This is a genomic window from Kiloniella majae (assembly GCF_002118315.1).
GTDB lineage: Bacteria > Pseudomonadota > Alphaproteobacteria > Kiloniellales > Kiloniellaceae > Kiloniella > Kiloniella majae.
In genome coordinates, this window is sequence record NZ_MTSZ01000010.1 from 1 (window position 1) to 92,103 (window position 92,103).

At 44.8% G+C, this 92,103-nt stretch carries 93 protein-coding genes and 5 tRNA genes; 57 read left to right on the plus strand and 41 right to left on the minus strand.

Translation table 11 applies throughout. From position 1 onward, the window contains the following. The first annotated feature begins 192 nt into the window (after window positions 1-192). Window positions 193-816 carry a TetR/AcrR family transcriptional regulator gene (locus BKB51_RS19060; protein ID WP_085902717.1) on the plus strand — a complete coding sequence of 208 codons (624 nt, stop codon included), beginning with the start codon at window positions 193-195 and terminating at the stop codon, window positions 814-816. Window positions 817-905: 89 nt separating this feature from the next. Here BKB51_RS19060 and ilvD read toward each other — a convergent pair whose 3' ends face one another. The 4 genes from ilvD to erpA form a co-directional block, all read right to left on the minus strand. After that, the gene (ilvD, locus tag BKB51_RS19065; RefSeq protein WP_085902718.1) at window positions 906-2,756 is read right to left on the minus strand and encodes a dihydroxy-acid dehydratase; all 1,851 of its coding nucleotides are present in this window, start codon (window positions 2,754-2,756) and stop codon (window positions 906-908) included. Window positions 2,757-2,910: 154 nt separating this feature from the next. Beyond that, a complete protein-coding gene (locus BKB51_RS19070; RefSeq protein WP_085902719.1) occupies window positions 2,911-3,642 on the minus strand; it encodes a rhomboid family intramembrane serine protease in 732 nt (243 codons plus the stop codon). A gap of 50 nt (window positions 3,643-3,692) precedes the next feature. After that, window positions 3,693-4,478, minus strand: coding sequence for an exodeoxyribonuclease III (gene xth / locus BKB51_RS19075; protein WP_085902720.1), 786 nt, complete (start codon window positions 4,476-4,478; stop codon window positions 3,693-3,695). A gap of 80 nt (window positions 4,479-4,558) precedes the next feature. Beyond that, window positions 4,559-4,906: an iron-sulfur cluster insertion protein ErpA gene (erpA, locus tag BKB51_RS19080; protein WP_085902721.1), complete on the minus strand. Its 348-nt coding sequence runs from the start codon at window positions 4,904-4,906 to the stop codon at window positions 4,559-4,561. Window positions 4,907-5,156: 250 nt separating this feature from the next. Here erpA and BKB51_RS19085 point away from each other — a divergent pair, with 250 nt between their 5' ends. The 15 genes from BKB51_RS19085 (at window position 5,157) to BKB51_RS19155 (ending at window position 19,532) form a co-directional block, all read left to right on the plus strand. Further along, a complete protein-coding gene (locus BKB51_RS19085) occupies window positions 5,157-6,344 on the plus strand; it encodes a deoxyguanosinetriphosphate triphosphohydrolase (RefSeq protein WP_085902722.1) in 1,188 nt (395 codons plus the stop codon). Then, a complete protein-coding gene (argS, locus tag BKB51_RS19090) occupies window positions 6,341-8,095 on the plus strand; it encodes an arginine--tRNA ligase (RefSeq protein ID WP_085902723.1) in 1,755 nt (584 codons plus the stop codon). Before BKB51_RS19085 ends, argS begins: the two co-directional genes overlap by 4 nt. Beyond that, the gene (locus tag BKB51_RS19095; protein ID WP_085902724.1) at window positions 8,095-9,168 is read left to right on the plus strand and encodes an SPOR domain-containing protein; all 1,074 of its coding nucleotides are present in this window, start codon (window positions 8,095-8,097) and stop codon (window positions 9,166-9,168) included. The genes argS and BKB51_RS19095 overlap by 1 nt, the downstream gene beginning before the upstream one ends. A 17-nt stretch (window positions 9,169-9,185) precedes the next feature. Continuing rightward, window positions 9,186-10,202: a beta-N-acetylhexosaminidase gene (gene nagZ, locus BKB51_RS19100; RefSeq protein WP_085902725.1), complete on the plus strand. Its 1,017-nt coding sequence runs from the start codon at window positions 9,186-9,188 to the stop codon at window positions 10,200-10,202. Between the two features lie 74 nt (window positions 10,203-10,276). Further along, complete coding sequence (locus BKB51_RS19105; protein ID WP_085902726.1) at window positions 10,277-10,969, plus strand: site-2 protease family protein; 693 nt, start codon at window positions 10,277-10,279, stop codon at window positions 10,967-10,969. A 16-nt stretch (window positions 10,970-10,985) separates the two neighbouring features. Then, window positions 10,986-11,789 carry a segregation and condensation protein A gene (locus BKB51_RS19110; protein WP_085902727.1) on the plus strand — a complete coding sequence of 268 codons (804 nt, stop codon included), beginning with the start codon at window positions 10,986-10,988 and terminating at the stop codon, window positions 11,787-11,789. A 63-nt stretch (window positions 11,790-11,852) separates the two neighbouring features. Next, complete coding sequence (gene scpB / locus BKB51_RS19115) at window positions 11,853-12,545, plus strand: SMC-Scp complex subunit ScpB (RefSeq protein WP_085902728.1); 693 nt, start codon at window positions 11,853-11,855, stop codon at window positions 12,543-12,545. 134 nt (window positions 12,546-12,679) lie between these two features. Then, on the plus strand, window positions 12,680-13,741 hold the full coding sequence (locus BKB51_RS19120; RefSeq protein ID WP_085902729.1) for an ABC transporter ATP-binding protein: 1,062 nt from the start codon (window positions 12,680-12,682) through the stop codon (window positions 13,739-13,741). A 127-nt stretch (window positions 13,742-13,868) separates the two neighbouring features. Next, window positions 13,869-14,078: a twin-arginine translocase TatA/TatE family subunit gene (locus BKB51_RS19125; RefSeq protein ID WP_046505231.1), complete on the plus strand. Its 210-nt coding sequence runs from the start codon at window positions 13,869-13,871 to the stop codon at window positions 14,076-14,078. Between the two features lie 77 nt (window positions 14,079-14,155). Further along, window positions 14,156-14,617, plus strand: coding sequence for a Sec-independent protein translocase protein TatB (tatB, locus tag BKB51_RS19130; protein ID WP_085902730.1), 462 nt, complete (start codon window positions 14,156-14,158; stop codon window positions 14,615-14,617). A 3-nt stretch (window positions 14,618-14,620) separates the two neighbouring features. Further along, window positions 14,621-15,430: a twin-arginine translocase subunit TatC gene (gene tatC / locus BKB51_RS19135; RefSeq protein ID WP_085902731.1), complete on the plus strand. Its 810-nt coding sequence runs from the start codon at window positions 14,621-14,623 to the stop codon at window positions 15,428-15,430. A 149-nt stretch (window positions 15,431-15,579) separates the two neighbouring features. After that, a complete protein-coding gene (gene serS / locus BKB51_RS19140) occupies window positions 15,580-16,857 on the plus strand; it encodes a serine--tRNA ligase (protein ID WP_085902732.1) in 1,278 nt (425 codons plus the stop codon). After that, entirely contained in the window at window positions 16,850-17,638 is a 789-nt protein-coding gene (gene surE / locus BKB51_RS19145) for a 5'/3'-nucleotidase SurE (protein ID WP_085902733.1), read from the plus strand. The genes serS and surE overlap by 8 nt, the downstream gene beginning before the upstream one ends. After that, a complete protein-coding gene (locus BKB51_RS19150; RefSeq protein ID WP_085902734.1) occupies window positions 17,635-18,276 on the plus strand; it encodes a protein-L-isoaspartate(D-aspartate) O-methyltransferase in 642 nt (213 codons plus the stop codon). The genes surE and BKB51_RS19150 overlap by 4 nt, the downstream gene beginning before the upstream one ends. A gap of 47 nt (window positions 18,277-18,323) precedes the next feature. Beyond that, entirely contained in the window at window positions 18,324-19,532 is a 1,209-nt protein-coding gene (locus BKB51_RS19155; protein ID WP_085902735.1) for a M23 family metallopeptidase, read from the plus strand. A gap of 51 nt (window positions 19,533-19,583) precedes the next feature. Here BKB51_RS19155 and BKB51_RS19160 read toward each other — a convergent pair whose 3' ends face one another. Continuing rightward, the gene (locus BKB51_RS19160) at window positions 19,584-20,456 is read right to left on the minus strand and encodes an ATP-binding protein (RefSeq protein WP_085902736.1); all 873 of its coding nucleotides are present in this window, start codon (window positions 20,454-20,456) and stop codon (window positions 19,584-19,586) included. Window positions 20,457-20,667: 211 nt separating this feature from the next. On the opposite strand from BKB51_RS19160, the gene yajC reads away from it, so the two are divergent. From yajC to BKB51_RS19185, 5 genes are all read left to right on the plus strand, one after another. Next, the gene (yajC, locus tag BKB51_RS19165) at window positions 20,668-21,051 is read left to right on the plus strand and encodes a preprotein translocase subunit YajC (RefSeq protein WP_085902737.1); all 384 of its coding nucleotides are present in this window, start codon (window positions 20,668-20,670) and stop codon (window positions 21,049-21,051) included. A 127-nt stretch (window positions 21,052-21,178) separates the two neighbouring features. Next, window positions 21,179-22,747: a protein translocase subunit SecD gene (secD, locus tag BKB51_RS19170; protein ID WP_085902738.1), complete on the plus strand. Its 1,569-nt coding sequence runs from the start codon at window positions 21,179-21,181 to the stop codon at window positions 22,745-22,747. A gap of 15 nt (window positions 22,748-22,762) precedes the next feature. Next, window positions 22,763-23,740: a protein translocase subunit SecF gene (gene secF, locus BKB51_RS19175; protein ID WP_085902739.1), complete on the plus strand. Its 978-nt coding sequence runs from the start codon at window positions 22,763-22,765 to the stop codon at window positions 23,738-23,740. Between the two features lie 12 nt (window positions 23,741-23,752). Next, entirely contained in the window at window positions 23,753-24,130 is a 378-nt protein-coding gene (locus tag BKB51_RS19180; RefSeq protein WP_085902740.1) for an Mth938-like domain-containing protein, read from the plus strand. Window positions 24,131-24,153: 23 nt separating this feature from the next. Further along, complete coding sequence (locus tag BKB51_RS19185) at window positions 24,154-25,023, plus strand: phytoene/squalene synthase family protein (RefSeq protein ID WP_085902741.1); 870 nt, start codon at window positions 24,154-24,156, stop codon at window positions 25,021-25,023. Between the two features lie 74 nt (window positions 25,024-25,097). On the opposite strand, the gene trmFO is transcribed toward BKB51_RS19185, so the two are convergent. After that, complete coding sequence (gene trmFO, locus BKB51_RS19190) at window positions 25,098-26,459, minus strand: methylenetetrahydrofolate--tRNA-(uracil(54)-C(5))-methyltransferase (FADH(2)-oxidizing) TrmFO (protein ID WP_085902796.1); 1,362 nt, start codon at window positions 26,457-26,459, stop codon at window positions 25,098-25,100. A gap of 150 nt (window positions 26,460-26,609) precedes the next feature. On the opposite strand from trmFO, the gene BKB51_RS19195 reads away from it, so the two are divergent. Continuing rightward, a complete protein-coding gene (locus BKB51_RS19195) occupies window positions 26,610-27,842 on the plus strand; it encodes an adenylate/guanylate cyclase domain-containing protein (protein ID WP_085902742.1) in 1,233 nt (410 codons plus the stop codon). Window positions 27,843-27,919: 77 nt separating this feature from the next. Here the strand turns inward: BKB51_RS19195 and uvrA are convergent, their stop codons facing one another. Then, on the minus strand, window positions 27,920-30,760 hold the full coding sequence (gene uvrA / locus BKB51_RS19200) for an excinuclease ABC subunit UvrA (protein ID WP_085902743.1): 2,841 nt from the start codon (window positions 30,758-30,760) through the stop codon (window positions 27,920-27,922). A gap of 240 nt (window positions 30,761-31,000) precedes the next feature. Between uvrA and ssb the strand changes: the two genes are divergently transcribed. From ssb to BKB51_RS19235, 7 genes are all read left to right on the plus strand, one after another. Then, complete coding sequence (gene ssb / locus BKB51_RS19205) at window positions 31,001-31,534, plus strand: single-stranded DNA-binding protein (RefSeq protein ID WP_085902744.1); 534 nt, start codon at window positions 31,001-31,003, stop codon at window positions 31,532-31,534. Between the two features lie 74 nt (window positions 31,535-31,608). Further along, window positions 31,609-32,061, plus strand: coding sequence for a GNAT family N-acetyltransferase (locus BKB51_RS19210; RefSeq protein WP_085902745.1), 453 nt, complete (start codon window positions 31,609-31,611; stop codon window positions 32,059-32,061). A 258-nt stretch (window positions 32,062-32,319) separates the two neighbouring features. Then, window positions 32,320-35,157, plus strand: a complete 2,838-nt coding sequence (gyrA, locus tag BKB51_RS19215; RefSeq protein WP_085902746.1) for a DNA gyrase subunit A — start codon at window positions 32,320-32,322, stop codon at window positions 35,155-35,157. A gap of 32 nt (window positions 35,158-35,189) precedes the next feature. Continuing rightward, window positions 35,190-35,708 (plus strand): pantetheine-phosphate adenylyltransferase, encoded by a 519-nt coding sequence (gene coaD, locus BKB51_RS19220; RefSeq protein WP_085902747.1) that lies wholly within the window; start codon window positions 35,190-35,192, stop codon window positions 35,706-35,708. Between the two features lie 152 nt (window positions 35,709-35,860). Further along, window positions 35,861-35,936 (plus strand) — tRNA-Lys (locus tag BKB51_RS19225). A 210-nt stretch (window positions 35,937-36,146) separates the two neighbouring features. Next, window positions 36,147-36,911, plus strand: a complete 765-nt coding sequence (locus BKB51_RS19230; protein ID WP_085902748.1) for a 5'-methylthioadenosine/adenosylhomocysteine nucleosidase — start codon at window positions 36,147-36,149, stop codon at window positions 36,909-36,911. A gap of 2 nt (window positions 36,912-36,913) precedes the next feature. Then, on the plus strand, window positions 36,914-37,936 hold the full coding sequence (locus BKB51_RS19235) for a M23 family metallopeptidase (protein WP_158090286.1): 1,023 nt from the start codon (window positions 36,914-36,916) through the stop codon (window positions 37,934-37,936). A gap of 12 nt (window positions 37,937-37,948) precedes the next feature. On the opposite strand, the gene BKB51_RS19240 is transcribed toward BKB51_RS19235, so the two are convergent. Next, on the minus strand, window positions 37,949-38,149 hold the full coding sequence (locus tag BKB51_RS19240; RefSeq protein ID WP_085902750.1) for a hypothetical protein: 201 nt from the start codon (window positions 38,147-38,149) through the stop codon (window positions 37,949-37,951). Between the two features lie 143 nt (window positions 38,150-38,292). Between BKB51_RS19240 and BKB51_RS19245 the strand changes: the two genes are divergently transcribed. Next, window positions 38,293-38,505 carry a DUF3126 family protein gene (locus BKB51_RS19245; RefSeq protein ID WP_085902797.1) on the plus strand — a complete coding sequence of 71 codons (213 nt, stop codon included), beginning with the start codon at window positions 38,293-38,295 and terminating at the stop codon, window positions 38,503-38,505. Between the two features lie 165 nt (window positions 38,506-38,670). Here the strand turns inward: BKB51_RS19245 and BKB51_RS19250 are convergent, their stop codons facing one another. After that, window positions 38,671-39,033, minus strand: a complete 363-nt coding sequence (locus BKB51_RS19250) for a TraR/DksA family transcriptional regulator (protein WP_085902751.1) — start codon at window positions 39,031-39,033, stop codon at window positions 38,671-38,673. Between the two features lie 575 nt (window positions 39,034-39,608). Here BKB51_RS19250 and BKB51_RS19255 point away from each other — a divergent pair. Next, window positions 39,609-39,696, plus strand: a tRNA-Leu gene (locus BKB51_RS19255). A 130-nt stretch (window positions 39,697-39,826) separates the two neighbouring features. Next, a tRNA-Leu gene (locus BKB51_RS19260) sits at window positions 39,827-39,914 on the plus strand. A 39-nt stretch (window positions 39,915-39,953) separates the two neighbouring features. Here the strand turns inward: BKB51_RS19260 and BKB51_RS19265 are convergent. Beyond that, window positions 39,954-40,634 carry an FMN-dependent NADH-azoreductase gene (locus tag BKB51_RS19265; protein ID WP_085902752.1) on the minus strand — a complete coding sequence of 227 codons (681 nt, stop codon included), beginning with the start codon at window positions 40,632-40,634 and terminating at the stop codon, window positions 39,954-39,956. A 120-nt stretch (window positions 40,635-40,754) separates the two neighbouring features. On the opposite strand from BKB51_RS19265, the gene BKB51_RS19270 reads away from it, so the two are divergent. Both BKB51_RS19270 and BKB51_RS21155 read left to right on the plus strand, forming a co-directional pair. Continuing rightward, a complete protein-coding gene (locus BKB51_RS19270; protein ID WP_085902798.1) occupies window positions 40,755-41,633 on the plus strand; it encodes a LysR substrate-binding domain-containing protein in 879 nt (292 codons plus the stop codon). 170 nt (window positions 41,634-41,803) lie between these two features. Beyond that, window positions 41,804-43,234, plus strand: coding sequence for a DUF502 domain-containing protein (locus tag BKB51_RS21155; RefSeq protein ID WP_198946809.1), 1,431 nt, complete (start codon window positions 41,804-41,806; stop codon window positions 43,232-43,234). A gap of 10 nt (window positions 43,235-43,244) precedes the next feature. On the opposite strand, the gene recG is transcribed toward BKB51_RS21155, so the two are convergent. After that, a complete protein-coding gene (recG, locus tag BKB51_RS19285) occupies window positions 43,245-45,326 on the minus strand; it encodes an ATP-dependent DNA helicase RecG (protein ID WP_085902753.1) in 2,082 nt (693 codons plus the stop codon). A gap of 128 nt (window positions 45,327-45,454) precedes the next feature. Between recG and BKB51_RS19290 the strand changes: the two genes are divergently transcribed. Both BKB51_RS19290 and mfd read left to right on the plus strand, forming a co-directional pair. Next, window positions 45,455-45,733: an FAD assembly factor SdhE gene (locus tag BKB51_RS19290; RefSeq protein WP_158090287.1), complete on the plus strand. Its 279-nt coding sequence runs from the start codon at window positions 45,455-45,457 to the stop codon at window positions 45,731-45,733. 64 nt (window positions 45,734-45,797) lie between these two features. Further along, window positions 45,798-49,280, plus strand: a complete 3,483-nt coding sequence (gene mfd, locus BKB51_RS19295) for a transcription-repair coupling factor (RefSeq protein WP_085902755.1) — start codon at window positions 45,798-45,800, stop codon at window positions 49,278-49,280. 31 nt (window positions 49,281-49,311) lie between these two features. On the opposite strand, the gene BKB51_RS19300 is transcribed toward mfd, so the two are convergent. The 3 genes from BKB51_RS19300 to BKB51_RS19310 all read right to left on the minus strand — a co-directional run bounded on the left by BKB51_RS19300 (window position 49,312) and on the right by BKB51_RS19310 (window position 51,508). After that, window positions 49,312-49,941 (minus strand): hypothetical protein, encoded by a 630-nt coding sequence (locus BKB51_RS19300; protein ID WP_125911884.1) that lies wholly within the window; start codon window positions 49,939-49,941, stop codon window positions 49,312-49,314. A 45-nt stretch (window positions 49,942-49,986) separates the two neighbouring features. Further along, on the minus strand, window positions 49,987-50,709 hold the full coding sequence (locus BKB51_RS19305) for a metallophosphoesterase family protein (protein WP_085902757.1): 723 nt from the start codon (window positions 50,707-50,709) through the stop codon (window positions 49,987-49,989). A 148-nt stretch (window positions 50,710-50,857) separates the two neighbouring features. Further along, window positions 50,858-51,508 (minus strand): DsbA family oxidoreductase, encoded by a 651-nt coding sequence (locus tag BKB51_RS19310; RefSeq protein ID WP_085902758.1) that lies wholly within the window; start codon window positions 51,506-51,508, stop codon window positions 50,858-50,860. Between the two features lie 133 nt (window positions 51,509-51,641). Between BKB51_RS19310 and BKB51_RS19315 the strand changes: the two genes are divergently transcribed. The 3 genes from BKB51_RS19315 (at window position 51,642) to BKB51_RS21285 (ending at window position 53,302) form a co-directional block, all read left to right on the plus strand. Then, window positions 51,642-52,694 carry a phosphotransferase family protein gene (locus BKB51_RS19315; RefSeq protein ID WP_085902759.1) on the plus strand — a complete coding sequence of 351 codons (1,053 nt, stop codon included), beginning with the start codon at window positions 51,642-51,644 and terminating at the stop codon, window positions 52,692-52,694. Continuing rightward, entirely contained in the window at window positions 52,687-53,013 is a 327-nt protein-coding gene (locus BKB51_RS19320) for a hypothetical protein (RefSeq protein ID WP_085902760.1), read from the plus strand. Before BKB51_RS19315 ends, BKB51_RS19320 begins: the two co-directional genes overlap by 8 nt. 163 nt (window positions 53,014-53,176) lie before the next feature. Continuing rightward, complete coding sequence (locus tag BKB51_RS21285) at window positions 53,177-53,302, plus strand: hypothetical protein (protein ID WP_255312357.1); 126 nt, start codon at window positions 53,177-53,179, stop codon at window positions 53,300-53,302. A 173-nt stretch (window positions 53,303-53,475) separates the two neighbouring features. Here the strand turns inward: BKB51_RS21285 and BKB51_RS19325 are convergent, their stop codons facing one another. Beyond that, window positions 53,476-53,946, minus strand: coding sequence for a helix-turn-helix domain-containing protein (locus tag BKB51_RS19325; protein ID WP_179188011.1), 471 nt, complete (start codon window positions 53,944-53,946; stop codon window positions 53,476-53,478). A 304-nt stretch (window positions 53,947-54,250) separates the two neighbouring features. After that, complete coding sequence (locus BKB51_RS19330) at window positions 54,251-54,487, minus strand: hypothetical protein (RefSeq protein WP_085902761.1); 237 nt, start codon at window positions 54,485-54,487, stop codon at window positions 54,251-54,253. A 317-nt stretch (window positions 54,488-54,804) separates the two neighbouring features. Here BKB51_RS19330 and BKB51_RS19335 point away from each other — a divergent pair, with 317 nt between their 5' ends. From BKB51_RS19335 to BKB51_RS19345, 3 genes are all read left to right on the plus strand, one after another. Continuing rightward, window positions 54,805-56,259, plus strand: coding sequence for a sodium:proton antiporter (locus BKB51_RS19335; RefSeq protein ID WP_198946810.1), 1,455 nt, complete (start codon window positions 54,805-54,807; stop codon window positions 56,257-56,259). Window positions 56,260-56,440: 181 nt separating this feature from the next. Then, window positions 56,441-56,767, plus strand: a complete 327-nt coding sequence (locus tag BKB51_RS19340; protein WP_085902762.1) for an antibiotic biosynthesis monooxygenase family protein — start codon at window positions 56,441-56,443, stop codon at window positions 56,765-56,767. A gap of 52 nt (window positions 56,768-56,819) precedes the next feature. Then, complete coding sequence (locus BKB51_RS19345) at window positions 56,820-57,869, plus strand: alpha/beta hydrolase family protein (protein ID WP_085902763.1); 1,050 nt, start codon at window positions 56,820-56,822, stop codon at window positions 57,867-57,869. A gap of 56 nt (window positions 57,870-57,925) precedes the next feature. Here the strand turns inward: BKB51_RS19345 and BKB51_RS19350 are convergent, their stop codons facing one another. After that, window positions 57,926-58,756 (minus strand): universal stress protein, encoded by an 831-nt coding sequence (locus tag BKB51_RS19350; protein ID WP_158090289.1) that lies wholly within the window; start codon window positions 58,754-58,756, stop codon window positions 57,926-57,928. Between the two features lie 285 nt (window positions 58,757-59,041). Here BKB51_RS19350 and BKB51_RS19355 point away from each other — a divergent pair, with 285 nt between their 5' ends. Further along, entirely contained in the window at window positions 59,042-59,488 is a 447-nt protein-coding gene (locus BKB51_RS19355; RefSeq protein WP_085902802.1) for a DUF192 domain-containing protein, read from the plus strand. A 31-nt stretch (window positions 59,489-59,519) separates the two neighbouring features. Here BKB51_RS19355 and BKB51_RS19360 read toward each other — a convergent pair whose 3' ends face one another. After that, entirely contained in the window at window positions 59,520-59,822 is a 303-nt protein-coding gene (locus BKB51_RS19360) for a hypothetical protein (protein WP_085902765.1), read from the minus strand. 450 nt (window positions 59,823-60,272) lie between these two features. On the opposite strand from BKB51_RS19360, the gene BKB51_RS19365 reads away from it, so the two are divergent. Next, a complete protein-coding gene (locus tag BKB51_RS19365) occupies window positions 60,273-61,850 on the plus strand; it encodes a peptide chain release factor 3 (RefSeq protein WP_085902766.1) in 1,578 nt (525 codons plus the stop codon). 115 nt (window positions 61,851-61,965) lie between these two features. Here the strand turns inward: BKB51_RS19365 and BKB51_RS19370 are convergent, their stop codons facing one another. Continuing rightward, entirely contained in the window at window positions 61,966-62,304 is a 339-nt protein-coding gene (locus BKB51_RS19370) for a DUF1491 family protein (RefSeq protein WP_085902767.1), read from the minus strand. A 210-nt stretch (window positions 62,305-62,514) separates the two neighbouring features. Here BKB51_RS19370 and BKB51_RS19375 point away from each other — a divergent pair. The 3 genes from BKB51_RS19375 (at window position 62,515) to BKB51_RS19385 (ending at window position 63,041) form a co-directional block, all read left to right on the plus strand. Next, window positions 62,515-62,591: transfer RNA gene (locus tag BKB51_RS19375), tRNA-Pro, on the plus strand. Between the two features lie 47 nt (window positions 62,592-62,638). Further along, window positions 62,639-62,944, plus strand: coding sequence for an ETC complex I subunit (locus BKB51_RS19380; RefSeq protein ID WP_085902768.1), 306 nt, complete (start codon window positions 62,639-62,641; stop codon window positions 62,942-62,944). Between the two features lie 20 nt (window positions 62,945-62,964). Next, window positions 62,965-63,041: transfer RNA gene (locus tag BKB51_RS19385), tRNA-Arg, on the plus strand. A 175-nt stretch (window positions 63,042-63,216) separates the two neighbouring features. On the opposite strand, the gene BKB51_RS21335 is transcribed toward BKB51_RS19385, so the two are convergent. From BKB51_RS21335 to BKB51_RS19405, 4 genes are all read right to left on the minus strand, one after another. Next, window positions 63,217-63,573, minus strand: a complete 357-nt coding sequence (locus BKB51_RS21335) for a TM2 domain-containing protein (protein ID WP_085902769.1) — start codon at window positions 63,571-63,573, stop codon at window positions 63,217-63,219. 21 nt (window positions 63,574-63,594) lie between these two features. Next, window positions 63,595-64,179, minus strand: coding sequence for a hypothetical protein (locus tag BKB51_RS19395; RefSeq protein WP_085902770.1), 585 nt, complete (start codon window positions 64,177-64,179; stop codon window positions 63,595-63,597). A 91-nt stretch (window positions 64,180-64,270) separates the two neighbouring features. Further along, complete coding sequence (locus BKB51_RS19400; protein ID WP_085902771.1) at window positions 64,271-64,972, minus strand: hypothetical protein; 702 nt, start codon at window positions 64,970-64,972, stop codon at window positions 64,271-64,273. 162 nt (window positions 64,973-65,134) lie between these two features. Beyond that, window positions 65,135-65,587: a VOC family protein gene (locus BKB51_RS19405; protein WP_085902772.1), complete on the minus strand. Its 453-nt coding sequence runs from the start codon at window positions 65,585-65,587 to the stop codon at window positions 65,135-65,137. A gap of 349 nt (window positions 65,588-65,936) precedes the next feature. On the opposite strand from BKB51_RS19405, the gene BKB51_RS19410 reads away from it, so the two are divergent. Continuing rightward, entirely contained in the window at window positions 65,937-66,497 is a 561-nt protein-coding gene (locus BKB51_RS19410; RefSeq protein WP_085902773.1) for a hypothetical protein, read from the plus strand. A 29-nt stretch (window positions 66,498-66,526) separates the two neighbouring features. Here the strand turns inward: BKB51_RS19410 and BKB51_RS19415 are convergent, their stop codons facing one another. Then, complete coding sequence (locus BKB51_RS19415; protein WP_085902774.1) at window positions 66,527-66,850, minus strand: dATP/dGTP pyrophosphohydrolase domain-containing protein; 324 nt, start codon at window positions 66,848-66,850, stop codon at window positions 66,527-66,529. A 101-nt stretch (window positions 66,851-66,951) separates the two neighbouring features. Here BKB51_RS19415 and BKB51_RS19420 point away from each other — a divergent pair, with 101 nt between their 5' ends. The 4 genes from BKB51_RS19420 (at window position 66,952) to BKB51_RS19435 (ending at window position 69,118) form a co-directional block, all read left to right on the plus strand. Continuing rightward, window positions 66,952-67,455, plus strand: coding sequence for a GNAT family N-acetyltransferase (locus tag BKB51_RS19420; protein ID WP_198946811.1), 504 nt, complete (start codon window positions 66,952-66,954; stop codon window positions 67,453-67,455). A 121-nt stretch (window positions 67,456-67,576) separates the two neighbouring features. Beyond that, window positions 67,577-68,251: a MotA/TolQ/ExbB proton channel family protein gene (locus BKB51_RS19425; protein ID WP_198946812.1), complete on the plus strand. Its 675-nt coding sequence runs from the start codon at window positions 67,577-67,579 to the stop codon at window positions 68,249-68,251. A 3-nt stretch (window positions 68,252-68,254) separates the two neighbouring features. Next, on the plus strand, window positions 68,255-68,707 hold the full coding sequence (locus tag BKB51_RS19430; protein WP_085902775.1) for an ExbD/TolR family protein: 453 nt from the start codon (window positions 68,255-68,257) through the stop codon (window positions 68,705-68,707). Window positions 68,708-68,710: 3 nt separating this feature from the next. Further along, complete coding sequence (locus BKB51_RS19435; protein ID WP_125911885.1) at window positions 68,711-69,118, plus strand: ExbD/TolR family protein; 408 nt, start codon at window positions 68,711-68,713, stop codon at window positions 69,116-69,118. Window positions 69,119-69,158: 40 nt separating this feature from the next. Here BKB51_RS19435 and BKB51_RS19440 read toward each other — a convergent pair whose 3' ends face one another. The 12 genes from BKB51_RS19440 to BKB51_RS19495 all read right to left on the minus strand — a co-directional run bounded on the left by BKB51_RS19440 (window position 69,159) and on the right by BKB51_RS19495 (window position 82,869). Further along, entirely contained in the window at window positions 69,159-71,726 is a 2,568-nt protein-coding gene (locus BKB51_RS19440) for an ATP-binding protein (RefSeq protein WP_085902776.1), read from the minus strand. Between the two features lie 150 nt (window positions 71,727-71,876). After that, window positions 71,877-72,461 (minus strand): thymidine kinase, encoded by a 585-nt coding sequence (locus BKB51_RS19445; RefSeq protein WP_085902777.1) that lies wholly within the window; start codon window positions 72,459-72,461, stop codon window positions 71,877-71,879. A gap of 39 nt (window positions 72,462-72,500) precedes the next feature. Further along, on the minus strand, window positions 72,501-73,469 hold the full coding sequence (locus tag BKB51_RS19450) for an adenosine deaminase (RefSeq protein WP_218044093.1): 969 nt from the start codon (window positions 73,467-73,469) through the stop codon (window positions 72,501-72,503). A gap of 78 nt (window positions 73,470-73,547) precedes the next feature. Then, window positions 73,548-74,768, minus strand: coding sequence for a phosphopentomutase (locus BKB51_RS19455; RefSeq protein ID WP_085902778.1), 1,221 nt, complete (start codon window positions 74,766-74,768; stop codon window positions 73,548-73,550). Between the two features lies 1 nt (window position 74,769). Continuing rightward, window positions 74,770-76,092 (minus strand): thymidine phosphorylase, encoded by a 1,323-nt coding sequence (deoA, locus tag BKB51_RS19460; protein ID WP_085902779.1) that lies wholly within the window; start codon window positions 76,090-76,092, stop codon window positions 74,770-74,772. Continuing rightward, window positions 76,092-76,847, minus strand: a complete 756-nt coding sequence (gene deoC, locus BKB51_RS19465) for a deoxyribose-phosphate aldolase (protein ID WP_085902780.1) — start codon at window positions 76,845-76,847, stop codon at window positions 76,092-76,094. The genes deoA and deoC overlap by 1 nt, the downstream gene beginning before the upstream one ends. Window positions 76,848-76,851: 4 nt before the next feature. Continuing rightward, on the minus strand, window positions 76,852-77,670 hold the full coding sequence (locus BKB51_RS19470; RefSeq protein ID WP_085902781.1) for a purine-nucleoside phosphorylase: 819 nt from the start codon (window positions 77,668-77,670) through the stop codon (window positions 76,852-76,854). After that, a complete protein-coding gene (cdd, locus tag BKB51_RS19475) occupies window positions 77,642-78,064 on the minus strand; it encodes a cytidine deaminase (protein ID WP_085902782.1) in 423 nt (140 codons plus the stop codon). The genes BKB51_RS19470 and cdd overlap by 29 nt, the downstream gene beginning before the upstream one ends. A 1-nt stretch (window position 78,065) precedes the next feature. Then, on the minus strand, window positions 78,066-79,040 hold the full coding sequence (locus BKB51_RS19480) for an ABC transporter permease (RefSeq protein ID WP_198946813.1): 975 nt from the start codon (window positions 79,038-79,040) through the stop codon (window positions 78,066-78,068). Next, window positions 79,033-80,166: an ABC transporter permease gene (locus tag BKB51_RS19485; RefSeq protein WP_085902783.1), complete on the minus strand. Its 1,134-nt coding sequence runs from the start codon at window positions 80,164-80,166 to the stop codon at window positions 79,033-79,035. Before BKB51_RS19485 ends, BKB51_RS19480 begins: the two co-directional genes overlap by 8 nt. After that, window positions 80,163-81,815: an ABC transporter ATP-binding protein gene (locus tag BKB51_RS19490; protein ID WP_085902784.1), complete on the minus strand. Its 1,653-nt coding sequence runs from the start codon at window positions 81,813-81,815 to the stop codon at window positions 80,163-80,165. Before BKB51_RS19490 ends, BKB51_RS19485 begins: the two co-directional genes overlap by 4 nt. Before the next feature lie 52 nt (window positions 81,816-81,867). Beyond that, window positions 81,868-82,869, minus strand: a complete 1,002-nt coding sequence (locus BKB51_RS19495) for a BMP family lipoprotein (RefSeq protein WP_085902785.1) — start codon at window positions 82,867-82,869, stop codon at window positions 81,868-81,870. A 253-nt stretch (window positions 82,870-83,122) separates the two neighbouring features. Between BKB51_RS19495 and BKB51_RS19500 the strand changes: the two genes are divergently transcribed. Then, a complete protein-coding gene (locus BKB51_RS19500) occupies window positions 83,123-83,851 on the plus strand; it encodes a protein phosphatase CheZ (protein ID WP_085902786.1) in 729 nt (242 codons plus the stop codon). A 54-nt stretch (window positions 83,852-83,905) separates the two neighbouring features. Here the strand turns inward: BKB51_RS19500 and BKB51_RS19505 are convergent, their stop codons facing one another. The 5 genes from BKB51_RS19505 to metC all read right to left on the minus strand — a co-directional run bounded on the left by BKB51_RS19505 (window position 83,906) and on the right by metC (window position 87,255). Continuing rightward, window positions 83,906-84,220 (minus strand): PilZ domain-containing protein, encoded by a 315-nt coding sequence (locus BKB51_RS19505; protein ID WP_085902787.1) that lies wholly within the window; start codon window positions 84,218-84,220, stop codon window positions 83,906-83,908. 50 nt (window positions 84,221-84,270) lie between these two features. Continuing rightward, window positions 84,271-84,591 (minus strand): peptidylprolyl isomerase, encoded by a 321-nt coding sequence (locus tag BKB51_RS19510; protein WP_085902788.1) that lies wholly within the window; start codon window positions 84,589-84,591, stop codon window positions 84,271-84,273. A 94-nt stretch (window positions 84,592-84,685) separates the two neighbouring features. Continuing rightward, complete coding sequence (locus tag BKB51_RS19515) at window positions 84,686-85,465, minus strand: response regulator (protein ID WP_085902789.1); 780 nt, start codon at window positions 85,463-85,465, stop codon at window positions 84,686-84,688. 201 nt (window positions 85,466-85,666) lie between these two features. After that, window positions 85,667-86,062: a phosphoribosyl-AMP cyclohydrolase gene (gene hisI, locus BKB51_RS19520; protein WP_085902790.1), complete on the minus strand. Its 396-nt coding sequence runs from the start codon at window positions 86,060-86,062 to the stop codon at window positions 85,667-85,669. An 11-nt stretch (window positions 86,063-86,073) separates the two neighbouring features. Then, window positions 86,074-87,255, minus strand: a complete 1,182-nt coding sequence (metC, locus tag BKB51_RS19525; protein ID WP_085902791.1) for a cystathionine beta-lyase — start codon at window positions 87,253-87,255, stop codon at window positions 86,074-86,076. Window positions 87,256-87,741: 486 nt separating this feature from the next. Between metC and BKB51_RS19530 the strand changes: the two genes are divergently transcribed. The 4 genes from BKB51_RS19530 to BKB51_RS19545 all read left to right on the plus strand — a co-directional run bounded on the left by BKB51_RS19530 (window position 87,742) and on the right by BKB51_RS19545 (window position 91,963). Then, window positions 87,742-88,749, plus strand: a complete 1,008-nt coding sequence (locus BKB51_RS19530; protein ID WP_085902792.1) for an amino acid ABC transporter substrate-binding protein — start codon at window positions 87,742-87,744, stop codon at window positions 88,747-88,749. 109 nt (window positions 88,750-88,858) lie between these two features. Beyond that, window positions 88,859-90,055 (plus strand): amino acid ABC transporter permease, encoded by a 1,197-nt coding sequence (locus BKB51_RS19535; protein ID WP_085902793.1) that lies wholly within the window; start codon window positions 88,859-88,861, stop codon window positions 90,053-90,055. A gap of 9 nt (window positions 90,056-90,064) precedes the next feature. Next, complete coding sequence (locus tag BKB51_RS19540) at window positions 90,065-91,174, plus strand: amino acid ABC transporter permease (RefSeq protein WP_085902794.1); 1,110 nt, start codon at window positions 90,065-90,067, stop codon at window positions 91,172-91,174. 15 nt (window positions 91,175-91,189) lie between these two features. Further along, on the plus strand, window positions 91,190-91,963 hold the full coding sequence (locus tag BKB51_RS19545) for an amino acid ABC transporter ATP-binding protein (protein ID WP_085902795.1): 774 nt from the start codon (window positions 91,190-91,192) through the stop codon (window positions 91,961-91,963). Window positions 91,964-92,103 lie beyond the last annotated feature (140 nt).

Consider the following 92,103-nt stretch of genomic DNA (forward strand, 5'->3'; position numbering starts at 1 on the left):
AGAACAAGTGCATAAAAAAGCCAGCTGCAAAATGCAGCTGGCTATAACCTAAAAAAACGTCAACGTATTTCAGGACGGGTCAAATAATATAGGTAAAGTGCTGATTTAAGAGTGATATACGTTTATCTACGTATATAAAAATTTCTCCGGTCTTTGTATTCTCGTAAAAAATGATAACCAAAGATTTACGAGATGACTCCAAGCCCTACATTAGTCCGGCGGCGGTTGCCAGCCCAAGAGAGATCAAAACAGCGTGTCGAGAGGATCTTGCTTGCTGCATCAACATTGTTGACAACGAGCAGTGTGGACAAACTGACGACGCGTCGTATCTCTGAACTTGCTGACGTCAACATTGCAACGCTTTATCAATTCTTTCCAAACAAAGAGGCCATTATTTTTGCCCTTTATCAAAGATGGCTGAACGAAATGGATGAGGTCTTTGACCGTATGGAGATGAAGCAATCCCGACAGATGGGGTGGCGGGCACTCTTTGGTAAAATCTTCGATGCACTTAATCAGATTCAGACCGAATTGATTGTCAGGGATCGGTTGCTGAAAGCGATGGGCATGAATGAAGATCTAAGACAGTTAGATCTTGATCATAGCATCGTGCTTGCGAAGCGACTAGCGCGGTTAATGGCCAATCAAGGCTCTCATTTATCTGAATATGAGCTACAGGAACACGGGACATTAATTTTCCACTTTGAAAGAGCACTGGTTACGCCCTTGGCAAATGCAAAAGGAAATGATCAAGAGGTTCTTTACAAAAAAGGTAGAGACTTTTTGCTGGAAATGATTTCTCTTGCGTTTCGGTAAATAAGAAAGCGTCCTCAATAAACATGAAAAGGCCGCAGAGTTAATCAAAACTCTGCGGCCTTTTTGTATTACCGATAGATTATTATCTATTAGTCGTATTGGTCAACATCGCGATAAGCGCCTTTGTCGGCAGATGTTGTGAAGTGTGCATATGCTTTAAGGGCAGAGCTGACTTTCCGTTCACGTGGTTTTACAGGCTTCCAGCCATCTTTACCCTTGGCATCCATGGCTTTACGACGCATGTCGAGTTCTTCATCACTAACAAGCACGTTAATTGTCCGGTTAGGGATATCAATTTCTATCGCATCACCAGCTTCAACAAGGCCGATAGCACCGCCTTGTGCTGCTTCTGGTGAGGCGTGACCAATTGACAAGCCGGAAGTACCGCCAGAGAAGCGTCCATCGGTTAGAAGGGCGCAGGCTTTACCAAGTCCCATGGACTTCAGGTAACTGGTTGGGTAAAGCATCTCCTGCATACCCGGGCCGCCTTTGGGGCCTTCGTAACGGATAACGACGACGTCACCGGCAACAACTTCACCACTGAGCACGCCAGCTACGGCAGCATCCTGAGATTCGAAGATACGTGCGCTTCCAGTGAATTTGAGAATAGAGTCGTCAACACCAGCTGTTTTTACAACGCAACCGTCCAGAGCAATGTTCCCGAACAGAACGGCAAGGCCGCCTTCCTGACTAAAGGCATTTTCGCCGCTGTGGATACAACCGTTCGCCCGGTCATCATCCAGAGACGAATAATATCGGTCCTGACTGAAAGCCTCTGTCGTGCGAACACCACCAGGAGCAGCTGAATAGAACTTTTTAACTTCGGGATCATCGGTTTTCATGATGTCCCATTTATCAATAGCATCACCAAGTGTCTTTTCATGAACTGTCGGGCGGTCACGGTGAATCAAACCGCAACGATCAAGTTCGCCCAAGAGCCCCATAATACCGCCGGCACGGTGGACGTCTTCCATATGGTATTTGGTTGTTGATGGCGCGACCTTGGCAAGCTGAGGCACTTTTCTGGAAAGTGCATCGATATCTGACATGGTAAAGTCAACGCCACCTTCTTTTGCCATAGCAAGGATGTGAAGGATTGTATTTGTTGAGCCACCCATGGCAATGTCGAGGACCATGGCGTTTTGATAGGTCTCAAACGTTGCGATACCACGTGGTGTAACGCTTTCGTCACCGTCTTGGTAGTAACGTTTTGTGAGGTCGACGATACGGCGTCCGGCTTCTCTGAAGAGTTCTCCGCGTTTTTTATGAGTGGCAAGCAAGGATCCGTTACCGGGTAGGGAAAGGCCCATTGCCTCACTCAGGCAGTTCATAGAGTTTGCCGTAAACATTCCAGAGCAGGAACCGCAGGTTGGGCAAGCTGATCGTTCAATAGCGGCAACATCTTCGTCACTGACATTTGGATCGGCGGCATCAACCATGGCATCAACAAGATCGAGCTTCCGCTCGGTACCATCGAGAATGATTTTACCAGCTTCCATGGGGCCGCCGGAAATAAAGATTGCCGGTATGTTCAGGCGCATTGCTGCCATGAGCATGCCGGGCGTAATCTTATCGCAGTTGGAAATACAGACGACAGCATCGGCACAGTGCGCGTTACACATATATTCGACGGCATCTGCAATGACTTCACGTGAGGGCAAGCTGTAGAGCATACCGTCGTGTCCCATTGCGATACCATCATCAACGGCAATGGTATTGAACTCTTTTGCTACACCGCCTGATTTTTCAATTTCTTCGGCAACTAAGCCGCCAAGATCTTTCAGGTGGACATGGCCGGGAACAAACTGTGTGAATGAGTTGGCAATGGCGATAATCGGTTTTCCGAAATCATCATCTTTCATACCAGTCGCGCGCCACAGGCCGCGGGCACCTGCCATGTTTCTGCCATGGGTGGAGGTTCTTGAACGATACTCAGGCACAGTAATAATCCTAACGTTACGTCGTGTCTTTAATTAAGTTTCTTGTAAGATAATTAGGTAATCCATTGCCTCACGTCCATGCTTATTTCGCAAAAGAATGAAAAAGTTACCGAATCTAAGGGAAATTAAGAGAATTGAGGGGGGAAACCCAAGCTTACGAACGGTTGTATTTCGATTTATGTCTTATCTTTATACCACGCGGAAGTTCGTCCGGACAAAGTAGCGGCAAGGTCTTGTGTCTGAAAAAGGGAAAGATGGCCATGCCACCAAAAAAACCAATGATGTGCGCCCACCAGGCAACTCCGGACTCGCCAGGTAGAAAGGCTGAAAATATTTGAAAACCGATCCAGAAAATAAGTAAGAGGTATGCGCGAACGAAAATCGGGATCATAAAGATTGGAATAAGGACTTTTGCTTTTGGATATTGCAGTAAGTATGCCCCAAGAATGCCCGAAACAGCGCCACTTGCGCCGACGATTGGCGATTGGGGCGATCCTGTAATCAGAGTTTGTCCGATACCTGCAATCACACCACAGCAGATGAAGAAGGCAAAAAAGCGCCTGTGCCCCATCGCATCTTCGACGTTATCACCAAAAACCCAGAGATAAACCATGTTCCCGGCGAGGTGCATAAAGCTGCCATGGAGGAAGTTATAGGTAACGAGTGTGAATATGGGGGCCACCCAGTCAATGGATTGAGGGCGTTGTGCTACACCCAGGAGTACATCCGGAATTAATCCCAGACCATAGATCATTCGAACCATGAAAGGTTCTGGCGACATTGTCTGGATTAGATAGATAAGACAACAGCAAAGAATGGCAGCTATGGTAACCCACGGTTTGTCGATAAGAAGTCTGGGCAGGTTATCGAATAGGGGAAAGAACATGTTGGTTGCCTATGCCTAATGTCCCCTTGGGACCTAACCGTTCGGATGGATCAGACTGATAGCTCGCAAAAGACCGGGGTGTGATCTGATGGTGATTCTTTGCCCCGAGGTTCTTTATCAATACTACAGCTTGTTAAAATATCAGCCGCCTGTGGTGAAAGCATCATTAGATCGATACGGATCCCGTTGTTATGATCAAAAGCACTCCGTTGATAATCCCAATAGCTATAGACATGGGCTTCTTTGTTGAGCGCGCGCCATGCCTCGGTGTAGCCCAGGTTTTCCATCGCCCGAAAGCGATCTCTTGAACTTGGATGGGTGTGCGCACTGCCGTCAAAGCGTTTGGGGGAAAAGACATCATCGTCTGTTGGGATTAAATTAAAATCACCTGCAAGTACAATGGGCTGTTCCGTTTCCAGCAATTTTTGAGCGTGCGCGTTAAGACGATCCATCCATTTCAGCTTGTAGGGAAATTTGATTTCGTCGGTCAGGTTACTGTTGTTGTTACCATTGGGCAGATATATTGAAGCAACTCTTATGCCAAAGGTAGTTCCTTCGACGTATCTGGCGTGATCATCTTCCAGATCCCCGGGAAGCTCTCTGATGACGTCAGTAATCGGCTCTTTGGATATCAGGGCAACGCCGTTATAGCTTTTTTGTCCAACGACTTCGACATGATAGCCAAGCTCTTCAAACTCCAGATAGGGGAATTTTTCTGAGACTGTTTTGAGTTCCTGTAGCAGAAGAACATCTGGAGAGGCCGTTTTAATCCAATCAAGAACATTTGGAAGTCGTTTGTTGATGGAATTCACATTCCAAGTTGCGATCTTGACCATTGAATGAAGGCTCACACTAGAGATTTGAAAGTTAGGAAGCGGACGCAAGGTTGCGCCCTACTTTTATATGGCACTACATCTTATATGGCAAAAGAAGTGCCGCAGCCACAAGAAGCCGTCGCATTCGGGTTTGTGATACGAAATGATGCGCCCATCAGGTCTTCGACAAAATCAATTTCCGAGCCATTTAGAAGATCCAAAGACATTTCGTCGATCACGGCTTTGGTGCCGTCCTTCTGAAAGGTTTTGTCGTCTTCGTTGACAGAACTGTCAAAAGAGAAACCATATTGGAAACCTGAACAACCGCCGCCAGAGACTGTTATTCGCAACATTAAGTCTGGCTTGCCTTCCTGTTCTGCCAACCAAGCGACCCGCTTTGCTGCGCTGCTTGATAAGGAGATAAAAGGAGTTTGATTGTCTGTTGTCATGTTCTACTCATAACCTGTAAGCCTGAAGTGTTATTAGCATTACACGAGAGGCTTGTTGTTAATCTGACTCTATAGATAGGTTATCGTGTCAGTGAAATCTATTAATTTTTTTAGTTCCTGCTCACTGATTTCCGTTTGAAGGCTGTCGCTTTTTTTATAACCAAGCATTTTTGTATGAAATTTCCCCTTCGTTAAGATCTAAATGCCTCAAATTACTTTACTAAGTCTCTTCGCAGGTTAGTCTTTCCTTATGACGCAAAACGATTCGAAAAAATTATATGCATCTTTTCCTGAAAGCAGTAGGGGGCGCTTGCTTAAAGAACCAGAGAGCAAGACAAGAACCTGTTTTCAGAGGGATCGGGATCGTATTATCCATTCTGTTGCGTTTCGTCGGCTGCAATATAAAACGCAAGTCTTTGTCTATCACGAGGGTGATCATTTTCGAACACGTCTGACCCATTCCCTTGAGGTTGCTCAGATTGCTCGATCTTTGAGCCGGACACTTGGAATAAATGAAGATTTGGCTGAAGGTGTCGCGCTTGCTCACGATCTTGGGCACACCCCTTTTGGACATGCGGGGGAAGATGCCATGCACGATGTCATGGAACCCTTTGGCGGTTTTGACCATAACGAACAGACTTTTCGCATCGTCACGCAGTTGGAACGACGGTATGCTGATTTTAACGGACTTAATCTGACGTGGGAGAGTTTGGAAGGTCTGGCAAAGCACAATGGTCCTGTTGATGGACCAAACAGCCGGGAAGAATATGTACCTGAATCCATGTCAAAATATTGCAAGAATGCAAGGGATTTAGAGCTTACTTCCTTTGCAAGTCTTGAGGCACAGGTCGCTGCCATTGCAGATGATATTGCTTATAATAATCACGATATAGATGATGGTATCAGGGCCGGTTTATTTACTGTTGATGATCTTTTGCCCATTCCGGTGGTCGGTGATATATTCCGCGAAGTTTTGAAGAAATACCCTAATCTGGAAACGGAAAGTCTTGTCCACGAAGCGGTACGTCGACTGGTTGATTATATGATCAGTGATGTTTTGCAGGAAACGCAAACAAGATTACAGAAAGCAAATCCAAAGACAGTTTTTGATATTCGCTGTCAAACTAGGGCAATGGTTGCTTTTTCGGATCAGTTTCGTGTGGCAGAAAAGCAATTACGAGCGTTTTTATTTGAACACATGTATCGCCATGAAAAAGTCAAAGAAATGCGTAAACGTGTAAAGCAGGTTGTGAGAAACCTCTTTTCGCATTATTCAGAGCACCCAGAAGAGCTTCCTGACTATTGGCGTCTTGAAGCTGGTACTAAACTAACAAAGCGTAGCGCAAGATTGATCGCGGACTATATCGCTGGTATGACCGACCGATACGCTTTTGAACAACATAGACAGATTTTTAATCTGGATTTTGAGATAAAATGAACGTTTTCAAAGACCTAAGAAGTAAAGTTGTCGCGCAATTAGAAGATATGGCTGCTGCAGGGGAAATTCCTGCAGGTCTGGACTTTAGCCGAGTAGCTGCTGAACCACCGCGAGACTCTTCTCACGGAGATGCTGCAACCAATGCTGCGATGGTTCTTTCCAAAGTTGCAGGGATGAAACCACGTGATCTTGCTGGCTTGTTGGCAACCCGATTAGAATCTTTGGACGTTATCAAATCTGTAGAGATAGCTGGGCCCGGTTTTATCAATCTGCGTCTGGACGAAAATTTCTGGTTTGAACAGGTTGGGACAATCCTCAAGGCAGGTAAGTCTTATGGTGATTCTGATATGGGGCAGGGAGAAAGAGTAAATGTTGAGTACGTCTCTGCAAACCCGACCGGCCCTTTAACCGTTGGTCACGCACGTGGCGCCGTTGTCGGCGATGCACTAGCAGCTCTTCTTTCAAAAGTGGGCTATGATGTTAGCAAAGAATACTACATTAATGACGCGGGTAATCAGGTCAATGTTCTCGCTAACTCTGCTTTTCTAAGATACCGCGAAGCCCTCGGCGAAGATATCGGAGAAATACCAGAAGGTTTTTATCCCGGCGCATATTTAAAAGATGTTGGTAAAGCACTTGCTGACAGAGATGGTGACAAGTGGCTGGGTACAGAAGAAGCTGTTTGGTTGCCGGATGTTCGTAAGTTTGCCATAGACCAACTACTTGATCTTATTCGCTGTGATCTGGCGGCTCTCGGTGTTGTTATGGATGTCTATTCGTCAGAACGCGCACTTGTTGAAGCGGGTGGGGTCGATGAAGTCATGAAATTCCTGGAAGCAAACGATCTGGTTTATACAGGGGTTCTGGAACCACCAAAAGGCAAGAAACCTGATGACTGGGAAGCTCGTCCACAAACGCTTTTCAAATCAACTGATTTTGGTGACGACGTAGATCGTCCAATCAAAAAATCGGATGGTAGTTGGACTTATTTTGCGGGTGACATGGCATACCACCTTGACAAGTATCGTCGCGGGTTTAACACGATGATCAACGTTTGGGGTGCAGATCACAGCGGTTATATTAAGCGGATGCAGGCGGCTGTTAATGCTATGACCGAGAAAAAAGGCAGCCTTGATGTTAAAGTCTGTCAACTCGTGAAATTGATGCGCGATGGCGAAATTGTGAAAATGTCTAAACGTTCGGGCAATTTCATTACGCTACGTTCAGTGATTGATGAAGTTGGAAAAGATGTTGTTCGCTTTATCATGCTTACGCGAAAGAACGATGCGTCTCTTGATTTCGATTTGGTAAAAGTGCTGGAGCAAAGTAAAGATAATCCCGTTTTTTACGTACAATACGCACATGCCCGTAATTGTTCAGTTCTCAAGCATGCCAAAGACGAATTTCCTTCAATCGATTTGACGAACGAAACTTTAAAAAACTTGGACCTGTCTGTTCTTAACAGTGAAAGCGAACTCAGCCTCATTAAAGCTCTTTGTGCTTGGCCGAGATTGCTTGAAAGTGCAGGGGAAGCGCACGAACCGCATAGAATAGCGTTTTATCTCTATGATTTAGCTTCTGAACTGCACTCATTGTACCACAAAGGAAAGCTCAACACGCGGTTGCGCTTTATTGTGCGTGATGATCAAGAGTTAACACAAGCTCGTATGGCGCTTGTAGAAGCTACAAAAATTGTCATTGCTTCCGGCCTTGAAATGTTTGGAATTGAACCCGCCGAGGAGATGCGCTGATGTCATCAAACTCTTCCGATGATGATCTAAAGGATTTTGAGAAAGTTCGACACAACGAGAGCATGCGCGTATCGACGGATAGAGATGCGCAAGATGTTCATGACGAATTTTCCAATGAAGAATATTGGGAAGACGATCTGGATTTTGATGATGATCCCGGTGCTGGTCTGTTTAAGAAGCTTGTGCCGATAGGTCTGGGCCTGATTGCTGTGGCCGTTGTAGGCGGTGGTATTCTGATTATGCTTGGTGATAACAAGCCAAGTAATAATATTCCCGACGCTATTCCTCTGATTGAGGCTGAAACGACGCCGGAAAAAACCAAGCCGGAATCGCCGGGAGGAATGGTTATCCCGCATCAGGACAAACTCGTTCTTAATAATGATTCCAGCACAAGTGGTACCGCACAGGTTGAAAAGCTGTTGCCGCCACCTGAAATACCGCAACCTCCTAAAACCCCAGAGCCTGAAATTAATAGTTCTGTTGAAGCGACTGCTCAGTCCGCGACAAACGAAGCTCAAACACAGGTAACTGCAACTGAAGAATCTGCACAATCAGTTGCGAAGAAAGTTGAAACAACTGGGGTTGAAGAGCAACCTTTGGCGAGTACAGGTGAGGGGAGTACAATTCCAAAACCACCTGAGCCAAAAGTATCAGAAGTAGAATCTGTTCTTGCACCGAAACCTGAGGCAGAAGTGGCTAAAAAGGTAGAAGCTCCGAAAGCACCAGATCCTGTGGTGTCAGAGCCATCTTCTGCCACGACTACCAAGAAGGTTGAGCCAAAAGTAACAACTCCGGCTGCTGTTCCACAAAAGCCGGTATCTGGTCAATACGTTCTGCAGTTGGCTTCTTTGAAATCCAAAGACGGCGCAATGACTGAATGGAAGAACATGCAGCGCAAGTTGAATGATCTTTTGGGCAGTAAGCAGCCGATTATTGAAAAAGCGTCTATTTCCGGCGTAGGTGTTCGTTATCGACTGCAAACAGGACCTTTTGAAAATAAACAAGCCGCGAGTGATTTTTGCTCAAAGCTGAAAGCAGCCAAACGTGATTGTTTGGTCAAGAAAGTTAAATAAGGTTCGGGAGTGAGGTTGTGGGGGTGAATTCAGTTGTCTTTGGGTGTAAAGGTCATAGCTTAACCGATTGGGAAAAAGGTTTTTTTTCGGAAGTTAAGCCCTATGGTTATATTCTCTTTGCCCGAAACTGTGACACCCCTGGTCAGATAAAGAACCTTATTTCTGAGCTGAAATCGCTTTCTGGAAATGATGATCTGCCTGTTCTGATTGATCAGGAAGGTGGACGTGTTGCCCGATTACGTCCACCTCATTGGCGCAAGACACCACCGGCTGCCATCTTTGGACAGATATTTGATCAAGACCAAGAGAAGGCCCTAAGAGCAACCTATTTAAATGCTTGCTTGATTGCTTATGAGCTCAGAGAGCTCGGTGTAACGGCTGACTGTGCGCCTGTATTGGACCTGACAATACCGGGTGCGCATGAAATTGTTGGGGATCGATCCTATGGGGCTACGCCAGAGAAAGTCGCAACCATAGGAGCAAAGGTTATCGAGGGTTTCTTGCATAGTGGAATAATGCCTGTGGTTAAGCACTTGCCCGGACATGGCCGTGCAACAGTTGATAGCCATAAAGAATTGCCAAGGGTCGATACATCACGGGATGAGCTTTCAAGTCATGATATCAAGGCTTTCAAGCTCTTGAATTCTGCCCCTTGGGGGATGACGGCACATGTTATTTACGAAACGATTGACCCGCAAAATATTGCGACTGTCTCGCCTACGGTGATTGAGCAGGTTATCCGTGATGAGATTGGGTTTGAGGGTATTTTGCTTTCTGACGATCTTTCCATGAAAGCCATGACGGGAACTTATGAAGAGCGCGCAAAGGCTGCACTGTTAGCTGGGTGTGATTTGGCTTTGCATTGTAATGGGGATCAGCAGGAAATGCTGTCCGTTGCCAAAGGGCTGCAGGAAATTGATAGCACTAAGGCGGATCGTTTGGATTTGGCTTGGAAACTACGCCAAGACAACCATATTGAGTGGGATGAAGCACTCAATGAACTTACAGAAATAATCTCTCCTTACTGGTCATAATTACTTTATTGATCATAAGTCATTGGCTCTGAATTTCAGAGCTGTTCGTTTCTAAAACACAGGTTTTTCATTTCATGGATATTAACGAATTTATTTCTAAGGCGACAGTATGGGCTCTACCATTTTTAGTCGCGGTTACTTTTCATGAAGCTGCACACGCCTATGTTGCTCGTATTTTAGGTGACGATACTGCATCAAAATTAGGACGCGTTACTCTCAATCCTCTTAAACATATAGATCCATTTGGAACGATATTGTTACCTGGTATGTTATTATTCATTGGTTCTCCTTATCTTTTGGGGTGGGCCAAACCTGTCCCCGTTGTTTTTGGAAGGTTGAGAAATCCTAAAAGAGATATGGTTTTTGTTGCTCTAGCTGGGCCTGTGTCAAACATCTTAATAGCTTTAGTCGCAGCTTTTTTTCTATCTTTTATGGGGCCTGAGCCAGGAGATATGGGGCGCTGGGTGGCGCAAAACTTGTCTAATGCAATTCTTGTTAATTTGGTACTAGCTGTTTTTAATATGTTGCCTATACCACCGTTAGATGGTGGCCGCGTGTTGACAGGCCTTCTGCCAACCTCATTAGCCATTCCTTTTTCACGTTTGGAGAAGTATGGCATGATTATTCTTATCGGCTTGATTTTTGTTCTTCCGATGATTGGCCGTCAAATTGGTATGGATCTGAATTTAATCAGTTATGTGATAATTAAATCCATTCATGCTATGCTTCCTTTCTTTCAAGCGATTGCAAATCTAAGCATCATTTAGCTGTTTAAGGAAATCAGTGTCAGAAACACTTCCCTTTGAAGAAGACGACAGATCAGAGCAGTCGGAAGGGTTAAAAGCCCTACATCCGCTTGTTCTTGAGCTGGATGGCTTCGAGGGGCCTATTGATATTCTGCTGCAGTTGGCGCGGGATCAAAAGGTTGATCTGACCCAGATATCTATTCTTGAGCTCGCAAATCAGTATATAGATTTTATTCAACAGGCCCATGAATTAAGGCTGGAGCTTGCGGCGGACTATTTGGTCATGGCGGCTTGGCTTGCCTATTTGAAATCAAGGTTACTTCTGCCGGAACCAGAGGGGGAAGAAGAACCCAGCGGCGCAGAGCTTGCTGCCGCACTCAAATTTCAATTGCAGCGTTTGCAGGCGATGCAGGATGCAGGTAAAACCCTGATGTCGCGACCGCAGTTAGGAATTGATTTCTTTGCGCGGGGACTACCGGAAAATACCGGGGTAATCAATAAAACAAGTTATGATGTATCGCTTTTTGACTTGCTAAAATCCTATGCTAACAGTCAGATGCGAACAGAAGAAAAAAGCCTGCTTATAGAACAGATGGAACTTCATTCTGTGGATGAGGCGATCAAGCGATTATCTGCTTTTCTTGGTACTATTCCTGATTGGCAAGACCTCAGTCGGTTTCTGCCTGTTAAGGTGGAGCAAGGCATCCTTGCCAGATCTGCGGTTGTTTCTTTGTTTGCAGCCAGTCTGGAAATGTGCCGGGAGGGGCAAATCGATCTTAAACAGGATGAAGCTTATGGCCCGATCTATATCAAAGATGGCACGATGATACGACTTGGGTAGTGGGAAATAAACCGGGCTTAACTTTGTATATTAGGCTTTATATGAGCTGCATGGGGGAGGCATATGGAAACACGCTTTGATGATCTTCGGCTTTTGGAGGCGCTGCTCTTTGCATCGACTGAACCACTATCTGTTGAACAGCTTGCCAGACACTTCCAGAAAGACAGAGATTTGAAACCCCTTCTGGAGGAGCTGAAATCCTACTATGAAAATCGCGGTGTAAACCTTATCAAAGTTGAAGACAAATGGGCTTTTCGCACTGCGCCTGATATGGCGCCTTTGCTTCGGGTTGAGCAAAACCAATCCAAACAATTGACACGGGCAGGTGTCGAGACGTTGGCAATCATTGCATATCACCAGCCAGTAACAAGAGCAGAAATTGAAGAAATCCGCGGTGTAAGTCTCTCCAAGGGAACGTTGGATACTCTTCTAGAAATTGGGTGGGTCAAACCAAAGGGGCGGCGGCGTACCCCGGGGCGCCCTGTTACCTGGGCAACCAGTCAGTCTTTTCTCGATAATTTTGCTTTGGAAAGCCTGGATGATCTACCCGGTTTTGATGAACTGAAAATTGCCGGACTGCTTGACGCAAGGCCGGCAATTACGGCCCTTGGCGATCATGGTGATTTATTATCGGTATCCGGTGATGGTGTCGATCTGGAAACAGGCGACGAAGAAGACAGCGATGATCGACTGAGCAGTGAGTTTGGCGAAGATTTAGCCGATGAAGAAAGCGAACAATCTTCACTTCCTGTTTAAATATTACCTGTAAAAGAAAGAAATCAATCAACTTACTGCGACATTTTGGATTAAGGTGTCAGTTGATATTGATTTTTAACTGCAGTTCTGCGAGGTTGCTGCAAAGATTGTATGTAAATTTAGACGGTTACTAAATGTCGGCCCTCTGTTTAGAGAATGTTAGCCATAACTTTGGCACCCTGTCAGCAGTGAACAATGTTAATCTGGCGATTGATGCTGGCGAGTTCGTGTGCCTGTTGGGACCGTCTGGATGTGGCAAGACCACAATTCTGCGATTGGCTGCGGGGCTGGAGCCTTTACAGGCTGGAAAAATCACAATGGGTGAAACCGTTGTTGCCAATGATAAGGCTGATTTACCGCCTGAAAAAAGAAGTGTCGGACTGGTCTTTCAGGATTATGCGCTTTTTCCGCATTTAGATGTCTCAAAAAATATTGAATTTGGCCTAAAACATCTGCCTGCCAAGGATCGAAAAGAACGCGTACGAGAGACCTTGTCACAGGTTGGCATGGCGGATTATTTGCATTCCTATCCGCATACACTGTCTGGTGGACAGCAGCAGCGGGTTGCTTTAGCCAGGGCCATCGCACCTCGCCCAAAACTGGTTTTATTAGACGAGCCTTTTTCCGGCTTGGATGTCAGGCTTAGAAATCAGGTTCGAGAGGAAACACTCAGGGTTCTCAAGGAAAATAACATTGCGACTTTAATGGTGACCCATGACCCGGAAGAGGCGATGTTTATGGGGGACCGTGTTGCCATTATGAATAAGGGACAGATTATCCAGTTTGCCCCCCCTAATGAACTTTATAGCAATCCGGAAAACGCCTTTGTTGCGCACTTCTTTGGTGAAGTGAATGAGTTTAAAGGTATTTGTAATGACGGACACGTTGCCACACCTTTTGGTGCGATTGAAGTCCCCAACCTGCGTCATGGAACTGCCGTAGATGTACTGGTGCGACATGAAGGGATTGTTCTGGGTGAAAAAGTGAATGGTACAGGGGTTGAGGCCAGTGTTCTCAAATCGCGCATGCTTGGAAAATCTAACCTTGTAGATTTCAAAATTTCCAATGGGTTAGCAGATGATCTTTATGTGAAGGCCCGTCTCGATAGCCATACGATCCCCGTTGCCGGAAATGACTGTGTTCTTGAGTTGGACAAACGCCTGACCTTCGTCTTTTCTGCAAAGACACCTGACTGAAAATCGCCAAACAAATTACCAGACAAGCAAAACACTCTGTGCTCTAACGTATGAATCGTTGCTTGCGCCTTTTCTTTTTGCCATAGTCCCTTACAGATTAAAGGTAATTGTCTCTAAGGAGAGAGTAATGGGTGCGTTCAGCATTTGGCATTGGCTGATTGTTTTAGTTGTTGTTTTGGTTCTCTTTGGTGGGGGCGGAAAGCTCAGCAAACTTATGGGCGATGCGGGTTCAGGCATTAAAGCCTTTAAAAAGGGCCTCAAAGAAGAAAATAAAGACACAGCTGCTTCTGATCAGGAAGAAAGCAAAACAATCTCTGAAGACAAAGATAAAGCATAAGTCAGTCTTATTCCGGACTGTTTTTATTTGTGTTCGGGTGTGTTCAGGGATCAGTAATTCCTAGGGAGCAGTAGCCAATGTTCGACATCGGTTGGTCGGAAATGATGGTCGTTGCAGTTCTTACCCTTTTGATAATGGGGCCTAAAGAGCTGCCGAATACCCTTCGTACCGTTTCTAAATGGGTACGTAAGGCTAAGGGGCTTGCCCGGGAATTCCAATCCGGTGTTGATGAAGTTATTCGCGAGTCTGATCTTCAGGATGCGAGAAAAGCGCTGGAAGGGGCCAATAGCGAATCAATCCGTAAGACGGTTGAAGATGTTATTGATCCCACGCAGGCGTTGACCAAAACTTCACAGGAAGTCAAAGATGGTGTCGAAGCGATAACAAAAGAAGACAAAGAAGATCATAATCCCTTTGCTTCTGTCCAAAAGCCGCTTGCTGATACATCTTCCTCTTCGGCCGAACCTGTGAAAACTTCAGAGACAGTAAAGCCTGAGACAGTTCAGGTCGATAATACAACTTCTTCAAAAAGCAGCTAAGCAGTGAGTGATACAACCGAAGAACAGAAGATGCCGTTACTAGAGCATCTGATTGAACTTAGAAGGCGATTGTTGTGGAGTGTTGTCACTCTGTTGGTCGCTTTTTTGGCCTGTTTCGCTTTTGCTGAACAGCTTTTTGAATATCTTGCAGCCCCTTTGGCAGAAGTGATGCGGGAAAATTCGGTCAGTGAACGTCAGCAAAGGCTGATTTTTACCGATCTTACCGAAGTCTTTTTCACCTATGTGAAAGTCGCATTTTTCTTCGGGGCTTTTATTAGCTGCCCAATCTTTTTGTCTCAAATCTGGTTGTTTGTTGCACCGGGGCTTTACAAAAATGAGAAATCTGCCTTTGCGCCGTTTCTAATTGCATCGCCAATCCTGTTTTTTGTCGGTGGGGCGTTGGTATATTTCGTTATCTTCCCACTTGCGGCAGAGTTCTTCCTCGCGTTTCAAGTCGAAGGTACTGAAAATTCAATCGCAATTGAATTGGAAGCCAAGGTTAATGAGTACTTCTCATTAATGATGAAGTTGATTTTTGCCTTTGGTCTTTGCTTTCAGCTGCCTGTCTTGATGACCCTTTTGGCTAAAGTCGGTATTGCATCGTCCAAGGGGATGGCTGAAAAGCGTAAATATGCAATTGTTGGCGTTTTTATCGTCGCCGCTATCTTTACGCCACCTGATCCTTTGAGCCAGTTGGCATTGGCTATTCCGATTGTACTTCTGTACGAAGTCTCGATCCTTATGGCAAAAATGGTGGAACGCAAACGCGCCGAGGAAGAAGATGCTGAATCGACGGACGTTACATCTGATTAAGATGAGTTCGTTAGGCAGTAGACTGCCGAAACCTTTTTAAGGCCTTTAGCAGCGAGATTTTGCTTATTTCAGAGTTAAGTATACCCTGTTGATAAGTACATCCGTTTTAATTGAATTTTGTCTCTCTCAGTACAAGGACAGAGATACCTATGTATGACCTAAAGTTAATCCGCGAAACCCCTGAAGTTTTTGACGAGGGGCTTAAGCGCCGTAATATGGACCCAATGTCTGCCCAAATTCTGGATCTGGACAAACAGCATCGCGCGTTACAGGCAGAGCTGCAGGAAATGCAAGCACGCCGTAACGAAGCATCGAAACAGATTGGTATTGCCAAACGTAATGGCGAAGATGCGTCGGACCTAATGGCAGAGGTTGCGGGTATCAAAGAAGGTATGTCTGCAAAAGAAACAGCCGAATCAGATCTTGGTAACCAGATTAAAACGATCCTGGCTGGTATTCCCAATCGTCCAAAAGATGATGTTCCTGTTGGTGAAGACGAAGACGATAATGTCCTTGTGCGTACCGTTGGTGACAAACCTGAACTGGTTTTTGAGGCAAAGCAACACTTTGAGCTGGGCGAAGAGCTCGGTGAAATGGATTTTGAACTTGCGGCAAAGCTGTCCGGATCCAGATTTGTTGTGCTTAAGGGAAGTGTTGCGCGTCTTTACCGTGCCTTGTCACAGTTCATGATTGATATGCACATTGATGAACACGGCTATACGGAAGTGATCCCACCCGTTCTCGTGCGTGATCATGTGATGTTTGGTACGGGACAATTACCAAAATTTGCTGAAGATTCTTTCAAGACAGAAGAAGGTTTTTGGCTTATTCCAACCGCTGAGGTGCCTTTGACGAACACGGTTGCTGGCGAAATCCTCAAGGAGGACGAGTTACCAAAGCGCATGACCGCTTTGACGCCTTGTTTCCGTTCCGAGGCTGGCTCTGCCGGTCGTGATACCCGTGGTATGCTGCGCCAACACCAGTTTGATAAGGTAGAAATGGTTTCCGTTGTTCATCCGGACAAATCCGATGACGAACTGGAACGGATGACAAGCTGTGCAGAAGATGTTTTGAAGAAACTGGGACTGCATTATCGGGTTGTTGTTCTTTGCACTGGCGACATGGGGTTTGGTGCACGTAAGACCTATGATATCGAGGTCTGGTTACCAGGTCAGGATGCGTACCGTGAAATTTCCAGCTGCTCTACCTGTGGTGATTTTCAGGCACGTCGGATGAACGGGCGTTTCAGATCTACTGAAACGAAAAAGCCTGCGTTCGTACATACATTGAATGGATCTGGCGTTGCAGTTGGGCGTTGCCTTATTGCGGTTATGGAGAATTACCAGCAAGCTGATGGTTCCATTACTGTTCCTGAGGTTCTTAGACCATACATGGGGGGCAAAGAAAGTATCCTCCTGAATGACTAAGACCATACAGAGCCTTGCCAATGCGCGGATACTGTTGTCAAACGATGACGGTATCCACGCCAAAGGATTATCTGTTCTAGAAGAAATCGCCCGCCAATTGTCCGATGATGTCTGGATTGTTGCGCCGGAATCTGAACAATCAGCTACCAGCCATTCTCTGACGTTGCGACGCCCTTTGCGCGAACGCAAGCTTGATGAACAACGCTATTCTATTGATGGTACACCGACCGACTGTGTCCTGATGGCTATGAAGTATCTGATGGCCGATCAAGTACCTAATATTGTTTTGTCCGGCGTAAATGTCGGGGCAAATCTAGGTGAAGATGTCATCTATTCGGGTACAGTAGCTGCGGCCATGGAAGGGGCAATTCTTGGGGCGCGGTCGATTGCTCTTAGCCTAAGACCTGATGATCAGGATGAAAGTCTTTTTCATTGGGATACGGTTGCCAAGTTTGCGCCTGAAGTTATCACAAGACTTGCAGCGTGGGCTGAGCCCGGAAATTTATTGTTCAATGTGAACTTTCCGGGAATTTCGGCTGACAAGGTAAAAGGTATCAAGGTCTGTGCTCAAGGGCATCGTGACGAAGGCACAACGGTCGTGGAAGGAAATGACCCCAGTGGCCGCCCTTATTTGTGGGTTGGACAGTTTGTCAGTCATCATACTTCGGTTCCCAATGCGGATCTTACAGCTATAGCCGAAGGGTATATTACGATCACACCCTTAAAGTATGATCTGACCGATAAAAATCTCTTGGCGAAAATGGGATCTTTGTTCCCATGAGTCTGGAAGCACGCAAAATCAGACTTATAATGGAACTAAGGCGCGGCGGTATTTCAGATACGGGCGTTCTTTCCGCGATTGAACGTATTCCAAGAGAAACCTTTGTGCCGGGACCTTTTCAGGATCAATCCTATGAGAACATGGCGCTTCCCATTGGCAGGGGACAAACCCTAAGCCAACCCCAGGTCGTTGCCATGATGACACAGGCTCTTTCTGTTACGAAACGAATGAAGGTTCTTGAGGTTGGTACAGGATCCGGATATCAGGCTTCGATTCTGTCGCGCCTATGCCGGCGCGTCTATACGATTGAGCGCTATCGGGAGCTCTTGGGTGAGGCGGAAGAACGCTTTACCAATTTACGACTTCACAATGTGACCACAAAGCTGGGGGATGGTTACAAAGGTTGGAAAGAGCAAGCACCGTTTGAGCGCATAATTATCACAGCTGCACCAAAGGAAATTCCCGAAGCTCTGCTTGAGCAACTGGCAATTGGTGGTATTCTGGTTTTACCATTGGGTTCACAGGGTAATAATCAGGAGTTGATAAGAATTACGCGGACTGAAAACGGGTTTGATCATGAAAACCTTGGGGGGGTGCGGTTTGTGCCTCTTGTTCACGGGATGCCAAAAGATAGCTGATTGACTTTGGCGGTTTGTAGTACAGGAATACGCTCGTAACTAATTTGATGTTTAATCGGACCAGCTTACCAACTTTAAAACTAGGATTTATACTGTTAAGCGCAGGGCTGTACGGGTGCACGATTAATCCATCGTCCTTTCCGACAACCCCACAAAAAACGACGACCACTCAAACGGTTTATAATTATCCGCCGTCTATCCTGCCAAAGCGAAAGCCAACACCGCCTCCGCGCCCTTCAAATACGGGGCAGGCAACTGGTCGGGTTGCTGGAGTCTCAATTCCGGCGTTGCTTCCTGAAAATATTCCGTTGCCAAAAAGAAATCCAAGAAGACAGGTTCGGCAAAGTAGCTCTGCGACGGTTATCCCAAAACAAGCGAGAACAACTGTGCAGCCTTTGAATAATCAGGCACAGATTTCAACAACTCAATATACCGTAAACCGTGGGGATACTGTCTACTCCATCTCCCGAAAAAGACGTGTGTCTATTCGCGAACTTATTATCCTGAACAGGCTTTCTCCACCCTATAAACTATTGGTTGGGCAGGTTATCAAATTGCCGGTTTCGAAAGAACATGTGGTGATTGCCGGGGATACACTCTATAGCATATCCCGCCGTTATGGTGTTGAAACCACGGCATTGGTAAGGCTGAATAAAATTAATCCCCCCTATGCGCTGTATATTGGTCAGCGTCTGAATTTGCCTGCGATAAGACAGAATAACGTCGTACGTTCGGCAAGTGTTTCACCTTCGGCGACCGTGCCGAAGGTTGATGCCGCAAATGTTCAGAAATCGCCAACTAAAACACCTGTTCGTAGTGTTATTCCAGCCAGTCCAAAGAACTTTACAGGTCCCGTTCCTAAACCTTTACCGCGTTCTTTCAGTAATTTCTTACGTCCGGTTAAGGGGAAAGTGATTTCTTCCTTTGGTGCCAAAGAAGGCGGGATACACAATGACGGTATTAACATTGCCGCGCGCAGGGGAACGCCTGTGAAAGCTGCTGAGAACGGTGTTGTTGTTTATGCGGGGAGCGAATTAAAAGGCTTTGGGCAGATGCTCTTGATTAAACATTCTGATGGTTGGGTGACAGCTTATGCGCATACTGATCAACTATTGGTCGGGCGTGGTCAGCGTGTGAAGAGGGGACAGGATATTGCCAAGGTTGGCAGTACAGGAAATGTTTCCAAACCTCAGCTTCATTTTGAAATCCGCAAAGGTTCTGAAGCCGTTAATCCAAAAAAACTACTGACAAACTAGCTTGTCAGTAGTTTCTAAGTAACCATTAGTAAAGAGCGGCATCTGTGATGCTTATTGAATCTTGATGGACATCCGTCCGGCCAGATCCTGTATGAACTGCCAGGCAACACGGCCAGAGCGAGAGCCACGGGTAACAGACCATTCACGGGCTTCGGCATGTAGTGCATCACGATCAATCTTAATGCCATACTTCTCCACATAGCCTTCGATCATCGCAAAGAAGGTGTCTTGATCACAATTATGGAACCCGAGCCATAAACCGAAACGATCAGACAGACTGACATTCTCTTCTGTGGCTTCGGAAGTATGTATTGCTGATGATCTTTCATTCTCAATCATATCTCGCGCCATCAAGTGACGACGGTTTGACGTTGCGTAGAAGAGTACGTTTTTCGGGCGACCTTCTATGCCGCCTTCAAGAACAGCTTTGAGTGACTTGTAGGTATCGTCCTGACTATCAAAGCTCAAATCATCGCAAAAGAGAATGCAAGGACGTTCTGACGTTTTTAAAATCTTCAAAAGCCTTGGCAGGGAAGGGATATCTTCGCGATGAATTTCTACAAGTGTTACTTTTTTGAAATTATTCTTTTCCGCTAATGAGTTCACCTTGTCATGGACCGATTTGACGATTGAACTTTTCCCGGTTCCTCTCGCGCCCCACAGCAAAGCGTTATTTGCCGGATACCCCTCTACAAAACGCAGAGTATTGTTCAAAAGAGATTCTCTTTGGCGGTCAATTCCTTTGAGAAGGTCAAAATCAATCCGATTCACTTCTTCAACGGCTTCTAAAATATCAGGATCTGTCTGCCATACATAGGCATCTGCCAGGGAAAGATCCGGTAGACTTTGTGGCTGTGGTGATAGTTTCTCCAGTGCTGAAGCAATACGTTCCAATACAGGGTATAAGTCTTTAGAATCAGTCATTTATATAGCTCCGGCACAAAGCCTGTTTTTCAGTCATTTTGCGAACCCTAGCGGGCGTATTCAAGTCAGTCAAATGCTCTGTCATTCTGCTATGTTTTCTTTGTTTTTCTGTTCGTTTGCATTTCCGGGCCAGACAGTTATAGTCCGCGGGTAATTTTTTTTGGGGGTTGCTTGGCAACCGATTCCAAGTTCTTTAGTTTTGGAGGGATTAATGTTGATTTCCACAGCCTATGCTCAGGCAGCTGGTGGTGCTGGTTCGTCGAGTGAATTGTTTGCGACACTATTCCCACTCGTTTTGATCTTCGCGGTTTTCTATTTCCTGATTATTCGCCCGCAAAGCAAGAAGATGAAACAGCAAAAAGCGATGATTGATGCTATTCGTCGTGGTGATAAGGTTGTTACAGCTGGTGGTGTTATTGGAACCGTTGCAAAAGTAAAAGACGGTGGCGAAGTTCAGATAGATATTGCTGAAAACGTTCGTATCACTGTTATTCAGAGCACGATTGCCAGTGTTGTCAGTAAAACAGAGCCTGCTGATAAGTCGGCTAATGACGACAAAGACAAAGATAAAAAAGACAAGAAATCTAAAGATTAAGCTCTTCTGGATTTGCCTTATTAAAGGGAAGTTTAAAGAAAAGCACCTTTAGAGGTAGTTTTTGCCTGCTCTGGCCCTATATCCAGAGCAGGTTTATTTCATATATTAACAGATAATACGGCCCGTTATGGTTCAGTTTTCCAAGTGGCAGATTTTTGCAGTTATTGGCGTTCTTGTTCTCGGTATTTTTTATGCCATGCCGAACTTGTTCAAAGAACAAACTCTTGAAACGTTCCCTGATTGGGTCGCGAGTGATCAGATTAATCTGGGGCTCGATCTACAAGGTGGGTCTTACCTGCTTCTAGAGGTTGATCTGGAAGCTGTTGAAGAAGAACAGCTTACCAATTTGGTCGAAGGGATCAGGGTAAACCTGCGCACTGAACGTATTGGGTATCAGAACCTACGTGTTGAAGGCAAAGCCGCGACCTTTACATTGCGTGATGTAAGTGAAGAAATGGTTTCTCGTGTACGTCAGATGATTTTTCAAAATAATCCGGGGCTTTTGATTTCGACCGATGGCGCCAAGGTTATTTCTGAATACAGTGATTTGGTCCTTCGTGAGCGCCGTATTGCTGTGATCAACCAATCGATTGAGGTTTTGCGCAAAAGACTGGATGAAACAGGAACAAAGGAAATCAGCCTGCAAAGACAGGGTGAAAGCCGTATTCTTATTCAGGTTCCGGGCGTTAAAGATCCGGATGAAATTAAACGGTTGATCGGTAAAACTGCAAAACTGACATTCCATCTGGTTGATCAAAACGCTGATCCTTATTCTGGTAAGGCTCCTGTTGGATCGCAGATTATGCTGTCGCAGGAAACGCAGGCAAGTGGTCAACCACAACGGTATGTGATCAAAAAACGGGTTATGGTGAGTGGTGAAAACCTGATTGACGCGCAGTCAACTTTCCAGGATGCCCAACCGGTTATCTCCTTTACTTTCGATACGACTGGCGCGCAGAGATTTGCGCGGGTAACGCAGGAAAACGTTAACCGTCCTTTCGCAATTGTTTTGGACGGCAAGGTTATTTCTGCCCCTGTTATCAGGTCACCAATCCTAACAGGTAACGGCATTATTTCGGGTAACTTCACACCACAATCTGCAGAAGAACTCGCTGTGCTTCTCCGCGCTGGTGCACTACCTGCACCGCTTGACATCCTAGAAGAGCGCACTGTTGGTGCTGGGCTTGGTGAAGATTCCGTCAATGCAGGTAAGATCGCAAGTATCATCGGTTTGGTTCTTGTGTTGGTCTTTATGGGATCATCTTATGGTCTGTTTGGCATCATGGCGAATTTTGCACTGGTTGCGAACCTGGTACTTATTGTTGCTGTGCTCTCGCTTTTCCAGGCGACACTTACTCTGCCGGGAATTGCCGGGATTGTGTTGACGATCGGTATGGCCGTGGATGCTAACGTGCTTATTTTTGAGCGTATCCGCGAAGAAATCCGTAATGGTCGTGGGCCAGTTATGGCCGTTGATGCTGGATATAAACGTGCGATTGCGACGATTTTAGATTCAAACATCACGACCCTTATTGCGGCTGTTTTACTGTTCCAATTCGGGACAGGACCAATCAAAGGCTTTGCCGTAACACTGACCATCGGGATTGTTACATCAATGTTCACAGCGATTATGTTTACACGATTGCTTATTGTAACCTGGTTGCGCCGTCGCCGGCCGCAGTCACTTGGTATATAAGGGGAGGCTGGAATCATGGCGTTAATTAAAAAGCTTCCGACAGACCTTAACATCAACTTTATGGGCAAAAGAAAGCTTTTCATGGCTTTCTCTGTACTCATGATTGCATTGTCCTTGGTATTGGTTGCGACCCGTGGATTGAACTTTGGGGTGGATTTCCGCGGTGGTATTCTGATTGAAATCAGAACATCAGAACCTGCTGACTTGTCTTCTCTTAGGTCTCGTATCGGGTCGCTTGGTCTGGGCGAAATTAGCCTTCAGGAATTCGGTGCACCGACAGATGTTCTCATCAACATCCAAAAGCAGGATGGTGATGAAAAAGAACAGATGAAAGCCATTCAACTGGTGAAGGATGAGCTGGGCAGCGCGGTTGAAGAGTATCGCCGTGTCGAGTTCGTGGGTCCAAAGGTTGGGGCAGAACTCAAAGAAGATGGAGCATTGGCAACGCTTTTTGCCTTGCTCGGTATCGCTTTTTACATCTGGTTCAGGTTTGAGTGGCAGTTCTCAGTTGCTGCTTTGATGGCATTGACACACGATATTATTACAACAATCGGTTTCTTTGCTCTGACACAGTACGAATTCAATCTGGCAACATTGGCCGCTGTCTTGACGATTGCGGGGTATTCAATCAACGATACAGTTGTGATTTTTGATCGTGTACGTGATGAATTGCGTCGCTATAAAAAGATGGAAGTTATTGACGTTCTTAATATGTCGATTAACAGAACGCTTTCCCGAACGATCCTGACATCTGTAACGACACTTCTTGCTCTTATCGCACTCTTTGTGTTTGGCGGCGAAGTTATCAGAGGTTTGAGCCTTGGTCTTATCTGGGGTGTTACCATCGGTACCTATTCCTCTGTTGGACTTGCTGTTCCCTTACTCTTTGCTACAAACGTCAGACCTTCTATTCCTGAAGAAGAGGAAGAGGGGCTTGTGGACGAGAATGGTCAGAAGATCGAACTCGTTCAGGAAAATGACAAAGCCGGTTAGGAGTTAACCTTCGTGGAAGTATCACTTAAAATTCCAGAAGGAAAACAGGTTATTGAAAAGTATGGTAATGGTCGTTTTATGGTATCCGACCATTACCATGAAGGCTCTATTCTGGTATTGCCAGATCTGACCGAAGCCTGGTCCGTTCAACATTTTTCCGAAATATCTCTGGAAACACTCAATCCTTTTGTTGAAAAGGCAAGTGAGATTGAAGTGTTGATTATTGGATGCGGCGCCAAAGGCGAGTTCATTACGCCAACTTTCCGAAATAGCCTGAAAGAAAAAGGGTTGATTGTGGATGCGATGGATACAGGCGCTGCCTGTCGTACCTATAATGTACTTCTTTCTGAAGGTCGGAATGTTGCCGCTGCTTTAATCGCAGTTGATTAAAACCTTCTGTGGGTACAAATCACATGTCGAATGATACTGGCCTATCCTATTGCGGAGAAGATATTAAGAAAAACGACTACGATCGTTATCTGACGTGCCTTTTTGCAAAAGATTTTGCCCGAGAAAATCTCTTTGCCCTTTATGCTTTCAACCAGGAAATAGCGAAAACAGCCGAAGTAGTCAGCGAACCGTTAACTGGAATGATAAGGTTGCAATGGTGGCGAGAGGCTATCGAAGGAATTTATGAAGGTAACCCGCGTAAACATCTGGTTGTTGAGGCCTTAGCCAAAGCTGTCAAAGATCATGGGTTGAAACGTGAGAAGCTGGATGAGTTTATTAACACCAGAGAATTTGATCTGGAAGATACCGTTCCACTAAGTCTTGAATCCCTTGAAAATTACGTCGAAAAAACATCTTCTGCTCTCTTAAGTTTGGCAACAGATATCACACTTAAAAAATCCGACTTGGATAAAGGTGTTAATGAAGCTTTGGAGCAGGCTTGCCAATCCATGGGCTTGGCTTGGGGCTTACTTGGTATTATTCGGGCAACTCCTTTTTATGCCGCAAAAAAGCGAATTTTTTTACCTCAGGATCTTATAGGCCAGTATGAGCTTAACACTTCAACACTTTTCGAGTTGAAATCATTGCCGGAGTTACGGGCAATTACCAAAATCCTGACTGAGCAGATCAAAATACACTTGAGCAAGGCGCGTCGGTTATCGGGTGAAATACCTAAACCAGCTAAATCACCTTTGCTTCTCGGTGTTTTGGCAGATCAGTATATCAAAAGGCTTGAGGGTAATAATTACGATCCTTTTGATGCCGCACTTCATCACCCCAAAGCTTCTGCGCCTTGGAAGCTTATGTGGGCTAATATTTGTTCTCGCTATTAATTAAAGCGATTAGATAATAAAAAAGGTCGCTAACGAGAGCGACCTTCTAAATAGAGCTGATTGATTTCTCAATATTATTGATTTTCGTCTAACCAGCTTTTCAGATCTTCGAGTGCCCGCTTGGAATAAAGTGGTTTGCGATCTTTCTTTTTCAGCTTTTTACCCGGCCCTTTCGGAATGTTCGGGAAGATACCAAAGTTCACATTCATAGGCTGGAATGTTTTTGCGTCAGCACCACCGGTGACATGATTGATCAGTGCACCGTGAGCTGTAGTAATTGGCGGCGCGGGCAGATCTTTGCCTAAACGTTCCGCAGCTGCAAAACGCCCGGCCATTAGACCTGACGCAGCTGATTCCACATAGCCTTCGACCCCTGTAATTTGCCCGGCAAATCTGAGGCGTGGCATTGGTTTCATACGAAGCGAATGATCAAGCAGCTTAGGCGATTTTAAAAAGGTGTTGCGGTGGAGGCCACCTAGGCGGGCAAATTCAGCTTCTTCGAGACCAGGAATTGCACGGATAATTTCCATTTGCGCGCCGTACTTCATTTTGGTTTGGAAGCCGACGATATTATAAATTGTGCCCAGTTTGTTATCCTGACGCAGCTGAACAACAGCATAGGGCTCTTCATCACTGTGTGGGTTGGTGAGGCCAACAGGTTTCATGGGACCAAAACGCAGCGTTTCTACACCACGGCTTGCCATGACTTCGATTGGTAAGCAGCCTTCGAAATAGGGCGTGTTCTCTTCCCATTCTTTGAAATCGGTTTTGTCACTGTCTATCAATGCCTGAATAAAGGTTTCGTATTGTTCTTTATTCATTGGGCAATTGATGTAGTCGGCACCGTCACCACCAGGGCCAACCTTGTCGTATCTGGACTGGAACCAGGCTTTGTCAAAGTTGATGGAATCTTTATAAACAATCGGCGCAATCGCATCAAAAAATGCGAGGTATTCTTCCCCTGTGATAGAGGCAATGACTTCGCTCATGCTTTCTGATGTCAAAGGTCCTGTGGCGACAATGACGGAATCCCATTCTTCTGGCGGAAGGACAGAAACTTCTTCTCGTTTGATGGTCACAAGGGGATGATCTTCCAGACGTTTGGTGACTTCATCTGAAAAGTCATTTCTATCGACAGCCAGTGCACCACCGGCAGGCACCATGTGTTTTGCTGCACAGGACATGATAAGAGAGTCCATTCTGCGCATTTCTTCGTGTAACAGACCTACGGCATTATTCTCATAATCATCAGAACGGAAGGAATTGGAGCATACCAATTCGGCAAGGCCTTCACCTTGATGTGCCTCTGTTTTTCGAACGGGACGCATTTCATGAAGAATTACCGGAACACCAGCCTGTGCGATTTGCCAGGTTGCTTCCGTTCCGGCCATACCACCGCCAACGACATGGATCTCTTTTAAGTCACTATTGCTCATGATTGTCTCTTTACTATTCATTGCGTCTGCAATAATAAAATTTTTTGTGTTATATCTACTAAAAAGCTGCTTTGCACCCATATGTTTTAAATAAACATATTTTCTTTCTCATAACCTATAATAACATAATAAACCGGAGCTCTTTATTTCATGCAACGAATAGATGATCGCGTTAGACGTGGTGGCGACGAAGACAGTCTGATCGGCTCTGTGGTTGATTGGGTTATGGCTCAGGCGCTTCGCGATACCACGATCGAAGAATTATTTGAAGGATGCTGCCTAAGGCTGAGGTCTGCGGGATTACCTATTGCCCGTGGGTATATCGCGTTTCGTACTCTGCATCCTTTGTATAGCGCCATGGGGTTGACCTGGGAACTTGGCAATGGTGTTAAAACTGTCGGCATGTCACATGAAAGTTCCGGGTCTGAAGAGTGGCGTAGAAGTCCGTTCTATTTCATGCTGAGCAAAGAGATCGGCTTGCTCAGGCGACGTCTGGTGGGCGAAGGAGCTATCCATGACTTCAAGCTCATGGAAGATCTTCGTGACGATGGTTATACGGACGTCTTGTGTTATGCGATCCACTTTGATCAAGAATCCCTTGGCGATACAGACGGTAGAGGTATTTTGGGAACCTGGTCGAGCGATATCAAAGCCGGCTTGAGTGATACGGACATTAAATCGCTTATTCGTGTTCAAAACCGTCTTGCTGTGGCTTGTAAAGTGATTATTACCTCGCAAATTGCTCACAATATCTCAACGACCTATCTTGGCCGTAATGCAGGGCAACGGGTTCTAAAAGGTCAAATTCAACGTGGTGACGGCGAAAAAATTCACGCGGTCATCTGGTACAGTGATCTCAGGAACTCAACCGCACTGGCAGATATGATGCCGGAAGAGGACTATCTGGATCTGCTGAATGGGTATTTTGAAAGTACGGCGGGGGCCATTATTGATAATGGTGGCGACGTTCTGTTGTTGATCGGTGATGCTGTTCTGGGGATTTTTCCATTCACTGAAGATAAAACACAGGCCGAAACGGGTGAAATGGCGGTTAAAGCTGCTTATGATGCGTTAGAACGTATCAAGGAGTTGAATGCCTGTGCTTGCGATAACGGCAAGTGTGAAGCTTCCTTTGGTCTTGGTTTACACGTCGGGAACGTGATGTTTGGCAATATTGGTTTGCCAGATCGTCTTCAGTTCACAACAGTTGGCCCTGCGGTTAACGAGGTCGCCAGATTGGAAGCACTGACCAAAGAACTTGGCAAGCGTATTTTGATGAGTAAAGAGTTTGCAGAAATCGCTGGACGTAAATGCATGCCTATGGGCGAGCATACCTTGCGCGGCATTGAAGAACGACGTGAGATCTTTACACTAGATGATTGATCTCGAAGACAAACTATTAATCAGATTTAAGTGAGAAAAGCCGGATAGATTGATTTTTATCCGGCCTTTCTTGTTTGTTATTTCAGGTAGGGTTTTAAATATTCACCTGTATAGCTGCCTTTTGTCTTGGCTACGTCCTCTGGTGTTCCCGTGGCAACAACGCGTCCGCCTTTGTCACCGCCCTCTGGACCCATGTCGATAATCCAGTCGGCGATTTTGATAACTTCAAGATTATGCTCGATACAGAGGATTGTGTTCCCTTGATCCACGAGGGACTGAAGGACTTCCAACAGTTTTTTCACATCATCAAAGTGTAGGCCGGTTGTGGGCTCATCCAGAATATAGAGTGTTTTCCCTGTTGCTCGTCTGGAAAGCTCTTTGGCCAATTTAACACGCTGTGCTTCCCCACCGGACAGTGTTGTGGCCGCCTGACCAACCTGAACATATCCCAATCCAACTCTTTGCAGGGTTTCCAGTTTATTGCGAATAGAGGGAACAGCCTTAAAGAATTCCAATCCATCATCAACATTCATATGTAAAACATCCGAGATGGATTTACCTTTATAGAGAATTTCAAGTGTCTCACGGTTATAGCGCTTACCCTTACAGACATCGCACTCAACATAGACATCAGGCAGGAAGTGCATTTCGATCTTGATGACACCATCGCCCTGACAGGCTTCACAACGTCCGCCCTTTACATTGAAAGAGAAACGTCCGGGTTTGTAGCCACGGGTTTTGGCTTCGGGTAGGCCGGCAAACCAGTCTCTGATCGGGGAGAACGCGCCTGTGTAGGTGGCAGGGTTTGATCGTGGTGTGCGGCCAATAGGGGATTGGTCAATATCAATCACCTTATCAATAAACTCTAGTCCTTCGATTGCATCATGGCTTCCGGGCTGTCCTTTGGCATTATGCAATTTACGTGAAACGGCTTTATATAACGTCTCAAGGATCAATGTTGACTTACCGCTACCGGAAACGCCTGTGATGCAGGTGAAAGTGCCAAGTGGAACATCTATCGATACATTTTGCAGGTTATTTTCATTTGCCTTGAGGACTTTAATCTTTTGTCCTTTATGACCTTTACGGCGTTTTTCAGGGAGTGTTATAGAGACTTCGCCGGTTAGATATTTTGCCGTTAAGCTTGCTTCCGTTGCCATCACTTCATCTGGTGTGCCACAGGCAACTATCTGTCCACCATGTTTTCCGGCCCGTGGCCCCATATCGACGAGGTAATCCGCAGTTCGAATGGCATCCTCATCGTGCTCAACAACAACAACAGTGTTGCCAAGATCTCGCAAACGGCGCAGTGTTTCCAGCAATCGGGCATTATCTCGCTGGTGCAAGCCAATTGAAGGCTCGTCCAGAACGTAGAGAACACCCGTCAGGCCCGAGCCAATTTGCGATGCCAGACGAATACGCTGGCTTTCACCTCCAGACAGCGTTGCCGAAGAGCGGGAAAGGGTCAGATAGTCGAGACCGACGTTTACGAGGAAATAAAGCCGTTCATTGATTTCCTTGAGAATTCTAACGGCGATTTCATTTTCCTTGTCGCTGAGAATATCCGGGATTTCGTTGAACCATTTCTCGGCTTCGGCAATGGAAAGTTGGGCAATTTCACCTACGTGTTTTTTGCCAATTTTAACAGCCAGTGCTTCCGGTTTTAGACGATGCCCCTCACACGTCTGGCAAGGCTGTTTCGTTTGATATTTTGATAGTTCTTCACGGACCCAGTCGCTATCGGTTTCCCGGAAGCGTCTTTCCATGTTGGGGATAATGCCTTCGAAAGGCTTTTTAGTCTGATAGCTCCGGTTGCCGTCAGTGTAGGTCATCTCTATCACTTCTTTACCTGAACCATTCAGAAGCAGGTTTTTGATTTTTTCTGGCAACTCATTCCAAGCGAGATCAAGGGCGAAGTCATAATGCTCGGCGAGACTTTTAAGGGTTTGCAGATAATATTTAGAAGTCGAATTTGCCCATGGAGCAATCGCACCTTCTTTGAGGGAAACGCGCTGGTCGGGAACAATCAGATCACCATCAAAGATAAGGGTCTTGCCTAATCCGTCACAGGCAGGGCAGGCACCAAAAGGATTGTTGAAAGAGAATAATCGGGGTTCAATCTCGTCAATGGTAAAACCGGATACCGGGCAAGCATAGCGTGCCGAGAAGATTGTCTGTTCGCCTGTTTTTGCGTTTTCAGCAAAAGCAATACCGTCAGCAAGGCCCAACGCAGTTTCCAGACTGTCAGCCAAACGGGTTTTAATGTCGTCCTTGACCACGACACGATCAACAACAACTTCAATGTCGTGTTTTTTCTTTTTGTCCAGTGCGGGAACGTCGCCGATTTCGTAAAGTTCTCCGTCAACCTTTACGCGCTGAAAACCCCGAACCTGTAAATCTGCCAGCTCTTTGCGATATTCGCCTTTGCGTCCCCGAACAATCGGGGCAAGCAGATAGAGGCGAGTACCACTTTCCATCTCCATGACCTTATCGACCATCTGACTGACAGACTGGCTTTGGATTGGAAGTCCGGTTGCTGGTGAGTAGGGAATACCGACACGCGCAAAGAGAAGGCGCAGGTAATCATAAATTTCTGTTACGGTGCCTACGGTAGAACGCGGATTTTTTGATGTTGTCTTTTGCTCGATTGAAATCGCTGGCGATAATCCTTCGATAGAATCCACATCAGGCTTTTGCATAAGTTCAAGAAACTGGCGGGCATAAGCGGAAAGGGATTCGACATAGCGTCGTTGCCCTTCTGCGTAGATCGTGTCAAAGGCGAGAGAAGATTTGCCGGACCCACTGAGGCCCGTGATAACAACGAGTTCATTTCTGGGTAAATCAACACTGACGTTTTTCAGGTTATGTTCTCTCGCGCCACGTACGGAAATAGTGCGGGATTCCTGTATTGAACTCATTTTATCGCCTGTAAATGTTTTGCAAATGTTCTCGTTGGAATATATATGGACGAACAGTGAACAAAATGCATCCTTTTTTATAAAATAGGGTGAATATTTTGGTGAAAACCTTTCAATAAAATGCGAATATCTTGCAGAATAGAGATCGATCTTTTATTAGACGTTGGCTCTGAGCAGCCCGACTGATAGGGTTTCAGATCAATTTTTTTAGATTCTAAAGTAAATCATAGGGAAGAAGCCATGGCTGGTAGTGTTAACAAGGTGATTCTGGTTGGTAACTTGGGGCGTGATCCGGAAATCCGTTCCATGCAATCAGGACAGCGTGTGGCTAATTTGAACATAGCAACATCAGAAAGCTGGAAAGATCGTACTTCGGGTGAGCGTCGGGATAAAACCGAATGGCACCGCGTTGTTATCTTTAATGATCGTTTGGTTGATGTTGCCGAGAAATTCTTGCGCAAAGGCTCCAAAGTTTATCTGGAAGGTCAATTGCAGACCCGTAAATGGACTGATAACGCGGGTGTTGAAAAATACACGACAGAGATCGTTCTACAGAACTTCCGTGGCGAACTGACAATGCTTGATGGTCGTAACGATGGTCAGGGCGGAGGTAGCTTTGGCGATTCTTCCGGCGGTGATGCTGGTGGTTTTGGCGGCAGCGGTAGCTCTGGCGGCGGATACGGCGGCGGCTTTGGCGGTGGCGGCTCCTCCGGCGGCGGATCAACAGGCGGCAGTGCCCCAGTTGACGACCTCGACGACGAAATCCCGTTCTAAGCTTATTAGAATGCATTCTATAAAAGCGGCTCTTTGGGGCCGCTTTTTTATTTCTATGGCAGATTCAAGATATAATGACTAAAACTGACCTTCTTCATTTTGAACAGCTTTCCAAGGAACAGCTTTATCGTATTTTACAGCTTCGTTCTGATGTCTTTGTTCTGGAACAAGAGTCTCTATACAGGGACATGGATGGGCAGGATAGCCTTGCTTGGCATGTGCTAGCTTATGATGACGAAAACACTGTTGTCGGTGTTCTCCGTATTCTGAAAGATCCTAAAGATCATAGCTGTTTCAAGATTGGTCGGGTCGCTGTTGCGAAGATAGCCAGAGGGCAGGGGATCGCTGTTGAATTAATGGAGCGGGCACACGGCTTTATTGCCAAGCAAGGTGCGGCTGAAAGGATTGAAATTTCAGCGCAGGAGCATTTACAGAAATTTTACAATAATCTTGGTTATGTTGCCGTTTCTGAAGAACCTTATGATGATGCAGGTATACCGCATGTTGATATGATAAGGGCTGCATAAATCGGTGAGAACTTGCCCCTTGACAAATTAAAATAAAGTAGAATTTGTTGATTCGAGGCTGAGATCAAAAAATTATTTAAATTCAATCCTGTAGAACAGTATTTTTCCCTCTCTTTTTACATACAATTTGTTGTGGCTACGCGATGAATTTGTTACATTTCATGTGATTTTTTTTACGCCTGAAATAACTTGTGTTCCAGTCTTGTGCTGTCCACGGGTTAGGAGGGCCTTTCTGTTAAACAGAAACAGGATAATTACGTGACTTCGAACTCTGATACATCATCCGATAACCTGGATATTTTTCCGGTAACAATTGAAGACGAAATGAAGCGATCATACCTCGATTACGCCATGAGCGTTATCGTGTCGCGTGCGCTTCCAGACGTCAGGGATGGCCTTAAACCGGTACACCGTCGTATTCTCTATGCGATGAAAGAGTCCGGCTATGACTGGAACAGAGCTTATCGTAAGTCTGCCCGTATTGTCGGGGACGTGATGGGGCAGTATCACCCGCATGGTGATCAGGCCATTTACGATGCCATGGTTCGGATGGCGCAAGATTTCTCTATGCGTCTGCCACTGGTTGATGGCCAGGGTAACTTTGGTTCCATGGACGGCGATCCACCCGCGGCGATGCGTTATACGGAATCTCGTCTACAGCGCGTTTCCAGTGAAGCGCTTCTGGAAGATATCGACCGCGATACGGTTGATTTCCAGGATAACTATGATGAATCTACAAAAGAGCCGATTGTTCTTCCGGCTCGCTATCCAAACCTTTTGGTTAATGGTGCCGGCGGTATCGCGGTTGGTATGGCAACAAACATCCCTCCGCATAACCTTGGCGAAGTTCTGGATGCCTGTTGTGCCTTTGTGGATGACCCGGACCTTTCTATTGACCAGTTGAACGAGATTATCCCGGGACCTGACTTCCCAACGGGCGGTGTTATTCTTGGACGCACTACAATTCGTGATGCCTATCATACAGGACGCGGTTCAATTGTTATGCGTGGTAAGGCCGAGGTTCAGGAAATCCGCAAGGATAAGATGGCGATTGTTGTCACCGAGGTTCCTTTTCAGGTCAACAAAGCCAGAATGCTTGAAAAGATCGCGGACATTGCCCGTGAAAAGACTATCGAAGGTATCACAGATATTCGCGATGAAAGTGACCGTCACGGTGTCCGTGTTGTTGTCGAGCTTCGCCGTGATGTTGAGCCGGAAGTTGTTCTTAACCAGCTTTATCGCTATAGCCCACTGCAAACGTCTTTCGGGGCAAACATGCTGGCGTTGAATTCAGGTCGTCCAGAGCTATTGGATCTGAAATCAATTCTTTCGGCATTTATCGCATTCCGCGAAGAAGTTATTACGCGTCGTACGATTTTTGAACTGAATAAAGCGCGTGATCGTGCCCACCTGTTGGTTGGTTTGGCGATTGCTGTTGCGAACATTGATGAGGTCATCGAGCTTATTCGTGCCGCTTCTGATCCTGTGATCGCGCGTGAACAGCTTATGAATCGTGCATGGCCAGCTAAGTATGTAGAACCGCTCATCAAATTGATTGATGAGCCGGGTCGTAATGTTGATGCTGATGGTAACTATTTCCTTTCTGAAGCACAGGCAAGAGCAATTCTGGAACTACGTTTACAGAGATTAACCGGGCTTGAGCGGGATAAGATTGCCAAGGAATTGGAAGAGATTGCGGATCAAATTCGCTACTATCTCGAAATACTCGCTTCTCGCGAAAAACTTCTTGGTATCTTGCGCGAAGAACTCATCGAAATGAAGGCCAAATATGCCACGCCGCGCCGTACAGAAATTCTGGATGGTGTGTTCGGGTATGACGATGAAGACCTCATTCAACGTGAAGACATGGTGGTGACAGTTAGCCACAGTGGTTACATCAAACGTGTTCCATTAAGTACTTACCGCGCGCAGCGTCGCGGTGGTAAAGGCCGTTCAGGCATGGCGACAAGGGACGAGGATTTTGTATCCCAGATCTTTGTTTGTAATACCCATACACCAGTTCTCTTTTTCTCTTCCCGTGGCATGGTATACAAGATGAAGGTTTATCGCCTTCCTCCTGGAACACCAACGTCGCGCGGAAAAGCCTTGGTAAACATGTTACCTCTGCAACAGGGGGAGACGATTTCTACGATGATGCCACTTCCTGAGAACGAGGAAGCATGGTCAGAAATGTACGTTATGTTTGCGACATCTACGGGTGGTATCCGTCGTAACAAGTTGTCTGATTTCACCCGGGTTATGGCAAACGGTAAAATTGCCATGAAATTGGAAGATGAAGACAGCAGATTGATTGGTGTGCAGACCTGTACAGAACACGATGACATTATGTTATCCACTGCGCGTGGCAAATGTATCCGCTTCCCGGTGAACGGCGTTCGTGTCTTTGCGGGCCGTACATCGACTGGTGTACGCGGCATTTCGCTTGCTGAGGGCGATTCAGTTATTTCCATGGCAATTATCAACCACATGGATGCGGATTCAGATACCCGTGAACAGTACCTTCGTTATGCCAATGCAAAACGTCGCAGTGAAAACGCGGATGAAGGCGAGTTTGATCCATCAGCACTAGAGACAACACTGTCTCAGGAGCAGCTTGATAGCATGGCTGAAAGAGAGCAGTTCATTCTGTCCATTTCTCAAGATGGTTTGGGTAAACGTTCGTCTTCTTATGAATACCGTGTGACCAGCCGTGGCGGTAAAGGGATTGGTAACCTTGATCTTTCAAGAGCCAAGGGTAAAACAACGACTGTTATTTCCGTGTTCCCAATTGATGAGACGGATCACATTATGTTGGTAACAGATGCAGGAAAGCTCATTCGCTGTCCTGTACACGATGTTAGAATTGCAGGACGTTCTACACGTGGTGTTAATCTGTTTAACGTTGCTGATGATGAGAAAATTGTCTCTGTATCCAGATTGGCGGATGACGGTGAAGACGAGGAAGATGATATCCTTGAGGGCGCTGAAGGAACAGAAGGTGTTGAAGCTACGGATGCAGTAGAAAGTGACATTGCTGAAGCTGTATCAGAAGCATCTGAGCCAGAAGCATCTGAGGACGTAAAAGGCGGGGAGTAATCCCCGCATCCTAACGAAGAAGAGTTTAGGGCATGACGAAAAAACACGTTGGGCTTTATCCCGGGACCTTTGATCCTGTAACCAAAGGGCACATGGATATTATTACCCGTGGATGCCGTGTGGTAGATAAGCTGGTCATTGCCGTTGCGCGCAATGACCGCAAGGGACCACTGTTCAATACCGAAGAACGCGTCAATATGGTGCTGCATGATACAGCGCCTTTGCGGGACAAAGGTTTTGAGATCGAAGTCTTGCCCTTTGACAACCTTTTGGTGAATTTTGCGCGTGAAGTTGGTGCCGGGGTCATTTTGCGTGGGTTGCGTGCGGTTTCTGATTTCGAATACGAATTTCAAATGACGGGGATGAATGCCCGTCTTGATGCTGAAATCGAAACCGTATTTTTAATGGCGTCCGAGAAACAACAGTTCATTTCGTCTCGTTTTGTCAAAGAGATTGGTTATCTGGGGGGGGATATCTCTTCTTTTGTTAGTCCTGAGACGAAATTGAAGCTGGAAGAGAAGTTTGAAATTATGCGTAACTCCAAGGATTAACTGACTTTTAAGTGTATTCCTTGCCCCTTGGTTTAAAAATATCTCTTTTTTTACGGTAGAAGACAAAAAGGCTGTTGACCGAATCAATAAGTGGTTCTATCTTCCGCCTCGCTTACCGCATTACACTTTAATGTCGATAAGCAAATGAGAATGGGCCCTTAGCTCAGCTGGTAGAGCGTCCGACTTTTAATCGGCAGGTCACAGGTTCGAATCCTGTAGGGCCCACCATTCTGTACAAAACACCCCGCTTTCTGGCGGGGTTTTGTTTTTCTGTTTCCAAAATATTACAACGTCTCCTGTTCGTTTTCTCAGGGAATACTCTTGTTCACTTTCTCTGGGAATAATAGTCTTAGGGGAAACTGAAATGCTGAAATCTTTAACGATCATTCTACTAAAGTATCTCAGATAAAAATACTCTCAGCTTAAAAGGAAAAAATCGTGTCCCAGAAACCACTTGGTCTGATTTGCGCCATACCAAATGAAATCCAGCATTTTGGATCAGCCTTTGAGAAAACGAGCGAAAAACAGATCGCAGGTTTTTCGTTTTTTCAGGGAAAGCTTGATGGTGTTGAAACTGTGCTTGTCGAAGCTGGCATGGGCAAAGTTAATGCTGCAGTTGTAACAACTTTACTTATCGAACAATTCAATTGTCGCGTGGTTCTCTTTTCTGGCGTTGCTGGTGGCGTTGATCCAAAGCTTGGTGTTGGTGATGTTATTATCGGAACGAAGCTTATCCAGCATGATTATGGGATGATTGTGTCTGATAAGCTAACGACCTATCAACCGGGACACTTACCCATCCATATGCCAACTGAAAAGCTTGGCTATGATGCAGATGCGGAACTGATCGACAAACTACTTAGTGATCTTGAAGGTTTTGATCTTCCGATGATTTCTGCGGAAGCTGCTGGTGGAGAAGCTCGTAAACCTGTTATTACGTCTGGAACTATTCTAACAGGAGATCAGTTTATTGGCTGTACTGTTGCGAGAAACCGACTTTGTAATGAGTTAGGTGGTTTGGCTGTTGAAATGGAGGGGGCAGCAATAGCACAGGTCGCAGAGCACTATCAGGTGCCTTTTGTCATTGTACGTTCCTTGAGTGATCTCGCCGGAGAAGAAAGTACCATGGACTTTATCAAGTTCCTTGAAGAGACGGCTGGCGGCGCAGCGCTAGTGCTTAGACGCATTATCAGACTGTTATGAGTGTGGAAGCTAAGAATAGAGTTGCGGGGTGCTGTCTTGGGACGCTTATAGGGTTATTCGCAATTTCATCGGGTTTTGCAGAAGGCAATTCTCCACGTTTTATTAGCCCCGTTGATTGCTCTATCCCCTCGGAATGTACGATCCAAAACTATGTCGATGCACGTCCTGGAACGGGGCATCGTGACTACACCTGCGGAACGCTCAGCTATGAACGCCATAAGGGAACTGATTTCAGGGTTCTTAGTTATGGTTTATATCAACAAGGAGTTCCTGTTCTGGCTGCTGCTGATGGCATTGTTCTCAGGAAAAGAAATAATGCTGATGAAGGGGATTATATTTTAAAAGGAAATGAGGCCGTTAAGCAGCGTGAGATTGGTAATGGTGTTATTATCGAACATACAAACGGTTGGGAGACAACTTATGCGCATCTGAAAAAAGGCTCTGTTACTGTATCTCCTGGCGATCGGGTAAATGCTGGTGATGTTATCGGCATTATAGGTTTGAGTGGGAAAACTGAATTTCCACACTTGCATTTTCAAGTTACGCATAATCAGGAATTGAGAGATCCTTTCACAGGGAAGAAGCCATCAGGTTGCGGTGAGATAACAAAAGACGCTTTATGGGATAAGTCTTTACAAAAGGACTTTGAATACAAAGGTACGGGAATTATCGATACTGGCTTTGCGGCTGAGATACCAAAACATAAATTACTGGCGTTTCGCAGTGAACAAAAACGGATTTATGTGCAGCGCGACCCAAAAATTCTTTTGTATTGGGCTGAGCTATGGGGGGTGAAAATAGCTGACCGTCTAACAATCAGTTATGAAAACCCGCTTGGGGAAATAACGAAAGATCAAAAAGCTTTAAAGAAGAATCAGGCGTCATACTTTAAATATATAGGAAAAAAACGCCCTAAGGATGGCTGGATTCCTGGCGTGTACACGGGGCACATAACACTTGAAAGGCTTGTTAATGGAGAGTGGAAGATTATTGCTTCAAGGCAGAAAACGCAGGTTTTGCCGTAAGGTTTTTAATGATTAAACCTGTATGTCAAGGTTTTGCCCGCGATCTTTGTCTCCGCTAAACTGTTTAGAATCAGCAGACGCTCCGCTGTTTTCAACGGGACGCTTTGTTTCCACTGCTGCTTGTGAATTCTTTTCAGCAACGCTGATATCAATAGCAGCAGCAGGTTCAGAGAACCTGACTGTGGGTTCAAAAGATGTCGCATTAATATTCATATTTGCATCCTGACACAAACACATTAAATAACTCTTAACACAATATAGGAAACTTTTTGGCGATTTAAAGAGAGAAAAACCTTTTAGTTCGCCTGATGTTTCGTTAATCAGGTCCTTTAAATTTAATGTCGGAGATCGGAAGCGTGGATAACAACGAAATTACCAGCGTAGAAAAATACTTGCGTCAGACCTTTGGGAATGAAGCAATTGCACTTGATAGAAAAACGACCAAAGCAGATTCTATCGAAGTGAATCTTGGTGGTGAATTCATTGGCGTCATATATAAAGATGACGAAGACGATGAACTTTCCTATTCGTTTAATATGGCTATTTTAGCTGACGATCTGCCAAAGTAAGACAGCACGTAATTTAAAGCGCCTTTGTTATATGGCGTACGCTGTTTTGTGAAGAAGCGTGTTTAGGGTGCCCGGTCTTTGATCTCATGTGATTGCTTCCGGGTATCTTGTTTTTTTTAATGTGCTTAATTCTTCAATATTATTTGATTGAAGATCTTGAGGAATTTAATCATTTCCGTTTTTGGTTGCACAGTCGATACAAAGAGTAACCGTTGGATCCAATTCCAAGCGTTTCAATTGAATTTCTTCATCACATCGAAGGCAATAGCCATAATTCCCGTTCTGTAGTCGTGTGAGTGTTGTCTCGATCTTACTGAGTTCGACCTGTCGGCGTCTTTCAGATTCGAGTGACATAGCTTGGGACTGGAGTGCGTCCATTCGTGATAATCTGCCGACTTTGCTTTGATCCAGTTCTACTACATCTCGTGATTGTTGGCTGGAAGCACGAATATCAGAAATCTCTGTTTTTCGTTTTTCCAATTCTGACGCAAATTTTTCCAAATTTATCGTTATTTTTTGATCAGACATTGAGCCTCGCTATCCCCGTTGAATAGCATCATAGCAAATAAATGCGCTGATCAGTGTAAAATCGAAATGTTTTGGAAAATAGACAATCAGGATGCAAGCATCCCGGCAGAATAGAAAAAACTGGCATAGAAAACACCTCGAAACAAAACAGGGGGACGGCCAAATGGGGGTTACCATGAACAGGCACGGTATGGCCAACGTCTCGTTCCGAGGTGTTTCTCAGAACATATCAAAACAAATAATGAAATGGTTGTGATGTTTCTGTGTCCAAAACGGCCTTTCAGTGATTAAAAATTAACGATGTTTAACAAATTGTTACCGCAGGTAAGTCCCTTAAGACAATACAACAGGCGAGATTAATCGAATTGTGAAAATGGTTCTGGGTTTTCAAATTAATAGGCCTTTGATTATTAGGGGGTTTTAGAGAAAATGTCTTCTATGCTAGCTGTCAAAACCGTTTCCAAGGGCTAAAAAAGAGAAGCTTTTGATTTATCCACAACAAATTTCATTTTTTTGAAATTTTTCGTTTGCCCTTTTTGAATGGATCAGTATATATCCCCTTCAGCAACAACGATGCGGTCGTGGCGGAATTGGTAGACGCGTAACGTTGAGGTCGTTATGGGCTAATAGCCCGTGGAGGTTCAAGTCCTCTCGACCGCACCAAAAAATTGGTTTGTTGTTGCTTATAAAAATACTCTTGCTCTCCTGCGTTCTTCAGCGTTTTTGAATTATCAAAATTATGTGCTTACTTGCAGCATATAATATGATTGAGAACGAGAGTTTTGATGACGATGCGGCAATGGCGGAATTGGTAGACGCGCTAGCTTCAGGTGCTAGTTCCCTTTATGGGAGTGGAGGTTCAAGTCCTCTTTGCCGCACCATCCTCAGTAATCATATCTCCCTAGATTATCAGAACATTATTAATGAAGTTTATGGTTTGATTGAGTAAGCGCCTGAACCAGTTTTGCAATATTGGTTTTTGCGCTTTTGATGGATTGGTCATGCCGATTGTCACCAAATTCTTGATATTCTGAACGAATTTCATGAAAATTTTCGACACCGAGATATTTACTCATGACTTTCACGTGGGGACCAAGATGATTTATATCTTCTCTCATCCCGCCAGTTTCAAAACCAAACTCACCTGTTGAGGTGATTAATACCAGTGTTTTTCCTGACATGATCGGCTCAAGGGGATAATCCCCGCGCGCCAAATCAAAGCTAAAGGTCTTGTGGATACGGATGACTTGATCAAACCAGGCTTTCAAAGCTGCTGGCATGCCGTAGTTGTACATCGGTGACGACATTAGAATGATGTCGGCTCTGTCCACTTCATCAATTAATGTATCAGATAATACAAGTAATTCCTTTTGTGCATTTGTCCGTTTTTTCTCATCTGTAAAAACAGCAGCAATCCAATCTTGATTTATGTATTCAGGGGGTGTTTGGCCCAGATCCCGATAAATTATCGTATCCGTTTGCCTTTGTTTCTTCCATTCATCAATAAATCCGGCTGCCAATGTTTTAGAGATGGAATTGTAACTTGTTTCAGGGTTGTCTGTTCTGCGTGCACTACTATCCAAGTGTAGAATTGTTGGCATTGTATTTCCTCATATCACGAAGTGAATTCATCAATATGGAAATATATTGTTCATCTGTACTCTTTTGACAAAAGGGTAATTCTGTATCATAGATGAGATAAATTCATGTGTGAGGTTTGTATGTTTTCTCATCTACCCCCTTTGAACAGTATACGGGTGTTTGATTCTGCTGCGCGTTTAAAGAGCTTTAAAGCAGCCGCATCTGAATTAAATGTCACACCGACTGCTGTGTCTCATCAAATTCGCAGCCTCGAAGATGCTCTGGGTACCCTTTTATTTGAAAGAAAAACGCGTGCAATTGAGCTAACAGAAGAGGGAGAGACGTTAGCGCAAGCAGCATATCTTTCCTTGCAACAGCTTTCGTCGGTAGTGTCGGAAATCACGAATTCACGCTCAACATTAACGGTCAGTACAACGGCCTCTTTTGCAGCTATGTGGTTGGTGCCGAGGCTTGAAAAGTTTCATCGACAAAACCCGCAAATCCAGGTTGTCGTTAAAACAGGTGAGCAATTAGATGATTTGGAGCGGGATAAACGAATTGACCTTACTGTTCGTTACGGTCGTGATGATGAAGACGCGCCTGATAAAATTAAACTTGTGACCGAGACAGTCGGGGCCTATGCCACACCTTTGTATCTAAAAAACACGACCAGAATAGAAGATGCATGTTTGATCGAAACGAGATGGAAGAACCAAGACTTACCGTCTATTTCCTGGGATCGAATTGTTGCAGAGAAAAATAGCGAGATAAACAGACGTCACTTTGATCAGGAGCATCATGTTATTCAGGCTGCTCTTGCTGGACAAGGTGTGGCTTTAATTAGTTCTTTGTTGGTGGAAACAGCTGTTCAACAAGGCTGGCTAGTAGAGTTTCCAAATCTACCCAGAACAGCGGGACTTTCTTACTTTCTCATGATTCCGACTTACAATGCGCACAGCCATAAGGTGAAGGTTTTTCAGGAGTGGCTTATGAAAGAATTTGTCGGCTCTAAAACCTAATCATCCATATATTAGATATTTGTGTTTCTGCTTCCTGTTTGGCGACTTTGATTTATCACAGTTTTCCAATTTCCTCCTTGAAAACAGAAGCTTTAACAGCAATGTTTAGGTACAAGACACAACCCGTTGGTCTTGGTGTCTTGAACTGTTGTTAAATGGAACCTGAATTTATGAAAGATAAAGGTGTAAAAGCCACTAAAAAGTCGAAGCAATCCTTCACGCAGCGACTTAGTAACTATCTTCTTGCCGGGGTCTTGATAACAGCGCCTGTTACCATAACTTTATGGCTTGCCTGGAGAGCCATTACTTTTGTTGATAGTCAGGTAACGCCGCTTATCCCTCTGAAATGGAACCCGGAGAACTACCTGCCTTTTGGTGTACCTGGGTTGGGGTTGGTTGTTATTATTTTTGGATTAACCCTGATAGGTTTCCTGACCGCAGGGTATATTGGCCGACTGCTGAAACGTGCAAGCGAAGCCGTTGTTAAAAAACTTCCGGTAGTTCGCAGCGTTTACAGCTGGACACAACAGGTTTTTGAAACCGTTCTTTCACAAAATTCTTCAGCATTTAATGAGGTTGTCCTTGTTGAATATCCTCACCGGGGGTGCTGGGTTGTTGGTTTCATCACGGGACGTACAAAGGGTGAAGTACAAAGCTTGACTGATGATACTGTCATCAATGTTTTTGTTCCAGCGACACCAAACCCGACAACAGGTTTCTTACTCTTTATCCCCAAGCAAGATGTCCATCATCTGGATATGACAGTAGAAGAGGGGATCAAACTTGTCATTTCGGGCGGCATACTGTCGCCTTCTGAAATTAAAAAGCTTACTCAGGACGAAAAAGCCAAGAAGGCAGCGGAAGAAGCACATGCACATCATAAGCCAAGTGTTTTTATGAGGCTGAGAAACTACTTTTTTGGTGGTATGTTGGTGACTGCTCCGATTGGTCTTACATTTTGGTTGGCCTGGGAAATCATTATTCTGATTGATAGTTGGGTGCGCCCTTACATTCCATTGAAATGGAATCCGGAAACTTATCTTCCCTTTGCCTTACCGGGGCTTGGCCTGTTTTTTATCTTTTTAACCCTTACTTTGATCGGTTTCCTGACCGCTGGTATCGTGGGAAAAACGTTGTTACGAATTAGCGAACGTTTGTTAGATCAGATGCCGGTTATTCGGACTGTCTATGGTGCGATCAAGCAAATTATTGAAACTATTTTCCAAGATCATTCAAATGCGTTTCGCGAGGTCGTTCTGTTCCAGTACCCGAGACCGGGATCCTGGGCTCTTGGATTTTATACCGGGGATTCTAACCGCCTCATCAAAGATATATCTGAAGACGAATCAATTAATATCTTCCTGCCGACAACACCTAACCCAACGTCTGGTTTTTTACTTTTTGTTCCTCGTAAGGAAGCAAGAATGCTGTCCATGACGGTGGAAGAGGGCATTAAGATGGTTGTCTCTGGGGGGATCGTCACACCAGAATATCATGCGCCGGATCAGGAGCAGGAGAAGCTAACCGTGCAGAAAACGGGCTCTGATGCAAAAGTGGATGAAAGTGACAAAGACGTAGAGTCTCAAAAGGCGGCTTCATAAGCCTTAATTATTAACCGGACTTTAGATATTTAACTGCTGTATCTCTCTCGAAAAGATACAGCAGTGTGCGCAAAGCTTGCCCCCTAGGGGTTTGCAGTGTCGGATCTTTGTCCATGATCAGTTTGGCATCATTACGTGCTGTTGCCAGTAGTTCACCATGACAGGCAAGATCAGCAACTTTGAATTCCGGTAGTCCGCTTTGACGCGTTCCCAAGACTTCACCTGCACCGCGCAAGCGTAAATCTTCTTCAGCGATGACAAAGCCATCATCACTGTCACGCATAATTTTCAAACGGGCTTTGCTGGTTTCGCCTAAAGGTCCTTGGTACATCAGGATACAGGTGGATTTCTCGCTCCCACGTCCAATTCGTCCGCGAAGCTGATGGAGTTGCGCCAGGCCGAAGCGTTCGGCATGTTCAATCACCATTATGGTTGCCTCGGGAACATCAACGCCAACCTCTATAACAGTGGTTGCGATCAGGAGGTCAACATTGCCCTTGGAAAAGGTTTCCATGACGGCGTCTTTATCTGCACCTTTCATGCGACCGTGAACCAAACCTACACGATCGCCAAATCGCTCGCTTAGTTCCCGGTATCTTTCTTCCGCAGCGGCAAGGTCAGATTTGTCTGAATCTTCAACCAAGGGGCAGACCCAATAAACCTTTGTTCCCTGATCCAAAGATCTGGCAACGCCATTGATAACATCATCAATTCGTTCAACGGACACTGTTCGGGTGTCAACAGGTTGTCGTCCGGCTGGTTTTTCAGTTAGACGAGAGACAGCCATGTCACCATAAGCCGTAAGCATCAGTGTACGAGGAATAGGTGTTGCCGTCATAACCAGCATATCGACCCCAGCACCTTTACGGGCGAGGGACAAACGCTGGTGAACGCCAAATCTGTGCTGTTCGTCAATCACTGCCAAAGCAAGGTCTGAGAAATCTATTTCATCCTGGAAAAGGGCATGTGTACCAATGACCATTTGCGTAGAGCCATCAGCAATACATTCTAAAATAGCTTTGCGGGCTTTTCCTTTATCACGACCAGTAAGGATCACGATAGAAATTCCGAGCTTCTCAGCAAAAGGCTGTAATGTTTTATAGTGCTGACGTGCTAGTATTTCTGTCGGGGCCATCAAAGCAGCTTGAGAGCCACTTTCTATCGCAGCCAACATAGGGAAGAGTGCAACGGCTGTTTTACCGCTTCCTACATCGCCTTGCACCAACCGGAGCATGCGGTTTGGACTTTCCATATCAGCAACGACTTCGCTGATAGACTGATCCTGCGAGCCCGTCAGTTTGAAGGGCAGGATGTCCAGCATTTTTTCGCGGAGAGACCCGTCACCCTTAATTATGCGCCCCTTTGCTGCTGTCTGCTGTTCCCGGACAAGAGAAATGGCAAGCTGGTTTGCCAGAAGCTCGTCGTAGGCCAATCGTTTCCGATAGGGGGAGAAGGCTGTCAATTCATCTTCAGATAGAGGATGATGAACCTTTTGAAGGCAGCTGTGCCAATCGAGCCAACCTTCTTGCTCTTTCAGGGAGTTATCAAGCCATTCCGGTACAGTGGGAACTAAAGCAAGAGAGGCTTTAATGGCTTTTGAAAGTGGCTTGAGCGTAACGCCAGCACTTAAGGGGTAAACAGGTTCTACGGTTTTTACGTCTTCTTCTTCGTTTAACGGTACCATATGATCGGGGTGCGCCATTTGAAGAACATCCCCAAAGCGTTCCAGCTTGCCACTGATGATACGCTCTTCCCCCACAGGAAGAAGCTTCATAAGATAATCTCCCCGCGCATGGAAAAAAATCAGCGTTATCTCGCCGGTGTAATCATTGCAGATAACCCGGTAGGGGCTACGACGATTGGAAGAAGGGATATGGCGGGATACTGTGACCTTCAGTGTTGCCACGCGATCAGAGATGGCATCGGCAATGGTTGGGGAATAACGACGATCAACCATTCCAACAGGTAAATGCCAGCAAAGGTCAAGCACGCGTCCACCGGCCAGCTTTTCATAAAGAGTACTTAACCAGGGCCCAACGCCTTGAAGAGTTGAGACTGGGGTAAAGAGTGGAAAGAGAATCTCTGGACGCACGGGCTTTAACTTGCAGAAATTAAATCGGATGTTTATTAAATGTTCTAGTAATGTTTCCTATATCACAGCTTAATGTGCAAGCGAAACGAACAAGCGTATTAAATTCAATTACGGGTGAGATTATGTGTATGGCAGCAAACGCTGAATTAGACAAAAGGCGTAAACAGCTCAGATTTAGAAGCTGGCACCGTGGAACACAGGAAGCTGATCTCATTATTGGAACCTTTGCTGATCAAAACGTTGGTAGTATGGATGCGACAGAGTTGGATCTTTTTGAACGTGTACTCGAAATTCCTGATCCTGTACTCTATGACTGGATCATTGGGAATTCGGCACCAACTGAAAACATGCACAACAAAGTCCTTGATGCTTTGCTAAGCTTTAAATACGTCCCGAATAAACGATAACTTTCTAATTGAATAAGTCTATTTACCTCATATTCAGGCTTTCTAAACATAAAGAATTACACCCGTGAAAACACTTGCGACCCGACTTCAAGCCGCCGATCATTACCAAATTTCATCAGCTCCTGAAGGCTATGATGCCCAACTCCTTGCCGAGCTTGTTGTCGAACTGGCTCCGCAACCTGTTTTGCATATTGCGCTTGATGATAACCGTTTGGCTGTTCTTGCTGAGCTCGTTGGATTCTTTGCGCCGGATATCGAGGTTATCGAGATTCCCGCTTGGGATTGTTTGCCCTATGATCGGGTGAGTCCACACAAGGATATTCTGGCTGCACGTATTAATGCCTTTGCAAAGTTATTGGCAACGCCAGTGCCTAAATCAGGTCGTCTTGTTCTTACGACAATTTCTGCAGCACTTCAGAAGATCCCGCCAAGAGAGTTATTCAAAAACAGAACTCTTGTCGCTAAATCCGGTGTGGAAATTAAAAACGAAGATTTGGTGAAATTCTTTTCCACCAATGGATATCTGCGTTCTGAAACTGTTAGCGAGGCAGGGGAATACGCAATTCGTGGCGGAATTGTCGATGTCTATCCTCCTGGTGAAGAGCTTCCCTTGCGTCTGGATTTCTTCGGGGATGAGTTGGATACCTTGCGGTATTTTGACCCGCTGACACAAAGAACAACGGGTGATGCTAAGGGGCTGGAACTTAAGCCTGTCGGGGAAGCAATTCTTGATGATAAAACAATCGAATCTTTCCGAAAGGGATATCGTGAGACCTTCGGGGCCGTTGCCAAGGATGATCCCCTGTACGAAGCCATATCTGAAGGGCGGCAGTATCCTGGGATGGAACACTGGTTGCCGCTTTTTTATGGTGATCTGGAAACGTTGTTTGATTATCTTCCAACCGCAGTTGTGACGCTGGATGGACAGGCCGCAGAGGCAAGAGATGCCAGGATCGAGTCCGTCACTGATTTCTTCCAAGCCCGGCAGACGATGGAAAACACGGCGGAAGGTGGCTGGGTTTACAAACCAGTTCCAATGCAGCGTTTATTCCTGTCTGTTGAAGATTGGGATGCGATACTATCCAAAAGGCCAGTCACACAATTTTCGGGCTTTACGTTACCTGATCATCTTGAAAACCTGATTGAGGTTGAAGGCAAGCAGGGCAAGGATTTTTCCGAAGCCAGAAACCGTGAAGACGTCAATGTCTTTGATGAGGTTAGTGAATATATCCGCCTTCAACAGACGAACGGTAAGAAAATTATCGTTACCGGCTTCAGTGACGGATCTCGTGATCGACTTATTTCCATGTTTCATGAACACGGTTTGACCAATACCGATGTTCTGAAAGACTGGAAAATTCACAAGAAAACAATGCGAAAACAAGTCCAGTTCCTGACGCTGGGGCTGGAACGCGGTGTGGTCACACCAAACGTGGCTTTTATTACTGAGCAGGATATTCTGGGTGAACGCCTCGCTCGCGCACAGAAACGACGCCGTAAATCAGATAACTTTCTGAGGGAAGTGTCCTCGCTTCAGGATAAAGATTTTGTCGTCCACATGGAACACGGGATCGGACAATATATTGGTCTGGAAACCGTTGATGTCGGCGGGGCACCGCATGATTGCCTCAAGGTAGTTTACAGTGGTGGTGACAAGCTTTTTGTCCCCGTAGAAAACATCGAAATCCTTTCACGCTACGGTTCTGAGGATTGTGGTGCAGAACTGGATCGTCTGGGTGGCGCGGCATGGCAGGCCAAAAAAGCGCGTGTTAAAGAGCGTATTCGGGAAATCGCACACCAGCTTATTGGGATTGCAGCAAATCGTCTTCTGCGTAAAGCGGAAACGATTGATGTGCCTGATGGGTTGTATGACGAATTTGCGGCCCGTTTTCCTTATCCTGAGACTGAAGATCAACTTAACGCCATTGCGGATGTCTTCGAAGATTTGGGGTCTGGGCGCCCGATGGACCGCCTTATCTGTGGTGATGTGGGCTTTGGGAAAACCGAAGTTGCGCTTCGGGCAGCTTTTGTTGCTGTTATGAGTGGTAAACAGGTGGCTGTTGTTGTGCCGACAACATTACTCGCCCGCCAGCACTACAAAAACTTTGTTGAGCGCTTCAAAGGATTACCTGTACGTATCGGACAGTTATCCCGCTTGGCAACGAGCAAAGAACAGACCGAGACTAAAAAAGGTCTTGCCGAAGGTACTGTCGAGATCGTGGTTGGCACACATGCCGTCTTCGCCAAAAATATGAAATTCTCTGATCTTGGTTTGTTGATTGTTGATGAAGAACAACACTTTGGCGTCAAGCAGAAAGAGCGTTTGAAAGAGCTGCGTACTGATGTGCATGTTCTGACACTCACAGCAACACCGATACCACGGACACTCCAGATGGCGATGTCGGGTGTTAAGGAAATGAGTCTGATTGCCACACCGCCGGTTGATCGTCTGGCCGTTCGTACATTTGTTCTTCCCTTTGATCCGGTTATTGTACGAGAAGCTATTCTCAGGGAACATTACCGTGGCGGACAGACGTTCTATGTCTGCCCGCGATTGTCGGACTTACGAGAGCTGAAAGAGCGTCTGGAAAAGCTTGTACCGGAAGTAAAGATTTGTGTTGCACACGGTCAGTTGGCAGCAACAGATCTGGAAGATGTTATGACTGCTTTTTGTGATCACCAATATGATGTCTTGCTGTCGACGAGTATCATTGAGTCCGGTCTGGATATTCCGAGTGCCAACACTATGCTGGTTCACCGTGCAGATATGTTTGGCCTTGCGCAGCTCTATCAGATCCGGGGGCGTATCGGACGATCCAAAATTCGAGGCTATTGCTATTTAACCCTGCCTGTTGGCAAATTGTTGAGTAAAACAGCCGAGCGTCGTCTTGAAGTTATGCAGACGCTGGATAGCCTTGGCGCTGGGTTTAATCTTGCGAGCCATGATATGGATATTCGCGGGGCAGGGAACTTGGTTGGCGATGAGCAGTCAGGCCACATCAAAGAAGTTGGTGTTGAACTCTATCAACAGATGTTGGAAGAAGCTGTCGCCACGTTGCGCAGTGATGAAGTGAACAGTGAAGAAGATCAAACATGGTCGCCGCAGATTAATATTGGTACGTCTGTTTTGATACCGGATCGTTATGTTGCCGATTTGAATGTACGCTTGGGGCTTTATCGTCGTCTGTCTTCTTTGACGGAACGGTCCGAAATTGACGGTTTTGCCGCCGAACTTATTGACCGCTTTGGGGATTTACCGGAAGAGGTTGAAAACTTGTTACAAGTCATGTTGATCAAGGGACTTTGCAAGCAAAGTGGGGTTGAGAAAGTTGACGCTGGTCCTAAGGGCGCAGTTGTTTCTTTTAGAAATGATACTTTTGAAAACCCATCCGCTCTTATCATGTTTATTCAAGAACAAGTTGGTACAGTTAAAATTCGCCCGGATCACAAGCTCGTTTATCGCCGCGCCTGGGATGATTCTGGAAGCCGACTGAAAGGCGTTAAGATGATGATGGAAGAGTTGGTCAAGCTGGCGAAGGCTACTTAGATATCTACAAGACTATGATTGAATATTGGAACTAGGGCAGTTTCCCAAGTACTTTTTGAAGTCTACGACGTTTACTATCAGGCATATTCTCGTTCAGGCGTGATAAGATAGCAGTTTTAAAAGCTGGTAAAAACTCATCATCCAAGCAGCTATGGATGCGTTCTGCGTACATAGGAAGTTGATTTACAGCTGCGGTTTTTAATCTTAAAACCAGATGATTAGCTGCCATATTTACAGACTTTGGTTTGCTTGTTAGATGCATCAAAATCTCTATTGCTTTGTCTTTAGCAATTACAGATCCGACATCTGCCGCTGACAATATAGCATCAAGATTTGCCGCAATTATTTTTCCTTCAACTTTACTTATCTCGGCAAGGGCTGAAAGTGCTCCCCATACGATGCGGTTATTATTACTCTGCATCTTTTGCAAAAAAAGCTCTGTATAGGGGGCGATTAAAACAGGGGCGGCTCTTCCGATTTCATAGAGAACCTTAATTGCATCTTTCTGTGCCGGGCGACTGCCTTTTTCTAGTATATCAGCAACAAGATCAATGCTTTTGATGTCTTCTTCTTGTGTTAACTTATGAGCTAGGATGATGTTAGGCTCTTCATCTCTTCTTTCCATTGAATGAGACATTTGCGCTAGAATAGTATCGGTCATTCTTTCCTGCGATCCAGCTTTGCTGTTTTGTATTGAGAAAAGGTGTTAAGCAAAAACTCTTGCCCAGTTGAGATAACCGTTTAGCTCGGCCTGTTGGGCGATCTTCGACCAATCGTAATCCAAGGCGATGAGTTCTACAGACCAACGTCGTTGGGTTTTTGTTGCAATGGCATAGTGAGCCAGCGCGATACCATTTTCGGCCTCTTTGGGGTTATCTGCATCTGTATATCTCGGGCATCCAACGCTGCCGGGATTTATGATTGTGCTTCCATTGGGCCCCATCGCGATGTGGGCTAAATGGCTATGGCCGCAAAGGTAAAGGCTGGCCCGATAATCTGGGCCTATGCGTCTGTGTACATCTTTGCTACGGGCTAGTGCAAGACGACCATCAATCTTATCTTCGAGTAAGTATTTCGTATCGCTATCGGGGGTACCGTGAAACGCGAAGATATCTTCATCGAGATGAAGGCGAGAGGGAAGGTTGCCAAGCTTCTGTTTTTCAAAGCGGGACAGTTCTTCACAGGCAAAATTATAGCCGGGATTGATTTCTGTCGCGCTGCGCTCAGCAAGCCATCGATCATGGTTGCCGCGAACAGTCGGAACATCTAGTTCTTTGAGAAGGTCGTACGTTTCTTTTGGCCAAAAGGGGCCGGAAACGCAATCCCCTAGATTAAGGGTAAGGTCAGGCTTACGGCGTCTAATATCGCTAAGCACAGTTTCTAATGCCAGAAGGTTTCCATGGATATCTGATATAATCGCGATCTGCATCACACCTAACCTTCCAACTATGACATTATCAACTTAAGAGGTTTTAAATTAAATCGTCATGGTTTCCATATTACAAGTATTGATTACTTTCTTTTCTAATTCTTCAACCTGTTTAATCATTGGGTTTTTGGGATATTACATTCAGGTTTTAATTATTTTCGGTTAATTGTTGATGTCCTATGTCCAGCATTTGTGCCAAGGTATCTGGACTTTGAGCGCCGGGAAGAATGTGCTGGCGGTTAACGATAAAACAGGGAACGCCCGTTAAACCGAGATTCCGCGCGTTCTGATCTGTGTATAAAACATCTTCATGACCTTGGGCACTATCCAGATATTCTTCAGCTTTTTCCAAGCCAACTTCATTGGCGATACTTATAAGCACGTCTCGTTCACCGATGTTCTTGCCTTCTAAAAAATAGCTTTCGAACAGCCGCTCCATAAGCTCATCCTGTTTCCCCTGTGTCGCTGCAAAAAGGGAAAGGCGGTGAGCTTCGACAGTGTTTGGTGTTTTTTGGATGTCATCAAACTTAAAGTCAATACCTTCAGCCTTTCCGGCTGCAGCGATCTGGCTGTAAAACTGCGTTGCATTGGCTCGACCACCGAATTTTGTATCCAGATAAGTTTGGCGGTCCATACCCTCTGAAGGCATATCCGGATTCAGCTGGAACGACAGCCAGCGAATTTTTACGTCAAAATCCGGACGTAATTCCTTGGCCTTTTGAAAGCGCTTATAGCCAATGTAACACCACGGGCAAATTGGGTCAGAATATACATCGATTTCAATAGGTGTTTTCGTCATGGTGATATTGGCCTTGTTGGGTTGTCGCGTATTTAGAGAAGTCTCAGTCTGTTTCTGACTTTGTTGGAGTTGATCTATTTGTTATGAGTTACCCAGATATAGGACCCCTGATTTGATAATTAAAGGACAAGCCATGGATTTGGCGCTGGGCAATAGAATGAAAAATAAAGCATTAGCCCAATTTGTGAGTAAGATATTGGGGCGTCAAGGGCTTCGTATTGAAAAGATGTTCACAATGTCCGGAGGTGCTATTCAGGAAAATTGGAAAATGGACCTTCGATCTTCAGAGGGGGAGGGCCTTTCAATTGTCTTGAGGACAGATGCCAAGACTAAAATTCCGGGTAGCTTATCTAAAAATCAAGAATACAAGTTTTTATCTATGGCTTGGCAAGCCGGTGTAAAAATTGCAGAACCGCTTTGTCTTTGTGAAGATTTAAGCATTATAGGAAAACCTTTTATTCTTTTAGAATATCTGCCGGGTACAACTGATTTCGACAAAATACGCGAATTGAATATTGGTGAGAAACTAGGCTATGAGCTCGGGGTTGAGCTCGCAAAAATTCATACTATTAAGCCGCAATATACTCAAAATATTGAAAGCTTATCTTCCAAAGAGCTTACGTGCCAAAAGATAAAATCTTATAAGGTGTTTTTTGATGGTCGAGATCAAGTAAGCTTGCCTGCCGAATGGGCAATGCAGTGGTGTTTATCCCGGTTGCAAGGTATGACGACATCCGTTGTTACCCTGACGCATGGGGACTTTAGAACAGCGAATTATTTAGCAACGCCTAATGGGTTGTCTGGTCTATTGGATTGGGAATTTTCGGGGTGGGGGGACCCTTACAGTGACCTTGGATGGTTTTGTGCAAAATGCTGGCGGTATGGAATGGAAGATACGCCAGCAGGGGGAGTGTCAACCAGAGCGAGTTTCTACAGAGGCTATGATTCTGTCTCGGGTAAAGAGGTCGACGAAGAGCGAGTGCTTTTCTGGGAGGTGATGTCTCTTCTAAGGTGGCTTGTTATCGCCATTCAACAGGGAGATCGAAATTTCATCGGAGGTGAAAAAGATTTGGAGCTGGGGCTTACCGGTCTTGTGCGTCCACTGGAAATTGAGCGAATGCTATTGGAATTAACATCACCATCAAGCTGGGCATCGTTTGAAGTGGTGGAGAGTACACGTGCGTAAATATGCAGAGATATTATGTAAACAGGCGCAAGAACTGATAGCAACCCGTGAGCAAAATAATGAACCTATGTCAGACGATGACCTAAAGGCGATTAAACGTATAAAGTGGATTATGTCATCGCTTGTGGAAAAAGAAACTGAAGGCACGGTTCTTTACAAAGGTGACGTTGATCAGATCAAGGAAGATATCAGAAACCAGAAACTTGATGCTGATGAAAAATTGTACCGTCAGTTGCTGGGCGAGAATAAAAGGTGTTTGGAAAGAATCAGTCCTGACAGTCTTGTGCGTTATGTTCCCCTGTTGGAAATTCCCGAATAAGCACAAAAAATATAATTCTATAGTTTGTTGAAAATAAAGAGTTTTATTGGGTTGAAATCCTGTTTTGCATTATTTGTTCTCTTTTTGTTCTTGACGAAAAAAAGATGTTGATGCATAAATGTTCACATATTGTTCTTATGATGTTTGAACTAAGGAGCCTGATATGCAAGACGAAACAAAAATGTTGGATTTTTTACTGAGCAGCTTGGTTGCGTTTGGTAGTTTTGGGTTTTTCCTGTTTGTGCTTTCTTATGGCTGGCTAACCGCTTTTCAGGTTATGGCCCAATAAATTTACTAAATAGATTTACCAAATACACTTATATGACCGAATTATTTAAACAGCTCGGTATTTTAGATGAAAAATAATTGCGTGGTTATTTGAACAAGAGACAAAGGCGCTAACATCTGTTTGCGCCTTTGTTCGGTTTTATGCTCTAGCTGGATAAAGTCGATTTATCTGGGTTAATCAGAAGAATCTGGTTGGTCTGAGGTCACTTTACCCAATGTCTTTGCCATTTCTAGCAATCGCTTACGAACAGTTGTTTCTTCAATTTTATAATAGGCCCTGACAAGCTCTAGTGTTTCGCGTCTGGCCATTGGGTCTTTTTGAAAGGGAAGCTCTTCGCCTTCTTCTGCCATGCCTCTGATTTGTCCCGGGGAACGGTGGGAAACTTCATCAGTCATTTCGTCAAAGAAGTAGCCAATATCAATATCCAGTACGCGAGCCAAATCATAGAGGCGGCTTGCGCCAATGCGATTGGTTCCACGTTCGTACTTTTGTACCTGTTGGAATGTCAGGCCGAGAGCTTCGCCGAGCTTTTCCTGACTTAAGCCAAGCAGGGTGCGCCGTAGCCTTAATCTTTGACCAACGTGAACATCAACTGCGTTCGGGACGCCCGTAATTCTTTTTGGAAGTGGTTTTTTATTTCTCATGCTTAACCTTGATGGTTGCGATGGTATTTCTACCATACCGCTCTCTACACACAAAGTACTCGCCTGTGAATACCAACCAATAAGCTATTATTTTACAATAAAATTCGGCATTTTTTCAATAGCTATTTAGTTTCTTAGAAGACGATAACTAAATAATGCTCATGAATAAGTCTTCTATTAATATCTTTATCTCATCTGGTTTAATAAATTACTAATCAACATTTTTTGATAGAGGGAATTATTTCCTAATTTGAAATTTATATTTTATTCAAGAGTTTTAACTGATCCTCGTATTGAAAATTTCTTATTCTGATGAGGAAGCTTCCAGATGCTGTGCGGCCTCGCCCAATAAGCGGCCTTCGAGCGATAATTCTAAAAACCTGATATAGTCATCTTTCTTTGATACTTTTTCGCGTGCAACAGGGATGACATCTAAAGGGTCCTGAGCATCTAACTGATATTCTTGTATCAGAGTAATTAATTCCTGGCTTAATGTCTCAAGGCGTTTTTGAATTTCAGGTATATTTGTTGGTTTTGTCATCAGGCTGCTTTCAAATGTTTTGTCATCAGATCACAGGATTAATCATAAGTGAGAGGAGCGTCGCAACAATTTTCTGAGGGATAGACAAAGTTTATCATTTATAATGTGAGACAAAGCCCAGATTTCCTTCAGGAAAGGTTGTTTCCTCGCAATGTGTTTGTGCACTGATTATAACGCCTGACTTGTTATTCTATTAATAATTTAAAACATGACCCAAAGCTTGTTTTTAGGGTGCAATGCCTTTAAAAAATGGTCACTATAAAAAATACAATGCGCAGAGTTTCTAAAGCATACAACAAGTACAGGTAGGGGATAATATGGAATTTAAACCTTGGTTCAGTAAAGTTGCTGCGTTTGGCTTTTTCATGGTGCTTATGGGTTTGTTTCCAACTGTTTCAAGTGCTGCAGGTGCCGGGGCGCCCCATTTGGAAGGGCAGGATCTTGGTTTGATCTGGGTTATTCCTTTTGCCTGCATGCTTCTTTCTATTGCGGTTTTTCCACTTGTTGCACCACATTTTTGGCATAAGAATTTTGGTAAGATTTCCGGTTTCTGGGCGGTCAGTTTTTTGATCCCCTTTACCATTTTCTTTGGATATGAGTTGGCTCTTTATGAAACTCTTCACGTCGGATTATTGGAATATTTCCCTTTTATCATTCTGCTTTTCAGTTTGTTTACTGTCGCTGGTGGTGTTCGGGTCCGTGGGAAGTTAACGGGCACACCGGTTTTAAATACGACGATCCTGCTTATCGGCACGGCTTTGGCGAGCTTTATGGGAACTACGGGGGCGGCGATGTTGCTGATCCGTCCTTTAATTCGGGCAATGGAACACCGAAAGCACAAGACACACACCGTTGTGTTCTTTATTTTCCTTGTGGCAAATATTGGCGGTTCGCTGACGCCTCTTGGGGATCCTCCACTCTTTTTAGGCTTTTTAAAAGGCGTAGACTTCTTCTGGCCGGCAGTTCACATGTTCTTGCCAATGCTGTTCCTGTCTATCGTTCTTCTGTTGGTGTATTTCGCACTGGATAGCTTCTTGTATAACAAGGAAGGCCCGATCGCCGCACCTGAGCCTGTTGAGCCCACTGATGATGTTTCTTTTGCGCTGGATGGCAAAATCAATCTCTTGTTATTGGTTGGTGTCGTTGCGGCAGTTCTGATGTCTGGTATTTGGAAGCCGGGTATTTCTTTTGATATTTACTACGTACATGTTGAATTACAGAATATTGTTCGTGATGTAATACTCCTACTTCTTGCTTATCTGTCCCTGAGGCTTACGAACGATCAAAGCCGGAAAGATAACGGCTTTAACTGGTTCCCTATTTTGGAAGTGGGTAAACTTTTTATCGGCATTTTCATCACCATTATTCCGGCAATTGCGATCCTGAAAGCTGGCACGTCAGGGGCTTTGGGCGTTATTGTTGAATCCGTGAGTACACCAACGGGTGAACCTGTTAACTACATGTACTTCTGGGCTACAGGTATTCTTTCAAGTTTTCTGGATAATGCGCCTACCTATCTCGTCTTTTTTAATACGACGGGAAGCGATGTTGCGACCCTTACAGGGGAACTTTCAAATACATTGTTGGCGATTTCAGCGGGCGCAGTCTTTATGGGGGCCAATACCTATGTTGGTAATGCACCTAACTTTATGGTTCGTTCGATTGCAGAGGAAAGTGGCGTCCCAATGCCAAGCTTCTTTGGCTATATGTTATGGTCGGGGGCTATCCTTATCCCGTGTTTTGTTCTGCTGACCTTTATGTTCTTTATCTAGCGGAAAATAATGCTTGATTTTGAAAAAGCGCTCCTCTGTAGGAGCGCTTTTTACGTTTATCGTACCTATAGATAAATAGTACCTTTTATCGAAACTATCTTTTTAATAAAATAGTCTATCACCTTCTTTACACATGCTTATTCTGAGTAAAAGAGCTTCGTCATAGAAAGATAAATCGGACATGTCGCAGATCAGCGCAATTAATTGTATTGAGGTACCGGATGGGTACGAAGAAATAGCAATTGAGATACGTGAACAGTATGTAAATTACTTTGAAAAGCAGCCTGGGTTTATTTCTTCGACCTTTTATCGGGCGTCAGTGCAAAATGATAAGATTAATTATATCAATATTGTCGTTTGGGAAAATAAAGAGGCATACGATGCCGTGGTCAACAAGGGGTATGAAAACGCCGATGGTCTAAACTCAGATGGAATGAAAGTTTTAGGAAAAGGGTTTCCCGAGCCCATTAAAGTACATCCGGGTGTTTTTGAAATAATTAGCAGATAAGAGAATCGTTCTTCTTTTACTGTTCGTACTTTTCTTTTGGTGGAGATACCCCTTGCGGCAAATTTCTTTGGTTATATTTACCTACGTATCTGTGTTTTCAATCTTATTGTCCTTTTCGGTAAAGGCTGATGAAATAGTGGTTGGTGTTAGGTCGTTATCTGTAGAATCCCCTGAACGGTCCGCCCCATTAAATGTGATGATTTGGTATCCTGCAGGAGTTGGTGGGCAAACAACAACAGTTGGGCAAAATGCCGTATTTGAGGGCACTGTTGCTCAAAAAAATGTCTCTGTTGCCACGGGTAAATTTCCAACAGTTTTGCTTTCTCATGGCGGAATGAGATCAGCGTCGAACCAGAGTGCATGGCTTGCATCCCAACTTGTCACACGTGGGTTTATGGTGGTCGATGTTAAAGCGCCGCCACTTGGATATGATGATGCTATCCTTGCAAATGTAGAGTTGTGGAAGCGGCCTGCCGATATTTCTGCAACGCTGACCGCGCTTGAAAACAAACCAGAATGGGCGACACATATTGATCGTCAAAGAATAGGTGCTGTTGGGTTTTTTCTGGGCGGAACCTCTGTTTTATCACTTGTTGGGGGCAGTATAGAAAAAGAAAAATTTGTTCGTTCGTGTGATGAAATTGATAAGGGAATGGATTGTGCTTGGTTTGAGAAATTCGATGTAGATTTACGGAAAATTGATTTAACCGGATTAGATCAAAAACACAGGGATACACGTATTAAAGGGGCTGTTGTTATTGACCCTGAGCTAACAGAGAGTCTTTCTGATCAAAGCTTGAGTAATGTAAGTGTTCCTATTCGCGTTATAAATTTGGGAACTACAGAAACGATTTCAAAGGCGCTTGATGCATCAAACCTTGCGAGAAAAATACCAACCTCAAGTTATTCGCAGATAGAAAATGCCAGCCAGTACAGTGCGTTCAGTATTTGTAAGCCAAAGGGTGCATTCATTCTAAAAGAAGAAGGTGCAGGGGATGAAATTTGTGTGTCTGACACTAAGATCGCACGTGAAAAGATACACAATCAAATGGTCAATTTGATTGTGGAAGCACTAAATCAATATTTGAAAAAATCGCCTTAGTCTCATTTAGCTCAAGCGAATTTGCTTCTGACGGTGTAAATCTGTTTTTACTCTGTTTAGTGAGACATGATAACCGGGATTGTTGCTTCCTTTACCAGATGCTTTGTGACGCCACCAAGGAACATTTCTCTCAGACGGCTATGGCCATAGGCACCGCAGACGATAACGTCACAAGACTGTGCCGTTGCGGCATCCTGGATGGTTTGCCCGATTGAGTTTTCAGTTTGGGCAATTTTAACGGTTTCTGCTTCGATGTTATGTCGCTTGAGGTAATTTCGTACTTCACTCAGCGAAAGGGCATCTTCTGTCTCTGGCTGAATTGTCAAAAGGAAAACCTTCTCGGCTTTTTTCAGGGTGCTCAGGTTATCACGCACCGCACGCAAAGCTTCGCGGGTTCCTTTCCAGGCAACCATCATGCGCTTGCCCACATCTTTTGAGGCATCAAACCCCCGGGGGATCATAAGACAGGGTAGACCGCTGAGAAGGGTGATTTCTTCAACAAGGCGTGTTCTAAAACGGTCTTCAAAGTGCTCAAAGGTTGGCTGGCTGACGATAATGATATCGGCGGCATGAGCATGCTCGGCCAGAAGGCTGATGTGATCACCTTCTTCGACAATCCAGTTGTGAGAGATATTTTCGCGATGGCAAATATCTTTAAACTCTTTTTCGAGTTCGTCAGCTCTGTTCTCTGCTGATTTTGTTGCATCCAGAAGATATTGTACCGATGCCCCGCGACCGTAAACTTCGACAGGCATTCCGATTGGTGTTGTGATGAACAAGGCCGAGATATGAGCATCATTTTGCTCGGCAAGGCGCAGAGCGACATCCAGGCGGGTCTTGTGTTCATCATCATTGGCTAGGTGAACAAGGATGCTCTTGTGGCTCATCGGTTTCTCCCTCATCGATTTCTCTGGCGATAACAGATTGATATTTCAAATTAATATTAACATAAGATATTGTGGTAATGACAAGATTTTTCTGCGTTAAAGTCAAAGTAATGTTACCAAGGTATTTAGCAGTTGCCTCAAGTACGTGCACAAATTAACGTTCTAGAGAACCGTGCTGCCGATTGATTTTTGATAAAAGCTTTTATCTGATTTTAATCCAAAGGCGAACATTGAAAAAACAGGAATAACTAAATATCAATGCCCTTTATCAAGACATATATAAACATGATCATTCTTGTATGCGGTATAGTATTTACCGCGACAAGCATGAGTATGGCGCAAACTGTGTTTGAAAAAGATACCCTGACTATTTTTACTGCAACGGGAAAAGCCCATAAGTTTGAGATCGAGGTTGCCTCAACAAATGAAGAGCGTTCTCAAGGGCTTATGTATCGGAAGCACATGGCAGCAAACGCAGGCATGCTGTTTGTTTACGAGAAACCGAACAATGTTATGATGTGGATGAAAAACACCTATATCCCATTGGATATGTTGTTTCTTAATTCTGAGGGTAAAATTGTTTATATTAAAGAAAATGCAACCCCGCATTCAACAAAAACCATCTCTTCAGATCAGGATGTAATCGGGGTATTGGAACTTAACGCCGGAACAGCATTCCGGCTTGGTATCAAGGTAGGGGATATTGCACAGCATCGGTTTTTGCAAAAATAGTGCAATATAACCAGCTAATCGTGGTTGTATTCTAGACCTTTGGTTCCAAAGCAGCCTTTTCCAGTTGTTTCCAGCCTTCGCCAGCAGCAACCAGACAGCTAATACCATGTGGTGTGGTTACAATAATGGTCCATGTTCCACCATCTTTGTTGGTGAGAACTTCGATTAAACCGCCTTTATTCGTAACGCCAAGGGCTTGAGTTTTTTCACTATACCGATCAGAAAGCATTTCAAGAATACTATCGCGCTTATCACACTGATTTTGTGCATAAGCCGGTAATGTCGTAACGAAACCCGTAAAAGCGATCACAGCAAGAGTGATATACTTTAGCATAGGGGCCTCCTTTCAGGGTGCCATATAGAGCGAGCACCTGCTCTGCTTAATATATTGCGCTACGTATCTTAAATTTCAATTAAACACCCTTGTTTCGATCAAGGGTTGAATGTTTTGAATAACTCCAAGTTTTGCGATGTTTTATTTAATATCATATGGTTATTTGATGTTTTTAATTTTTTTATACACAAAGTTGTGACATTTATGGGGCTTTTGTGATCGGAAGTTTTGCTTGTTAATTGATGTGAACTTGTGCTGCTGGTTGCTTTTTATGCTGTGTTATCGGTGAAAATTCATCGACTAAACGGGGTTTGATCTTGACGTTTCCTTGAATAAACGGGATTGTCTGCACGAATTGGATATCTGCTGAATATGGTTGAGCCAGATATTGTTGCAACTGAGCACAGTTTTTGCACGTAAGTCTTTAGTACATAGCGATAGAATAAAATCATGTCTTCTGAAATTGCCAAACAGGCTGAAGCCCGCCGCACCTTTGCGATTATTTCTCACCCGGATGCTGGTAAAACAACACTGACAGAAAAGCTACTGTTGTTGGGTGGCGCTATTCGCATGGCGGGTCAGGTGAAGGCCAAGGGCGAGAATAGACGTGCGCATTCGGACTGGATGAAGATCGAGCAGGCTCGTGGTATTTCGGTTACGACATCGGTTATGACCTTTGAATACGAAGGAGCCACCTTCAACCTGTTGGATACACCGGGCCACGAAGACTTCAGTGAAGACACCTATCGTACACTGACCGCGGTTGATTCCGCGATCATGGTGATTGATGCCGCCAAAGGTATCGAGGCGCAAACACGCAAGCTTTTCGAAGTTTGTCGTTTGCGCGATATTCCGATCATTACCTTTGTCAACAAGATGGACCGGGAAGGTCGCGAAGTTTTCGAAATTCTCGATGAGGTCGCCGAAGCGCTGGCGCTTGATACTGTACCGATGGTTTGGCCTGTCGGTGGCGGCGGTACTTTCAAAGGTTGTTATGATCTTGTCCGTGAAGAAATGATTCCTTTCACCGGGGAAGATAGCTATGGCACGCCGGTAAAGGCTGAACTTCTTGGTGACGAGCTACCAAATCTTATTCCTGGCGATCAGTACGATACGCTGTTGGAAGAGGCTGATCTGGCCATGGATGGTTATCCTGCTTTTGATCTGGAAAGCTACCGCGAAGGGCATTTGACGCCTGTGTATTTTGGATCGGCCTTGAAAAGCTTTGGTGTGAAACAGCTCTTGGATGCTGTCTTACAGTTTGCCCCGGCACCAACGACGCAGCCCGCAGAACCAAAAGCGGTTGAACCTTCTGATAGCAAGGTTACCGGCTTTGTCTTTAAGGTACAGGCGAACATGGACCCAAAACACCGGGACCGTATCGCTTTTATGCGTATCTGTTCCGGTAAATTTAAGCGTGGGATGAAACTGCATCAGATCGGAACCGGTAAATCCATGAGCATCCATAACCCGATCATGTTCTTTGCCCAGAACAGAGAACTGGCAGAAGAGGCATGGCCGGGGGATATTATTGGAATTCCCAACCACGGAACGCTTCGGGTGGGGGATAGCATGACAGAGGGTGAAAACATCCGCTTCTCTGGTATTCCAAGTTTTGCGCCGGAGATCCTGCAAAGGGTGCGTCTTGATGATCCGCTCAGAGCCAAACATCTTTCCAAGGCTTTGGAGAGTTTGGCGGAAGAGGGTGTGACACAGGTATTCCGCCCTATTATCGGCGCCAGCTACATTGTCGGTGTTGTCGGGCAGCTACAGCTGGAAGTTCTGTTGTCTCGTATTGAGCAGGAATACGGCATTAATGTTGGTTTCGAGGCCGCACCATTTGTAACGGCCCGTTGGGTAACATCAGACGATGCTGCGGCTATGAAACACTTTCTGGATCGCAACAAAGGCTCTCTGGCGGACGACAGAGACGGGTGCCCGGTATATATGGCGCGTAATCACTGGGACATGGGACGTATTCAGGAAGATAACCCCAAGCTCAACTTTACGGCGACCAGAGAACGATAGGGTCAGAATCTGCGACCTACTGACTTCTAATCAGTAGGTCATATACTCTGTATTGATACGGAGCAGTATGTGATCGACAGAAAGATGGCGTAAACCCCCGGTGTTAGAGAAGGTGTTAGAGAATTTCTCCGCCAAAGGGGTTTACGCCGTTTCTGTCTTCGAACTCCACAACCCAAAGGTCAGGATCACGCTTTACGGCACGTTCGACGTATTCATGGGCCGCGTAGTCATCCATAAGCTCGCCCTTGTTCGCCGCAAGCCATGCCAGGTTACCGTCAATATCGCGTGTCTGGCTTAACACTTGGCACCCCGGTCCCAGAAGATTGATCTTTAGCAATAAACTCCCGCGATCAGGATCACCTTTGTGGATGATCATGGCCGGGATTCCATTTTGATTGGACTGTCTGACCTGTGCCATGATCCAGAGATCTGATCCGAGGGAATTTTCTGTCATAACTGCTTATTAAACCTGGTTATCTGCAAACGTTCTTAAGGGGAATCTTTGGTCCTCTGGCTCTTGCCAAGTTAACTGGTTTTGCCGTTAGGGGGTAAAGACTTTCTTAAGTTATTCAGCGCATTGTCTCTTTTAAGGCGAAAATTACAATGATTTAAAAAAAGATTGTTGCCTTGCGTGTTACTCTGTCTTATACGATGACCGTGGAAACGGGGAGTAGCGCAGCCTGGTAGCGCATCTGGTTTGGGACCAGAGGGTCGGAGGTTCGAATCCTCTCTCCCCGACCACTAAATTATATCGCTGGTTTCTTGAAGACCTGATACTAGAGGTAAACATGCAAGTTCGTATTTATCAGCCGCCGAAAAATGCAATGCAGTCTGGTCGTGCAAACACCAAACGCTGGCTTGTTGAATATGAACCTGACGCAGCGCGCGAGATTGAACCGCTTATGGGCTGGACATCTTCTCGTGATACGCGCGGACAGCTTCGTATGTGGTTCGATAGTAAAGAAGAAGCGATCGCATATGCACAACGTCAAGGTGTTATGTACAGCGTTGAAGAGCCTAAGGAACGGAAATTAAAGCCCAAAGGTTATGGCGATAATTTCAGTACCACCCGCCTTGGTCGTTGGACACACTAATCACCTGACAAAAGAATAAAGCGCCCGTAGCTCAGCTGGATAGAGCAACTGACTTCTAATCAGTAGGTCGCAGGTTCGAATCCTGCCGGGCGCACCATGTATCAAAAGGCCTTAGCATAAATTGCTAAGGCCTTTTTTGTTTGGGCTGGCAAGTGTGTTAGCAAAATGAGGTATCAGTTATGTCTTGTTATCAGTGTGGTGTCGGAGGTGGGGAAATATACAGGTGGTGTACGACAGCTTGCTCTAATCGAACGTCTCAATCTGTTGTTGAGTTAGAGTGGAGTCCTGGTTTTTAAAGTGGAGCGTATCCAGAAAAGATCGTACGCGAGGCGAAGAGGGATAGAGTAGGCCACTAAAATAAATATAACATAGAGAGTGCCAGAAAAGGCGTAACCATTCGATATAAAATAGTGAATTTCTTCAGATAATAGTTCTACTGGTGTCTTGCGAAACATTGGGAAAGGATCCTGTTCTATACGGATCAATATTGTAGAAACTATGATGAAATATATAGTTGAGATAATGTAAGCAAAAGCGCTCCACGACTTTCCCAAATACCACCGATGCCCACCGAAAACACCAGTGCACAGCCAGAGTAAGCAAGCTATGGGAAGGGATTTATTGGTCATGAAGGTGGCGTGGTTTTCTTACTAATATACATAAGTTTTAAGACGGTGTTGCACCGAGATGAAGTAGTAGTGATCTACACTATGAGAAAAGTCCAATAAGTGTTCACTAATTTCCCTATATGGCTCTTCAAACAATTCACTAATTCTCTCGGTTTGTGTTTCGCCCCTTTTTATAAATGTTGCCCCTGCATATTCTTCAGCTAAACGATCAAGATGTAACTCTATACATAATTTTTTTAAATCTTCATGGAGTTTTTTATCTTCTATGCCTGCATGAATCTCTACTCTGTGTAAAACACCTAAGTTAAATATCACAATAGCTGACAGGTATTGCTTTTCGTCTGTGCTATATAGGTTAACATCCATTGCTTCTTGATTTTTTTTTAATTCTCCAGGGAATTCATTTTTGGGGGTCTTTCGAAACCCCAATTCTTTGAGGTCTTCTCTTGTTGTTGATTCCGTAATGAGACTTACTTTTGTTGTCATGAATTTTGGAAAATCAGTTTCAACATTTTTTACGATTCTGAGGCCATCCGGAAAGCTTTGAGAAAATGAAGGTGATGTGATGCTAATAAGCAGCATCGTCATTAAAATTAGTTTTTTCATAAATTGTCTCTGTATGGAAGTTTCAAGCAAAGAAGAGAAGATATGTCGTTAGGGAGAATTTATTGGGCATGGGTTATTGGTCAACCATACCTTAATAAACAGTTATAAGAGAGCTTCCGTGTTTTTCTGAAAGTACTCCTTCAACAGGGGTATGTGTTGCTAGCCTGATGGTTAACTTATCAGCAAGAACAGTATTTTTTCTTGCTATGTCTTTCCTGATACCTTCTACAGGTTTGACATGAAGGGTTGCTTGGTGGCGTTCTACTTCATCTTGAGTTTGATTGACTATTTGCTTTGTTCGTTTTAGCTCAAAAGTACCGACAAAAACAACTTCGCCTTCTGCTAAAGTTACTTGAGGAACATAATTCCTTGTTGATAGGTCTTGAAATTCTTTTTCCAGAGAAAACTCTATGTATGATCCGGGACCAAAACACTCGACATGCGTCACGTAATGAGTACCAGGGTTTATAGAAATAAATGCATTACTATCGACACCTTGTCCTGTTAATGGGTCCGAGGAATATACTAATATATTTTTCTCTTTAGTCGTTTCTTCTGTAAATTGTATGTATGCTTGCGCACATTCTATTGAAGTATTTTTAAATATACCTGTTCCAACAATATTAACCAAGCCGCTTACAAGTGCTTTATTTGAAAATTTGGGATCATCCAAATTGATCTGTGATGTAACTGCCTCCTGATTTTTAGGAAGAGGAATTTTTGCACAGGCTCCCAAAAATAATGTCAGAAAGAATATTTTTATAGCGATAGTCATTAATTTACAGATTTGCATAAATGTTACCTAAATCGATTTTTCTCAGTTTAATTTCTTAAAGAAAATACATAAAGAAGGAAGAGGATGAGGGGTAGTTATTATCAAATGACACTCTGAAATGAAAATAAAACCGATAGTAAAAATGAGAATAGATTTTAGCTTATCAGAAACAACCTTTGATCAAGACGCTGACCATTCAGGGTCGTATGCCACTAGCTCAACAGTATTCCCATCTGGGTCGTGGGTGAAAACGCCACGCCATCCAATCCAGTCGAATAAGTTAACGTTATAATCCTGACCGATCTGCTCATACCAATCCATTACTGCCTGTTGTTCTTCATACGGCAATGACAGAGCAATGTGGTGCAGCGATGATCCTGCACCCGTTTCAGGTAGTTGATCCTCAACGGTGTCTGTTCCAGTAGTTTCGCTGTCGGGACGAAAGAGTGCAAGCACGCTGGTGTGACCGCCAAACCCTTCTGCAATCCTGAAGAATGTCACTCTGTCATCGACATCTCCCGCAAGGAGCTCTAATCCAATCACCTCACCATAAAATTTCATCATTGCTTTCTTGTCTCGGCACCGGATCGCAATTTCACCCAATGCCCGTACCTTAAATCCTTTATTTTCCATATGTTGCTCTTTCTAATTTTGTATTTATGACGAGCCGATGCCTATTTTTAGTATTTTATTAACTTCACTGATTGGAAGGGCAAGACAGTAGTAAATCACATAGTTGAATTACATAATAATCACCATTATCTACTCTCATACTGAGAGTGGGTCGGTGAAGAGTCAATTATAAGGAGTTGCTAGGTGGTGTTTTGAGTTGAACCCGGAGAAAGAGATTGTGCAGAAAATAGTAAGCCTCTGGTTCGAGTTTTTCTTAGAAACCCTTGTAGCCTTTCTTACCTCACATGCAATAGCCTGTGAATATGTGTTACGTTGAAGATGTAAAAGGTTTGAGGTAACAGGATTTGGTATGAACTTAAAGTATGCGTTTAAGTGGGTTTTATTACTGTGTATGGCTTTCGTTCCTGCTGCTTTCGCAGATGAAGGCGTGCGGGTTAAAGAGGTAGCGGTTCATTATGCCATCGCATTGGATCACCCTGATGTGGCGCGGCTTGGTGCTTATCCAAAACTGACAAGATATAATTTGCATAATGATGCGGCGCCCGCAAAGGTAGATGTGGTGGTTGATTTTCAGGGAAATTTAGCCGCTGCTGTTATCCTGAATATTATTCCTGTCGTTGGGAAAACAGATTGGTCAGCGAGAGAGGGGATCACGGATTTAGAGCTTCTGGAAAGTTCGAAAGTTGAATTCCCCGGTATCTTGTACCGTGAAATAGAAACCAATGCTCCTGATGATCACAGAGTGGTTTTTCAGGGCATCAATCTTGATGAGTTAATCGGGCGATTTACAAAGTCTGATCTATGGCCGCGACAGATGGTTTTTAAAGTCGCTTTGATTCCGAGGGAATTAGAAGCCGATATATCTGATAACCTGGGGAGCTATACCTTAACTCTTGATCCACCTGATTAACTTATCTCTTATCGATGAGATGCAGAAAATCACTTCTCATGATAGGAAGGTTCGCCTTCGGGTGTGCGTTTGTAATTTCTGCCTTTAAGCACTTCTAGCTTATCAAACCCTGCAGAAACCAGCTCATCAAGCTCAAAGCCAGCACGCCTTGCAGCGTCGGTAATCAGAAACAGACAATCCACATACTCGGTAATATCATCAGGGCATTCGATTGCTTCTTGTGCCTCATCAATCAGGTGACGGAGAGGGCCAATGGGGCCTTTTTCTGTGCCAAATGTTGCTTCACTCCAGCTTTGATGTGCCTGATAGAGTTTCAGAAAGTTTTGGGCTGTTTCATCGGTATTTTTAACCATGTTTTCCGTAAGAAGCTTTGTGAAAATTTAAATGTAAATCGGGGAAGGTTCCTTATAGCATAGCGCTTGTATTTGAATAAGCATTTTAGTGGGGGAGTGGGGTGAGCATTAAAGTTAGATTGGCGAGAGAAGATGATGCGGAAGAGCTCTGTGTTCTTTTGAATGAAGTTATTGAAATCGGTGGCACGACAGCGATGGAAGAAAGCTTGGACATTGATCAGTTCAAGCAATATTTTTTAACCGGGGATCATTGTATCTGTTGCCACGTTAGCGAAGACGAAGATGGCTCAATTACCGGGTTTCAGGTTCTGGGGCGGCATCCAGAGCTTCCCAAGGATTGGGCAGACATCGGAACCTTTGCCAGAGTACATCCTCGTGTTTATGGCGTTGGTAAAGCATTGTTTCCAATAAGTTGTGCATATTTAGTTCGCAAAGGCTTTTCTACGATTAACGCAACAATTCGTGCTGATAACACCAGTGGGCTCCAGTACTACGAAAAAATGGGCTTTTGGACTTATAAAATGGCAAAATCTGTCCCTTTAAAAGATGGTGCTTTGGTCGATCGCTTCTCGAAGTCCTACCATCTAGAGGGTTGTAATCTTTGACATTGAGTATCAATTTTTGAGGTAGCCTAGATTTCTACGCCAGTTTTTACTTGATTTTACATCTCAAGAAGTAAATAAGATTGATAATCATTATCATAAATTTATTCTTGAGGATCTTGCTGTGCTACAAACCTATGAAATGCTCGAAAAAGCAGGTGTTGTAGGCTATTGCCTTGTGGGATTATCTTTCCTTACCCTAACAATTTCTCTCTCAAAGATCTTACAATATTTCTGGTTCAGGATCTCTTGCAAAAAAGGATTGTTCAAGGCTTTGGATCTCGTGCGTAGTGGTAAAATACTGGAAGCAAAGTCTGTTGCTGATAAGGATACAGCATGGAGCCAGAAACTCTTTTATGCTGCGTTTAACAAAGGCTTGGCAGTCAATCGGGAGGAAGCGCAGCACTGGGATGATGAAGCGCAGAAGTTGGGGGACAAGCTATTAACCAGTCTTGAAAGTGGTTTGAGCATTATTGGCCTGATCGCTGCTTTAAGTCCGCTGTTGGGGTTGCTTGGTACAGTGATTGGCATGATCTCGGCTTTTCAGGCCTTGGAAAGTGCAGGAAACAATGTTGACCCCAGCCTTTTATCCGGGGGGATTTGGGAAGCTTTGCTGACAACAGCCTTGGGGTTAGTTGTCGCTATGCCGGCCATGGTGCTTCATGCGCTTTTAAAATCTGCTGCTCATCAGCAACTGGAAAATGTAGTGGAAAAGGTAAACGGCCTTAGTGAGCACCTGTATCTTAATAGAGGAGAGATGGTTGGTCATAATCTGGTCAGCCCTAAAGCTGCGGAATAAAACATGCAGGTAAGAAAACAGAGCAGCAGCACGCCACAAATAGGTCTGACACCCTTGATCGATGTTGTTTTCATTCTCTTGATTTTTTTTATGGTCGCCACATCCTTTGATATGCCGAGGTTGTTATCATTGAAACCTGCAACAGGTGGCAAAGGCGGGAACGCTGAGCGGGTGATTGTTAAGGTTGATGTCGGTTCAAATGGCGCCTGTTTCCTTGATGGCACTTTTCAAACTTGTGATGAGGTCGGCAGCATAATTCGTCAACAAGGGCAGGGCAGCGACTTGCCCGTTATTACCCTGACACCGAAGACGGGGGCAAAGCTGCAAGATGTTATCACGGTTATGGATGCCTTGGCGTTGAGTGGGCTTAGCGACGCTGTGCTGATGCCTAATCCAAATCAAGTCCCGGATCAAAACCCAGATCAAAACCCGGATCTATCAGGGGGGGAGGAATAACGATTGCGCGTTCCTTCGCAAAAGTCAGGGCAGGAACCTGTCGTTGAAACAATGCTACCCTTGATCAACATTGTATTTTTGATGCTGATTTTCTTTATGGTGGCGGGGCGGATACAGCCTAAAGAACAGACTGCGATTGTTTTGCCAAAGTCCTCGATAGACGCAGAGTTTTATGGTGATTTGGCAAGTGTTTCCATTTCGCAAAATTTTGAAATCCACTACCTTGGCCAAATACGCGAGGGTTCTGAATTTTTGAAAGCTGTTGAGATCGAAAAGCAGAATATTCTTCGTAAGAACGATACCTTTACGATCCGGGCAGACGAAAAAACGGATGCGGGAAAGTTGTTCTCTTTACTGGTGAAGCTTAAGGCACTCGGTATTGAGAATCAGGACTTGATTACGATACCCTGAGTACCATACTGGGATTACCATACTGTGTCGCTGAGATCGCTCACCTTTGAACGAGCCTTTCGGTCGGGAGTGAAATCGTCACCTTTGTACCTTGGCCCAGAGCACTTTCGATATTCAACTTGCCCTGATGGAATTCAATAAGCTTTTTGGTCAAGGACAAGCCTATTCCAGTGCCAGATGCTTCTGTCGTTAATGATGTTCCAATGCGGACAAAAGGTTCGAGAATGCGCGGTAAGTCGGCATGATCCATGCCAATACCCGTGTCTTCCACGATGATATCGAGACCAAAATCTGTTGTAGAGGTTGATAAGGTCACAGATCCACCGCTCTGGGTGAACTTAAAGGCATTGGACAGAATATTGATCAGGATCTGTTTTACTGCCCTTACATCAATTCTCAGAGATAGATCGTCGATATGCCCTTTTACATATTCAATGTTTTTAGCACTTCCTGATCCACCAATGATACGGTCAGTTTCTTCCAGAAGGACTGGGAACCTTATGGTTTCTTCTTCCAGGCTATAGCTGCCCGCTTCAATTTTTGACAAATCCAGAATGTCATTGATGATGTCCAGTAGATGACGACCACTTGCATGGATATCAGTTATATATTCCCGGTATTTTGCGTTTTCTATCGGACCAAAAAGGCTTTGTTGCATAATATCTGAATAACCAAGAATGGCATTGAGAGGTGTTCGTAGTTCGTGGCTCATATTGGCAAGGAACTCTGATTTGGAACGATTGGCAATATCAGCATTTTCCATCGCCGACAGCATTGTCTGTTTGTCTTGGTAGTGCTGAGTAATATCACGAATAAGAATAACAACACGATCCGGGGCATTCTCGAGGTCTTTAATTAACGCGCTGCGGGCTTCAAATACCTTGGGCTCAGATTTGATATTCAGGCGATATTCTTTTGTCTGAACACATCCGGACCGAACAGTGGTGTGAATAAAGGAAAGCCATTCGTTTGCCTGATGCTCTGGCATAATCTGATGCAATGATTTTTGCAGCATCTTGGTTTTATCCAAGCTCAAAAGATCCTGATCACCATGGATATTAATGATTTCACCATCCAGTGAAAAAATCATTCCAAGATCTGGCATGGCGGCAATGTGCGCTTTTAGGTTTGCTTCGCTTTTTTTATGAGCATCTTTTAATTGCATCAGGTGGGTTACATCCTGTGCAGTTCCCTCGTAAACAAGGATCTTTCCGTCATCATCCCTGATCGCTCTGGCAGTTTCACTGATCCACTTTTCTTCAAGATTATTGTATGCCTTAATTTGAGAGACAAAGCCTTCGACAAATCCATTTTCTTCGATCAGGCGCATAAATTCTTTACGACGATCTTTTTCAACGTACCAGTTTTCTTCATTGTACTGTGCTGTTTGGATGAGCTCTTCTTCGCTTTTGCAGTTGTTCATACGTACCAGGTAAGGGTTAGCCATTAAAAACTTGCCATCCGGTGTTGTCCGATAAAACCCGATACCTGCGTTTTCAACCGTATCCCGGAAGCTTCGTTCTATCTGGTTTAGGGAAGCTGTTCTTACCTCGACTTCCTCTTCCAGTCTGCGGGTTGTCTGAACAAGTGTTTTGTTGGTATTGCGATAAAAGAGGATCGTGACAGTGACCAACCCCAGGGAGAGAAAAACAGCAAGGAAAATCCCCTGCTGACGTAACCCCTGGATTGGGCCAACTATCTCTGTATCAGGCGCGGAGAGAGCGATAATAAACTTTTTATTGTCAATAAAAGCAGTGTCCCATGCGATTAACTTGCGAAAGAGCTTGTTTTCTTCTGCACGTGTTACTGAAAAACGGTATTCATCCTGCCCGCTGTTTTCTGATAGAAGTCGTTGATCGACCCGTTGAATTTCCGGTTTGCCTTTATGCAAACCGTCATAGACATTTCGGCCAATAATTTCTGTTTCGTGGTCATACAGAATGACGCCATTTTCATTCATCATATAGCCTGCGCCATGCTGGCCTGATCGTAGTGGGGCGATGTATTTTTTTGATAAAAAGTTCAAGTCAACAGCTGTAACCAGACTACCTTGAAAGCCTTTATCGTTTCGGAGGGGAACAAGAATGGCAAAAAATTGTGTTTTTTCTTCCACATGAAAGGAAGGAACAATTAAATCAATTTCTGATGAATTAAGGGCAATCCAGTTTTGGGAAACCCATTCTTTCAAGTTTGTTGATAAAGCTGGTTGATCTTCAGGGTTTTCAATGTTTGTGAACTGTTCAACCTGGTTTTTATCGTAAAAGCTAACCCCGATAATTGCAGGGTTGAAAGCCATGGATTCAGCTAGATCATTTTTAATTTTGTCTTTGTTCAGCGCCCCGATAAACGTGGATTTTTTATCATCATTTGCCAAATCAACGGCAAATCGTTGAATATTGTCTATCGCATTTTGCAAAGCTCTTCTGGTAATTTGAGTCTGAAGAAGCTGTTGATCATTAAAGGATTTTTCTTGTTGCGTGATGGCATAGTTCTCAAGCTTGTACACGGCAGTAATAAAAACCCCGAACAAAAGAACGATTATGGAAATATACAGAAAGGACGTTGCGCGCCCAAAATTATGAAGAGAGCTTTGTATGCCTGTACTCATACCTGCTTATCCTGACCTTGTACCAAACGCAAACTAATCTCTTCTTATGAAACGAGAGCTTATTTTATGGGGCGAGCGATGTCAGGGTAGGCAATAGATATTAATTATACCTGAACGGAATATGTAATTATGAAGATGTGTCCCGGATTTCTAATTTCTTTGCAGGACTTCTAATTTAAAGTGTTTTCTACAAACGGGGACATAGCGATCATTTCCGCCAATTTCCACTTGTGATCCTTCTTGAATTGGTGTGCCGTTTTCATCTACGCGCATGACCATCGTTGCCTTGCTTCCGCAGTGACAAATGGTTTTGAGCTCATGAAGCACATCTGCCCAGGCCAACAGTTCTTGACTGCCTTCAAACAGGTTGCCTTGGAAATCTGTTCTCAAGCCATAGGCCAACACGGGAATGTTCAATTCATCGACGATTTCGCTGATTTGGTAAACTTGTGCTTTTGACAGGAACTGAGATTCATCAACAAAAACACAATTAACTTCCCGTTGTTTCAGTTCGTCTTTGGCCATCTGCAACAGATCGTCTTCTTTACCATAGATCAAGGCTTCAGCCTGTAAACCAATCCGTGACGAGATCTTCCCCTTGCCATAACGGTCATCCAAAGCCGCAGTGAACAAGAGCGTCCCCATGCCGCGTTCTTGATAGTTATAGCTGGATTGCAAGAGAACGGTGGATTTCCCTGCATTCATTGATGAATAGTAAAAATAAAGCTTGGCCATAAATACGTCAGATACAGAAATTAAGAGTGTGTGCCATACCTATAGGCGCGCGAGCAATTTGTCTATGGTCGCTTGGTCTGCAAAAGCATTTTCTATGGAACACTTTGTGACGTCGACCAGTTCTTGGTCGCTGAGATTAAATTCTCGGGATGCAATGGTATATTCATTTCCGATTGATGTGTGGAAGAAGGGTGGATCATCAGAACTCAGGGTTACTTTGCAGCCCGCATCACGTAGTTTCAGGAAGGGATGAGCATCAAAGTCAGGATAGACACCGAGGGCGATATTGCTTCCGGGACATACTTCAAGTGTTATATCTTCGTCGATAAGACGAGAGATAAGATCAGGATCTTCTATTGATCTTACGCAATGGCCAATACGTTTAACGGGTAAATGATCAAGTGCCGCAATAATGCTTTCTGGCCCGGCCATTTCGCCAGCATGCACATTACATGATAATCCGGCATCATGGGCTATGTGAAACGCTTTTGAAAAGTCAGATGGATGATGGGCATTTTCATCGCCCCCCATGCCGAAGCCGACAACAAAGGGATGTGGGGCTGCAATTGTCTGTTTGGCAACGTCAACTGCCTGTTCTGGTCCTAGGTGCCGCACACAGGTGACGATAATACGTCCGACGATACCAAAATCCCTCTCGGCGTCTTCTATACCGGCAACAATACCATCCAGATGGTCTTGATATCCCATACCAGCCATTGCGGCGTGATCAGGGGAAGACATGACTTCGACATAGATGGCATTTTCTGAGGCACATTGTTTGAGATATTCGTAGGTTACATCTCTGTAATCCAAAGGTGTTTTGATCACGGCACTTGCAAGATCATAAGCTTTCAGGAATTCGAGAAATGTTGTCCAGTGGTAGTTACCCTCGGTATCAAAAAGACCATCAGGTAAATTCATTGAATTTCGCAGTGCCAGACGTTTGACAAGATCTGGAGAGGCCGTTCCTTCCAGATGCGCATGTAATTCAGCTTTTAGAACCATCATATGTCTCGCTTGTTTTTGTATCTGCTTCTTTGATTTTTGGCTCTTGAGAAGGGAAGGCCAGAAATTATAAGCCAGAAATTATAAAAATGACTTTCCTGCTTCTAATGTGCCCACTTTCAAGAAAGAGGCGATGCTTTGTCCAATATCTGCAAAGCATTCCCGGGTACCAATACTTTGTGCTGTGATTTTGGGACCAAAAGCCAGAACGGGTACATTTTCGCGGGTATGGTCTGTTCCGGGCCAGGTTGGGTCACACCCGTGATCAGCGGTGATAACGACCAGATCATCGTCTTTTAGTTTTAAAATAAGCTCTGGAAGTTTTTTATCGAATTCTTCAAGTGCTGTTGCATAACCAACAACATCTCGTCTGTGGCCATAGAGGCTGTCAAAATCAACAAAGTTTGTGAAGGTTAAGGATCCGTCAGGCGCTTTTTCTACTTGTTCCAGTGTGCGTTGGAAAAGGTCGTCGTGCCCTGAGGCTTTAATAACCTGTGTTGGTCCCTGATGTGCATAGATATCAGCAATTTTGCCAATTGCAATCATGTCGCGCCCAGCGTTGTTGACTTTATCCAATAAGGTTGGAGCAGGGGGCAAGACGCTGAAATCACGCCTGTTTCCTGTTCGCTGAAAGTTGTCAGGACTATCGCCAATAAAAGGCCGGGCAATGACACGTCCAATGTTATACGGATTTACGAGAATTCTTATTTTTTCGCAAAGATCAATAAGTCTATCAAGACCAAAGGTTTGTTCGTGTGCTGCAATCTGAATGACGCTATCGGCCGAGGTATAGATAATGGGCTTTCCGCTTTGCATATGTTCTAGACCAAAACGCGCGATGATCTCGGTACCGGATGCGTGACAGAGGCCTAACGCGCCGGAGAGTTCACCAATTTTGATTATGTCATCCAGAAGTGAGCCTTCAAAACAAGGTGTTTCATTCGGGAAATATCCCCAATCGAACGTTACCGGGACACCTGCAATTTCCCAGTGTCCGCTCGGTGTATCTTTACCCTTACTGATTTCGCTGGCGGCACCATGTAATCCAGTCGCTTCTATTTCAGGGTCAAAGTCTTTCGGGTATTCGCCAGTGCTTTGAAAGGCTGCATGTCCTAGCCCAAGCCTTTCCATGTTGGGCAGGTGAAGAGGGCCCAGTCTAACACCTTCTTTATCTGCATTTCCCAGGGTACACTGTTCTGCGATGTGCCCTAGGGTATTTGAACCGATATCTCCAAAACTTTCAGCATCGGGAGCGCCACCGATACCAAACGAATCCATTAATAATATGAAGGCTCTAGGCATTTTAATTCACTAATGACTTTAAGATTGGGTGTTGTTGATTAGGCGCTTTATCCGCCACAGTCAGCCCGTTTAGATATTGAGCTTTTGCCCGTGCCAACTGATCTTTGGAGTTTGCGTGAATACGCGCAACAGGACGGCTTGGATCAATCCGGGTTCCAACAGGAGCTATGTGATCAAAACCTACGGCATGATCAATTTCTTGACCCGGTTTGGAGCGCCCGCCACCTAGGGCAACAACTGCCATACCGATTTCACGTGTATCCATAGAGGCTAGATACCCCGATGTATCCAGATAGATATCTTCACAGTACATTGCAGATTTTAGATAGCTATCCGGTTTTTCACAAAAATCTACAGGGCCACCCAGACCCGAAATCATTTTCTGTAATTGTTCCAGGGCTTTACCATTGGACAAAACGGTCATGATTTTATGATGGGCATTATTGTGTGTCGTCGCTAGCCCCCCCAGTATCAAGAGTTCTGAGCAGAGTGACATGGTTATCATGTCTGTACGTTCTTCTTTCATCTCACCTGACAGGTAGGACCAGGCTTCTTTTACTTCCAGTGCATTTCCTGCTGATGAACCTAGTACCTGATCCATATCCGTGATGAGAGCCCTAGTCGGTAAACCAGCACCGTTGGCAACCCTTACAATGGTTTCTGCCAACTCTTCTGCCATAGACAAGGTACCGGAAAAGGCACCGCTACCAACCTTGATATCCATCACCAAACGATCCAAGCCAGCCGATAGTTTCTTGGATAGGATGGAGGCAGTGATTAGCGGGATGGCTTCTACCGTTGCCGTGATATCCCGGATGGCATAAAAACGTTTATCAGCCGGGGCCAAATCACCCGTTTGTCCAACAATTGCACAGCCGGCAGTTTTTATGATGGATTTCAGACGATCAGTATCAATCGACGTTTTGTACCCGGGTATTGCATCAAGTTTATCCAATGTACCGCCGGTATGACCCAGCCCGCGACCAGATATCATCGGGACATAACCACCGCAGGCGGAAATGATTGGGGCGAGCATCAAGCTTAACTTATCGCCAACACCGCCTGTTGAATGTTTATCCAGTACAGGGCCTAAATCGTGTAACTCAGACCAGTCGATCGTGTCTCCTGATTTTGTCATGGATTGGGTTAAGCTCACGGTTTCAGCATTACTCATACCCTGAAAGAACACAGCCATTGCCAAGGCGGCAATTTGGCTGTCGCTCATATCGCCTGATGTTATCCCATTGACAAAATAAGCGATTTCTTCACTGCTAAGTTCTTGCCCCTCACGTTTTTTTCGGATTACTTCTTGGGGAAGAAACATTAGTAGGTGCTTTTTTGCGCAGTACTGGTGGCTTGGCCTAAAACACCTAAAAGGTCATTCAAAAGACCACTCGCGCCAAACCTGAAATTATCGGCACAGACCCAATTTTCACCCATAATGTTTTGAGCAAGCTCCATGTACTCGACAGCTTGTGCATGAGTTCTAATACCACCAGAGGCTTTGAAGCCACACTTTTTACCGCTGTCCTTAATCGCCTTTAACATCGCTTCTGCGGCTTCGATTGTGGCCGATACGTCTGTTTTCCCTGTTGAGGTTTTGATAAAATCTGCCCCGGCATTAATGGCTTCAATACTTAAGTCGTAAAGACTGTCCATATCTTCAAACGCACCACTTTCCAGAATTACTTTGAGTGTTACCTGATCACCGCAAATATCTTTGCATGCACGGATCATGTCGGGTGCAGAGTTTTTATCGCCGGCGATCCACTCTTTGTAGGGGATGACCAGATCAACTTCGTTGCCGCCAAGTGCAATGATGTTTTTTGTCTGTGCAATGGCTGCTTCCAGCCCTTCATCACCGGAAGGAAAGTTGGCAACGGCGGCAAAGTTGACATCTTGCCCTTTTAGCTCATCTTGGCAGACGGAAAGAAAGGGAGGATACACACAAACGGCTGCAACAGAGGTAAAAGGTGTTACTGCTTTCGAACAAAGAGCTTGGATACTTTCGTTTGTGTCATCAGCAGAAAGACTTGTTAGATCCAACAAGCTTAAGGCTAATTTTGCATTTTTAGTCATTATCTTACCCCAAACTCTTCAGGTAATTACTTACCAGTTTAATTAAATTTTCGGCGGCAATTTTAGCATTGCGCATCGTCTGTTCATGAGTGAGGGCCGTATCGCTCATGCCCGCTCCGTAGTTTGTAATAATGGACATTGCTGCAGTTGGAATACCTGCACGTCTGGCCAGAATAACTTCGGGTACAGTGGACATACCAACAGCATCTGCTCCAAGGATCTTTGCTGCTCTTATTTCTGCTGGTGTTTCAAAATTTGGTCCAGAGAACCACATGTAAACACCTTCGTGAAGCTTGATTTGGTTTTCATCAGCAACAGTTTTCAAAGCTTGCCGTATCGCGGGATCATAAGCATCAGTCAAATCAACAAAGCGATCATTTCCACGGGCACCAATCAGGGGTGACATACCGGAATAATTGATGTGGTCTGCAAGCAACATCAGGCTTCCGGGACCTGCTTCATCACGTAGGCTACCTGCTGCGTTGGTCAGAAGCAGTTGCTTGCATCCAATGGCCTTGATTGTCTCAATTACTGTCAGCATACCAGTGGCGTCCCCATTTTCATAATAATGGCTTCTGCCCTGTAAAATGAGAACGTCTGTTCCGTTAATTTGCCCAAGGATCAAAGATCCGGCGTGTCCTTCGACGGAAGGGCGTGGAAAGCCGGGGAGGTCAGTAAAGGAAATTGTCGTTGGGTCTTTTACAGCTTCAACCAGGGGGCCAAGTCCTGACCCTAGGATGATAGCTACTTCTGGGATAACGCCATTAAGGCGGCCCCGAATAACGTTTAAAGCACTATTCGAGGATTGATTTGGGTTCGTCATTATTCAGGTTATCAGGTCCAAATGAAAAAGGGAGAAGATCTTCTATTGTAAAGGTTTTACGCAGTCCCTCGGGACCACAGATGTGAATTTGTGTTTCTGCATTTGCAAATTCACGAATTTTTTGCCGGCATCCGCCACAGGGTGTAACGAGTGCATCACCATCACCCATGACATAGATTTCAGCAATTTCACGACTGCCATTTTGCACCATGGCAGAAATCGCGCCACCTTCGGCGCATACACCTAATGGATAGGCTGCATTCTCGACATTACATCCATTATAATACTGCCCATCTGTTGATCTTATAACAGATCCAACATGAAAATTCGAGTAGGGAGCATATGCCCGTGACATGTTCTCTCTGAGTTGAGCTATTATTTCGGATCGTTCCATCTTAGCGCTCCTTTACATACGGGCGACCAATGGCTTTTGGTGCAACAGCTTTGCCGATAAAGCCAGCAAGCAGGATCACGGTCAGAACATAAGGTAGTGCCTGCATAAACTGAACGGGTATCTCGCCGATCCCTGGAATTGCGACACCCTGTAATCTTACAGCCATTGCATCAAGGAAGCCAAAAAGCATACAGGCGAGAAGGCCTGGTACAGGTTTCCACTTACCAAAAATCATCGCGGCAAGGGCTATATAACCTTGCCCGGCAGACATTTCTTTACCGAATGCCGCATTCTGTCCTGTGGAAAGGTAAGCCCCGGCGATACCGCAAAGAATGCCGGCAATAATAACAGAACGATATCTTAGGAACGTTACAGAAATACCCGCTGTATCAACAGCCTGCGGGTTTTCCCCAACTGCGCGCAAACGCAAACCAAAACGGGTTTTGTAAAGTGCCCACCAGGTAATAGGAACAGCTAAGAAAGCAATATAAACCAGCAAGTTATGGCCGCTAATTAACTCAACATATATGGTGCCCAAAAACGGAATCTCTGAAAGGAAGTCCGCTCCTGGTAAGGTTATGGGGGAGAAACGAGCATCTCCACTAAGTGTTGGTGTCTGGCCGCCTTTGTGGAACCATGCGCCGCCAAGTGTTACCGTAAGCCCGGATGCAAGAATGTTGATTGCAAGGCCACTGACAACTTGGTTTCCGCGATGGGTAATACAGGCAAAACCATGTAGAAGTGCCATAAGGACAGAGGTAATTATGGCTGCGCCCAAACCAATAAATGCAGAGCCGCTAATTGCTGCAACGGCAGCGGCTGAAAATGCAGCTGCGAGAAGCTTACCTTCCAAGCTGATATCGATAATACCGGATCGTTCAGAGAAAATGCCAGCCATAGCACAAAGCACGAGAGGCGCTGATACGCGCAGGGTTGAATCAAGCGTAGATAGAAGCAGTAGGAACACATCATCCATTAGTCTGCTCCTTTGCTGTTCCGTTACTCGCAACAATAGCCGTAAAAATACGTTCGATTGTAGGTCTGGTCATATAAGCCAATGCACCACAGAAAAGAATAACAAGGCCCTGAATAGCCTTAACCATTTCTCCTTGTATAGTTGGTATTTCAAAGGATAGTTCTGCGCCACCCTGATATAGGGTACCAAACAAAAGGCTGGCAATAATAATTCCGACGGGATGATTACGTCCCATCAGTGCAACAGCAATACCGGTGAAACCCGCGCCTGCGACAAAATCAAGCATCACCCTGTTATGGTTCCCCATAATTTCGTTGATACCAACAAAGCCAGCTAAAACACCGGAAAGACACATTGTGCCAACGACTAAACGTTGAGTGTTTATGCCACTATAATTTGCGGCGTTTTCATTAAATCCGAACATCCGAATGGCATACCCCCAGCGTGTATGCCAAATGAACAACCAGACAAAAAGGCAGCTAAATAGAGCGAGGAAAATTGAAAGGTTAAGCGGCGATTTTTGTATTTCTATTCCAAACCATCCAACGGCTTCTTGCATTGTTGGCATTTGAGCCGAGGCCAGAAAATCACGACTTTCCGGCGACATTTGTCCCGGTTCAATAAGAACATTTACCAAAATGTAGTTCATCAAACTAAATGCGATGAAGTTAAACATAATGGTCGTGATAACAATATGGCTGCCTCTGTAAGCTTGCAGATAAGCAGGAACATAGGCCCACGCTGCACCAAAGAGGCCAGATGCAATAATGGCGAGCGGTAGAATAATCCAGAAAGGAACATATTGGTCCAAAGCTAGGCAAAGTAAACCGACACCTAATCCGCCTATATAAGCTTGTCCTTCGCCACCAATGTTAAAGAGGCTTGCGTGAAAAGCGACAGCAACAGCTAGCCCTGTAAAAATAAAGTTCGTGGTATAATGGAGTGTATATCCTATATTATAGTCATTCCCAAAAGCTCCATAGATTATAATTTTTACTGCTTCTATTGGGTCTTCACCAATAATTAAAATAACAATTCCTGAAACAAAAAATGCGAGTAAAATATTAATCAGGGGGATGACACCAACGTCAATCCACGCGGGAAGCGCTTTACTTGGACTGCTCATGCCGGGATCTCCTCTGAGTGTGTCGTGTTATTGTTATTCTGTTGCTCAGAGCTTGTTTTGGATTGTGTACCTGCATTTCCCATAAGGAGGCCGAGTTGGCGTGCATCAGCATCTTTACCTGCGACTTCACCAACGATACGGCCTTCGAACATAACCAGTATGCGATCGCTGAGTGACATGATCTCTTCAAGTTCGACAGAAACTACAAGAATAGCGGACCCTGCGTCACGCATGGCGATTAGATTTTTGTGGATAAATTCAATGGCACCGATATCAACACCACGTGTTGGTTGCCCAACAAGGAGAACTTCGGGACGTCGATCCATTTCACGGGCGAGGACGAGTTTTTGTTGATTACCACCAGAGAAATTCGCTGATTTCAGTTTGGGGTCTTCCGGGCGGACATCGTAGTCCTGCATCAACCGAGTACAGTGTTCTTGAACAGCTTTGTTATCCATGAGGACCTTGCCGTTATAGGCAGGATCTTCATGAAAACCCATAATGGCAGTTTCTTGAGCATTAAAGGCGGTTACCATTCCCATACGGTGCCTGTCTTCAGGAACGTGACCAACGCTTAGTTCTCTAAACTCTTTCGGGTTTTTGTGATTTTTTGATGTGATCTGGACAGGCCCAATATCAATTGATCCGGTCTGAAGCGGGCAAATACCGCTTAATGCCGCGAGCAATTCGGTTTGACCATTTCCAGAAACACCTGCGATGCCGACAATTTCTCCGGCGTGTAGGGTGATAGAGACATCGTCCAGTTTAGTGACACCATCTTCTCTATAGGAAAGGTTTTTTGCGTCCAGTAGGATTTCACCAGGATTAGCGTCAGTTTTATCCACTTCCAAAAGAACTTTCCGCCCAACCATTAATTCGGCGAGTTCATTTTTGGATGTGGCTGATGTTTCCCGTTCAGAAACCATGGTGCCTGCACGCATAACAGAAACACGATCTGTAATTGCCATAATTTCCTGAAGCTTGTGGGTGATCAGAATGATACTCACACCGCGACTGCGCAGGATATTAAGAATTTTGAATAGTTGATCTGTTTCCTGTGGTGTCAGAACGCCAGTTGGCTCGTCAAGGATAAGAATTTCAGCACCACGATAGAGGGCTTTTAAAATCTCAACCCGTTGCTGAAGACCAACGGGGAGATCACCTGTCATGGCATCAGGGTCAACTGCCAAGCTATATTCTTTCGAAAGCTTGAGAAGTTCTTCTCTTGCTGTCTGACTACTTTTATTCAGAAGGGGCGCACCTTCGGCGCCCAGCATAACATTTTCAAGTACGGTAAAGGTTTCTACGAGCATAAAATGCTGATGGACCATACCAATGCCAAAGGAAATCGCATCTCTTGAAGAGTGGATTTTTTTCTTTTGTCCATTAATAAGGATTTCGCCGCTATCAGCTTCGTAAAATCCGTAAAGGATGCTCATCAACGTTGATTTCCCGGCGCCATTCTCACCGATGATGCCGTGTATAGTTCCCGGAAGAACTTTTAAATCTACGTTTTGGTTCGCCTTTACAGGGCCAAAGCTTTTACTGATTGCCTTCAGTTCAATAGCGGGCAGTTCAATAGATGGTGGGGGGGCTGACTGCCCCCCCACCGCCTCAGACCCTTGGGCCTTGATGCGTTCTACGCTCATAGAAAAACCTAGTACTTGATTTTAGTTTTCTGATTTCAGATCGGTTAACCGATTACAGAGCAGGGCAACTGCTATCTGATGTGAAATCATGAACAGAGATGGAACCGGAAACAATACCATCACGTGCTTCTTTTACTTTGGCTTTCATCGCGTCAGTAATAAGGGATTTGTTGTTGTCATCCAGTGCCCAGTCAACGCCGTTTTCAGCAAGACCCAGCGCGTGAAGACCTGGCTTCCATGTGCCGTCCATTGCACCTTTGAAAGCATTGTATGCAGCAACGTCAACACCTTTGGTCATGGATGTAAGCATTGTGCCCGGCTGTAGGTGGTTTTGGTTTGAATCCACACCAATTGCGTATTTACCTGCATCTTTAGCTGCTTGATAAACGCCGATACCTGTGCCGCCAGCAGCAGCGAAGATTACATCAGCACCTTTATCAAACTGGCTTTTTGCAAGCTCACTGCCTTTACTTGGATCATTCCAGGCAGACGGTGTTGTTCCCGTCATGTTGCTATAAACTTCGGCAGAACCAACGGCATATTTAGCGCCTTGGGCATATCCACACGCAAATTTACGAATAAGCGGAATGTCCATACCGCCAATAAACCCAACCTTCTGGTTTTCAGAAGCCATTGCAGCCAGCACACCAACAAGGAAAGATCCTTCGTGCTCTTTAAAGACAACGGACTGTACGTTTGGCAGATCAACGACAGAATCGATGATTGTAAAACGAATATCCGGGTATTCTTTTGCAACTTTTTCAATGGCTGGACCCTGGGCAAAACCAACACCTACGATGGGGTCTGCGCCACGTTGTGCCATTTTGCGGATTGCCTGTTCGCGCTGTGAAGGGTTCGTTACTTCAAATTCGCGATATTTAATGCCGGTTTCTTTTGAGAATTTCTCAACGCCGTTGAAAACACCTTCGTTGAAGGATTTATCGAATTTACCGCCCATATCAAACACAACGGCTGGTTTGATATCTTCGGCGTGTGAGGCTGCAGCCGTTAATGCAATAATTGACGCAGCAGCCGTCTGGAATAGCTTCTTCATTTGAGAGCCCAATCCCTGTCTATCAGTTATAAAAATCTTTTTTGCCTTGATCCGATCTCTATCGGACTCGGGTACGTATGGTGAGGCAAAAAGCCAATATGTTCAACCAATCGTTAATGTCAAAGGGCAAAAAATTGTTCAATTGGTCAAAAATATCTGAAATTTAATCGCAAAAATAACAACATATTCAATTTTCATTAATTTTGTTGGGGTATCGTCATCATCAAATACGGGGGATTTTTGGGAGTAAGAGATGAGTAATAACGATCCAAGAAAAGAATACGCTGCTGAACGAGGCGTTCGACTTCGTAGGGGATTATCACCGAACGCCAGCGTTTCAAACATGCAGCTGTTTGAATCCATTAATGAGCTCAGGTCTGAAATCGTTGCCTTGAAACAATCAAATGCAGCTGTTCGACAGTCATCACCTCAACAAACGGATGCTGAGAAAAGCTTTAATGACGCGGAAGATGTTCGTGTCGAAATTGCCCAAATGGTACGGATGATTGGTAAGACGAAAAAAGAGATCGCTCAAATCAAGCATCCTGATGATGTAGATGATCCTTTTGCTCAGTCAACGAACGAGCTTGATGCTATTGTTATGGCCACTGAGACGGCAACAAACAGTATTTTGGATGCAAACGAGCAGATTGAAGCGACTGTAAATGAGCTTTCCGCATTAATGAGCGATGATTCAGATGTTCAAACGGCTTGTGATAAAATTGCAAATCATGTGATTACCATTCTAGAGGCTTCGAATTTTCAGGATGTTACTGGCCAACGAATGACAAAAATCATTAATACGCTTCGCTTTATCGAAGATCGTATTGTATCGATGATTAATATTTGGGGTGCCGAGGCTTTTATGGATTTACCTGTTGGCACAGAAGATGATCGTGAAGGTGATGATCAACTGATGAATGGACCGTCTGCTGAAAACGAAGGTATTACTCAAGACGATATCGATGCGTTGTTCGATTGAACATTACGTATAATAATCAGACGTAAAAAAAGCGGGGAGATGTTCCCCGCTTTTTTATTTTTCGTCGAGATCTGCGGCAAGCTGTTTCAGGATGTGTTCTGAAGAGATGAATTGAACGACAAAGCCGTTTGTCAAATGTCGTATAGTCTCACCTTCAAAACGCCCGTAACCTTCAATATGAAGCTCAATGGTTTCATTTATTTCAGGGCGGGTTGGCGATAACAAACAAATTCCACCGCCAGATATATCGAAGCAATCAGTCTTTTCCCATGCGTCATTGATTTTCACCAATGCCTGAATCGATTTGCGATATCTTGTATGGCGACGGCGATCCGTATTTTCCGTTCCCAAAACCTGCTCCTTTGTCAATCATACTGACCTGTCAGTATAAATTTGAGCAGAATCTCGTTAATTTTGTCTTATTCTGTACGTTGAATAAGGTGGTAGCCAAATGAAGTTTCTACAACGCCACTTGTCTCGCCAACTTCCATAGAGAATGCGGATTCTTCGAACTCAGGTACCATCATTCCTTTGCCAAAGTGGCCAAGATCGCCGCCTTCATTGCCTGATGGGCAGTCAGAGTGTTCTTTGGCCAAATCAGCAAATGCAGCACCGCCCTCTATCTGGGTTTTAAGATCCTGGATAAGAGTTTGAGCCTCTTCCTGCGAGCGTGTAGCAGTTGAACGCATGGAACCTTCGTACATTAGCAGGATGTGCGAGGCACGTACTTGATCAGACATAGTGTTTCTCCATAAAAAAAACCGCACATTATGCGGGATAGATTCCCCTTATACATAACGTGCGGTTCAAAATGAGCAATGTCTGTTTTGCTTTTTATGTAATATTAAATTTCTGTAGGACGTCTGCAAGATCGTCGCCAAAGGTTGTTCCGCGGCGGATGACACCAACATTCATAGGAAGTTCCTGCATATCAGGATGGTCTGATGGCAGACTTGTCAGGACGGCAACATGAGATTTCTTTGTCGACGGCATTGCCTTCAAGGCGCAGGCTAGGTCTGCGCCACCAAGGCGCGGCATAACCATAGAGGTAATGACGAGATCCGGTTTTGTTTCCAGAATCATCGTGATGGCTTCCAGAGGCTCCGTCAGTGATGTTACGCGATATCCACAAGCGGCGAGTTCGCGGGCAACGACTTTACCGGCTGTTTTTTGTGGAATGACTAGCAAAACCTCGGTGTTTGTAATTTCGATGTCTTCAACATTGAAAGTAATCTGGTGCGGCATAGAGCGCACGACTTCGGCAATGTTTTCTGTCGGTAGAGCTTCACCATCAAGCAAAGCCGAAATTTTATCGCTGTAAGTTTGCAGATCTTGAATGTGTTTCGCTTCTAGATCTGTTAGGCCGGAAAGATATTCATCCAGTCGGTGAGTTATTGCTGCTAAACCGGGAATATTAACTGACTTTGCTTTAAATCTAAGGTTAGACGAATCTTGCGCCAAGCGTTCCGCAGCTGTTTTTCCATCCAGTCCACCTGTTCTCACTTGCTGGAGATTGACTTCTAGGCTGGATGCTACATCTCTGGCTTCATCCAACATTTCGCCTTCAGCGAGTTTGTCTGCTTCTTCTTCGCTGATAACAGAACCCGAATTCATATTCACACACCTAACATCTTTAATTTGTATATTCTGCACAAGATAGAGTGAATGGGTTAATGCTCTGCTAATATTCCAGATAGTTATCTGGTTTTTGTGATTTTTTAGTAATCCATAGTTCGTATGTAAAAAGGGGGATAGAAAAAAGCTGCTCAGACTAATCCGAGCAGCTTTGGTTTTTCACTTTTGCTGATGTTTAAGTCAGTAGAGGTCTTTGGGATCTATCTCCACATTCATTGTTTCCGTTGTGTCGCCGTTCTCAGAGACGGAAAGATAGAAACAGCTGCGTCGACCAGTGTGACAGGCGACACCATGTTGTTTGACTTTCACCAAAACAGTATCGCGATCACAGTCGATAAGAAAATCAACAAGTTCTTGGTGTTGTCCCGATGTTTCACCTTTTTTCCAAAGCTTTTGTCTGGATCTTGACCAATAACAGACCCGGCCAGTAGAGAACGTCTCTATAATAGATTCCCTGTTCATCCAGGCCATCATGAGAACATCGTTTTTAACGCTGTCCTGAGCAATGGCCGGGATGAGTCCCTGATCGTTGAATTTAAGGCTGGAGATAAGATCTTCCAGTTTGGATTTATTCATTAGGAAGCTTCCTACGATGACATTCTTTTAAAGCCGGCTTCCAGATCCATGATGAGGTCGTCTGGATTTTCCAAGCCGATGTGTAATCTGATCAATGGTCCTTCTGCGGACCATTTGGTTGCGGTGCGAATTGAGCTTGGGTCGCTTGGAAGAATTAAGCTTTCGAATCCCCCCCAGCTATAGCCCATGCCGTAGAGATCAAGGTCATCAACCATGGCACGGATAGACTCTTTTGATGTTGGGTTAAGGATAAAGCTGAACAGGCCACTTGCTCCGGACATGTCGCGTTTCCAGATTTGATGTCCTGGGTCACTCTCCAGAGCGGGATGAAGGACACGTGATACTTCTGGACGTTTTTGGAGCCAGTTAGCGATAGTAAGTCCGCTTTCCTGATGCTGTTTCAAACGAACAGCCATAGTTCTTAGGCCCCGTTGAGCAAGGTAAACATCATCAGGTCCAGAGCATTGGCCTAAGTGAAATGTTGTTTCTTTTACCTTTTGGTAGAGCTCTTCCGTTGTAATGATCAGGCCAAGCATCGCGTCGGAGTGACCGACAATATATTTCGTGCCAGCGTGAACCGAAATATCAACACCTAGTTCAAAAGACTTACAGAGTAGGGGGGTCGCCCAGGTGTTATCCATGATGACCAATACGCCTTTGCTATGAGCAGCTTTGGCGATAGCAGGAATGTCCTGCATCTCAAAGGTATGAGATCCCGGGGATTCTGTGAATACGAGGCGTGTATTCGGGCGAATGAGTTGATCTATATCTTTGCCAATAAGGGGGTCATAATAAGTTGTTTCTACGCCCATACGCTGAAGCACATCTTTGCAGAAAAAACGGGTGGGAGCGTAAACTGAATCCGTCACAAGAATATGGTCACCGGATTCTACGACACTTAAAATCGCGGTTGTGATAGCCCCAAGTCCGGAAGAGACAGAGAAGGCACCATATCCGCCCTCTAGTTCGGCCACAGCATTTTCCAACGCAAATATAGTCGGTGTTCCCTGGCGTCCATAATTCATCGTGCCTTTGTCGAATTTGGTCGCAGCTCTTTCTTCCATCTCGGCCATACTTTTAAAGAGAATGGTGGAGGCGTGGTAAACTGGTGGATTAACCACCCCAAAGTTTGCCAATGGATCACGACCAAGGTGTGTAACCTTTGTTTCTTGAGTGAAATTAGTCTTCGACATGAGGATTCTCTATTACGATGTAATGACGGTGGATTATTATCTATTGGGCAGCAGCATCACGATTGATTGGATCGATTGCAAGAAAATCTATGATAATCAGAAAAGGACCACAGATCTTTAGTGTTATATGCGACAAAAAAGGATTCTTTGAGAGTAAAATAAATGGCGTTTTAAGGATAAAAAAACAAAAAATTAACCATATTCATAAGCTGTATGTACAATTTTTTTACAGAAAATGAAGAAAGTTTGAATTAAAAGCTTTTGTCTAATTGTTTGATTTTTAACGTTTTTTGTGGGAGCAAGGAAAATTGTCCCCTAACAAAGTAAAAAATGCTGTTTTCTGAGAGGCTTAGATAGGTTACTGGTAATAGCATGTTTATTGCGTTGGTGAACATTTGTATGCCGATGAAAAATAAATCGGGATGTCCTGTTTGCGACGTCTTAAACAAACAATAAACGTGTTAAACAGCAGGGAAGACACAAAAAATGAAATTCGGAAAAGTCCTGTTTGCGGCTGCAGCAGCCACAGCAATGACAACAGCAGCTCAGGCTGGTACTCTCGACGACATCAAAGCACGTGGCGAGCTACAGTGTGGTGTTGCTACACCTCTACCAGGTTTTGCTGCTCCTAACGCAGAAAACGTTTGGGAAGGCCTTGACGTTGACGTATGCCGCGCAGTTGCAGCAGCCGTATTTGGCGACCCAATGAAAGTAAAAATCACTCCAACGACTTCTAAAGAGCGTTTTACCGTTCTTCAGTCTGGTGAGATTGATATGCTTGCTCGTAACACCACGTGGACACTTTCCCGTGATGTTAATCTCGGTTTTGAGTTCGTGGGCGTTAACTACTACGATGGACAAGGTTTCCTCGTAAACAAATCTCTGGGTGTTTCCAGTGCGACTGAGCTAGACGGTGCTTCCGTATGTGTTCAGACTGGTACAACAACTGAGCTTAACCTCGCTGACTATTTCCGTGCTCAAGGCATGAAATACGAAACAGTTCCAGTTGCGACTGCAGAAGAAGGCGCGAAAGTATATGACGAAGGTCGTTGTGATGTTTACACAACTGATGCTTCCGGTCTGTACTCACTTCGCTCCACACTTTCAGCTCCTGATGAGCAGATCGTTCTTCCAGAAATCATTTCCAAAGAGCCACTCGGTCCTCTCGTACGTCACGGTGACCAACAGTGGGGCGATATCGCTCGCTGGACTCTTAACGCAATGATCATTGCTGAAGAACTCGGTATTACTTCTGCAAACATCGATGAGATGGCTTCTTCTACTAACCCATCAGTTCTTCGTCTGATCGGTGCTGAAGGCAACATGGGCGAGCAGCTTGGTCTGGACGCTAAGTGGGCATACAACGTGGTTAAAAACGTTGGTAACTACGGTGAGTCTTTCAAAAGAAACCTTACTGACACTCTGAACATCGAGCGCGGTATCAACGCTCAATGGAAAGATGGTGGTCTGCTTTACGCTCCTCCAATGCGCTAAGTCGAGACATTAAAGCCTGATTTACTATGCGTAGGGCTGCCAGTATTGGTGGCCCTACCTTAGCTAAACAGGCTTTAATTTTAATAAAAATAAGCATTTAGGAGGCAGTATGTCGGCTGAAACTGCACAAAATGCCCGTGGGTCGGGTGGAGCATCGCTCTTTTCGGATCAGCGGTTTAGATCGCTTTTCTTTCAGGCTCTTGTAATTGGCCTGCTTGGCGCATTCCTCGTATTCATCGTTTTTAACACAGCGCACAATATTGAAAAACGCGGTATTCAAACCGGTTTCGCTTTTCTTGATACTGCTGCTGGATACGACATCGCCATTTCCCCTTTTATGGAATATACAGCAACCCACACACACGGTCGTGTGTTCCTTGTGGGATTGCTTAACACACTTATGGTTTCCTTTTTGGGAATCATTGCAGCAACTTTCCTAGGTGTTTTCCTGGGTGTTTTGCGTCTTTCACCAAACTGGTTGGTGAGTAGAGTTGTTTATTGGTATGTTGAATTTACGCGTAACGTTCCTCTGTTGCTGCAAATTCTTCTCTGGTATGCAATCTTTCTCGGTTTGCCTGCGGTAAAACAGAGTATAAGCTTATTCAATGATACTGTTATCTTGAACAAGCGTGGGCTTATTGTTCCTGAACCGCTCCCCGGTGATGGTTTTATGTTGGTGCCAATCGCACTTGCAATTGCTGTTGTCGCAAGCATATTTTTTGCACGCTGGGCACGGAAAACTCAGGCAGCCACTGGTAAGATATATCCGGTATTTATGACAAATACCGCGTTGATTATCGGATTACCGCTTCTGGCGTTTGCTGTAACTGGCTTCCCCCTTGATTTTGCCTATGCGGAGCTTAAAGGTTTTAACTTCAAAGGTGGCGTGGTTATCAAGCCTGAGTTTACTGCACTTTGGTTTGCCCTAAGCCTCTATACTGCTGCATTTATCTCGGAAACCGTTCGTGCGGGTATTCAATCCGTTTCTCATGGACAGACTGAAGCGTCAGAAGCTCTGGGTTTGCGTCCGAGCTGGACAATGAGATTGATTGTTTTGCCACAGGCTCTTCGGGTGATCATTCCTCCGATGACAAGTCAATATCTCAACCTGACTAAAAACTCTTCACTTGCGGTGGCCATTGGCTATCCGGATATTGTGCAGTCTTTTGGCGGTGTGACGTTGAACCAGACGGGGCAGGCCATCGAGGTGATTTTCATCACGATGCTGGTTTATCTGACAATCAGTCTACTGATTTCAGCTTTTATGAACTGGTATAATAATCGCGTTAGCTTGGTAGAAAGGTAGGAGGAGCAGATGAGTGTAACTGAACAACAACATGCTCCTGGTGAGCATCCTGATCTTCCGCCTCCTTTGGGCGAAGCCGGAGTAATCGCTTGGTTTAAGAAAAGGTTATTTTCAAGTGTTGGTAATACAATCCTGACACTAATTACGGCCTTTTTTCTGTATCACGTTCTATCTGCTATCATTTTCTGGGCTGTGACAGGTGCTACCTTTACAGGGGAAACGAAAGCAGATTGTGATTTAGGTGGCGCATGCTGGCTTGTGATTGGGGATCGTTTCCATCAGTTTATGTACGGATTTTACCCGATCGATCAATATTGGCGGCCAAATCTGACATTCATTTTGATGGTCGTTGCCATCATGCCAGTGCTGTTTGACAACATTCCGCATCGTGGAAAGTTTCTTCTCTTCTCCGCAGTATTTCCGTTTATTGCCTTTTACCTCTTAAGTGGTGGTTGGGGACTGGAAACGGTTGATACTGATCAATGGGGCGGGTTGTTACTGACCTTGGTTTTGGGCGTTACTGGTATTGTGGCTTCTTTGCCGATTGGTATCGTTCTGGCGCTTGGGCGTCGATCAAATATGCCGATTGTCCGGACACTATGTGTATGCTTTATCGAGTTTATTCGTGGTGTGCCTTTGATCACTATTCTCTTCATGGCGTCGAATATGTTGCCATTGTTCCTGCCAGATGGCGTGAACTTTGACAAACTGCTTCGTGCCTTGATCGGTGTTGCTTTGTTCTCGTCTGCCTATATGGCAGAGGTGATACGTGGTGGTCTTCAGGCTATTCCGAAAGGTCAGTATGAAGGTGCAGATGCAATGGGGCTGAGTTATTGGCAATCCATGCGTTTGATCATTCTTCCACAGGCACTTCGCATTGTTATTCCTGGAATTGTGAACACTTTTATCGGTCTCTACAAAGATACAACACTTGTATCCATTATCGGTCTGTTTGATCTTATCGGTATTGGTCTGGTGGCTGTAGCAGACGTTAAATGGCGTGGTCTGGCACCGGAAACCTATGCCTTTATCGCGCTATTGTTCTTCATTTCCTGTTTTGCGATGTCGCGTTACAGCCTATGGCTTGAAAACAAACTTCACACTGGTCATAAAAGATAAGGAGCCCGTGGTATTATGAGTAATACAAGTACCAATACCTCGAAAAAAACAGATGAGGTGGCTATCCAGCTGAACGGTGTTCACAAATGGTATGGCCAGTTTCATGTTCTGAAAAACATTAACCTGAATGTTCAACGGGGGGAACGGATTGTTATCTGTGGCCCTTCCGGTTCAGGTAAATCCACTCTGATCCGATGCATCAACCGTTTGGAAGAGCATCAGCAGGGCGATATTATTGTTGATAATATTGAACTGACAGGGAACCTTAAGAACATTGATGCGATCCGTCGCGAAGTTGGTATGTGCTTTCAGCACTTTAACCTCTTCCCGCATTTAAGTGTTCTTGAGAACTGTACTCTTGCGCCTATCTGGGTTCGTAAGATGCCAAAGAAAGAAGCCGAAGAAATTGCAATGCACTATCTGGAACGTGTTAAAATTCCAGATCAAGCACTCAAGTTCCCAGGGCAGCTTTCTGGTGGTCAGCAGCAACGTGTTGCGATCGCTCGTTCCCTTTGTATGAATCCACGCATCATGCTGTTTGATGAGCCAACATCTGCTCTTGATCCAGAAATGATTGCCGAAGTTCTGGATACGATGATTGAACTTGCTGAAACAGGCATGACAATGCTTTGCGTAACCCACGAAATGGGCTTTGCACGTAAAGTTGCGGATAGAGTTATCTTTATGGATGGCGGTGAGATTATTGAGCAAAACGAACCAGAAGAGTTCTTCAATAATCCTCAATCAGAAAGAACACAGAAATTCCTGAGCCAGATTCTGGCACATTAATTTCCTCTGTGTATCTATCGATAAAAAGCGGCTCCCTCTGGGGGCCGCTTTTTTTGTTATCCGTGTCGCGTCCTGAAATAAGTTTACATATTGGAGACTTATGATGGGACCTTCAAAGAAAGAGCGAGTAAAGCGTAGTC

Excerpts from the sequence above, each read along its gene's own strand:
- BKB51_RS19490 (WP_085902784.1), bottom strand. The coding sequence starts at position 81,815 with ATGAGCGTAGAACGCATCAAGGCCCAAGGGTCTGAGGCGGTGGGGGGG.
- BKB51_RS19270 (WP_085902798.1), top strand. The coding sequence starts at position 40,755 with ATGTTTTCTCATCTACCCCCTTTGAACAGTATACGGGTGTTTGATTCT.
- BKB51_RS21285 (WP_255312357.1), top strand. The coding sequence starts at position 53,177 with ATGCAAGACGAAACAAAAATGTTGGATTTTTTACTGAGCAGCTTGGTT.
- BKB51_RS19380 (WP_085902768.1), top strand. The coding sequence starts at position 62,639 with ATGCAAGTTCGTATTTATCAGCCGCCGAAAAATGCAATGCAGTCTGGT.
- BKB51_RS19440 (WP_085902776.1), bottom strand. The coding sequence starts at position 71,726 with ATGAGTACAGGCATACAAAGCTCTCTTCATAATTTTGGGCGCGCAACG.
- BKB51_RS19480 (WP_198946813.1), bottom strand. The coding sequence starts at position 79,040 with ATGGATGATGTGTTCCTACTGCTTCTATCTACGCTTGATTCAACCCTG.
- BKB51_RS19210 (WP_085902745.1), top strand. The coding sequence starts at position 31,609 with ATGACTAAAACTGACCTTCTTCATTTTGAACAGCTTTCCAAGGAACAG.
- BKB51_RS19265 (WP_085902752.1), bottom strand. The coding sequence starts at position 40,634 with ATGCCAACAATTCTACACTTGGATAGTAGTGCACGCAGAACAGACAAC.
- BKB51_RS19120 (WP_085902729.1), top strand. The coding sequence starts at position 12,680 with ATGTCGGCCCTCTGTTTAGAGAATGTTAGCCATAACTTTGGCACCCTG.
- BKB51_RS19300 (WP_125911884.1), bottom strand. The coding sequence starts at position 49,941 with ATGACCGATACTATTCTAGCGCAAATGTCTCATTCAATGGAAAGAAGA.
- BKB51_RS19445 (WP_085902777.1), bottom strand. The coding sequence starts at position 72,461 with ATGGCCAAGCTTTATTTTTACTATTCATCAATGAATGCAGGGAAATCC.
- BKB51_RS19365 (WP_085902766.1), top strand. The coding sequence starts at position 60,273 with ATGTCTTCTGAAATTGCCAAACAGGCTGAAGCCCGCCGCACCTTTGCG.
- BKB51_RS19530 (WP_085902792.1), top strand. The coding sequence starts at position 87,742 with ATGAAATTCGGAAAAGTCCTGTTTGCGGCTGCAGCAGCCACAGCAATG.
- BKB51_RS19485 (WP_085902783.1), bottom strand. The coding sequence starts at position 80,166 with ATGAGCAGTCCAAGTAAAGCGCTTCCCGCGTGGATTGACGTTGGTGTC.
- BKB51_RS21155 (WP_198946809.1), top strand. The coding sequence starts at position 41,804 with ATGAAAGATAAAGGTGTAAAAGCCACTAAAAAGTCGAAGCAATCCTTC.
- BKB51_RS19150 (WP_085902734.1), top strand. The coding sequence starts at position 17,635 with ATGAGTCTGGAAGCACGCAAAATCAGACTTATAATGGAACTAAGGCGC.
- BKB51_RS19545 (WP_085902795.1), top strand. The coding sequence starts at position 91,190 with ATGAGTAATACAAGTACCAATACCTCGAAAAAAACAGATGAGGTGGCT.
- BKB51_RS19395 (WP_085902770.1), bottom strand. The coding sequence starts at position 64,179 with ATGAAAAAACTAATTTTAATGACGATGCTGCTTATTAGCATCACATCA.
- BKB51_RS19400 (WP_085902771.1), bottom strand. The coding sequence starts at position 64,972 with ATGCAAATCTGTAAATTAATGACTATCGCTATAAAAATATTCTTTCTG.
- BKB51_RS19360 (WP_085902765.1), bottom strand. The coding sequence starts at position 59,822 with ATGCTAAAGTATATCACTCTTGCTGTGATCGCTTTTACGGGTTTCGTT.
- tatB (WP_085902730.1), top strand. The coding sequence starts at position 14,156 with ATGTTCGACATCGGTTGGTCGGAAATGATGGTCGTTGCAGTTCTTACC.
- ssb (WP_085902744.1), top strand. The coding sequence starts at position 31,001 with ATGGCTGGTAGTGTTAACAAGGTGATTCTGGTTGGTAACTTGGGGCGT.
- BKB51_RS19160 (WP_085902736.1), bottom strand. The coding sequence starts at position 20,456 with ATGACTGATTCTAAAGACTTATACCCTGTATTGGAACGTATTGCTTCA.
- BKB51_RS19430 (WP_085902775.1), top strand. The coding sequence starts at position 68,255 with ATGCAGGTAAGAAAACAGAGCAGCAGCACGCCACAAATAGGTCTGACA.
- BKB51_RS19540 (WP_085902794.1), top strand. The coding sequence starts at position 90,065 with ATGAGTGTAACTGAACAACAACATGCTCCTGGTGAGCATCCTGATCTT.
- BKB51_RS19310 (WP_085902758.1), bottom strand. The coding sequence starts at position 51,508 with ATGACGAAAACACCTATTGAAATCGATGTATATTCTGACCCAATTTGC.
- BKB51_RS19155 (WP_085902735.1), top strand. The coding sequence starts at position 18,324 with ATGTTTAATCGGACCAGCTTACCAACTTTAAAACTAGGATTTATACTG.
- BKB51_RS19060 (WP_085902717.1), top strand. The coding sequence starts at position 193 with ATGACTCCAAGCCCTACATTAGTCCGGCGGCGGTTGCCAGCCCAAGAG.
- argS (WP_085902723.1), top strand. The coding sequence starts at position 6,341 with ATGAACGTTTTCAAAGACCTAAGAAGTAAAGTTGTCGCGCAATTAGAA.
- BKB51_RS19535 (WP_085902793.1), top strand. The coding sequence starts at position 88,859 with ATGTCGGCTGAAACTGCACAAAATGCCCGTGGGTCGGGTGGAGCATCG.
- BKB51_RS19340 (WP_085902762.1), top strand. The coding sequence starts at position 56,441 with ATGTCGCAGATCAGCGCAATTAATTGTATTGAGGTACCGGATGGGTAC.
- BKB51_RS19070 (WP_085902719.1), bottom strand. The coding sequence starts at position 3,642 with ATGTTCTTTCCCCTATTCGATAACCTGCCCAGACTTCTTATCGACAAA.
- uvrA (WP_085902743.1), bottom strand. The coding sequence starts at position 30,760 with ATGAGTTCAATACAGGAATCCCGCACTATTTCCGTACGTGGCGCGAGA.
- secD (WP_085902738.1), top strand. The coding sequence starts at position 21,179 with ATGGTTCAGTTTTCCAAGTGGCAGATTTTTGCAGTTATTGGCGTTCTT.
- BKB51_RS19105 (WP_085902726.1), top strand. The coding sequence starts at position 10,277 with ATGGATATTAACGAATTTATTTCTAAGGCGACAGTATGGGCTCTACCA.
- BKB51_RS19095 (WP_085902724.1), top strand. The coding sequence starts at position 8,095 with ATGTCATCAAACTCTTCCGATGATGATCTAAAGGATTTTGAGAAAGTT.
- BKB51_RS19510 (WP_085902788.1), bottom strand. The coding sequence starts at position 84,591 with ATGTCTGATCAAGTACGTGCCTCGCACATCCTGCTAATGTACGAAGGT.
- BKB51_RS19335 (WP_198946810.1), top strand. The coding sequence starts at position 54,805 with ATGGAATTTAAACCTTGGTTCAGTAAAGTTGCTGCGTTTGGCTTTTTC.
- BKB51_RS19240 (WP_085902750.1), bottom strand. The coding sequence starts at position 38,149 with ATGAATATTAATGCGACATCTTTTGAACCCACAGTCAGGTTCTCTGAA.
- BKB51_RS19250 (WP_085902751.1), bottom strand. The coding sequence starts at position 39,033 with ATGTCTGATCAAAAAATAACGATAAATTTGGAAAAATTTGCGTCAGAA.
- BKB51_RS19370 (WP_085902767.1), bottom strand. The coding sequence starts at position 62,304 with ATGACAGAAAATTCCCTCGGATCAGATCTCTGGATCATGGCACAGGTC.
- BKB51_RS19410 (WP_085902773.1), top strand. The coding sequence starts at position 65,937 with ATGAACTTAAAGTATGCGTTTAAGTGGGTTTTATTACTGTGTATGGCT.
- trmFO (WP_085902796.1), bottom strand. The coding sequence starts at position 26,459 with ATGAGCAATAGTGACTTAAAAGAGATCCATGTCGTTGGCGGTGGTATG.
- BKB51_RS19495 (WP_085902785.1), bottom strand. The coding sequence starts at position 82,869 with ATGAAGAAGCTATTCCAGACGGCTGCTGCGTCAATTATTGCATTAACG.
- BKB51_RS19355 (WP_085902802.1), top strand. The coding sequence starts at position 59,042 with ATGATCATTCTTGTATGCGGTATAGTATTTACCGCGACAAGCATGAGT.
- BKB51_RS19125 (WP_046505231.1), top strand. The coding sequence starts at position 13,869 with ATGGGTGCGTTCAGCATTTGGCATTGGCTGATTGTTTTAGTTGTTGTT.
- hisI (WP_085902790.1), bottom strand. The coding sequence starts at position 86,062 with ATGAATAAATCCAAACTGGAAGATCTTATCTCCAGCCTTAAATTCAAC.
- BKB51_RS19085 (WP_085902722.1), top strand. The coding sequence starts at position 5,157 with ATGACGCAAAACGATTCGAAAAAATTATATGCATCTTTTCCTGAAAGC.
- BKB51_RS19515 (WP_085902789.1), bottom strand. The coding sequence starts at position 85,465 with ATGAATTCGGGTTCTGTTATCAGCGAAGAAGAAGCAGACAAACTCGCT.
- BKB51_RS19405 (WP_085902772.1), bottom strand. The coding sequence starts at position 65,587 with ATGGAAAATAAAGGATTTAAGGTACGGGCATTGGGTGAAATTGCGATC.
- deoC (WP_085902780.1), bottom strand. The coding sequence starts at position 76,847 with ATGACTAAAAATGCAAAATTAGCCTTAAGCTTGTTGGATCTAACAAGT.
- secF (WP_085902739.1), top strand. The coding sequence starts at position 22,763 with ATGGCGTTAATTAAAAAGCTTCCGACAGACCTTAACATCAACTTTATG.
- yajC (WP_085902737.1), top strand. The coding sequence starts at position 20,668 with ATGTTGATTTCCACAGCCTATGCTCAGGCAGCTGGTGGTGCTGGTTCG.
- BKB51_RS19325 (WP_179188011.1), bottom strand. The coding sequence starts at position 53,946 with ATGAGAAATAAAAAACCACTTCCAAAAAGAATTACGGGCGTCCCGAAC.
- BKB51_RS19450 (WP_218044093.1), bottom strand. The coding sequence starts at position 73,469 with ATGATGGTTCTAAAAGCTGAATTACATGCGCATCTGGAAGGAACGGCC.
- BKB51_RS19290 (WP_158090287.1), top strand. The coding sequence starts at position 45,455 with ATGGCAGCAAACGCTGAATTAGACAAAAGGCGTAAACAGCTCAGATTT.
- BKB51_RS19305 (WP_085902757.1), bottom strand. The coding sequence starts at position 50,709 with ATGCAGATCGCGATTATATCAGATATCCATGGAAACCTTCTGGCATTA.
- BKB51_RS19185 (WP_085902741.1), top strand. The coding sequence starts at position 24,154 with ATGTCGAATGATACTGGCCTATCCTATTGCGGAGAAGATATTAAGAAA.
- BKB51_RS19330 (WP_085902761.1), bottom strand. The coding sequence starts at position 54,487 with ATGACAAAACCAACAAATATACCTGAAATTCAAAAACGCCTTGAGACA.
- BKB51_RS19415 (WP_085902774.1), bottom strand. The coding sequence starts at position 66,850 with ATGGTTAAAAATACCGATGAAACAGCCCAAAACTTTCTGAAACTCTAT.
- coaD (WP_085902747.1), top strand. The coding sequence starts at position 35,190 with ATGACGAAAAAACACGTTGGGCTTTATCCCGGGACCTTTGATCCTGTA.
- BKB51_RS19455 (WP_085902778.1), bottom strand. The coding sequence starts at position 74,768 with ATGCCTAGAGCCTTCATATTATTAATGGATTCGTTTGGTATCGGTGGC.
- BKB51_RS19195 (WP_085902742.1), top strand. The coding sequence starts at position 26,610 with ATGCAACGAATAGATGATCGCGTTAGACGTGGTGGCGACGAAGACAGT.
- BKB51_RS19470 (WP_085902781.1), bottom strand. The coding sequence starts at position 77,670 with ATGACGAACCCAAATCAATCCTCGAATAGTGCTTTAAACGTTATTCGG.
- cdd (WP_085902782.1), bottom strand. The coding sequence starts at position 78,064 with ATGGAACGATCCGAAATAATAGCTCAACTCAGAGAGAACATGTCACGG.
- scpB (WP_085902728.1), top strand. The coding sequence starts at position 11,853 with ATGGAAACACGCTTTGATGATCTTCGGCTTTTGGAGGCGCTGCTCTTT.
- BKB51_RS19315 (WP_085902759.1), top strand. The coding sequence starts at position 51,642 with ATGGATTTGGCGCTGGGCAATAGAATGAAAAATAAAGCATTAGCCCAA.
- deoA (WP_085902779.1), bottom strand. The coding sequence starts at position 76,092 with ATGTTTCTTCCCCAAGAAGTAATCCGAAAAAAACGTGAGGGGCAAGAA.
- serS (WP_085902732.1), top strand. The coding sequence starts at position 15,580 with ATGTATGACCTAAAGTTAATCCGCGAAACCCCTGAAGTTTTTGACGAG.
- erpA (WP_085902721.1), bottom strand. The coding sequence starts at position 4,906 with ATGACAACAGACAATCAAACTCCTTTTATCTCCTTATCAAGCAGCGCA.
- metC (WP_085902791.1), bottom strand. The coding sequence starts at position 87,255 with ATGTCGAAGACTAATTTCACTCAAGAAACAAAGGTTACACACCTTGGT.
- surE (WP_085902733.1), top strand. The coding sequence starts at position 16,850 with ATGACTAAGACCATACAGAGCCTTGCCAATGCGCGGATACTGTTGTCA.
- BKB51_RS19350 (WP_158090289.1), bottom strand. The coding sequence starts at position 58,756 with ATGAGCCACAAGAGCATCCTTGTTCACCTAGCCAATGATGATGAACAC.
- BKB51_RS19500 (WP_085902786.1), top strand. The coding sequence starts at position 83,123 with ATGAGTAATAACGATCCAAGAAAAGAATACGCTGCTGAACGAGGCGTT.
- xth (WP_085902720.1), bottom strand. The coding sequence starts at position 4,478 with ATGGTCAAGATCGCAACTTGGAATGTGAATTCCATCAACAAACGACTT.
- BKB51_RS21335 (WP_085902769.1), bottom strand. The coding sequence starts at position 63,573 with ATGACCAATAAATCCCTTCCCATAGCTTGCTTACTCTGGCTGTGCACT.